Origin of the sequence: Mesorhizobium sp. M0768, assembly GCF_040320195.1 — a bacterium.
Taxonomy (GTDB): Bacteria; Pseudomonadota; Alphaproteobacteria; order Rhizobiales; family Rhizobiaceae; genus Mesorhizobium.
This window is the reverse complement of record NZ_JAMYPD010000001.1, coordinates 339,066-451,510: the sequence shown is the minus strand read 5'-3', so window position 1 is coordinate 451,510 and position 112,445 is coordinate 339,066. Positions and strand designations below refer to the sequence as shown.

Genomic DNA, 112,445 nt, shown 5'->3' with positions numbered 1-112,445 from the left:
CCCTGGTGATCGGGGCTCAGCGCTTGAATTCGAGGATATCGAGCTTCGATTCGTAATAGGGCGCCGGGAACTCGATGCGCCATTCACTGGCGCTGTTGCGGAAGGCATAGCCGACCTGATCGCTTTCCGGCCCGCTGCCGTAGGGCTTTGCCGGATCGTCGTTGACGTGGAAGGAACCGAGATAGATCGCGCGTTTCTCGCCATCGTCGAAGAAGCGGCCCTTGGTGCGCTGCGAGCCGGTGATCTTTTCCAGTCTCCAGCCGGAACCGTCGTCGCTCACCTTGCATTTGAACCAGCCATAGATGACGAGCGGGCCCAATCCGCCGGCCTTGATGGTGCGGCATTGCCATTTGCCGGTCAGGTCCTTGTCAGAGAAGGGAACCAGCGGCTTTGCCAGCAAGGCGTCGAGCTGCTTGACCTCGGCGGGATCGCCGGCCTTCGCCTCGTCAAGCGCTGCCTTGCGCGTCTCGCCATATTTGTTGAGCCGCGCCTTGTCGGCAGCCGTTATCAGCTTCTGCACCTCGCCATCGGCGAACGCGGGCATCGTCAAGCAGAGGACAGTTGCTGCGGCAAACATGAGGCGAGCGATCATCGGTGGCGTTTCCCTTTTGATGGCTGGAGCAGGCTGTTTTCTTGTCTGGCGCATACCTTAATGTTTCGCCGCGTTCTGTCATCCGTGGCTGAGCATCGACAGCAGAAACGAGGTGGAAAGAATGCGGATCTTGCTGACGGGATCGTCCGGTTGGCTGGGCAGCGCCTTGGCGCCGCGGCTGCGGGCTCTTGGTCATGACGTCACCGGCCTCGATCCCGTCCCATCCTCGGAAACGCGAATCGTCGGCTCTGTCGCCGATCGCGACCTGGTCATGAGGGCGGTCGAGGAGAACCGCATCGAGGCCATCATCCATAGCGGCGCGCTGCACAAGCCTGACATCGAACGTCATCGCAACGAGGATTTCGTCGAGACGAATGTGCGCGGCACGCTCAACCTGCTCGATGCGGCAGCAGCTTTTGGCGTTCAGCGCTTCGTGTTTACGTCGACGACATCGCTGATGATTTCCGAGTCCATACGCACCACCGGCTTCACCGGCGGGGCGCGCAAGGCGGCATGGCTGACGGAACACATGTCGCCTGAACCGCGCAACATCTACGGCGTCACCAAGCTTTCAGCCGAACAGCTCTGCCGGCTCTATCATTTGCAGTTCGGCCTGCCGGTGATCGTGTTGCGCACCGCCCGGTTTTTTCCCGAGGCGGACGACATGGCGCACGTGATCGAACAGTCGGATGCCAACACCAAGGCCAATGAGCTGTTGTTCCGCCGGCTGACGGTGGAGGACGCAGCCGACGCCCACATCGCTGCCCTGGAGAAAGGGCCGCAATTGGGCTTCGAGACTTTCATCATCTCGGCACCGACGCCTTTCCAGCCCGAAGATTGCGCGGCCTTGATCGCCGACGCGCCGTCGGTCGTCGCGCGCTATTTTCCGGATTATCCGGCACTCTACACGAAGAAAGGCTGGACGATGTTTTCGTCGATCGACCGGGTCTATGATGCGTCGCGGGCTAGGGACCGGCTGGGTTTCGTCTGCAAGACGAGCTTTGCAGATGTGCTCGCCCGGCTTGTGGCGGAATAAGAGCGCGGGTATTCGTCAGGAATGCGCGTCACTGGGAGAGGTAGTTGGGAGTAACAATCTACTTTGAAGGACAGTTACGGGGTCACGAGCAATATGCTGCTTTGCTGCACGAAGCCAAGGCGTTCGCCATTGCGCGAGACTGGCCGGTGCGCGAGATCGATGAGCGCGAGAAGACGCTCAATCGAGTCATTGATGAACGAAACGTGGACTATATTGGCCCTGTGTTTGGAATAGAGCTTCAACCGCATCCCAATTCGGAACCGCTGCGGCTTGAGTTCGACAATCACCTCTTCGTTCAACAACATTGTAAAACTCAGTTTTCAGGTGCAGGCGCTCATATCGAGATCATCAGGTTTCTTCGCGAAATTACTCGCTTGTTCTCCAGTCTCAATGTCGTCGATGAAGGGGAGTATTGGGAGCTAAGTGATCCGTCAATTCTGCAAAGTAATTTCGACAATGTCGATGCAATGCTTGCCGAAATATTGCTTAAAGATCCAACCGCGCGGGGGCCGATCCGCCTTGAAACCGGGCGCATTATCGATGTCATATCGGATCGGTGAATCGGTGGGCGAAAATGAACGGCAGCCTCCGGCAAACGCTTAGAGGACGCTATTTCTTTTACGAATGTGCTGAGGCGCTGGCCAGTTCCTTCGTCAGGTCACCATAGCCGGTCGAGCGGCGCTCATAGGCGAGGCCGAGCATTTTCGCCGCCTTTTCGGCGACCTTGTCGAGTTCCGGGTCGTTGGTCTGAGCGATATAGATCAGCTTCTCGTAGTTGCCGAAATAGTCCTTGATCAGCTCCGGGTGCTTGTCGAGGCCGAGCGGCTTCATGAAGAAGGCATCGAATTGCCGGCAGAGGAAGTCGGTCATGTAGAACGACATCATGTCGTCATCGGCGACCTTCGCATAGGCATCCATGCCCTGGTAGAAAGCAAAGCAATGCGGCCCGGCCATGCGCTCGACGCCATGCTTCTCGCAGATCCGATCGAGCAGGCCACCCGTGCCGCAATCGGCATAGCCGACGAAGATGTGTCTGTAGCCGTCGGTCTTGGCCTTCTCGATAGCCCTGTCCATGGCCGGCGCGATGCGGTCCGGATAGAAATGGAACTCCGCCGGCAGGCAGGTCAGGTCGAGATGGTCGAGCCCGAGCTGCTCCTTGACCGCCAAAACTTCGCGCGCGATCATCCCGCAGGCGATGACGAGCAGCCTGTCGCCTTGATCGGATTGTTGTTTTCGCGCGGTAGTCATGGAACCAGTCTGATCGATCTTCGTTGCTGTCCAGCGAATTTATATGCTGAGGGAGACACCAATCATGAAATTGTTCCGCGTCGCGCCAATCGCTATTCTCGCCTGCGCCTTGGCTGTTTCGGCCTGCGCCAACACGGTGCGCGGCGTCGGTAAGGATATCAAATCCACTGCGAAGGCAGTTGACGATACCGTCAAGAAACCCTGATCCGCACGGCTCTCAACATTTGGGAATAAAAAAGCCGCACTGCAAGGCGCGGCTTTTCTTGTTCGTGCCGGACTTATTGGCTCAGGCCGAAGCGCGGACGTTGTGCTTGCGCTTCATGAAGTCCTTGGCGGTCTCGACTGCCACCGCGGCGTCGCGGCAATAGGCGTCGGCGCCGACGGCTTTGCCGAATTCCTCGTTGAGCGGTGCGCCGCCGACCAGTACGACATAGTCGTCGCGAATGCCTTTTTCCTTCATCGTATCGATCACGACCTTCATGTAAGGCATGGTCGTCGTCAGCAGGGCCGACATGCCGATGATGTCGGGCTGGTGCTTTTCGATGGCATCGAGATATTTTTCGACCGCATTGTTGATGCCGAGGTCGATGACATCGAAGCCGGCGCCTTCCATCATCATGCCGACCAGGTTCTTGCCGATGTCGTGGATATCGCCCTTGACGGTGCCGATCACCATCTTGCCCTGCTTCGGCGCGCCTGTGGCGACAAGCAGCGGACGCAGGATGAACATGCCGGCCTTCATCGCGTTGGCCGACAGCAGCACTTCGGGAACGAACAGGATGCCGTCGCGGAAATCCTCGCCGACGATACGCATGCCCTCGACCAGAGCCTCGGTCAACACCTTGTAAGGCGCCCAGCCGCGCTCGAGAAGGATATTGGTGCCTTCCTCGATTTCTTCCTTCAACCCGTCATAAAGATCGTCGTGCATCTGCTGCACCAACTCGTCGTCGGAGAGTTCCGAAAGGATGATCTCGTCGTCGGCCATTTTTTCTCAGGCTCCTTGCCGGCTACAACTATCGCGGCAGCTTAAAAATATCGCGTCAATACCTAACCCGCACGGGCCGGTTGTCCATAGCTGATTTGCGACTTCCCGCAAAACGAAAGCGACCGTAAATCTCTTGGAATTCTTGTCGATTTTGCGACAGGCGTTGGCGCTGGCGGGCCGTTTCGAATAGGGTGCATGGCTACGATCCGGCCAGAGACCGCAATATGCGGCCGCAAACGGATTTCAGGCCGGTACAACAGCCCGGCCGGAGTAAATCAGGCCAGAACGAAAGCCAGGGAAGAACGATTATGAGTGAGAACGCGCCGGTCGATCAGGAAGCGTCAAACGCACGGCGCGGGCGCGCTGCCAGCGGTGGCGCCGCAGCCCGACGGGCCGCGCGTTCGGGCGGCGGCCCCGGCACACAGCTCACCTATATCAAGCGCAAGATCAACGTCTATGAAGTGCTGGACGAGGAAGGGCTGGCGCTGATCGAAAAGAATACCGACACGGTGCTGGAGGAGATCGGCATCATCTTCCGCGACGACGCCGAGGCGCTGCAGCTTTGGAAAGAGGCGGGCGCCGACGTCAAGGGCGAGCGGGTGCATTTCCCCAAGGGCCTCTGCCGCTCGCTGTTGAAGACCGCTCCGTCCGTCTATACCCAGCACGCCCGCAACGGCGAGCGCTCGGTGCAGATCGGCGGCAACGCGACAGTGTTCGCGCCGGTCTATGGACCGCCCTTCGTGCGCGATCTCGACGGCGTCAGGCGCTATGCGACGATCGAGGATTTCCGGAATTTCGTGAAACTCGCCTATATGGCGCCGTCGATCCACCATTCGGGCGGCACGGTTTGCGAGCCGGTCGACGTGCCGGTCAACAAACGGCATCTCGACATGGTCTACAGCCATATCAAATATTCGGACAAGCCGTTCATGGGCTCGGTGACCGCGCCCGAGCGCGCGGAAGATACGGTGGCGATGGCCAAGATCGTGTTCGGTGACGATTTCGTCGAGAACAACACGGTGCTGACCAGCCTGATCAATGCCAACTCGCCGATGGTCTTCGACGAGACCATGCTGGGAGCGCTGAAGGTCTATTCGCGCCACAATCAGGCCTGTATCGTCACGCCGTTCATCCTTGCCGGTGCGATGAGCCCGGTGACGGTCGCCGGCACGCTGACCCAGGTTTTAGCCGAGGTTCTGGCGGGGGCGTCGTTCACCCAGCTGATCCGGCCGGGTGCGCCGGTGCTGTTCGGCACCTTCGCCTCGTCGATCTCGATGCAGTCGGGCGCGCCGACCTTCGGCACGCCGGAGCCGTCGCTGGTCTCGTATGGCGCCGCACAGCTTGCCCGTCGGCTCGGCCTGCCGTTTCGCACCGGCGGTTCGCTCTGTGCTTCAAAAATCCCCGATGCGCAGGCCGCCTACGAGAGCGCCAACACGCTGAACTCGACGATCCTCGCCGGCACCAACTTCGTGCTGCATTCGGCCGGCTGGCTCGAGGGCGGTCTCGCCTCCTGCTACGAAAAGTTCATGATGGATATCGACCAGCTCGGCATGACGCAGAAGTTCTCCGAGGGTGTCGACCTGTCGGAAAACGGCCAGGCGATGGACGCCATCCGCCAGGTCGGCCCGGGCAGCCACTATCTCGGCTGCGATCACACCCAGGCCAATTTCCAGACCGCGTTCTACCGTTCCAACATCGCCGATAACAATTCCTACGAGCAATGGCTGGCCGAAGGCGAAAAGACCGCGCCGCAGCGCGCCAACGAGCTCGCCCGCCGCTGGCTGGAGAGCTACGAGGCGCCGTATCTCGACCCGGGCATCGACGACGGGCTGAAGGACTTCATCGCCAGGAAGAAGGCGTCGATGGCCGACGCCTTCACCTGAAAGGAGCCCGAATCAGGCGGGGCTAAAGTCGCCAACATCATCCACAAGGAAGTCTGGCGGAGCGCCTTCTCCGACCCGGACAAGAAGGGATGATCCCGAGCGCGGCATGACTCAAACAATCGCGGCGGCACTTTCCGTCCATGGCCTTATGCTTCGCGGCGGCTTCAATTTTGCAGGTGCTGAAGAAACACCCTCCGGTCTCTCCGGCGCTGCCGCCAGATCCGTTCTACTGGTGGGGCAGGCGGGTGCCGCACCTTGGCCGCACTTCCTGCCCTGGTTGGAGAAACAGTCACAGCCGATCGACGATCCGCTCGACACATGGTCGCGCGAAGTGATCGGCGCGGTGGCCGGAAAATTCGGGGCGCGCGCCGTGTCACCGTCCGACAGACCGTATCTGCCGTTCCAGCAATGGGCGGTGCGGGCGGAGGGCTTGCGGCCGTCGCCGCTCGGCATCCTCATGCATCCGCGATACGGGCTCTGGCACGCCTATCGCGGCGCGTTGCTGTTCGAAAATGAGATTGCGCTCCAACAACCCCACGAGGTGGTTCACCTTTGCGATACATGTTTGGAAAAACCTTGCCTGAAATCCTGTCCGGTCGAGGCTTATTCTGCGAATGGTTTTGCACATGAAACCTGTCTGGCCCATGTGCGCGGGCAAAACGGCGCGCCCTGCCGGACCGGCGGCTGCCTTGATCGCAACGCCTGTCCTTACGGTACCGATTATCGCTATCCGGCCGAGGTTCAGGCCTTTCACATGGCAGCATTCGCGCGTCTGTAGCGTCGCCGAATGCCGCACGAAATCTTGAAGCAGATCGCCTCATTACAGCTTGCGGCGACGGTCAGCGCGGATATCTATCGCACGACATGTCAACGGAGCGGGCGATGGCCAAGCAAGCGATCCAGATCAAGACGAGTGACGGCGTGGCCAAAGCCGGGCTGTTCCGCTCGGCAGCCCCAGCCAAGGCAGCGATCATCCTCTACATGGACGCTTTTGGCCCGCGACCGGCGCTCGACCAGATGGCGGAAAGGCTTACCGACGAAGGCTATGCGGTGCTGGTGCCGGACCTTTTTTACCGCAACGCGCCCTACGGCCCTTTCGAAGCCAAGGCTGCGTTCAGTGACGAGAGGAGCAAGGCCGCAATCACAGGTCTCGTCGGCGGCACGACCCAGGAGATGACGATCCGCGACAGCGGCGCGTTCCTCGATGCGCTCGCTGCGCAAGGCCTGACCGGGCCGGTCGGCATTGTCGGCTACTGCATGGGCGGAGCGCGGGCGCTGAACGCCGCGGCCACCTATTCCGACCGCATCGCCGCCGCCGCCAGTTTCCACGGCGGCAATCTGGCCGGTGACGCCGCCGACAGTCCGCACCGGAAGGCCGCCTCACTCAAGGCAAAGGTCTATATCGGCACTGCCGGTGTCGACCGCAGCTTTCCGCCGGAGCAATCGGCGCGGCTCGCCGAAACACTGCGCGCCGCCGAGGTCGATCATGTCATAGAGAACTATGCCGGCATGGCGCATGGCTGGTGCATGCCGGACCATAGTGCCTTCGATGCAGCCGGCGCCGAACGCCACTGGAAGCGGCTGACGACGCTGTTTGCGGAGACGCTCGGCCAAGGCACGCCAACCATTACGACGTGACCGCCCGCCAAAAAATTCTTTCCATCGCCCCAAGGAACCGCCATTAGCCTTCGTCCAACAGGCAAATGATGGCGATGATGCTGGACGAAAGCGAAGCCTCCGACGCCGAACTGATCGGACGGGCGAAGGGCGGAGACCGGGGTGCTTTCGGCAAGTTGCTCGAAAGGCACTATGGTTTCGTCTATCGCGCCGCCTATCGTTGGTGCGGCAAAAAGGCCGACGCCGAGGACATCGCCCAGGAAGTCTGCGTCCGGCTCGGGCGGGCGATCCGCGACTATCACGGCAGCGGTGCCTTCACGACGTGGCTCTACACCATGACGCTGAATGCGGCGCGCGACATGATGCGCAAGACCGCCCGCGAGACGGTCAAGACCGAGGCCTATGGCGCCTATGCGCTGATTTCGGGGGAAATCTCGGCTGAGCCGGAAGACCCGGCCGAGGCGCTCTGGGCAGCGGTGCGCAAGCTGCCGGACAAGCAGCGCGATGCGGTGCTGCTGGTTTATGGCGAAGGGCTGAGCCACGCCGCCGCCGCCGAGGCGATGGCGATCTCGGAGACGACGGTTTCTTGGCACATCCATGAAGCGAAGAAACGGCTGAAGACGCTGATGCGTTCAGCCGGGGAAGTGTGACCATGGTCGACGACAACGAACTGAACAGACTGCGCGACATCGCAGCACCGGCGCCGGACGCGGACGCAAAGGCGCGTGCCCTCCAGGCCGCGCTGCGCGCCTATGACATGGAAGAAAAAACTTTGCCGGGCGCCCAAGGATCGGTGAGCGGGCTTCGTCTCACAGAGCGAGCACAAAGGCTCTGGAGCGAAATCATGCAAAAGAAACTCTTCGCCACGCCGGCCATTGCCGGGCTCGTTGCCCTGCCGATCGCCGGATACGCTACCATTTATATGCTGGGGGAATCCAAATTCGGCGGGCCCGAATTCGGCGGGGATAAGATCACCGAAACGCTGGCTGACAAGCCGACGACCGTCAAACCGCCGGTCGTTGCCGAAGCGGACAAGCAGACGAAGGCGGACGCCGAAAGTGAAAGCCGCGACACCGGCGAGGCGCTTGTGGCGCCGACATCGCCGCCGAAGGCGGAATCGACCGCAGTCGGCGGGCTGACGCAGCAGGATGTGCTCAGCCGCAATGCACCCGAACCGCAGCCGAGCAGCGAGCTTGCGTTGAACGGCGACGCAAGCTCCGCGGCCCCTTCAGCCGATGGCGGCGCGCGGGTCGGCCGCATGCCTGGCACGGTTGCCGAGCCCAAGCTGATGGCACAGCAGCCCGCCGCTGCGCCGGCCGACCAGATGCTGCCGCAAGAGGAAAACCGCGACCGCGTAGAGAATTTCAAGACCAACCCGGTGCATGCCGCACTTGAAGACCCGGTCTCGACCTTCTCGATCGATGTCGACACCGCTTCCTATTCCTTCGTCCGGCGCTCGCTCAAGGAAGGCTTTATCCCGCAGGCCGACACGGTTCGCGTCGAGGAGATGGTCAACTACTTCCCCTATGACTGGAAAGGCCCGGACTCCGCCTCGACGCCGTTCAACTCGACCGTCAGCGTCATGCCGACACCGTGGAACGAGCACACCAGGCTGATGCATGTCGCCATCAAGGGTTTCGACGTGAAGCCGGCCGAGCAGCCCAGGGCCAATCTGGTCTTCCTGATCGATGTGTCGGGGTCGATGAACGAGCAGGACAAGCTTCCGCTCCTGCAGTCGGCCTTCCGACTGCTGGTCAACAAGCTGAGACCTGACGACACCGTCTCGATCGTCACCTATGCGGGCGATGCCGGTACCGTGCTGGAGCCCACCAAGGCTTCGGAAAAGGACAAGATCCTCGCTGCCATCGACAATCTGACATCCGGCGGCTCGACGGCAGGCGAGGCCGGCATCAAGGAAGCCTACAGGCTGGCGCAGAAATCCTTCGTCAACGACGGCATCAATCGGGTGATGCTCGCCACCGATGGCGACTTCAATGTCGGCCAGACCGACGACGACGACCTGAAGCGGCTGATCGAAAAGGAGCGCAAGACAGGCGTATTCCTGTCGGTGTTCGGCTTCGGCCGCGACAATCTGAACGACCAGATGATGCAGACCATCGCCCAGAACGGCAATGGCACTGCTGCCTACATCGATACATTGGCGGAGGCCGAGAAGGTGCTGGTCGAGGATGCCTCCTCGACACTGTTCACCATCGCCAAGGACGTGAAGATCCAGGTCGAGTTCAACCCGAACAAGGTCTCGGAGTACCGGCTGATTGGCTACGAAACCCGCGCCTTGAACCGCGAGGATTTCAACAATGACCGGGTCGATGCCGGCGAGATCGGCTCAGGTCATTCAGTCACCGCGATCTACGAGATCACGCCTAAGGGCAGCGGCGGCGAACAGATCGACCAACTGCGCTACGGCCAGGCCTCGGTGAACAATGGCGGTGTCGCCAATGCCGACGAATATGCTTTCGTCAAGATCCGCTACAAGCTGCCGAACGAGGACACCTCGAAGCTGATCACCACGCCGGTAACGTCAGCCAACGAGGTGGCGTCGTTCGATCAGGCCAGCACCGACCAGCGTTTCTCTGTTGCCGTTGCTGCCTTCGGCCAGAAGCTGCGCGACGAGGATGCTACCGCGAAGTTCGGCTACGACAAGATCATGCAGATTGCCACCGCCGCCAGGGGAGCCGACCCATTTGGGTACAGGTCCGAGTTCCTCTCGCTCGTGCGCCTTGCCTCGGCGCTCGGCGGTAACCGGTAGTGGCAATGACGGCCGGTTTCTTTCAGATGGGATCGTTCTGATAGGGGGAGCCGGCCTACGGGCGGGTGAGGCAGGCCGGCGAGGGAAACCTTGCCGGCCTTTTTTCGCGGCCGCACTGCTTCGCGCGGACCATGTCGCAGACGAAAGCGTCAGGCGCGTCCGCGGCGCCGCTCGCGGCGGGCTTCGCTGGTCTCGGCGACATTGACCGTAGCCTGCTTGTTGCGCATCGGGCCGATGCGTTCGACGATCTGCTCGACGGTCGGGCGATCCGACTTGGTGTGCGCATCGAGCGCCTTGCGCATTGCGGCGAGGTGCTGGAACGAGGTGCCGCAGCAGCCGCCGACGATTTTGGCGCCGGCATCGACGGCGAGGCGCACATAGTCGGCCATCAGCTCGGGTGTGCCGGAATAGTAGATCTCGGCACCGCGAAATTCGGGAATGCCGCAATTGCCCTTGACGATCACCGTTGCTTCCGGCTTCGCCTCGGTCATGTCGAGCAGCGACGCGAGAATGTCGGAGGCGCCGACACCGCAATTGGCGCCGACACCGAGCGGTGTCTGCGACAGGCCATCGACGACGCCGTGGATGTCCTTCGGCAGCAGTCCCATCATGGTGCGGCCGGCGGTGTCGAAGGAGCCGGTATAGGTATAGGGCAGGCCGACGCGGATGGCGGCTTCGGCGGCGGCGCGGATTTCGTCAGGCGCCGACATGGTTTCGATCCAGGCGACTTCGGCGCCGCCGGCCTTCAGCCCCTCAATCTGCTCGGCAAAGGCTTCGACCGCCTCGTCATAGGTCATGGCGCCGAGCGGCACCAGCAGCTCGCCGGTCGGGCCGACGGAGCCGGCCACGATCACCTTGCGGCCGGCGTTGCCGGCGACGGCGCTTGCGATCTCGGCCGCGCGCTTGTTCAGCGCATAGACCCGGTCCTGCGCGTGGTGCAGCTTGAGCCGATGGCGGGTGCCGCCAAAAGAGTTGGTCAGGATGATGTCGGCGCCGGCATCGACAAAGTTCTGGTGCAGGCTGGTGATGGTGTCGGGCGCGGTCTCGTTCAAGAGCTCGGGAGCCTCTCCGGCCTCAAGGCCCATGGCGAACAGATTCGTGCCGGTGGCGCCATCGGCGAGCAGGACGCCCTTTTCGGCAAGCAGAGCGTCGATCGGATTGGTCATGTGAAATACGCCTTCCCGGAAGGATAACTGAGATAAGGATATAAAGAATTCTTTATGTGCCGTCAATGTCGGCACGTAGAGCAACCGGTCAAAATCGCATCTCCGCCAGCTTTCGTGTGAAGCTGGCCGCTTCATGCGCGTTGACGTCCGCGGCACGGATCAGATTGTCGAAATGGCTGGTCAGGATGCGGATCGGCTGCGTGGCGTTCAGCACCAGATACATGTCGCCGACGTAAATGGCGGCGCGATAGGGCCCGAAGATGGTGTAGGGGATCGAATAGCGCATCCGCCCGTCATAGAGAAACAGGCGGAAGGTGGGATAGAGGTCGTCGAGCAGCGTCGCCATGTGCAGGAGCTGCTGGTGGCGGTCGGCCTCCGGAAAGCGGTCCCACACGCCCAGCCCGCGCGCGAAGATCTCCAGCGTGTGGCGCGGCATACAGACTTCCATGTCGGTTTCGGGCCGTCGGTTGTAGTCGATGCGGTACTGCGTCTCGCCGGCCTGTGCCTCGCGGCTCTTGTTGGCGATGACAGCTTCGTAGTCGACAAGCGCCTCGGTGCGCAGAAGATCGGGAATGCCGGCCGGCACGTAGCGGATTTTCGTTCCCGCCGCCTCGGCATGCCAGCGAGCCAGCAGCGTGCGGTCGAAGCCGTCCGGCGCCTCCTCGATCTCAAGGCTCTCGCGGATTTCACCGGTGACGCCCTCATCGTGACTGAGGCCGAGCAGCCAGTCGAGCGAGACTTTGAATTCGGCGGCGATGTTGAGCAGCGTTTCAGCACGGGGAAGGCGGGTCGAGGCGCCGGAGAGCAGCTGCGACAGTGCCGAACGGTCAATGCCAACCGCGGCGGCGAAGGCTGATTGGTTCAAATCGGACCTTGTCAAGAGCATTTTCAGGCGCTCGCGAAAGATCGTCGACAGGTCGCGCTTGTCCAAATCGCTACCCCATTCAATAGGAGGAAAAATTTGCGCTTAAAGCCGCGAACGCGGGCTTCAGGCGCAAATGAATCCTGTTGGCTGTTTACAATACATAACATATGCAGCTGAAAATGCGCAATCGCAACAGTTTGTGCGCTTTATCGCGTTGCGCCGACGCAACGCTCCTGACACAATGTTGTCAGGAATCAAACGGGTTCCGGCGACTGGAAGGCAGTGGTCGATAGCATGACGAGCATGGGCAACAGGCGACACGGCGCAATGGCCATCGAATGGCCGACAGCATTTCTCGCACTTCTCTGCTACGGCGGCTGGCTCGCTACCGGCTTCCTGCTCTGGCCCTCTTACCCGCTGCTGGCACTCGCCTTTCTGACCCTGATTGCGGCGCTGCAATCCTCGCTGATGCACGAGGTCCTGCACGGCCACCCAACCCGGAATGCGCGGCTCAACGAAGCCTTTGTGTTCCTGCCGATTGGCCTTGTCTGGCCGTTTCGCCGGTTCAAGACCATTCATCTGCGCCACCATGCAGACGAGCGCCTGACCGATCCGCTCGATGATCCCGAAAGCTATTACAAGGCTCTCTGGCAGCACGAGGAGCTGCCGTCGGCGATGAAATTCCTGCTGAAGGTCAACAACACGATGATCGGGCGTTTGGTGCTAGGCCCGTGGCTTTCCTGCATCGGCTTTTTCATCGACGACGCCAAGCAGGTTGCCGCGGGCGACAAGTCCATCCGCAAGGCATGGCTGCTGCATGCGATCGGCCTCGTCGTGGTGCTGCCTGTCGTGCAGTTCGGCTTCGGCATGCCGTCATGGCTCTACATACTGGTGCCGGTGTGGCTTGGGCAGTCGCTGATTTCGATCCGCACCTACGCCGAGCACCAATGGTCTGAACATCCGGAAGGCCGCACGATCATCGTCGAGCGCTCGCCGCTGTCCTTCCTGTTCCTCAACAACAATCTGCATTTCGTCCATCACAAGAGCCCGACGGTGGCCTGGTACAGGCTGCCGAAGCTGTTCGCCGACCGCCGCGACGAATGGCTGCGGATGAACAATGGCTACGCCTATCCGAACTATTTCGCGCTGCTCAAGGCCTATGCCTTCAAGGCGAAGGAGCCGGTCGTCCATCCCGTGCTGCGGCGCATGCCGGAACCAGGACGCGCATTCAAGCCGCGCGTCAGGGCACGCAGCCTCAATGGGCTTGGCAGCGCACCGGTACCCGCCGAGCCGCCGAAAGAATGATTCTTGCGTTGTTGCAGGCGGTGCCGCGCGGACGACGCTTTCCTGACCTTGTCAATTTCCCCGCATAACGGTCAAATCCCGGCATGAGCGAATTCATTGCGGCTTTGCCGATGTACGACTGGCCGGAAGCGCGGGACGATGTCGACGCGCAATGGGCGCGGCTGCGCGATGCTTTCAGACAAAAAGGCATCGATGCGCCGGAGACGATCATCCGCCGCACCGGCGATTTGCCCCCCGTACCTGGCGGTATTCGCGATGATCAGGGAAAACCCATCGCGCCCGATCCGGCGACATTGCCGCCGGACGAACTGGATTTTCACCAGCTCTGGCTGCATCCGGCGCTGCTCTTTGCACAAACCTGCTGGGGACCGATGGAACTCGGCCTGTCGCAGCGTGTCCAGCTCATCGGCCAGCCGCGTTACGACGCCTTCGAGGGTGGACAGGGCGAACTCTATTCGAGCGCCATCGTCATGAGGGCGGGCGAGGCACCGCCGGCAAGGGCGCCGGCCGACGGCGGTGCCGTCATTCCGCTCGATCAGCTTCGCAGCAAGCGCTTCACCTTCAACAGCCTCGATTCCATGTCGGGCATCATCGCGCCAGCCCGCGACCTGCAAGCATTGGGCGAGAGTTTGGATATCTTTTCCGCGCTGAGCGAAAGCTGTGGGCACCGTGCTTCGATCGTTGCCGTTGCCGAGGGCAGGGCGGACGTCGCGGCGATCGATTGCGAGAGCTGGGCGCTGGCGCAGCGTTTCGAGCCGGCGGCGCAGAAGGTGGCGGTCGTCGGCTGGACAAGGCGGCGCAAAGGCTTGCCGTTCATCACCGCCAGGACGACGCCGGAAACGATCGTCGCCGCGATGCGCGAGGCGATCGCGGCGCTCACGTAAAGCGCGTCGCGTTCGGTCGGCCTCATGCGACGCGCTTTAGATTCTTGTTTTATGCATGTCGTTATCGCAAAGCCGCTGCACACTTTTGCGCGACATGCATTAGCATCGCTCAGCCGCCAAGCAGCCGATTGTCGAGCGGGTAGGTCGAAAGCTTCTCGTAGCCGGTTTCAGTGATCAGGATCTGTTCTTCGATCTTGACGCCTTCGTAGCCGCCAAGCCGACCGATATAGCTCTCGACGCACAGCACCATGCCAGGTTCGAGCACTCCGTCCGGTGTGTCGTCGGTCCAGTCGCCAGCATGCGGCAAAGTCGGGTATTCGTCGGCAAGGCCGACGCCGTGATAGAGCACCCCGTAACGGGCCGGGAAGCAGTCTCCCGGTGGCACTGACGAGCCCTCGACGAGGTCGCGGAACGATATGCCCGGCCGCATCAGCTCCGTGTTGTGGGCGATCTGGTCGGCGGCGATGCGGAACAGGTCGCGCTGCTCCTGCGACGGCGGCGCGTCACCGCAAAGCCAGGTGCGCGAAAGGTCGGCGCAGAAGCCGTAAGGACCGATCAGGTCGGTGTCGAAAGCGACGAGCTCGCCGGCCTTGATCGTCCGCGACGAACACTCCTGGAACCATGGATTGGTGCGCGGACCCGACGACAGGAGCCGGGTTTCGATCCATTCGCCGCCGCGCGCGATGTTGCCGCGATGGAGTTCGGCCCACAATTCGTTCTCGGAGATGCCAGGCCTCAACGCCTTCTCCATCTCGCCCATTGCCGCCTCGCAAGCGGCGATCGCCCGGCGCATGGCAAGGATTTCGTCGGGCGATTTGATCAGCCGCGCATTTTCCATCACCGCCTCGCCATTGCCGGTCGAGATGCCGAGGCGGGCGAGCTCTTCGATGCCCTCGGGATTGATGTGGTCGACTGCGATGCGGCGATTGCCGCCGCCATGTTCCAATACCAGGTCGGCGATGCCGGCTGCCCAGCGGCGGGCTTTTTGGCCGGTCAGCTCGCCGCTGTACAGATAAGCCCACGACACCGCCGGCCGCACCTCGTCGACGACGCCGGAATGATCGGAAAGGTGCTCGCAGGAGAAATAGTCGAACAGCACCACCGGGCCATCGGTGGCAACGAAACAATGCCTGGTCCGATTGTGTGCGACCCAGAGCTGCATGTTGGTTGCGTCGGTGGCATAGCGGATATTGACCGGATCGTAGAGCAGGGCTCCCGCATAGTCGCGGCGCTTCAGCTCGGCGCGGATGCGCTCGAGCCGATATCGGCGCATGGCGGGCAGGTCAGGAGCAGCAATGCCCGCCGCCTGCCATTCGACTTCCGCCAGCGCTCCATAGCCCAGCGCATGCTGGTTGAGTTCAGCGGCCTTCAGCCGCGATTTTTTGTGCAGCACATCGTTCGAGCCGTCCGGCTCGAACGGCATGATCTTGCGGTGATGACGGGGCCGGTCAGTCGGGTTCCTGTCCACCCTCGGCTCCTCCGCTAACGCCTTCCTTGGGCGCCGTGGTTTCTCCCACCGCCATTCTCTTCAATCTTACATAGGCGCCGGCCCGGGCGGACTTGCCGGTGCCGCGCAACAGCGGAACCATCATTTGCCGTGGTTGGCCGTCCGGCTCATAGCCGGCCGCTTTGAGCTGCTCCAAAATGACCGGACGCGGATCGTCTCGGTCAAGCCAGACGAGTACGGCCGGCTCCTGCATCAGCGTTTCGAAATTAGGCACTTCCTGGTCAAGTGCGACCAGGTTTTCATCGACCAACCGCAGGTTTCCGACCCATGCACCATCAGATATTGCGGTTTTGACCGGTCCGTCCGCAGTCAGTTGGCGATAGAGGGCGGGGTAATCCACGCGGATCATCCGCGAGAGGCCACTGGTCCCGTTTATCTGGACGTACCAGGTGGCGGGCGCGAGCAGCACGGCGATGATCGCTCCAGCCGCGATCACCAGGAGCTGCGCATTCCTGCCGCGCGGCGCCAGCCGTTCCATAGTGGCGACGATGGCCAGCGGCAACATGAACAGGACCGGTAGCAGCCAGCGGTCCTTGACCACCGTCACGCCGGTGGCAAGTACAAGTACTGCAAGCATGGCCAAGCCGAGCGCCAAGGTACGCCACAACAGAATTTCCCTTGCCGGACCTTTCGGGTGCCGCTCGGAGAAACGGAACTTCGCCAGCCAGAACGTGAGGGCGGAAACGAGCACCGGCAAGACCGCGAAATTGAAGGTGCCCATGATAAACTTGCCGGCGCCGACAAAGGCCGCCGCCACGCGCCCTTGTTGCGCGTCTATTCCGAACTTCTCGCCTCTCGACAATAAATCGGCGGGATGCATGAGGCTCCAATAGGTGGTTGGCGCCAGCACCAATATCGCGACCGCTATGCTGATGGCGAACTTCGGATCGAGAATCGCGCTGCGCCATTCGCGCAGCGACAGCACGGCCGCAACAAGGGCCACCACGAGGAAGACATCATTATATTTGGCAAGAATTGCCGCCGCCGTGGCCAGGCCAAACGCCGCATAGGCGATCATGCTTCGCCGCTCGAGAAGATAGGCCATGGCCAGCAGGAGCAGCGAGCAGAAGCCGACGACGGCGACGGAATGCGACAAGGCGCGCTGCGATTCCCAGACGATCTGCGGGATGGTAAACAGGCCGAACATGGCCGCCGCCGCTGTCGCTTTGGTGTAGCTGAACCGCCGCATGGCGGCGAACACGCTGCAGGCGGCAAGGAACAGCACGGAGTATTTGACGAGCTTCAGCGTGAAGATACTGGTGCCGAAAACATGCGCGGCCAGCCAGTTGATCCAGGTGTACAGGGGTGGTTGCGAGCCGCCATATCCAGCCCAGAGATACGGAACATAGATCAGCTGCTCCGCATCATCGATGCCGACGCCGGTTCCCGCCCAAGAGCTCAACAGGGACAGTATGATGGTCTGCAAGGCAAAGTAAGCCGCGACCATGACGATCGCCGCCGGGAAGGGGCCGATCCGTCCCTCGGCCAGCCACTCGGCCCATCTCAGATTGTACTTCAATGAAATCTCATCGCCCTTGCCAGCAGAGTGTTGCCGGCTGCGCTAGCATGAAGAGTATGCTCCGCACAATGCGACCGGCTGGCTGCGCCTACGTCCTCATCTTTTCGCCGCTCGGGTCGAAAGGCGGTTCGACATTGACGCGTGCGGGACGCCGGTGCCCGAGGATTTCGATCTCGAACAGGCCGGCGCTCTCGTTCTCGGCAAGCGCCGCCGGTACATATCCCTGCGCCATCGACTTCTCGACATAATGCGCATAGCCGCCGGAGGTGACCCAGCCGACCACGCGCCAGTCGCCGTCGACAATGCCGCGCACGGCAGACGCGCCTTCGGCGGCGTTCGAGCCGCGCACTTCCTTGCCGCCCGCGTCGAAGCGCGGCGCGCCATAGCCATGCGGCTTTTCCACGGTGCCGTAATCCTTGCCGCCGACCTTGGCCCAGATCGGCTCGTCGCCCATGACGTCTGCATCCGCGGCATCGACGATGAAGGAGACACGGCGCAGTTTTGGCCCTTCTGCCTGTTCCTTGGCCGCTGCTTCCCGGCCGATGAAGTCGTTCTTCTCCAGCTTGATGAAGCGGTCCATCGAGCCTTCGAACGGTCCGTAGATCGGACGTAGCTCGCGGAACCAGGTCGGGAAGTTCTTTTCAAGGCGCATAGAGAGCAAAGCCCGCATGCCGAAATCGACAAGCCCAAACTCTTCGCCAGCCTCCTTGATCGCCTTGTAGACCAAGCGCTGGTAGGCAGGCGCCATCCATATCTCGTAGCCGAGGTCGCCGGTGTAGGTGATGCGATTGACCATGCAGGGCGCGCCGCCGACCGCCATTTCGCGGAAATCCATAAAGCGGAAGGCCGTGGTCGAGATGTCGACATCGACCAGTTTCTGCAGCAGGTCGCGGGATTTCGGCCCGGCGATGGAGAGACCGACCAGCGTCTGGTCGAAGCGGTGGATGCGGATGCTTCCGTCCTTCGGCAGATGCTTCTCGAACCAGCGCGTGTGGTATTTTTGCGCTGCCGAAGAACCCCATATCATGAAGCGTTCTTCCCCACCCCTTGGGCTCGCCTTGGCGATGGTGAAGTCCCCGATCAGCCGGCCGAACTCGTTCAGCATGGGCGTCAGCACGATGCGGCCGGTCTTCGGCATGCGATTGGTCATCAGACGGTTGAGGAAGTCCTCGGCCCCTGGTCCGGAGACTTCGTATTTGGCGAAGTTGGCGATCTCGGTGACGCCGACCTTCTCGCGGGTGGCGCGCACTTCCTCGCCGATCGGGCCGAAATCATTGGAGCGGTGGAAGGACACAACGTCCTTCGGCTCCGAGCCTCTCGGCGCGAACCAGAGCGGGGTTTCGAGACCCCAGCTGTCGCCCATGACGGCGTTGTTGGCGATCATGGTGTCGTAAAGCGGGGTCGTCTGCGCTGGTCTTGCCGCCGGTAATTCCTCGTTGGGAAAGCGGATGGAGAAACGGCGCGAATAATTTTCGCGGACCTTTGCGTTGGTATAGCGCAGCGTTGCCCATTCGCCGAAGCGCGCAACGTCCATGCCCCAGACGTCGAAGCCGGGGTCGCCATGGACCATCCAGTTCGACAGCGCCAGGCCGACGCCGCCGCCCTGGCTGAAGCCGGCCATGACGGCGCAGGCGCACCAGAAATTGGTCAGGCCCTGCACCGGGCCGACCAGCGGGTTGCCGTCCAGCGCGAAGGTGAAGGGGCCGTTGATGATCTGCTTGATGCCGGCCTTTTCGATGCCGGGGAAATGCTTGAAGCCGATCTCGAGCGACGGCGCGATGCGGTCGATGTCTGGCTGCAGCAGCTCGTGGCCGAAATCCCAGGGCGTGCTGACCGGCGACCACGGCTTGCAGGCCTTTTCATAGGTGCCGAGCAGGATGCCGTTGCGCTCCTGGCGGGTATAGATCTCGCCCTTGAAATCGAGCACGCCAATCATCTCGCGGCCGGTCGACTTGTTGAATTCCTCGACCTCCGGCATCGGCTCGGTCAGGAGATACATATGCTCCATGGCCAGCACTGGCAGTTCGACGCCGACCATGCGACCGATCTCGCGCGCCCACAGGCCGCCGCAGTTGACCACATGCTCGGCTTTGACTGTGCCTTGCTCAGTGACGACGTTCCAGGTGCCGTCGACCTCCTGCGTCAGTTCCACGACGCGGTTGCGCAGTACGATCTCGGCGCCTAGCTTCCTGGCGGCCTTGGCATAGGCATGGGTGGTGCCGGAAGGGTCGAGATGGCCCTCGACTGGATCCCACATGGCGCCGACGAAATTCGTCTCGTCCATCAGCGGGAACATTGCCTTGGCTTCGGACGGCGTGATCAGTTCGGTGTCCATGCCGAGATAGCGGCCCTTGGCGTGGGCGAGCCGCAAGAAGTCCATGCGCTCGGGCGTGTCGGCCATCATCACGCCGCCGGTCAGGTGCAGCGAGCAGGATTGGCCGGAAATCTCCTCGATCTCCTTGTAAAGCTGCACCGTATAGGCCTGCAGCTTGGCGACGTTGGGATCGCCGTTCAGCGTATGGAAGCCGCCCGCCGCATGCCAGGACGAGCCGGAAGTGAGCTCCGAACGCTCGATCAGCATGATGTCGGTCCAGCCAGATTTGGCCAGATGATAGAGCACCGAGCAGCCAACGACGCCGCCGCCGATGACAACCGCTTTTGCATGAGATTTCATGAAGATAGATCCGTTTTTGAAGAGATTGAATCGAGTGAGCGGGGCGCGAAAACAAAGCGGAGATGGGATACAGCGATGTTTCGGGCCAGCCTGCCATCAAGACGGAGTGGGGGTCGACTACTCATCAGATGATCAAAAATCGGTCGGCGCGCCGCCTTCGGCCCGGCGCTTGTCGACGAAGGCGTTGAGCTCCTCCCGGATTGCCGGATCCATGTAAGGCTCTTCATAGGAGGCCAGCCGTTCCTTCCAGACGCGATTGGCCTTTTCGAGCGCCGTCGGCGATCCGGCCTCCGCCCAACTCTCGAAATTGCGCCAGTCCGAGATAATAGGCGCATAGAACGCGGTCTTGTAGCGGTCCTGCGTGTGCTGGGTGCCGAAGAAATGGCCGCCGGGGCCGACGGACTGTATGGCGTCGAAACCGAGTGCTTCCTCGGAAAGATCGAGCGGCGTCAGGAACTCTGCGACCATCTGCAACAGGTCTATATCCAGGATGGTCTTCTCATAGGAGCAGCGCAGGCCGCCTTCGAGCCAGCCGGCGGCATGCATCATCAGGTTGCCGCCGCCCTGGATGGCGCCCCACAGCGAGAACACACTTTCATAGGCGGCCTGCGCGTCGACCGTGTTGGCTGCGCAGGTGTTGGAGGTGCGGTAGGGGATGTTGTAGCGGCGGGCGAGCTGCCCGCCGACCAGCTGCGCCTTCATATATTCCGGCGTGCCGAAGGCCGGCGCGCCGGACTTCATGTCCACATTCGAGGTGAAGCCGCCGTAGCCGACAGGCGCGCCCTTGCGCACCATCTGCGCGAAGGCGATGCCGGACAGCGCCTCGGCATTCTGTTGCACCAGCGCGCCGGCAATCGTCACCGGCGCCATAGCGCCGGACAGGGTGAACGGCGTCACGATGACCACCTGGCCCTTGCTCGACATCTGGATGATGCCTTCCATCATCGGCACGTCGAGCTTGAGCGGCGAATTGGTGTTGATGATGGTGAATACCGACGGCTCCGCAAGCAACTGCTCATGGCTGATGCCACGTGCGATCCTGGTGATCTCGATGCCGTCGACGTTGCGCTCCTTGCCGAGCGAATAGATGTGGAACATCTTGTCGGTCAGCGTGGCGAGGTCACGTATGCATTCAAGGTGGCGGACGGACGGATGGATGTCGATCGGCTCGACCGGATAGCCGCCCGTGCAGTTCAATATGTTGTGCATCTGCGCAAGCTTGAGGAAGTTGCGGTAGTCCTGCTGGTTGCCCGGCCGGCGGCCGCGGTCGACGTCGGAGCAATTGGGCGCCGACGCCATCATCGAGATGATCAGATTATCGCCGCCGAAGCGCACGTTGTGCGCCGGGTTGCGGGCGTGGATGGTGAATTCCGGCGGGCAGTGCGCAACCAGTTCCAGGATCATGTCACTGTCGAAGCGCACCCGCTCGCCGCCTTCGCGTACATCGGCGCCATGCGCCTTCATGATGCGCCGGGCTTCGTCATGCAGCACGTCGACGCCGATTTCCCGCAGCACGCGCAGAGAGGCGAGGTGGATAGATTCCAGCTCGTCGTCGGAAACCAGCCGGGTCGGCGCCAGCGGGTTCTTCAACTGCCGAAACGGCGGCTGCTCGAACGCCGCCGATCCGCCGGCACGCTTTCCCGCGCGGCCGCCGCGACGGGCGCGGTCGTTTGCCAATGCAGGTTCGGCGGGCTGAATGGCGGCGGTCATGATAGTCCTCGTACGCTGCGGCAATGCGGCGGCATAATGGACTGCCGGCCGGCCAGCCATTGCGGAGGCGGCGACCACTAGGACGAGGGAAGCGACATGCCTGAAGGGCAGCCGGAGGGATCGTCAGGCTCTTATTCTCTTCCGGCTGGCGCAAGCGGTTTTCGTTGCCGGTGCTTACCGCGATGAAAGCGAAACGCTAGTCCTGCATCATGGACCGGGCGGAACAGGACAGCGGCGAGACAGTGCAATGGGCGGCGATCACCGGCGTGATCGCCACCGTCTCGGTGTTCGCCATCGCGCAAGGGCTGAGCTATCCGCTGTTGAGCTTCATCCTGCAGCGCCAGGGCGTCTCGCCGGCCATGATCGGCCTGTCGGCGGCAATGACGCCGATCGGCTTCATCGTCTCGTCGCCGCTGGTTCCGGCGCTGGCGGGGCGTTTCGGGGCAGGGCGCACCGCGCTTACTTGCGCGGCACTTTCCGCGCTGGTGCTGGCGCTGATCGGCTGGACGCAAAATGTCTATCTGTGGTTTCCTCTGCGCTTTTTGATCGGCGCCGTCACCAACCCGCTCTACGTGCTGAGCGAAGTCTGGGTGATCGCACTGGCGCCGCCGACACGCCGCGGCCGCGTCATGGGCATCTATTCGACCATCATTTCGGCGGGCTTTGCGGCGGGGCCGCTGTGCCTGCTTGCCGTCGGCACCGAGGGGTGGCCACCGTTCGTCGTCGGCATTGCCGCATTCCTGTTTTGCGGCGCCTGCCTCGCCTCGGTGCTGGCACGGCTGCCCAAGGTCGACGAGAGCGGGCACCGGGTTTCGGTCCTGGGGTTCGTGCCGCAGGCTTGGCTGTTGTTATCGGCCGTCGTCGTGGCCGCCGGTTTCGAACAGGCGGTGCTCGCCTTGCTGCCGGTCTACGGAACACATTATGGCATTGCGGAAGCGCGCATGTCGGCGCTGCTGTCGGTGATGATCGCCGGCAACATCGCTATGCAGGTGCCGCTCGGCCTGCTGGCGGAACGACTGACAGCGCGGCTGGTGCGGTTCATCTGTGTTTCGATGACGGTGCTCGGATGCGTTCTGTTGCCGGTTCTCATCGAGACGCCGCTGATCTGGCCGTGCGTCTTCATCTGGGGCGCGGTTTCCTACGGCATTTACACGATGTCGATCATTGAACTCGGCGAGCGGTTCACCGGCTCGGCACTGGTCGCCGGCAACGCCGCCTTCTCGCTGATGTGGGGCGTCGGCGGCATCGCCGTGCCGCCGCTGGCGGGCAGCGCCATGGATGTTGTTGGCGCCGGCGGCCTGCCAATGACGCTCGGTGCCATTTGCCTGGCGCTGGCAGTTGTAACGGTCATTCGAAGACGGATGGTGTGAATGCCAGAAAGCCGCCGTTTCTGACGAATGACTTGAATGTAAGCGGCCCCATGTCGATCTTGGCTATGTCGCCACCCGACTCAACCGGAGACCTCATGAGCAAATCGAATACCAAGGGCCAGCCGGGTTCGGCGGCCGAAGACCCGTTTCTCTGGCTTGAGGACAGGAGGGGCAAGCAGGCGCTCGACTGGGTGCATCACCAAAATGCAGTTACGGTCGGGGAGCTGCAGGGTGATCCGTCCTATCAGATGTCGTTCGAGACGGCGCTCGACCTGATGACAGCCGAGGATAACATCGCCGTCGGGGCCGCTATCAACGGCTACGTCTATAATTTCTGGCAGGACCGGACGAACGTACTCGGCCTCTGGCGGCGCACCACCGTCGCCTCCTACAAGACCGACAAGCCGGAATGGCAGACGATCATCGACTTCGACAGTCTGGCGGCGAAAGAGGGGGTGAAATGGGTGTTCAGCGGCGCCAGCCGGCTCTACCCCGACTTCAGCCGCTGCCTGCTCAACCTGTCGCCGGATGGCGGCGATGCCAGCGAGATGCGCGAATTCGATATCGAAAGCAGATCGTTCGTCGATGGCGGCTTTCGCGCTCCTGCCTCGAAATCGAGCTTTAGCTGGCTGGACGAGGACACGGTTATCGTTTCCGCCGCCTTCGAGGAGGACGACAAGACCCAGTCCGGTTATCCGCGCGTGGTCAAGCTTTGGCGGCGCGGCACGCCACTGGAAGCGGCGATGCCGATCTTCGAGGCGCTGAAGCAGGATCTTGCCGCCGGCGGGTCCGTCGAATTCGACGGCGACAAGCGTCATGTCTTCCTCGCCCGAACCATCGACTTCTTCGCCTCGCACAGTTTCCTGCGGCTGCCTTCCGGCGAGAACAGGCGCATCCCGTTGCCGGACGACGTCACCGATACAGCGCTGTTCAAGGGCCAGCTCGTCTTCGGCGTGCGTACCCCGTGGACTGCGCCGGGCGGCACTCTGTGTAAGCCCGACGGACTCTATTCACTCGATTTCGAGCGCTGGATCGAAACCGGGCTATTCAGATCCCTCGATACCGTGCTCGAGCCGGCGCACCGTGTCTCGATCGCCGGTATTGCCCGCACGCAGGACCGGCTGTTCATCAATTTGATGGACAATGTGCGCGGCAAGGTCGTCGCCGGCAAGCGCAGCGACAGCGGCTGGGAGTTCAAGCCCGTGGCGTTGCCCGAAAACGGCAATGTCGGCATCAGCCATGCCGAGCATTTCGGTTCCAGCGTCTCCTTCTCCTTCACCGATTTCCTGACGCCGAGCTCGATCATCTGGTCGGACGACAACGCTGCGGGGCTGGCAACGGTGAAGTCGCAGCCGGCGCGTTTCGACGCGTCGTCCCTGCTCTCCGAACAGTTCGAGGCACGCTCGAAGGATGGCACGATGATCCCGTACTTCGTCGTCAGGAAGCGCGACTTGCATGGACCCGTGCCGACATTGCTTTACGGCTATGGCGGCTTCGAAGTGCCGCTGCTGCCCGGCTATGCCGGCGTGCGCGGCAGGCTGTGGCTGGAGAAGGGCAATGCCTATGTGCAGGCCAACATCCGCGGCGGCGGCGAGTTCGGCCCGAACTGGCACCAGGCAGCGCTCAAGGCCAATCGCCAGAATGCCTTCGACGATTTCGCTGCCGTCGCGCAAGATCTGATCAAACGCGGCATCGCTACGCCCGCCACACTGGGCATCCAGGGCGGATCGAATGGTGGCTTGCTGACCGGCGTCTCGCTGACCCAGCACCCGGAATTGTTCGGTGCAGTGATCATCGACGTGCCGTTGCTCGACATGCTGCGTTACACAGAGCTGCCGCCCGGCGCGTCATGGATGGCCGAGTATGGCGATCCGGCGAAGTCGGAAGAGGCAGCCTGGCTCGCCGCCTATTCGCCCTACCAGCATGTAGACACGGATGCAGCCTATCCGCCGGTGTTGCTGACGACCTCGACCGCCGACGATCGCGTCCATCCCGGCCATGCCCGCAAGATGGCGGCACGGCTGCAGGCGGCCGGCCACGGCAAGACGCTGTTCTTCGAGGAGACTGAAGGCGGCCATGGTGGACGCGGCGACCGGCGGCCGCAGGCCGCACAGGCGGCGATGAAGTACGTCTTCCTGCAGCGGGCCCTGACTGGCACCAATTGACTGGCACCAATTGACCGGCGTCGCTTGACCGGCACGGCTTGAACTGAGGGCTCGAGGCAGCCTAAGGTACATGCATGGCTCGGCTGGCGAAATCGAGTTGCGCATTTGGGGTGGCGGTGACGCCGTCGTCGCGCACGCTACGCGCCGAGCTGTTGCGGCTCTGCGCTCGCATCGGCTATTCGCCGCCCGCTGTCCTCTGACGAATCCGCCCCGGCGCGAAAGCTGCCGGATTGGTTCAAGAGGAAAGACCAGACATGACCTACCAGAATTATTCGCTGAAGCAGCTTCAGCAGATCGATGCCGCGCATCACCTTCATCCGTTCACCGACCACAAAGAGATGCGCGAGACCGGCTCGCGCATCATCACCCACGCCAACGGGCCGTTCATCTATGATGCCGAAGGGACGGAAATCCTCGACGGCATGGCTGGGCTGTGGTGCGTCAATGTCGGCTATGGCCGCGACGAGCTTGCCGACGCCGCCTACGCCCAGATGAAGGAGTTGCCCTACTACAACTCTTTCTTCAAATGCTCGACGCCGACGCCGGTTCTGCTGTCGAGAAAGCTGGCGGAGATCGCGCCAAGGCACATCAACCAGGTGTTCTACGGCTCGTCCGGTTCGGAGGCCAACGACACGGCGCTGCGCCTGGTCCGTCACTATTGGGTGCTGGAAGGCAGGCCCGAGAAGAACCGCATCATCTCACGCAAGATGGGCTACCACGGCTCGACCATCGCCGGCGCCTCGCTCGGCGGCATGGACTTGATGCACAAGCAGCTCGGCGGCGCCGTGCCCAACATCGTCCATGTGATGATGCCCTATGCCTATGAGCTCGCACTGCCCGGCGAAAGCGACCATGATTTCGGCCTGCGCGCGGCAAAAGCGGTCGAGGACGCGATCCTCGAAGCCGGCGCCGACAAGGTGGCCGCCTTCATCGGCGAGCCGGTGATGGGGGCAGGCGGGGTGAAGATCCCGCCGATGAGCTATTGGCCGGAGGTGCAGCGCATCTGCCGCAAATACGATGTCCTGCTGATGCTGGACGAGGTCATCACCGGATATGGCCGCACAGGCGAGTGGTTCGCCGCACAAGCCTTCGATGTCGAGCCCGACACCATCACCACGGCCAAGGCGCTGACCTCTGGCTATCAGCCGCTGTCGGCGCTGCTGGTCGGCGACCGCATCGCGGCGACGCTGGTCGAAAAGGGCGGCGAATTCTATCACGGCTACACCTATGCCGGGCATCCGGTGGCCTGCGCGGTGGCGCTGAAGAACCTCGAGATCATCGAGCGTGAAGGCCTGGTCGAGCGCGTCAGGAACGACACCGGGCCTTACTTCGCCAGGGCCCTGCAGGAACGTCTCGGTGGGCACGATCTGGTCGGCGAGGTGCGCTCGTTCGGGCTGATGGGGGCGATCGAGATCGTCAAGGACAAGGTGACCAAGGAGCGCTTCCTGCCTGCCGGCAGCGCAGCGGTGATGGTTCGCGACCACGCGATTGTCCAGGGCATGATGCTGCGCGCTACCGGCGACACGATGATCCTGTCGCCGCCGCTGATCTGGACGCGCGAGACGATCGACATGGCCTGCGACCGCATCGCCACGGCGCTCGATCTGGCGCAAGCGGATTTGCGCAAGGGGGTAAGGTAGAACCATCGCCGGGCGTCCTGCAGTCGGACGCTCGGCGATCGCTGCGTCGATCGCCGAGCAGATGGTCGAGGACGTGGACAAAGTCAGTTCGAATTCGGCTGCGGGTGGAAACGCGCCCTTTGGCGCGCCAAGCCTACCTCACTCCCCGGCTGGCAAAACTCGTCCATGCCGAGCGCGGCAAGCGTGCGAACGGCGCCCGTCTTGTCACCTGCCGCCGATCAGCGTGACTTCCGTAAGCCATCCGTAAGTCCGGTCCAGTCAACGTCGCCTGATCGACTTCAGCAAGGGATCATTCGTTCAAGGAGACCAAAATGGGCGACTAGCTGTCCTTAGCGCCACGTCGCAACGAATTGCGCCACGTTGAAGAGCGAACAAGTCGAGCGGTGTGCAAATTTGAAGCATGCTTGCTTCCCAATTGAGGCATTTGGCGAATCCAAATCAGAGGGAGTGACACATGTTTAAATATCTGTCTCGGGAGGGTCTCACGCGCGAACAATCGGAAGCCCTGGAAAAGGCCGCGTTCTTGATCATCAGCGCGCGGAAAGAAGCCGCGGCCCTACTGGCGCGGGCGGGAGTAACTTTACCTGATGATGGGTTTGGGTTCGGGAACCCTTGCAACGCGCACATAGAGGCGCACGGCAACTGCCCGTGCAACGATTACACGGGCGATGGTGGGCCATGTTTGACGCAGACTACCCTCGATACGGCCTTCCCCCCGTCCCGGAGTTGCGGCCATCCACCATCAAAACATCTCTCCACGTAAGGCGTATTGGAGACAGTTGATGCGCACCATTTCTTTGATCCTAGCCTTGGTTATGCAATCGGTCATCACTGTATCTCTTGCGCAGGACGCCAAAACACCTTTCAAAAGGCCGGCTCCAGAAGAGCACAAGGACTTCGTGGCGGAAATTGAGGGTGTTTTCAGGAAATATCCAAAGGCGATCGCTCGCTACAAACTCGTGGATATCGGCCTCGTAAATATTGGCGAGATGCCGCGCGTGGAGTGCACAGTAGAATGCGAGTTTGATTCTACTTGGGGCGGATGGTGCAAAGACCGTTGTGATACGGAACGCGAAGAATAGCACCCTGCCGGTTTCCATTGCCCGGTTGCTAGTCGACAGACACGCGCTTTATGATGGCTGCTGAAGCGCCGATCGGGCCCGTTGCCCGAGATCGTTGTGCGGGAGGGACACTATGGCCCAGCAGGAGCAGTGGCAGCTGGAAGGCAGCGCCGCGGACCTCTACGAGCGCTACCTGGTCCCGGCAATCACAGCCCTGTGGGCTGCGGACCTGATGGATCGTGCTGCGCCTCAATCTGGTGAGCGGATTTTGGACGTAGCTTGCGGCACCGGCGTGGTGGCACGCTCGGCGGCCGAGCGTATGGGAAGTGGGCAGGTCGTCGGCCTCGACATCAATACGGGCATGCTCGCCGTTGCTCGGTCGCTCCCGAGAGGCGCTGGAGCGCGTATCGACTGGCACGAGGGAAGCGCGCTCGAAATGCCGTTCCCTGACTCCGCCTTCGATCTGGTTCTTTGCCAGCTCGGACTGCAGTTTTTTCCGGATCGATCTAGTGCGCTCCGTGAGATGTTCCGGGTTCTGGTGCCTGACGGCCGACTGGCTTTAAACGTTTTCAGCGCTATTGAGCACACTCCTGCGGCGAAGGCGCTGGCGGATGCCTTGGATCGACACCTCGGTCCAGGCGCTTCGGCAACGAAAAGGTCTGAGCATTCACTCGCCGATGCGGACGAGCTTTACCGATTGGTGGCCGAGGCGGGATTTCGTCAGGTGACCATCCACACGACGACACAAAACATCCGATTTCCCTCGTCTAGGGAATATGTGCGACTACAGCTGGCAGCGACTCCGCAGGCCGGGCTGGTCAGCAGAATTGATGCCGGGGATCGGGAAGCAGTCATCGCAGCGATCACCGGTGATCTAGATTTTTCGCTGGCAATCTATTCAACTGAAGGGGAGCTGATGTTCCCCCAAGAGGCCCACGTCGTGCTCGCACGCAAGTAGCGTAGCTGACCGATGAGCCATGGCACCGACGCGCTGGGGGATTGGGGCGCGACCACCTGTGGGTCGACGTAGCTCAGGACAGCAGCCACGACGCCGACGATCATCTGGAGACACGCCAGGGCGATCGCCTCATTGTCCTTGAAGAATGCGAAACGCAAAAACCGCGCTCCATCGGAACGCGGCTTTGCCAGATACGCATGGCGCTTCGCCAACAATACACTTGCGAAACTTACGGCGAAACTTACGGGCTCCGGTACGCGAGACCTGATCCGGAGCGCCGGGCGGATGTCCGCCTCGCAATCCGTTTTAAACGCATATCGTTACTGCAGGGTTAGCAAGAGCTTAAGCAAACCTAAATTTGCCGACTTTCCGCTTTGGGCAGATCGAAAACCTGTGAACCTGGAGCTTACGCAGGGTCACCACGGAGGAAATTAATGATGCCGGAAAAATCCGCGCCGGCATTCCCTTGTGCGTTGAACAGCGCATAAAGCTGGGCTGCCTCGGCGCCGAGCGGCGTTGCTGCACCGACGCTCTGTGCGGCCTCCTGCGACAGTTTCAGGTCCTTCAGCATCAGTGCCGCCGCGAAGCCAGGCTTATAGCCATTGTTGGCGGGCGATGTCGGCACCGGGCCGGGCACCGGGCAATAGGTGGTCAGCGACCAGCACTGGCCGGACGAGGTCGAGGCGACGTCGAACAGCGCCTGGTGCGACAGGCCGAGCTTTTCTGCCAGCACGAAGGCCTCGGCAACGCCGATCATCGAAATGCCCAAAATCATGTTGTTGCAGATCTTCGCCGCCTGTCCGGCGCCGTCGTCGCCGCAATGAACGATGCGGCCGGCCATCGGCTTGAGGATTGGTTCGGCCTTGGCGAAGGCATCCTTCGAACCGCCGGCCATGAAGGTCAGCGTGCCGGCCGCCGCACCGCCCGTGCCGCCGGAGACCGGCGCGTCGATCGACAGCAACCCGTGCTTGGCGGCGATGGCATGGGCCTTTCGAGCCGACTCGACATCGATGGTAGAGGAATCGATGAACAGCGCGCCTTTTTTTGCCTGGGATACTATGTCTGCGTAAACCGACAGAACATGCTTACCGGCTGGCAGCATGGTGATGACCGCATCGGCGTCTTTCACCGCTGCAACAGCGTTGGCCATGATGACGACGCCGTGTTCCCTGGCGATGACGAGATTCTCCGGCACCAGGTCGAAGCCGTGCACGGCATACCCGGCCTTGACCAGGTTGGAGGCCATCGGATTGCCCATATTGCCGAGGCCGATGAAGGCGATGGTGGTCATAATGGCGCTCCGTGAGTGGAATAGTGAATAGTGAATAGTGAATAGTCAGTAGTCAGTAGTCAGTAGTCAGTAGTCAGTAGTCAGTAGTCAGTAGTCAGTAGTCAGTAGTCAGTAGTGATCATGTATTACTCATAGTCTATATGATAGCCTCACCATTCACCATTCACCATTCACCATTCACTATTCACTATTCACTAAATTCTCTATCGTCCGATCAGGGCGCGAGCGATGATGACGCGCATGATCTCGTTGGTGCCTTCGAGTATCTGGTGGACACGCAGGTCGCGCACCAGCTTCTCGATGCCGTAATCGTGCAGATAACCATAGCCGCCGTGCAGCTGCAGGGCGTCGTTGGCGACATTGAAGCCGGTGTCGGTGACGAAGCGCTTGGCCATCGCCGACCATTTCGAGGCCTCCGGCGCGTTGCGGTCGAGCTTCGAGGCGGCGGTGTAGAGGAAGACGCGCGCTGCCTGCAGTTCGGTCTCCATGTCGGCAAGCTTGAACTGCAGCGCCTGGAACTGGTTGATCCTCGAGCCGAAAGCCTTGCGTTCGGCGGTGTAGGCGAGTGCCTTGTCCAGTGCCGATTGCGCGCCGCCGAGCGAGCAGGCGGCGATGTTCAACCGGCCGCCGTCCAACCCGGCCATGGCGATGCCGAAACCGGCGCCTTCAGCCGACAAAAGATTTTCGGCCGGCACCTTGCAGTCCTCGAAGACGACCTGGCGCGTCGACTGCATGTGCCAGCCCATCTTGTGCTCGTTGGCGCCGAAGGAAAGGCCCGGCGCATCGTTCGGCACGACGAAGGCGGAAATGCCTTTCGGCCCGTCGGCGCCGGTGCGCGCCATGACGACATAGAGGTCGCTGTCGCCGGCACCGGAGATAAACTGCTTGGCGCCGTTCAGCACATAGTCGCCGCCGCTTTTGACCGCACGCGTCTTCAGCGCCGCGGCATCGGATCCCGAACCCGGCTCGGTCAGGCAGTAGCTTGCCAGCCATTCCATCGAGGTCAGCTTCGGCAGGAAACGCCGGCGCTGCTCGTCGCTGCCGAAGCGGTCGATCATCGATGCCGCCATGTTGTGGATCGAGATGAAGGCGGAAAACGCCGGATCGGCCCGCGAAAGCGCCTCGAAGATCAGCACGGCGTCGAGCCGGCCGAGCCCCGAGCCGCCGACGTCGTCGGGGACATAGATGCCGCCAAGGCCGAGCGGACCTGTCTCGCGGATCACATCGGCCGGGAAATGCTTGTTGCGATCCCAGTCGAGTGCGTTCGGCGCCACGCGGTCGGCGGCGAAGGCTTGCGCCATCTCCTGGATGGCGCGCTGGTCCTCGTTGAGTTCGAACTGGCTGGTGCCCGCATCGACAGCGGCGTCCATGGCGTGCTCCCTGATGTTTCCGGCCTGCTGGCCTGTCGTTTTTGGCTTTGCGCGCCGTCCAATCTAGACCAATGATGCCGCCGCGCAACCCGACCGTCTCCATCCAACCATCTGGGCAGCCGCTGTGCGCGAATGCGCTTTGGAGCAAAGTGTGACGACAACTTTCGACGAACTGCTTGGATGCTTCCATGCCTATCTCCAGACGTTCGATGATGCGCTGGTGCGCGACGCCGTGGCCCGGATCGGCTGGGACATGCCGTCCCGTCCGCTCGAACCGCATGCACTGCCTTGTCTCGTCCAGCTCGGCCGGATCGTCGAACTCGCTCCCGCTGCGGCCAAGCCACTGGCGCGGCTGGTTGCGGAGCGTCGCGGAGATCTGCGCTGGGGCCAGACCTATGGCGAAGCGGATTTCGGCAAGGCTTTCATCGACAATTACGGCTGGCTGGAGGTGTTCGGCACACGCGGCCATTTCGTCAATTACGAGGTCGCGGGCGGCCTGCTGATCCTTGGGCCCGACATTGTCTACCCCGATCACCACCATGTCGCGGAGGAGATCTACATCCCGCTGACCGGCGGCACCGAATGGCGCATGGGCGACGGCGGTTTTCGCCTTCGAGCGGCGGGCGAGGTGATCCACCATGCCTCTGACATCAACCACGCCATGCGCACCGGCAGGGAGCCGCTGCTGGCGCTCTATCTCTGGCGTGGCGGGCCACTGGCGGCCAAGTCGACGATCACCGCAACCGTTGCGCAGGGCAGGGACTGATATGGCCAAGGCGATCATGCTGCAGGGCACGGGTTCGGATGTCGGCAAGACGGTGCTCGTCGCCGGTCTGTGCCGCGCGGCGAAGAAGCGCGGCTTGAAGGTGCGGCCGTTCAAGCCGCAGAACATGTCCAACAACGCCGCCGTCGCCGATATTCCAGGCGATTCAGGCGGCGGCGAGATCGGCCGCGCCCAATGGCTGCAGGCGATCGCCTGCGGCGTGGCGCCGACCGTCCACATGAACCCGGTGCTGCTCAAGCCGCAGACCGATGTCGGCGCTCAAGTCGTCGTGCAGGGCAAGGTGTTCGGCGAGGCGCGGGCGCGCGACTACCAGGCGCTGAAGGGCCGGCTGATGGATGCGGTACTGGACTCCTGGGCAAAGGTCGGCGAGGGCGCCGATCTGGTCATTGTCGAGGGCGCCGGCTCGCCGGCCGAGATCAATCTCAGGAGCCGCGACATTGCCAATATGGGCTTTGCGACGCGCGCCGGCGTGCCGGTGATCCTGGTCGGCGATATCGATCGCGGCGGCGTCATCGCCTCGGTCGCCGGCACCCATCTGATCCTGCCGGAGGAGGACCGGCGCATGATCGTCGGCTACCTCATCAACAAGTTCCGTGGCGACGTCTCGCTGTTCGAAGACGGCATCAAGGCGATCGAAAAATTCACCGGCTGGCGCTGTTTTGGCGTCGTGCCGTGGCTGAAGGCGGCGGCGCGGCTGCCATCGGAAGATTCCGTCGTGCTCGAGCGACTGGCGTCCGGCGAGAAGCGCGCGCTGAAGATCGCCGTGCCGGTGCTCTCGCGCATCGCCAATTTCGACGATCTCGACCCGCTCAAGGCCGAACCGCAAGTTGAGGTGGTGTTCGTGCCGCCTGGTGAGCGCTTGCCCGAAGATGCGGGTCTGGTGGTCATTCCCGGCTCGAAGTCGACGATCGGCGATCTCCTGAAATTTCACGAGAACGGCTGGGACCGCGACCTTGCCGCGCATAGGAAACGCGGTGGTCATATCGTCGGCATTTGCGGCGGCTTCCAGATGCTTGGTCATATCGTGCGCGATCCCGACGGCATCGAGGGCAGCGTTACAGAAACGCAAGGGCTTGGCCTGCTCGACGTCGAAACGGTGATGGAGCCGGAAAAGACGGTGCGCAACGTCAGCGCGCGCTCGGTGCCGTTCGACCTGCCGCTCGAGGGCTACGAGATCCATCTCGGCCGCACCACAGGTCCGGACACGCTGCGGCCGTCCGCCGTTATCAACGGTATCGATGACGGCGCTATCTCGGCCGACGGCAAGGTGGTGGGCACCTATATGCACGGGCTGTTTTCCGCCGATGCCTTCCGGGCGAAATTCCTCGAAAGCCTCGGCGTCAAGGGCGGCGGCATCGACTACCGCGCCGAGGTCGAACGGGCACTGGACGAGATCGCAGCCGAACTGGAAACCCACCTCGACTGCGACACAATTTTTGGGCTGGCGCGTTAGATACTTTGCCTGAGCATGATCTTGTCCGAAAACCGGTCTCCACTTTTCGGGATCATGCTTTCTCGTCAGCCTTCGGCCAGTAGGTGCCGAACGACCAGACGTTGCCTTCCGGATCGCGGCAGATGAATTCGCGGCTGCCATAGTCGCGGTCGGTGAGTTCTTCCAGAATCTCGGCGCCGGCGGTCTTTGCCCGCGCGTATGCCGCGTCTGCGTCAGCGACCGCAACGTAGATCGACTTGCCGCCACCCGAACCCGGCGCGCCGACCATCTTGCCATAGGCGTCGTCGCGCGCCGTGCCGAGCATGACGATCGAAGAGCCGAAAGCGAGTTCGGCGTGGTGCACCACGTCGCCTTCGCCATAGCGGGCGCGAACGCTGAAGCCGAAGGCCTCGCACAGCCAATCGATCATCTTGCCGGCATTCCTGTAGCGCAGCGCCGGATAAAGCCGCGGTGGTTCGGGGGTGTTCGGCATGGCTGATCTCCTTCAGCGGGTTGGTCGATCAACCCAGTCTGCGCGACGGCCGGTTGCGCGTCTTGAAGAAATGTTACCTCGCGGCAAGCGCCGTCGGCGCGACGCCTGCCAGGTCGCGAAACTCGCGTACCAGATGCGCCTGGTCGGCATAGCCGCAGTCGGCGGCGATGTCGGCCCAAGCGCTGTTCGCCTGTCTCGACAGGCCAAGCGCATGATTGAAGCGGACGATGCGCGAGAGCGTTTTTGGGCCGGTGCCGATAGCGTCCGAAAATTTTCCGGTAAGATGCTTGCGGCTCCAGCCAAGCTTTTCGGCCAGCGTCGAGATGCTGATCCGCCCACGCGTCGAGACGATCGTCTCATAGACCCAGACCATTTCGGCCTGAGTGCGGTCCGCGGTTGCCAACCGATCACCGACGAAGGCTTCGGCGATGGCAAAGCGTGTGCTCCAATCCGGCGCATTGCCGAGCCTTTCGCGAAGCGCGATGCCTTCGACGCCGAGCACGTCATCCAGGCCGACCATGCGGTCGGTCAGTTCGCTCATCGGGCGGCCGAAGAAGCGACGAGCGCCGAGCGGGGTGAAATTGATCTGCACACAGCAGGTGCCGCCGCAGGATTCGATCACTACCGGCCCGGCATAAAGGCCGGCGGCAAAACTGGCGAAGCGGTCATTGTCGCCCGGGTCATGGCCGAGCCCGATGGCAAAGGGTTCGGCAAAGCTGATGACCAGCGGCACGGTCAGCGAGGCATATTCGACGGCGCGGAAATGGCCTGGCATGGTTTCGCGAAAGCCGCACATGTCGGTGACGGCGCCCTGAAGCCGATGGCTCGGCGCGCGCCGCACCATCTCGAACCGATCGAGGCCTGGGCTTTCGTGGCGGCTGCCGTCTTCGCTGTCGGGCATGCGCTTTCCTTCCGCCACGCGACTTTAACAGACCATTCGTCGGAATCAAAAGCGCCCGGCTTTTTGCCGGGCGCTCCGAGTTGCCTGAGATTCTGAATTGTCTGGACGTGTTTAGGCGCCGCGCATCAGGCAGCCGGCGGCCAGCACGATGTAAGCGATGACGACAATCCACACAGCAGCCAAAGGGATGAACGCAAGGACGCCAAGCGCGGCGAGAACGCCGATAATGGCGATAACAAGGGATATAATGAAAATAAGCTGGGTAGGCGCACTGAGATTCATGTTCGGTCCCTCCTCAACATGATTCGTACAACGGCATACTATCAGTCGCGCGGTCACACACCAATGAGTGCACGCAGGCGGCTTTTCCACCATCGCACCCCGTTTGCGCCAAGCCGATTCCGCGCTACCTTCCCGACGAATCGGAAGGGGCTGATGGCGATGGGATTGCTGGACCAGATACGCTCGATCTTCGACGGCGACCCCGGCGTGCGCAAGGTCGCGGACGATCCGGTGCTGTCGGCGGAATTGCTGATGCTGTTCCGTATGATCCTGGCCGACGGTTCGGTCAGCGAAAGCGAAATGACCGCCTTCAGGCGTATCTGCCGCGACGCCTTCGGCATACCCGAAACCAGCGTCGACAGCGTCATCGAATATCTCAACGATTTCGGCTACGAGACCAACAGCTCGCAGGCCGTCGCCCAATTCCGCGACCTCGACGTCGAACGGCGCAAGCTGCTCGCCCGCCACATGGCCGAGATCGCCAAGGCCGATTCGCAACTTGCCGGGAGCGAGATGCAGCTGTTGCGCCGCACGCTCGATTTGCTCGACATCAGCCCGGCCGATTTGGTCAAGCCGCAAGGCTGAGGCCGCTCACCCCTGTTCGTGCAGCCGTTTTGCGATCGCCCGGTGCAGGTCTGGAGCAGCAGTGACCAAGGCCTTGGCGGCCGCGGATTGCGGGTGGTCAAGTACTTCGCTCGTCCTGCCACGCTCGACGATCTTGCCGTCATGCATGACCATCACTTCGTCGGTGATGGCGCGGGCGACGGTCAGATCATGGGTGATGAACAGATAGGCGATGCCGAGCTTCTGGTTGAGCTCGGCGAACAGATCGAGGATCTGGGCGCGGATCGAGACGTCGAGCGCCGAGACCGGCTCGTCGGCGACGACCAGCTTCGGCCGCGTGATGATGGCGCGGGCGATCGACAGGCGCTGGCGCTGGCCGCCCGAAAACTCGTGCGGATATTTGTCCATGTCGCCTGGTGAGAGGCCGACCTCGTGCAGCGCATGCGCCACCATCTCGCGCCGCGCGGCGGGCGACGGCTTCTTCTCCAGCACATGCAGCGGCTCGGCCACCAGTCTCTCGACCTTCTGGCGTGGGTCGAACGAGCCGTACGGGTCCTGGAACACGACCTGCATGTCGCGCCGTGCCGGCTTCAGCTCCGCCTCGCTCTTGCCGGTGAGGGTATTGCCGCGGAAGCGGATCGTACCGGCCGTCGGCTTGTCCAGTGCCAGAACCATGCGGGCAAGCGTCGACTTGCCGCAGCCGGAACGGCCGACGAGCGCCACCGACCGGCCGGGCGCCATCGAGAAAGAAACATCGTCGACGGCTCGGATGGGAGCCCCTCGCTTGAGCAGCGATGTGCGCCGTGCCGGATAGTCGCGCGTCACGCTGTCTACCTCAACCAGAGGTTTTCCTTGGCCGACGCTGTGCCTAGCCCGCGCGGGCACATGCATCGAGGCCTGCGCCAGCTGGCGCGTATAGGGATGAAGCTGTCCGGACAGAATGCGCGCCGTGTCGCCGGCCTCCATCACCTCGCCATGTCGCAGGATGGTGATGCGGTCCGCCATCTCGGTCACCACGGCGAGGTCGTGCGAGATCAGCAGCAGGCCCATGCGGTTTTCCGCTACGAGGTCGCGCAAAAGGTCGAGGATCTGCGCCTGCAGCACCACGTCGAGCGCGGTCGTCGGTTCGTCGGCGATCAGCAGCTTGGGCTTCAGCGCACAGGCGATGGCGATGACGACGCGCTGGCGCTGGCCTCCGGACAGCTCATGCGGATAACGCGACAGCGGGAACTGCGCCGCCGGCAAGCCGACCCGGTCGAGCATTTTTCGCGCCCGTTCCTCGGCGTCGGCGCGGCTCGCCCTGGTGTGCCAGCGAATACCCTCGGCAACCTGCTCGCCGATGGTCTTGACCGGGTTGAGCGCCGTCATCGGCTCCTGGAACACCATGCCGATGTCGTCGCCGCGCATTGCGCACATCTGGTCCTCGCTCGCCGCCAGGATGTCGATGCCGTCGAAGGTAACGCGTCCCGTGGCGCGTGCCGCCCACGGCAGGAGCTGCATCACGGTGAGCGCCGTCATCGACTTGCCGGAGCCGGATTCGCCGACCAGCCCCATGACTTCGCCGGGCGCCACGGACAGCTCGATGTCCCTGAGGATGGGCGTGCCGCCGATGGTCAGCGACAGCTTCTCGATTTCGAGCAGGCTCATCGCTGCCGCCGCGATTTCGGATCGAGAATGTCGGCAATGCCGTCGCCAAGCAGGTTCAGGCCAAGCACGGTGATGACGATCGCCATGCCCGGAAAGATCGCCATCCACGGCGCCACCACCATGCGGGTCTGGGCGTCGAACAGCATGCGGCCCCAGCTCGGCATCGGCGGCTGGGTGCCCAGCCCGACGTAGGACAAGCCCGCTTCGGCCAGTATGCCCAGCGCGAACTGGATGGTGCCTTGCACCAGCAGCAGCGTGGCGATGTTGGGCAGCACATGTTCGATGCTGATCAGCGTCCTGCTTTTGCCGGCGGCGCGGGCGGCGAGGATGAATTCGCGCGGCCAGATCGCCAGGGCGCCGGCGCGGGCGACGCGCGCGAACACCGGGATGTTGAAGATGCCGATGGCAATGATGGCGTTGAACGCGCCGGGCCCGAAGATGGCGGTGATCATGATTGCCGAAAGCAGCGCCGGAAAGGCGAAGACCAGGTCGTTCAGCCGCATCAGCACGTCGTCGACGAAGCCGCCACGCGCCGCGGCAAAGGCGCCGAGCGGCACGCCGACGCCCATGCCGATGCCGACCGCCACCAGCGCCACGGCAATCGAGTTGCGGGCGCCAACCATGATCATCGACAGGATGTCGCGACCGAAATGGTCGGTGCCGAACCAGTGCGCCAGCGACGGCGCCTGGGTCTTGTCGGAAATGACCAGCCTGGTGACGTCGTAAGGCGTCCACTCGAAGGAGAGGATCGCGACCGCAGCCACCAGTGCGGTGACGACGAAGCCGGCGAGGAACGAACGGTTTCGAAACGCCTTGGCCAGGATGCTGGCAAGGTTCTCGTCGGGGATGTCGATGTGCAGCGTCATTGCCGGCCTCTCAGGCGCGGATCGACCACCGCATAGGAGAGATCGACAACGAAATTGACGACGATGACGGCGGCAACCAGCAGCATGACGACGCTCTCGACCACGATCAGGTCACGCTGGTTGATTGCCTGGAACACCAGCCGCCCGAGGCCGGGCAAATAGAAGACGTTCTCGATGATGATGGTGCCGGCAAGCAGGAAGGCGAATTGCAGGCCTAGAATGGTGACCACCGGGATCATGGCGTTGCGCAGCGCATGCCGCCACAAGACAAGGCGATAGGGCAGGCCCTTGGCGCGGGCGGTGCGGATGTAGTCCTCGTTCAGCACTTCGATCAGTGCCGAGCGGGTGACCCGGGCGAGGATCGCCGCCTGCGGCAGAGCGAGGGCGATTGCCGGCAGGAGCAGCGATTTCAGCGCCGGCCAGACGCCGGCGCTCCAGCCGGGAAAGCCGCCGCCGGGCACCAACCGCAGCCAGACGGCGAAAAGATAGATCAGCATCAGCGCGAACCAGAAATTGGGCACGGCGACGCCAAGCTGGGCGGCGCCCATCGCAACCGTGTCGCCGGCCCGGCCGCGCCGGCTGGCGGAAAACAGCCCGACCGGGATGGCAATGACGGTGGACAGCGCCAGCGCCATCAGCGCCAGCGGCAGCGAGACGACGAGGCGCTCGCGGACCAGATCGATGACCGGCACCGAATAGGTGTAGGAGCGACCGAAATCGAGGCTCAGCAAGCCGCCGGCCCAATGCAGATAGCGCAGCACGACGGGAGCGTTGAGGCCCATCTGGTTGCGCAGCAATTCGATCTGGTCGGCACTGGCGTTCAGGCCAAGCATCAGCCGCGCCGGGTCGCCGGGAATGATCTCCAGCACGGCAAAAACGACCATTGAGGCCAGAACCAGCGTGACGACGGCGATGGCGAGGCGCTTGAGGAGGTAGGCGGTCATGGACGTTGAGGAACCGCTGTGTTGCCGGACGCAAAAACCGGGCGAAGCTTGCGTTCCCGCCCACCCCCCTCTGTCCTGCCGGACATCTCCCCCTCAAGGGGGGAGATTGGCAGTTTCCACGCCGGCACTGTCCCTGCAACGCTAGTGGTTAGCGAAAGCGGCGGTGAGGGCTCAATCTCCCCCCTTGAGGGGGAGATGCCCGGCAGGGCAGAGGGGGGTGGGACGGAGTGCAACTTTCGCCCTTCTGTCAGCGACCCGCTCAATCCGTCCACTTCACCTTGGTAAGGTCGTTGGCCTGGATCGGGGCATTTTCCCACAGGCCCTGCAGTTTGGCGTCCCAGACGCCGACCTTCGGCAATTCGTAGAGGAAGCCGACCACGGCGTCATCGGCCAGGACCTTCTGCGCCTCGCCGAGCAGCGTCGTGCGCTTGGCCTCGTCGGAGGTAAGGTTCAATTCGTCGATGATCTTATCGAAGGCCGGATTGTCATAGTTGAAGTAATAGTCCTTACGCGAATAGATATCGATGTCGTTAGGCTCGGTGTGGGAAACGATGGTCAGGTCGTAGTCCTTCTTGGTGAAGACCTGGTCCAGCCATTGCGCCCATTCGACCGGGATAATCTCGAGATCGATGCCGATTTCGCGAAGCTCGGAGGCGATGATCTCGCCACCAAGCCGCGCATAGGAGGGCGGCGGCAGCTTCAGCGTCGCCTTGAAGCCATTCTCCAGGCCGGCTTCCTTCAGCAATTCCTTGGCCTTCTCCACATTGTGCGGATAGAGGCCGGTCAAGTCGACATAGGCCTTGCTGGCGGGCGACATGTGCGAGCCGATCGGCACGCCGAGGCCGGCCGAGGCGCCGTCGATGATCGCCTTGCGATCGAGCGCAAAGGAAATCGCCTGCCTGACCTGCAGCTTGTCGAAGGGCGGCTTCTTGTTGTTGATCGACAGGATGGTTTCACCCTCGGTCGAGCCGATCACCACCTTGAAGCGCGGATCGTCCTTGACCTGGGCGACGCTGTCGGGGTCGAAGAACGGAAAGGCCTGGACGTCGCCGGAAAGCAGCGCCGGAACGGCGGCGGCGGCATCCGGAATGATGCGGAACTCGGCCTTGTCGAGGAACACCGGGGCGCCCCAGTAATTGTCCGACTTGACCAGCGTGATCGATGAGCCCTTGGCCCAGTTCTGGAACTTGAACGGGCCGGTGCCGATCGGTTTTTCCTTGTTGGTGTCGGCTGTCTCAGGCGCCACCATCACCGCGTCGCCCCAGCCCATATTGTAGAGGAACGAGCCTTGCGGGTTCTTCAGCGTGACCTTCACCGTCGCGGGATCGACGACCTCGACCTTGTCGATGGCGGCAAACAGGCCCTTTTGCGCGTTGACGGAATTGTCGGCGCGGGCACGATCGAGCGAGAATTTCACGTCGTCGGCATTGAAGTCGCTGCCGTCATGGAATTTCACGCCTGTATGCAGCTTGAAAGTGTAGACCTTGCCGTCGTCGGAAATGCTCCAGCTTTCGGCGAGATCGGGCAGCACTTCGCCGTTCGGGCCGATGCGGGTCAGGCCCTCGAAGACATTGGCATAGAGCACCTCGTCGATTGCCGCCGCGGCGCCCGCCGTCGGATCGAGATGCGGGGGTTCGAGCGTAATGCCGATGACCAGGTCGGTGCGCGCGGCCATCGCCGAGGTTCCGGCGGCCAACGCCAGCGCCGCGGCAGCCAGAATGGTTTTCCACAATTTCATCGTGCAACTCCCCATATCTAAAATACGTGCTCAAACCCGGGCGGATAGAAGCGTGAATTCGCCGCCGAGTAAATTGCGTTTCGTACCGTCCGCCGTCGCCGGGAGGAATGTTTTTTCGCCCATGGCCGGATCATCGCGGGCCGGCGTCCCTCAGCAGAACGTCGAGGCCGATCGCCATCACCTTTGCCGAGTCCAGCATGTCGGCAATGCCGACCCATTCATCGGGCCGGTGGGCGAGATCGAGGATGCCCGGGCCATAGGCGATGCAGTCATAGATGTGGCCGATACGGGCGATGTGCTTCTGGTCGTAGGTGCCGGGCGAAATCACGTAATCCGGTTCGCGGTCGAATATCTCCATGATGCCTTGCGCGACCGCCTTAACCACCGGCGCGTCGCGCTCGGTCATCAGCGGCAGCACCTCCATCAGATCGCGGATTTCATAGTCGAACTTTTTGCGCTCGCGCTTCAGCCGTTCGAGGATATCGGTCACCTCGCTCTTGACCGCAGCGAGATCCTCTTCGAGCAGGAAGCGGCGGTCGATGGTCAGCCGACAGGAATCGGGCACGTTGGGCGAGGGCAGGCCGGGCCGGAAATCCTCCGTCTGGCCGCCATGGATCGAGTTGATGTTCATGGTCGAGCGTTTTGCGCCTTCGGGCACGACCGGCATGCGCGTCATCTTGCGGTCGAGCGCCGGAAACAATTCGTCTTCGAAGGCGCGCAGCACGGCGCCCATATGGCGCACCGCATTGTCGCCGAGGAACGGCATCGAGCCGTGCGCGATCTCGCCCTTGGTCTCGATCTCCGCCCACCAGACGCCGCGATGGCCAAGGCAGATGCGATCCTTGTTGAGCGGCTCGGGAATGATGACGTGGTCGACCTTCGGTCTGGAGAAATAGCCGAGCTTGGCCAGATGCGCGACGCCGCCAAAGCCGCCGGACTCCTCGTCGACCGTGCCTGAAATCTCGATGGCGCCGGGAAAATCGGGAAACACCTCCATGAAGGCTTCAGCGGCGATGATCGAGGCGGCAAGCCCGCCTTTCATGTCGCATGCGCCGCGGCCATAGACCTTGCCATCCCTGACGATGCCGGCGAACGGATCGAGGCTCCAGCCGTCGCCGGGCTCGACGACGTCGATATGCGAATTGAAGTGCACGCAAGCACCCGGCGCCCGGCCATCGAAGCGGGCGACGACGTTGACGCGCGGGTAACGGTCAGTGTCGCCGGGCGTGCCCTCGGCACGGATGAATTCGATCTCAAAACCACGCTTCTTCAGCCGCGCGCCGATATATTCGGCACATGGCCGATAGGCTTCGCCGGGCGGATTGATGGTCGGAAAGCGGATCAGATCCGCAGTCAGGGCAACCAGATCATCGGCTCGGTCATCGATAGCCTTGAGGAGCCGTTCGTTCGGTTCGTTCATTCGGCGAATTGAGCAGCGGATGAAGCGGTTTTGCAAGCCCGATGGCGAATTGCGAGGCGATTGCGTGTCGTTACGGCAACTATTGCGGGAAATCGTTCAAATTCGCTGCTTTGGATTGGTGAAATCGTCAGGGAGTAGGTGTTAGCTCTCTGGCTTGCCATCAAAACGCTGGAGAACAGCGTGACGGCAGGCAGGCAAGGGGCATCAAAGGGGTTTGATTGCATGAAAAACACTGTTCTCATGGCAGCGGCATTAGTAGCGATGCTGTTCGGTTCGTCGTTCGAGAGCCGTGCGGCCAGCCTGGTCGCGAACATCGATATTTCCTCACAGACGATGACGGTAAGATACGGGCTTTCGTATTATCGGTGGAGCGTTTCCACCGCCCGCAAGGGCTACATCACGCCGCGCGGCAGTTACCGGCCACAGCGGACGGCCCGGATGTGGTATTCGCGCAAATACGACATGTCGCCGATGCCCTATTCGGTGTTCTTCCGCGGCGGCTATGCCATCCACGGCACCGGCGCGATCCGGCAATTGGGGCGCCCGGCATCGCATGGCTGTGTGCGCCTCCACCCCAGCAACGCCGCCGCGTTCTATTCGATGGTGCGCGAAGCCGGCTTCGGCAATACGCGGATTCTCGTGACGAATTAGGGCCTGCTCCTCGGCCCGCAATAAAAAACCCGCCGGAGCGGCGGGTTCGTTGGGGCCAAATAGCACCATACCGAAATTAGTAGCATAGCTGCCGGCACAAAGCAAGAACAAAATAAGGCTTGCACCCAAAAAAGATGGTGCGCTCAGGCGGGTTTGTCGCGCATTGTCGCTGGCCGACGCTTTTTGCGGCCGCTGATCTCCCAGCGCTTGTGGAACCACATCCACTGGCCGGGGTCTTCGCGCACCCAGCGCTCGACCACGTCGTTGAGAAGCTGGGTGGTGGCGCGGACGTCGACACTGCCGCCGGCGGTGCGCGGCAAGGTGAGCTTGTCCTCGATCTCGAGCCGGAAACGGTTGTTCGGCAGGCGTACGCAGCGCGCCGGGTAGACATCGCAATCGTAGTGCCGCGCCAGGGTGCCGAGAACCCGGTTGCTCTCGCAGGGGCGGCCGAAGAATGTCGTCTCGAGCCCGCCGGTGAATTTTTGGTCGACCAGCACGCCGATATTGCCGCCTTTCTCCAGGATGGCCGCAAGTGCGAACGAGGCACCGGTCGAAGACGGCAGCAGCGATCCCATGCTCGAGCGGCGGGTCGAGAGGATGTACTCGGCGAGGTAAGGGTTGTTGGGCGGGCGAAACAGCGCCGTGATGTTCATGCCGAATGTCGCCGCAGCCACCGGCAGCAGCTCGAAATTGCCGAGATGCCCGGTGAAGACGATATGCGGCTTGTCCTCGCCAGCGATGCGCACGAAATGCTCCACGCCCTTGACCTCGACACGGCCCGGCTTCGTCGCAGCGGGATCGTAGTCGAACAAAGCATCGAGAAAGATGTATTCGGCGGCCAGGCGGGCCATGTTGCCCCACATATCGGAAGCGATCGCTTCGATCTCGGCATCGCTTTTTTCCGGATAGGCCTGGCGCAGATTGTCGACCGCAACCTGATGGCGCGCTACCCAGGGGCCGATGCGGCGGGCAGCGCGGTCGGCGAAATTGAGCGCCCTGTCGGGCGGCAGCAGGCGCAGCGCGGAGATGATGATCATCGCGACGCGCGCGACCAGCCAGTAGTTGAACTGGCGAAGCCGCCTGCCATAGCGGAATCCCACGTCCCTGCGGATCTTCCTGAAGGCGTTGCCGATCATTTCAGCCGACGCGCAGGATGATCTTGCCGAAGACGTCGCGGCCTTCCATGCGCTTCAGCGCCGCATCGATGCCGTCGAAGCCGACCTCGGTGTCGATCACCGGCGCGACCAGGCCCGCGGCCATCTTCTGCATGGCGTCGGCCATATTTTCCATGCGGCAGCCGAACGAGCCGAGCAGCTTCAACTGCTGCTGGAACAACTGCATCAAATTGATCTGTGTCGACACGCCGGAGGTCGAGCCGCAGGTGACCAGCCGGCCGCCGCGCTTCAGGCACAGCATCGAGGCGGCAAAGGTGTCGGCGCCGACATGCTCGAACACCACGTCGACGCCCTTCTTCTTGGTCAGCTTGCGCACGATGCCTTCGAAGCGGTCGTCGCGATAATTGATTACGTGGTCGGCGCCGAGCGCCTTGGCCTTGTCGATCTTGTCGTTCGAGCCGACGGTGGTGATGACCATGCAGCCCATCTTCTTGGCCAGTTGAATAGCGGCGGAGCCGATGCCGGAGCCGCCGGCATGGACCAGTATCGTCTCGCCGGGTTGCAGCCGGGCATTGTCGAACAGCATGTGCTCGACCGTGCCGAAGGTGACAGGCGCCACCGCCGCGCCGATTTCGCTCACGCCTGGCGGGGCGGGGACCAGAAGGCGCGCCGGCAGGTTGATCTTTTCCTGCGCAAAGCCGTCGAGATGGAAGCCGTGAACGCCCGAGACATGCTCGCAGAGATTGTCACGGCCTTCGCGGCAGGCGCGGCAAAGACCGCAGGTGCGGGCGCCATAGATCGACACCAACTGTCCGGGCAGGAGGCTGGAAACGCCGGGGCCGACCGCCTCGACCTCGCCGGAGGCCTCGGCTCCGACGACCAGCGGCAGCTTGCGCTTGGCGAAGGCCATGCCGCGCCAGCCCCAGACGTCGATATGGTTCAGCGCCACGGCCTTGATGCGCAGTGTCACCTCGCCGAGCAAAGGCGGCGGCGGTGGCGGCAGGTCCACCGTTTCAAGCCGGCGATCCTCGATAAGTTGCAATGCGCGCATGCCAGATCCCAGGTTGCGCATGACCGAGAACCGTTTCGGAAAGGACCATGCGCACGACAACAGTGCTAGAGCGGAACGGTCGCTTAGACCGGTTCCCGCGCCATGACAAGGCAGGTGTTCTGGCCGCCAAAGCCGAAGGAGTTCGACAGGACGGTGCCGACCTCGGCGTTGCGCTTGGTGTTCGGCACCACGTCGAGCACGATTGCCGGGTCGGGATTGTCGTAGTTGATGGTCGGCGGAATGATGCTTTCGCGCATCGTCATCAGCGAAAATGCGGCCTCGACAGCACCGGCAGCCGATAGGGTATGGCCGATCATCGACTTGTTCGACGAGACCGGCATTGACGAGATCCGCTCGCCGAACACCGTCGACAGCGACAAATGCTCCATCTTGTCGTTTTCGGGCGTCGAGGTGCCATGGGCGTTGACATAATCGATCCCGTCCTCGCTCAGGCCGGCATCGGCAAGAGCGGCGCGCACCGCCGCAATCGCCGGCGAACCGTCCGGCTTGGAGCGGGTGCGATGGAAGTCGTCGGCCTTTTCGCCGCAGCCGCGCAATATGCCGAGAACGGTGGCGCCGCGGGCAAGTGCTGCCTCCAGCGATTCCAGCACAAGGGCGCCCGAGCCTTCGGCCAGCACGAAGCCGTCGCGATCCTTGGAGAAGGGTTTTGAGGCCTTTTCGGGGATGTCGTTATGGGTGGAGAGCGCCGACAGAAGCGAGAAGCGGATCAGCGCCTCGGCGGTCGCCGAGCCGTCGGCGCCGATCGACAGCGCCCTGTCGCATTCGCCGCGGCGGATCGCCTCGACGCCGAGCTGGATCGCCGTGGCGCCCGAAGCGCACGCGGTCGACAGCGTAATCGGCAGGCCGCGCGTGCCGAAACGGTCGGCAAGCCGGTCGGCAATCGAGCCGAACTGGGTGGTCTCGAAGATGTCGAGTTCTCTGAGGCCGCGCGCTACCCGCAGCAGCCTTTCGGCGCCGGAATCGTGCCTGTCTGAATTATTGGGCTTGTCGGAATTGTAGAGCGAAAAGCGCTCGCTCCAGTCGAGCTCGACCGGCGGCGAAGCGAGGAACAGCGGTCCGCCGAAATCGCCGGCATCGAGGCCCGCCTCCGACATCGCTTCCTGGGCGGCGATTTCGGCAAGCTCATAGGTGAGGAGACTGGCGCCCTTGGAACTCGACGGCAGGAAATCGACCATGCCGGAGATGCGGGTGTTGAGATGATCGACCGGGAAGCGGGTGATTGGATGAATGCCGGACTTGCCTGAGGTAAGTGCCGCCCAATTGTCGGTTTTGCCGACGCCGAGCGACGTCACCACGCCGATGCCGGTGACGGCGACGATGGGCCTGCCCATGTGGTCGTTCAGATTGGCCATTTGTTGTCCAAAAACCTGTTTCTCTTGGAGCGTCGGATCGCCCGAAACCGCGCCACACTTTTCGGTCCGATGCTCTAGGCGGCTTTGATCAGCGCCATGCCCTCGAATTGGTGATAGCCGATCGCCGTTGCAAGGACGGTGTTCGGGACACCGGCAAACGGTTTTTCGACTGTGGCGTCGAAGACAGGATAGGCGGCCTTGCGGTCGACAGCCAGTGCCGCCAGCGCCACGGCAAAGGGGAACTGCGCTTCCTTCATGTGGCCGGTCAGCGTCGAAAAGCCGCGTGCGGCGATCGCCGGATTGGCGTCGAGCGCCGATTTCTCGGCGGCGGTCGCGGCATGGGCGCCCGAAGCGCCGGAGATCGCGAGCAGCTCGCCATTCGGCAATGCGGCTTGCTTCAACAGCGTGGCGATCTCGCCGTTGAGTTCGTCCCGCCGGCGCCTGGCGCGACCGGACAGGACCGGGCCGAGTTCCGCATAGATCTTCCGGCCACGGCTTTCCGCATGCTCGCGTTGCTCCAGGACGAGAAACGCGCCGCCGGATCCGGTCACCACGCCGCCGCCTTCGGCGCCTTGCCTCTGCCAGACCGGCCGCCACGGACCGCGATGCAGGTAGCCGGCCAGTTCATAGCCGAGCAGCATGTCGGAATGTTCGGTCTGGAAAGCGCCGCCGACCAGAATATGCGTCGACTGGCCGGAGCGGATGCGCGCGGCCGCCGTCTCGACGGCGGCAACGCCCGCACCTTCCTCGCCCATGAAGGTGCGCGACGACCCCGTCACCTTGTGGACGATCGAGATGTTGCCGGCGAGCAGGTTGGAAAGCTGTGCCAGAAACAGCGTCGGACGCAATTCGGTGGTCAGCTTCTCGTTGAGCAGCACGTCGCGGTCATTGCGGCTTTCCGATGCCGCGAGAATGGCCGCATCGACCGCCTCGTCGCGCTCGCCGCCGCCGGCGGCCACCACCATGTCCATCGTCGCGCAGAGTTCGTCATTGCCCTTGATGCCGGCATCGTCGAGCGCAAGGCCGGCCGCATAGGTGCCGAGCCTCTGCCAGGTCTCCATCTGCCGCTGGTCGCCACGCTTGGCGATCTGCAGGTTCCAGTCGATCTCCGGCAGCGGATGGACCGTATAGGGCGAGAAGCGCGAGGCCTCCAGAACCGGCTCAAGCCGTGGCTGGACGAGCTTTTGCCAATGCGCATCCGGACCCTCGCCCAGTGACGAGACAAGGCCGATGCCTGATATGACGACGTCGTGGGGGTTCATGGGAGGCTGTTGTGGGTCGGGCGCGTCAGGCGCTGTGTTCACGTGGCGTTCTTGGCGGCGACGAGCGCGTCGATCTTGGCGCACAGGTTCTTCATGACGAAATAGTCGTCGGTCGAAGCCTTGCCGTCATTGACTTCCTGCGTCCACTTTTCCAACGGCACCTTGATGCCGAATTCCTTGTCGATGGCAAAGACGATGTCGAGGAAGTCGAGGCTGTCGATGCCGAGATCGTCGATGGTGTGGCTTTCGGGCGTGATCGTCTCGATGTCGATCTCGCTGGTGTCGGCGATGATCTTGGCGACTTTGTCGAACGTGGTGGACAAGGGCTTTTCCTTCGATTGCGGGCGGAATCTGTCCGCATGTGTTTTGGGCTGTCTAATCGGTTTTTCCGGGCAGGAAAAGGCCTGATACGCCGCGCGCAGATGGGATTGCTGCCCAGGCAGAGCAATAGGGGTCGCTGGCAACCCCTGGCGATATGCCGAAACCGTCCCATCTCTGATCATTGGGTGTACCAATGTACCATGGTACAAAGATCTATGACCATAGAACGCGTGCAGACCGGGGTGCGCCTGGAAAAACGATTGGTGAAGGTGCTCAAGGCCCTGGCTGAGCATCGCGACATGAGCCTGGGTGACCTCATCGAGGGCATCCTGCTGCATGCTTTCGAAGGCCGGACGCCGTTCTTCGCGGCGACCCTGGAAACAATCGGCCAATTGAAGCGCATCTACGAAATGGAGCTTGCCGCAGCGGACAGCCACCGTCCGGCGGAAACCGGCGGGGAGGGCGGATGACGAGCCATCTTGCGCGCAGCCACAGCATTGTGCTTTCGGGGCCGATCGACCGGGTCTTTCCGCTGTTCACGCCGATCGGAGAGACCTTTGGCTGGACGGCTGGCGCATCGCATCCGCTATGTTCGCGTTACGCGGATTCGCGTTTCGGATTTGTCGAGGTGGCCTGCCGACCGACCACTAACGGAGGCACGTCGATTACCTATGCGTTCACGGCCTTGGAGCCCGGCAGGAGCATCCTATCTGTCCGAACTTACAGAGGACGCGTTCGCGGACATGATCGAGGGATGGAAGCTCCGTGTCGACGCTTGGCTGGTAGCGGTGAAAATCTCGTAGATGGGAACGAGCAAGTAGCGGACAAAGCGGTCGCTCAGTGAGGTTTCCTGCGTTCTGTGCCTTGATGATGGGACAATTCTTCGCCGCTGATCGGAGCAACACCCGTGGCCATGCATTCCTTCCACATCCACATCCCGGATGAACAGATCGAGTACCTACAGCGTCGTATCCAATCGACAAGATGGCCGTCGTCGATCTTCGCATACGGATGGGAGGACGGAACTGACGTTGATTTCCTCAGAAAGCTTTCACGTTACTGGGAATACGATTTCAGGTGGCGCGATCACGAAAAACGTCTGAACCTGTTGCCTCAGTTTAGGGTCACGATAGACGGGTGCGACATCCATTTCGTTCATCAGAAAGGAAAGGGGTCAGCACCCTTGCCGTTGATCCTCACTCATGGCTGGCCCGGCTCCTTCGCCGAGTTCGAGCACGTCATTCCGCTGCTCACGGATCCTGCCAAATACGGCGCGGATGCCGAGGACGCCTTCGATGTCGTCGCACCGTCGCTTCCGGGTTTCGGCTTCTCGTCCCCGCCGCATCAGGCCGGCGTTAGCTCAAAGCGTGTCGCGAAGCTGTGGCGGGGGCTGATGCGCGAACTGGGATATGATCGCTTCGCCGCACAAGGTGGCGACATCGGCGCAGGCGTCTCGACCTGGCTCGCTCGGCTTTACCCGGACGACCTTATCGGATTGCACCTGAATTACATTCCAGGCAGTTTCCGCCCGACCCTCGGTCGCGACGACCCACCTGTCACGCCGGAGGAGAAGGCATTCCTCGACAGTGCGGCGAATTTCGCTGCAACGGAGGGAGCCTACGCTTTTCTGCAGGGGACCAAGCCCCAGACGCTAGCCTTTGCACTGACAGATTCCCCAATCGGGCTAGCCGCATGGATTGCCGAGAAGTTCCGCAGTTGGAGCGACTGCGAAGGCGAACTCGAACGCGCCATCCCTCTAGACACGCTGCTTACAGACATCTCGCTCTACTGGTTCGGTAACACGATCGAGGCCTCGCTCCGGATTTACAAAGAGAACCGGCTCTGCCCCCTGATCTTCGGGCCAAGGGAGCGAATAACACCGCCCCTCGGCGTTGCAGTCTTCCCTCGAGAGCTTCCTATGCCACCTCGCTCCTGGGTCGAGCGAGTCTTCCGTGTCGAGCGCTGGACCGACATGCCGAAAGGCGGACATTTCGCGGCGATTGAGCAACCCGAACTCCTGGTCGAGGACATCCGGGCCTTTTTTCGGCCGCTGAGGCTCCGGCCGGCAAAGTAAGGACGAAAACCTGCCCGTTGTCACGGCTCGGCAGTCCTGATGAGACGGTAGCATCGCATTCGCTTTCGTTAAAAGCGCTCGTTGCTCCTGACTAAGGTCAATGTCGACCTTGGACTCGACCAAGACCTCATCGCGGGTCGGAACCGGTATTCCGCTTAAGGTACCAAGCGCTAGATTTTCACTTCAACCGGCTCCGGCCCGGTCAGAAGGTAACGCGGCCGAGTACCCGCAGGCCGTCGCCTTGCGGCTCGACGACCACGGCTTCGCCTTCACGCGGCGAGATGCCGGTCAATTCCTTGATGTCTTCGAGATGCGTGACCATGACCAGATTGTCGGAGCCGGAATAGCCGCGGATCTCGGCCAGGATCGCAGCGATCTGGGCGGCCTTCTCCTTTTCGTCGGTCTTCAGCAGGTCAAGCGGTGCGAACGGCTCCGGCTCGCTTTCGAAAGCAATGCGGGCGGTCTCGAGGCAGCGGCAATAGCGGCTGGACAGCACGCGCTCGACCGGTGCGGCGCGGGCGCCAAACAGCGCGCCGATCTTGCGCGCCTGTTGCTTGCCGCGCTCCGAGAGATTGACCTGGGTGGCGCATTTGCCGAGGTCGAAATTGGCCGCATCGGTGGTGCCTGTGACCATGGCATGGCGAAGCAGGACCACATGCCCGCCGTCGCGCAGCAGCGCCCAGCCGGCTTCCGTCGCATGGGCTGTGGCGGAAACGGCAAGCAACAGCAGCGCCAGCACAAATCGAAGCATCAGACATCCTTTTCGGGTGACCGGCAGGCAGGTCCCCGGTGACCGGCATATAGGGACGGCAAAGCCGGCTGAAAGACAAGCCGAGTGCAACCTGCGGCCGAAACGCCTATTTCTTCGCTATCTGCTTCTTCACCAGATCGATCTTGCGGTCGGTCAGCGGGATCGGGAGTGTGTAGCCGGCTTCGGTAAAGCCCTGCTTGGCGTTCTCGAAGAATTCGATCGCCTTTTGGTATTCGGCATTGCCACCGCCATAGCTGCCGCGGTTCCAGTGGACGTCGCCGAGATTGTTCTGCTCGAAGGCCCATTGCATCGGCTGGCTTTCGCGGGTGAAGACCTTGAGTGTCGCCTCGAAGGCGGCTTCCGCTTCATCCAGATATTTGCCGGTGCGTTCGAGATTGCCAAGATTGATCAGGCTCATGCCGATGCCGTTCTGCGCTTTTGCCCAGTCGACGGGCGAGGTCTCGAAGGTCAGCACCTCCAGCGCCGCCCGGCGCGCGGCGATCGATGCGGCCAGTTTGCCGGGGTCGGCCTCGCTCATGCTCAGCCATTGCAGCGCCGAGCCGAGGCCGGCCTGCGCCAGTGCCCATTGCCGCGGCGTCGTCTCGCGCTTGTATTCGCGCAGTGCATCGCGATAGGCCTCGATCGCCGCCTCGTAATGCACCGGCTTGTCGGTCACGCCGCCGAGCAGTTGCAGCGTGTTGCCGAGATTGTAGTGGGTCATCGCCCAGTCGAGCGGAAACTCCTTTTTGGTATAGACGCGCCGTGCCGCCCGGTATGCAGCAGCCGATTGCTCAAGCCTGGCAGGATCGCGCGTGCGCTGGCCGAGCGTCTGGTAGATCGAGCCGAGATTGTTCTCCGCCGAAGCCCAATCCGTCGGAAAACGTTGGCGTGTGAATATGATCAGCGCGTCGCCATAGGCAGCAGCCGCCTCTTCGAGCAGGCCGGTGCCGAGATCGAAACGGGCAGCACTGCTCAGCGCGTTACCCAGATTGAGACGGCTGCTCGCCCAGGAGAGCGGGAAGGTGTCGCGTGTGCGGATTTCGAGCGCGGCGCGGAATGCCGCGGCTGCCCCGTCGATTTTCGCCTTGTCGTTGCGTTGCGTGCCGAGAGACACCAGGGTGTTGCCGAGATTGTTCTGGACCATCGCCCACTGAACGGGCGCCTTTTCGCGCGTGTATTCTTCAAGCGCCAGCCGGTAGGCGGCCTCGGCCTCGGTCAGGCGCGCGCCGCCCGGTTCGCGTTCCGAAAGCGCGTAAAGCGCAAGGCCAAGGTTGCTTTGCGAGGCGGCCCAGTCCAGCGGGACTTTGTCGCGCGGCCGCTTCTCCAGCGTGGCGCGCATCGCCACCACTGCTTCGTTCAGGCGTTTCGGGTCGCTCTCGCGTTCGCCGATCTTCAACAGCACATTGGCCAGGTTGTTCTGGGCGGCCGCCCAGTTGATGTCGTCCTTCTCGCGGTCGAACACGGCAAGCGAATCGCGAAAGATTTTCGCTGCCTCTTCCAGCCGGTCGGTTTGGCGCTCGCGCTCGCCGATCGTCTGCAGCACCACAGCCATGTTGTTGCGGGTGATCGCCCAGTCGCGGTTCTGCTCGCCATTGGGGATGAAGTTCAGGATGACGCGGTAGGCGTCGATGGCGTGCTGCAGCGCTTGCCTGTCGCCGGTGGCGTTGCCATGCGCGTTGAGCGCTTCCGCCTCCTGGTTCTTGTAGTTCCAGCGCAGCCTGTCGTCCCATTTCTCGGCCAGCGAGAAGGCCTTGCCGTAATCGTTGGCGGCCGACAGATAGTCGAAGACCAGCGCCGAAGCGTCGGCGCGCCTGGCATAGACCGCCGCGTCGGCAAGACGCTTTTGCCTGACCAGATCCTCTGCCCGATCGACCACGCCGCTGGCCTGCTCGACCCGGCCCACCGCCTGGTCGAGGAAGTTGCGCGCGGTGACGATGGCGCCCTGGCCGATCGCCTTGTCGGCCGAGGCGACGAGGCGGCTGATCTCGGGGTCGTCCGTGCGCAGCGCGTTGCGCTCGGTGATCAACTTCTTCAGACGCTCGGCCTGGGCGTCGAGCAGCTTTTGCAGGTCGGTGGGGTCCTCCGGCATGTTTTCGGTGCCGAGCGCCTTCAGCACGCCATACAGCGCGTCGAGCGGCACGCCGTCCTGCAGCGAGGCCAGTTCCACCTGTGCCCGCTTAGGGTCCGGCAACTCAGCGATCGTCAGCAGCAATTGCCGCCGCTCGCCGGTGATCAGGCCGTCGTCGCCGGTCGGTTCCTGCGGTGCTACGCCGAAGTAGAGCAGCCGGCGCAGGCTTTCATTGACCCATGGCCGCTGCTTGGCCTTGGTGTCGAGATAGACCTCCTCTGTCACCATGCGCATGACCGAGCCGAACTCGGTGCCCTTCATCGCCGCGAGATGGCGCAGAAGTGCCGCTGCGTAGGGGCTGTTTTCGCCGACGATGCCGTCGAGTGCCGGCCGCCCCGGCTCGGCGGCAAAGCCGATCACCGTTCCCAGATTTTCCGTCGCGGTCGCGTTTGCCAGTGCCCTGGCACCGCGCACCGGCTCCAATCCGCCGGCGCTGATCGGCGAGGCCGAGGCCGTCGGCGCCCGGCGCAGCACCGCATCCGCCGGAAACGGGTTGGTGCGGCAGGCATCGAGCAGCATGATCGTTACCGGCACGGTCGTCTTCAATTCGTCCATGACGGCGGAGATCGGCACCAGGGCCTGATCGGCGTCCTTCAATGAAGAAACGTCGGCGTCGACAGGCACCAGATAGTTTTCGCCGCCGGCCTCGATGCCGTGGCCGGAATAGTAGATCAAGGCGACGTCGGCGTCCTCTGCATCCTCGGCGAAACGCTCGAGGTCGCGCTTCAGCTTTGCCGTGTCGCGGTCGGTGACGCTGCGCGCGTCGAAGCCGAGATCGGTCAGCATCTTGGCGATGTCGCGGGCGTCGTTGGCGGGGTTGGGAAGAGCCGCTATGTGCTGGTATTTCGACTGGCCGACAATCAGCGCCACGCCCTTGAGGCTCGCCGGCTCCGCGGCATGAGCCGAGGTCACCACGAGGCAAAGCATGGCGCCGACGAAAGCCGTCAGCCACGCCTGCTTCAAGAAGTGCTGATTTCCGACAAGGCCCATTCGCCGCGTGCCCCCCGACAACCCTGTATAGCGCTGGCATCCAACCATGAGCAAATTCGGGCAGATCCGAGCGGCCGGATTGTTGGCCGGTACATTCGCGAGGGAAGGGCGATTGCGCCGCCGCCGAGCCTCGCCTATCACGGGAAAAATGTCTCCGCTTACCGAAACCGTCCTCTTCGTTTTCAGTCTTGTCGGGCTCGGCTATCTTGCCGGGCTGACCGGCTATTTGAAGCCGGCGAGCGGCGAGGGCGTATCCGAATTCGCCATCAACGTGGCAATGCCGCTTTTGCTGTTCCAGACCATGGTAAAGGCTGATTTCCACGGCGTGGCGCCGTGGTCGCTGTGGGGCGCCTATTTCGCGGCGGTGGCGCTTACCTGGGCTGCCGGCCATCTGGTCATTACGCGCATCTTCGGGCGGGACGCCCGCGCCGGCGTCGTCGGCGGCGTGTCGTCGTCCTACTCCAACGTTGTCCTGCTCGGCGCGCCCTTCATCATCGGCGTGTTCGGGCCGGCCGGGTTCGAAGTGCTGTCACTGCTCGTCTCCATTCACCTGCCGGTGATGATGATGGCCTCGATCATCCTGTTCGAGATGTTCGGCCGCGGCGGCAGCGAGCCGGTGCATCCGCTCCGCGTCGTCAGGAGCTTTCTCAGGAGGGTATTCATCAATCCGCTGATCATCGGCATACTGGCCGGGCTGGCGTGGCGCTTCACCGGTGCGCCGCTGCCGGTGCTTGCGACGCGGCTGAGCGACGCGCTGGCCGGCACGGCCGCCCCGGTGGCGCTGTTTGCCATGGGGCTCAGCCTGCGCCGTTTCGGCATTTCTGGCAATGTAAGGCCGGCGCTGGCGCTGTCGGCGCTGAAACTGTTCCTGATGCCGGCGCTGGTTCTCGGCCTGGTCTGGCTGATCGGCCTGCCGCCATTGACGGCCAAGGTGGCGGTCATGGTTGCGGCGTTGCCGTCCGGCATCAATTCCTATCTCATCGCGGTGCAGTTCAACACCGGCCAGGCGCTGGCGTCGAACCAGATGACCATCGCCACCGCCTGTGCGGTCGTGACCACTGCGTTTTGGCTGACAGTGGTCGTCCATGTTTTTGGATAAGAACTCGGGTTTTTGGATAAGAACCCGGGTTTTTGGATAAGAACCGGGCTGCATCGCCTCTCGCTTTGGCTGGCCCAAACCCTATATGCCATCTTGTGATTGCTTGCGGGGCTTGCCCTGGGCTAAGAGCAGTGGCTCTAGCGATGCTATCGCGCACGTCCATTCACGAAATCAGCGACCGGCCCGCCAGGTGCCGAACGGAGGCGAGATCATGCTTCAGAAAACCAGCCATTTCATGCGGCAGGCCAATCTCATCAATGGCGAATGGGTGCAGGCCGATTCAGGCCAGACGGTCGACGTCAACAATCCTGCCACCGGCCTCAAGATCGGCACCGTGCCGAAGTCGGGCAAGGCCGAGACCCGCCGCGCCATCGAGGCCGCCGACGCTGCCTTCAAGACGTGGCGCAAGACCACCGCGCTCGAACGCTCGAAGCTGTTGCGCAAGCTGCACGACGCGATGATGGACAATCAGGACGTGCTGGCCGAACTACTAACCATCGAGCAGGGCAAGTCGCTGTTCGAATCGAAGGGCGAGATCGGCTCGGCCGCGTCCTACATATTGTGGTTCGCCGAAGAAGGCCGCCGCACCTATGGCGACGTCGTGCCGTCGCCTTGGGCGGACCGCCGTATCCTGGTGACCAAGGAGCCGGTCGGCGTCATCGCCGCCATCACGCCATGGAATTTCCCGTCCTCGATGCTGGCCCGCAAGCTCGGTCCGGCGCTTGCCGCCGGCTGTACCGCCGTGGTCAAGCCGGCGTCGCAGACGCCTTATTCCGGCCTTGCCTGGGGCGCGCTTGCCGAGGAAGTCGGCTTCCCCAAAGGCGTGATCAATATCCTGACCGGCGCTGCCGGCGAGATCGGCGACGAGATCTGTGCCAACCCGCTGGTCAAGAAGATCACCTTCACCGGCTCGACCGAGGTCGGCAAGATCCTGATCCAGAAGTCGTCGGTGACGGTCAAGAAAGTGTCGATGGAGCTCGGCGGCAACGCGCCGTTCATCGTCTTCGATGACGCCGATCTCGAGCGGGCCGTCGCCGGCGCCATCACCGCCAAGTACCGCAATTCCGGCCAGACCTGCGTCTGCACCAACCGCTTCCTGGTGCAGGCCGGCATCTACGACCAGTTTGTCGAAAAGCTGGCTGCTGCGAGCAACGGGCTGAAGGTCGGTTCCGGCCTCGAGGAAGGCGTCCAGCAGGGACCGCTGATCGACGAAAAGGCGGTGGAGAAGGTCGAGGAGCTGATTGCCGACGCTACCGCCAAAGGCGGCAAGGTCGTCGCCGGCGGCAAGCGCCACGCGCTCGGCGGCTCGTTCTTCCAGCCGACGGTGATCGCCAATGCGACGCCGAAGATGCGCTTCATGAAGGAAGAAATCTTCGGCCCGGTGGCGCCGGTATTCAAGTTCGAGACCGAGGAAGAGGCCGTGGCACTCGCCAACGACACCGAGTTCGGCCTGGCCTGCTATTTCTACACCGGCGATCTCGGCCGCGCCTTCCGGGTCATGGAAGGGCTGAAATACGGCATGGTCGGCGTCAATGAAGGGCTCATCACCACCCCTGAGGCGCCGTTCGGCGGCGTCAAGGAATCGGGCCTCGGCAAGGAAGGCGGCCATCAGGGCATCGAGGACTATCTCGACACCAAATATGTCTGCATCGGCGGACTTGGTCTCTAGAAGCCTCATGCGGTAATACCGAAAAAGACCCTGAGCCGCTTCGGAAAAGGCCAGGCTGGCGTCGAGCAACGAACTTGCGAGCATGGCGATGAAAGACGGCGAGGTTTTCGGCACGACGCAGGCGGGCGAGGAAGTCCGCCGTTTCACCATTCGTGGCGGCGGCCTTACCGCCAACATCATCGGCCTGGGTGCGATCATCCAGGATCTGCACCTGGCTGGGCACGACGCGCCGCTGGTGCTCGGCTATGATCGTTTCGAGCACTATGAGACGGATACCGCCTTCTTCGGCACTGTCGTCGGGCGCTATGCCAACCGTATCCGCGACGGCCGCTTCACGCTTGCCGGCAAACGCTACCAGACCGAGCGCAATTTCCTCGAAAAGCACACGCTGCATGGCGGTTCGCAAGGTTTTTCGCGCCGTGCCTGGGCGGTTTCGCTGCATGGCAGGGATTTTGTCACGCTGACCCTGCACGACCCGGACGGCACGATGGGCTTTCCCGGCGCGCTCGACGTGACCTGCACCTACCGGCTCAAGATCCCGGGCACGCTCAGCGTCGAACTGACCGCCACCTGCGAGGAGCCGACGCTCTGCAACCTCACCCAGCATTCCTATTTCAACTTGGATGACGGCGGCGCCGGCGACATTCTCGATCACCGGCTGATGCTGAATGCCGGCGCCTATCTGCCGGTCGACGCGGATCTCATTCCGACAGGCACGGTAAAGCCGGTCGACGGCACGCCCTTCGACTTTCGCCAGGCGCGGCCGCTGCGCATGGAGACCGAGGGCGAACAGCTCCCCTATGACCAGAATTTCTGCCTCGCCTCGACGCGCGGGCCGCTGAAGCAGGCGTCGTGGGCGCAAGGCGCGAATTCCGGCGTCGAGATGGAGCTCTGGACCACCGAGCCGGGCGTCCAGCTCTATACCGGCCAGTATCTGGCGCCGTCCTCGCCTGGATTGGGCGGACGCCAGTACAAGGCGTTTTCGGGCTTCTGCCTGGAGCCGCAAATCTGGCCGGATGCGCCGAACCGGCCGTATTTCCCGCAAGCCACGCTGTGGCCCGGGCAGATCTACCATCACGTGACGGAATACCGGTTCAGGCTGCCTTAGGGCATGACCCCCCGGAAACCGGCATGGTTTTGCTGCGCTGACCTCCGGTTCGGAAAGGATCATGCAAAATTCAAAGTGTTATAGCGTCCTTTGCGCGTCCAATGACGCGCGGCGCTCTGGAGTCAAAACGCAATCACTCTGAACGACCGACTTCGAACCCTCTCGGACCTTTGACGCCGAGAGCCCTGACGACGCAAGTTGACCCTTATCCGACATTCGGGCTCTCATGCAGCAAAGTACACAGACCTGAAAAGCTGTCTTTCAGGGGCGGCGGCAATGGCATCAACCTGCGACCTGCTGTAAGCTTGGAAAGCGGGTAACGATCCGCGAAGGATTGGGGGGATGGAACGTCATCTCGCAGCCGTCCTGATTGCCGATGTCGTCGGCTATGGCCGCTTGAGCCAGATCGACGACGAGGGTACGCGTGCGCTTTTCCGAACCGACCTGAACGAAGTATTCAAGCCAAGGATCGCTGCGCACCATGGTCGACTGGTGAAAACCATGGGAGATGGGATGTTGGTCGAGTTCCACAGTGTGGTCGACGCCCTACGCTGCGCGGTCGAAATCCAGCGACAGAAGGCGGAGGTGAACGATTTCACGCAGCCAGAACGGCGGCTTGATTTCCGCATCGGCATCAATCTGGGCGATGTTATCGTTGAGGGTGACGACATCCACGGTGACGCGGTGAACATCGCCGATCGGCTACAAGGGCTGGCGGAACCTGGAGGAATCGCGATTTCCGCCACCGCCTGCGACCATGTGAGGGGAAAGGTGCCGATCGGCTTTGCCTCACTCGGCGTGCAGAAAATGAAAAGTATCGCCGAACCGGTTCGCGTGTACCGTGTCTTGATCGACCCTGCTACTGCGGGCAAGATCGTCGGTGCCAAACCACGCCTTTCTTCCGGCGACGACAGTAAGCCGCCGGTAATTGCGGTTTTGCCGTTCGAAAACCTGAGCGCCGACGACGGCTGGACGCGGCTGGCAGACGGCCTGTCGGCCGACATGATCGGCGACCTAGCGCGCTATCCCGACCTTGCGGTCATTTCGCGCCAGACCATGCAGTCCTATCGGGGACGGGCGAGCGACACACGCTCGGTCGGACGGGAACTGAACGCCGATTACCTGCTGGAAGGCACCCTCCAGGCGATCGGACAGCGTGTCCGCGTCGCGGTGCAGCTGGTCGACACCCGGACCGGAGCCAACCTTTGGTCGGCGCGGTTCGACGAGTCGACCGATGATTTTTTTCTCATGCAGGACAGCATCACACAGAACGTTATCAACGCCCTGGCAGGCACTTTCGGCAAGCTTGCCAATCTCGGGCGTGAGGTGGCTCGGCGGAAGCCTCCCTCGAGCCTGGGTGCTTACGACTGCTATCTGCTCGGGGTGGAACTGCACGACAGATTCACGACCGATGCGAGGGCAGAAGCCATACGCATGCTGTCCCGCGCCGTGGAACTCGACCCCGGCTTCGCGCGGGCCTGGATGACGTTGGGATTGGCACATGCGGTCGATGCCTTCAATGCCTTCACGCCAGATTCAGCCACTTCGGTCGAGCGCTGGCGAGAATGCGTGGAAAAGGCTCTGGCGCTCGACCCTACCGATCCGATGACGCGCCTTTACATGGGCGCTCTCCGCGCCATTGACGGCGATATCAGCGGGGCAGCAGAGGAATACGACCGGGCGCTGGCCCTGGCACCCAATGACGCCGATGTGCTGTCGATGCTTGCCTCAAGCCGAGCTCTCGTGTGTGGAAATCCGGAAGAAGGCTGTGCTCTCGCCGAACGGGCGCTTCGCCTCAATCCGCAGGCTCCGAGTTGGTACTACGCGCAGCTCGCCCGGGCGCGGTTCGTCGCCGGTCGCTATGCCGACAGTCTGTCGTCGCTGTGCCAAAGTCCGCCGGATATTCCCGTCACTCTGATGTTCCGTGCCCTGTGCCACGCGCTGCTCGAAGAGTCGGCGCAGGCGCAGTCGATCGCCAGGCGGATTGCCGTCGAGTTTCCAAGGTTCACCGTCGAGAACTTCATCCGAACCTATCCCGTCACCAATCCTCTGGCCCTCGCTGCGATTAAGGAAGGGGCTCGTCGCGCAGGCATAGCGTAGAGCCGAAAACGGTGCCTAGCTGAGGAGGAGGACGCGCTTCCTGGATATGCCACTTGGTAAGCCGGGCCTCGCTTCCGGCACAGGCTGAAGGTCTGCTTCGTAGCGCTAACTGGGCGCTGGCGTGACCCCTGCTAAGCTTCCGCTCCTGGCGCTCTGTGCTCATTCCCGCCGACTGATTTAAACGGCAAGTTCCGTCCATCTGGGCCATTGGCGGCAGCCAGTCTGATTGAGTTTTGACCCTAATCCTCAAACGCCGCCCTCAGCGTTTCGAACGTCGCAAACACGCCCAATGCAGCGCCCTCGGGATTGTTGGTCGGTGGCAGAGCTTCAGCTATCCGGCGCACCAAGGTCGTCTCAGAACCGGCTGGAGCGTTCTTTCGGCTGAGGCGACTTCAAGCCGTGACAGGAGCATTCCGGATCAGCGGGAAGTCGCGCGGCGGTCTCCAGCGCGACCCGCGAGGCTGTCATGGAGAGACTGGGCAGCACGTCCTCCTGCAGCAATTTCTGGCGATTGCGATCCATATAGTCGTTGAAGCCCGCCGTCACGAACGCGCAAGGCACGAAACACGCGCCGATCTCGCGCGACAAGGTCGCCTCAGGGGCGATGGAATGGTTGAGTACATCCGCCCCCATGCCCCGATATGCCAAGGCTTCGGCAGGCGTTGTCAGCCGGGGCCCATAACAATGGGCAGCCACCAACTGCTGTTCGATGCCATAAACGCGGCATTCGGCTGGCCAATGACGGCGGGCCGTTTCGACCAGAACCGCCGCACATCTTGGACACACGATTTGCTTGCCCGAACAGTCAAAGCTCTGACGGTCAGGAAGCAGTGAAAACGGGGTCTGCGTTAGTTCAATGATATCGGCGGTCACCACCATGTCGCCCGGCTGGATCGCCTTGTTGACGGCGCCTACAGTCGAGCAGGCGAGAACTTGCCGTACACCCGCCCGCATCAATACCCAGAACGCGCGGCGATGGCAGGAATGGTCGATACTGTCGCGGGGATTGCCGTGCGAATACATGCACAGCGCGCGTTTTGCTCTCCCTTCCGCTGTGATCGACGCATCGAATTCGAGCAGCTTCCAGTTGTCGGTGCGACCGAAAGGTGTTTCAAAACTCATGTCGCGCCGCAAGGTGCGCACACCATCGAATTCGACATCTTCCGGGAAGGCAAGCCCCCAGTTTGCCGACCCGGTGATGATGGCCAACCCTACCTGAGGGATGTCCGTCGAATGATCCGTCAGATCGTCGGCTGCATGGTAATTGGTGGGCATGTTTCCAGTCTCGGTCAGGATTTTTGGCGAAGGGTCACAATCAGGACCACGGCCACGACGATGACGGTCCACAATGTCGAGATCGCCGCAATGGTCGGATCGATCTGATCGCGCAGCGACAGGAACATAAGCTTCGGCATCGTGCTGTTGCGACCGCTTGCGATGAAGATCGAAATCACGGACTCGTCGAGCGAAGTCAGGAACGCCATCAATGTCGCCGACAACAAGCTGATCCGAAGTTGCGGAACGATGATTCCGCCAATGGACCTGGCCCAGTTTGCACCGAGGCTGCGCGCCGCCTGAACCTGGTTCCAGTCAAAGCGGGCGAGAGCGGGTAGCAACACAATGCAGGCGACCGGAACGGCCAGCACCACATGTCCGACCAGCACGCCGAATAGCGTTCCGATCAGATGTTGTGCGGCCAACACAAAGAAGAGACCGATCGCAAGCAGGATACCTGGAGTGATCGAGGGGGTCAGCAGGACACTCTGGATGGCCGCAGCGGTCTTTCCGCCAAGCCGATTCATTGAAATGCAGGCGAGCAGCGCGAAAGGCACCGCGATCAACGCCGTCAACGTCCCAAGGATCAAACTCGTTCTGAGCGCGGCCATCCACGTTGCCGAGCCGAAGAAGTTCTCGTACCAGCGCAATGAGTAGGCGTGCGGCGGAAACTCGAGGAGATTCGACGCCGAAAAGGAAAGCGGCACCACCACGAGCGTCGGCAGCATCAGAAATGCCATGACAAGAGCGGCAAAGCTCCAGAGCAAAGTGCGGGCGAGCCTGTTTTGCGGATAGGCTTCAAGCATGGGAGGCTTCCACGGTGTTCCGGGCAACCAGACGGCGTGCCGCCAGCAACATCACGCCGATCAGCGCCATGAGAACGAGGAGCAGAATGCCCAGGACGCTTGCCGACCCCCAGTCCTGAAAGGTCGAGAGTGTACGCTCGATCCGGGTAGAGAGCGGATTTACCTTGCCGCCGCCAAGCACCGCCGGCGTGATGAAAAAACCTATGGCGTAGATGAGGACGATGATCGAACCCGAGAAGATGCCGCCCGCCGAAAGCGGCATAATGACTGTGCGGATGACCTGCCTGAGAGTGGCTCCCATGCTCGCAGCCGCGCGAATGAGATTTGGGTCGATATCGCGCATGGCAGCATAAACAGGCAGCAGAAAAAGTGGCAGCATGTAGTGCACCATGCCGATGAGCGTTCCCGTGAAGTTGTAGACCAGCGGCAATGGCTCCGCCGTCAGGCCTGAACCGGTCAAAGCCGCGTTGATCAGGCCGTCGCGCCGCAAGAGCACGAGCCAACCATAGGTACGCACCAGAATAGAGGTCCACAGCGGCAGCATGACGAACGCCATGAGCACGTTGGCCAGCCTTGGTCTGACGCTGGCCAGCGCCAGCGCCAGAGGAGTACCGAGGAGTATGCAGCCCGCCAGCGTACCCAAGGACAGTTCGAGGGTCGTGACGAGCGCTGACCACGTCAGTCCGCTCGAAAGGACCTTCTGGTAGTTGCCGACGGTGTACTCACCCCCGGTGGTCAGGAAGGATTGCCGGATGATCCAAAGGATGGGCAGTATCGCCGCCAGTCCAACGATGAACAGCGCCGGGAGCGAAAGTGAAAGAAAAAACCGCCGCTCGCGCCGCGCATCCGCCGCGAGCGCCGGGTCCCGGACGACGGTCACGCCATCGCTCCCGGTATCGCGTGAACCTTCGCTGCTGGTGCATATGCGGTCATCCGCTGACCGGCGGCAAGCTCGGCGCAGCCGCCGGCCAGCGCTGCCGGAATGCAGACAAGAACCTCTTGCCCGCCGTCAAGCGCCAGCGTCAAAAGCCAGTTCTCGCCGCGGAACGCTTTGGCGCGCAGTATTCCTTCGAGAGCCACTCCGTCTCCCCCGACGAGCTTCGCATCAAGATGGAAGCTTTCGGCGCGGATCATCAGGGTTTCGCGTGATGCTTCGGCGCCGTCGATTCTGCGCGCCGAGCCCGGGGCCACAATGTTGGCCTCGCCCATGAACTCCGCGACGAAGCGGGTCGATGGACGATCATAAATCCGCTGCGGCGTATCTATCTGCTGGATGCGGCCAGAATTCATCACCGCAATCCGGTCAGACATAATCAGCGCTTCGCGCTGGTCGTGGGTTACATAGATCGTGGTGATCCGTAGATGATCATGCAGACGCCGGATCTCATACTGCATGGTCTCGCGCAGGTTCTTGTCGAGCGCCGACAGCGGCTCGTCCATCAACATCACGCGCGGTTCGAAGACGATAGCCCGCGCCAATGCCACCCGTTGACGTTGGCCGCCGGATAATGCGGCAATATTGCGCTCCGCCAGACCATCCAGCTTCACGCGGGCCAAGGTATCAAGCGCCCGCTGACGCGCCTCCGCTCTCGGTACCTTGCGCAGCACCAGCGGATACGCGACGTTCGCCAGGACATTCATGTGGGGAAACAAGGCGTAATTCTGGAATACTATGCCGATGTCTCGTTTATTGGGCGGCAGGCGGGTGATGTCTCGATCGCCCAAGAAAAGTTTACCGGAATCCGGCCGGACAAAACCGGCCAGAGCCATGAGTAACGTGGTCTTGCCCGATCCCGATGGCCCTAGCAGCGTGAGGAATTCGCCAGCCTGAATGTCGAGCGAAACATCATCCAGTGCGACGTAGGACCCATAAGCCTTGTGCACGCTTTCGACGGTGATCGCGAGCGACTTCATCATGTGCTCCAGCCTTGAAGCGCGTCGCGTTCGACCGGCGTCACGCGACGCGCTTTAGGTTCTTGTTTTCATGCATGTCATTGTCGCGCGCTGCACATTTTTGCGCGACATGCGTCAGAGCTGAGAGTCAGCGAGCCATCATTTCATCGAAGGCTCTTTGGGCAGCCTCGCCATTCTTGACCCACCATCCTGAATTGGAAAACACCGAAGTGCCAGCATTTTCAGGTGCGGTCGCAAGGGTCTTCAGACGGTCCTCGGGAATAAGGCCACCCTCATATGCCGCAGGATTGACTGGGCCGTAGGCAATGAAATCGGTCAGCTTGGCAACCCGCGCGGGCTGCGTCATCGCTGCGATGAGCTTCATCGCGGCTTCCTTGTTCGGCGCTCCCTTCGGCACCCCAAGACAGTCCGTGCCGATGACCGAACCCTTGAACGTGTAGTCAGCCGCGCCGCCATCTGCTTTCACGGTTTGGGCGCGTCCGTTCCAGGTAATGACCAAATCCGCCTCGCCGTCTTTCAGCAACTGCGCCGACTGGGCGCCCGAGGTCCACCACACGGCGACATCTGGTTTGATCGCTTCAAGCCGCTTGATGGCGCGCTCTAGCCCTTCCGGGGTGCTGAGCACGGAATAGACGTCCGCCGGTGCCACGCCATCGGAGAGAAGCGCGATCTCGATCGAGTCTTGCGCATTGGCGCGCAACGCGCGACGGCCAGAAAATTTGGCAACATCCCAGAATTCCGCCCACGTCTTCGGCGGGTTCTCGCCATAGGTCTTGGTGTTCCACGACATGACGGTGCCATAGGAGTCAAACGGATAGCAGTAGTCGGACTTCGCACCCTCCGGCACGGATTTCGGATCGATGATCTTGTAGTCGAGTGGCTCCAGCAGCGATTGTGCGGCCGCCTGGGCACCTTCCGGTGAGCCCAGGTGAATGACGTCGGTCGTGACCGCACCCGAGGTGACCTGCATCTTCAAGGCGGCCAGGCCGTCGCTTAGGGTCTCCTCGCGGACATCATAGCCAAGCTCTTTTGCAGCAGGGGCCCACATGGCCTCCTTCATGGCGTTGCCATAGTCGCCACCCGCGGTCGTGATTGTGACCGTCTGCGCATGCACGGGCAGGGCAGCCGAGATTGCGAATGCTGTTAAGGAAATGCGTAGCCAGGACATAGGTTCTCCTCCCCAACTTTTATGGAATATCGCTTGAAAGAGCCATTATTTTGTAATCGTAACGTTACGATTGCATCTGAATGCGCCGGAGTCAAGCTGCTTCCTGCGGGAGTTTGGATTGACCGGGATGTCGAATTCGGTAACGTTATGGCGGTCAGCAAATCAGCCGGCGCTTTCGCAAATGAAGTCGGGCGAACAATGGCCAATCTAAAGCAGATCGCCGCTGAACTTTCCCTGTCGGTGACCACGGTATCCCGCGCTCTGAAGGATGGGCCGGAGGTGCAGCCCTCGACCATAGCCCGCGTCAAGGAGGCGGCCAAGCGGGTCGGCTATCTACCAAATCATCATGGTCGCGCGCTCAAAACCGGTCGAACGCAGACGCTGACGGCAGTACTCCCGATGGAAACACGAGACCATCTGTCCGATCTATTAAAGCTTCCTTTAATCGAAGGCATGACGCTGGCGGCGCGGCAAGCCGGTTATAGTCTGTCCATCTATTCCACCACTCCCGACGACGATCCCGTTGAGAGTGTGCAGCGGCAGCTTCAGGCGCACAGCGCAGACGGCCTGGTCATCACGCGCCTGGTGTCGGCTGATCCGCGCGTCAAGCTGCTGCTGGATAAACGCATGCCGTTCGTCGCGTTTGGAAGAACCGACTTGGATATCGCGTATCCTTACGTCGATGTCGACAATGAACAGATTGCCTATGAGGCGACCCGGCGGCTCATGGATAAGGGCTGTCGACGTATTGCGCTGCAACTTCTCGTTCCGGAGGACCAGGCGAGTGCCACGCGTCTTTCCGGGTATGGAAGGGCAATGGCCGAGGCTGGCATTCCGATCGACCCATCGTTGATCGGTCATGGCATGTTCACCATGGAATCGAGCGCAGGCTGGTTCGATCGCTTGCTGGCGTCATCAGATCCGCCAACGGGCTTGGCGTGCGCCAACGAACTGGGCCTTCTGGGAGCGTTGCACGCTCTCGGCAAGCGGGGTCTCACACCAGGCCGCGACGTCCACATCGTCACCCGTGACAGCACGCGGCTGGCACGCTTCCTGCCGGCAAAGATCGGAGTTCATTCCGTGGATATGGCGGGTGTTGGACGCAAACTTATCGAAGTCCTGGAGAGCCGGATCATCAATCCGCTCGGGCCGGTGGAGACAGTCTTGGTGCAAGGCAGATTCGAGCCGGCCGAATAGTCCGGGCGGCCCTCAGGAGGCCACCTCGTCTTGAACCGGCCGGATCAGCGCCTTTGCGGCAGCTGCTCCCGCCGCGAGGATACGATCCGATAATTCCGTTCCTTCCACGGCGCGCGCGAGTTGAAGCGCGCCGATGAGCGTTGCAAACATGCCCAACGCAGCGCCCTCGGGATCGTTCGTCTGCGGCAGAGCTTCAGCTATCTGGCGCACCAGGGATTGAGCGCGCTCGGCATAGAGGGCTCGCGTTTCAGGCGGCTGCCGCGCAATTTCCGGCAACAACGCGGCCGATGCGCAACCCTTTCCAGGATTGTCCCGGTGCTCGGCCGATAGATACGTCTCTATGGCCATTTCCGGACCGCCGGCGGCCAATGCTTCCTGCACTTCATGCGACTGCGCGTCCAAGGCCGCCGCCACGCTTTCACGGACGAGCTCCGCCTTCGACTGGAAGTGCGGATAGAAGGCGCCGTTCGTCAGCCCGGCGTCGCTCATGATGGTTGCCAGCCCGGACGCCGCGATGCCGTCAGATCGAAAACGTTCGGCGGCGACCTCCATGATCCGGCTGCGTGACGCGTCTTTTCGGCCCTTTTCGTAGCGCATGGTCTTTCTTTCCTGTCCTGCTATTGCATTATGCTCATAATCTGATATTACGATCATAATTCAACTCGTGGAAATAAGCTAGACCTCTCGAACCTGGAACATCAAAAATGAATGGGAATTCTGAAAAGACCGCAATCGTGACCGGAGCCTCCTCCGGCATCGGCCGCGCCAGCGCCGAGGCCTTGGCGCGGGCGGGTTTCACTGTCTTCGGGACAAGTCGCCGCAAGACCAGTAATGGTCCGGGCGGAGTGACCATGCTGGCATGCGACGTGACCGATGATGCGGCCGTCAATGCGCTCGTTGCCAACGTGCTCGCGCAGACCGGCCGGATCGACCTCCTGGTCAACAATGCCGGTGTCGGTCTGCTAGGCGGCGCCGAGGAATCCTCGGTCGCCCAGGTACAAGCCCTGTTCGACGTCAATCTGTTCGGCGTCATGCGAATGACCAATGCGGTGTTGCCGTCGATGCGGCGGCGCGGCGAAGGGCGCATCATCAATATCGGCTCCATTCTGGGACTGGTACCCGCGCCATACTCAGCTCATTACTCGGCGGTCAAGCACGCGCTCGAAGGCTATTCGGAATCGCTCGACCACGAGGTGCGCGCCTTCAACGTCCGCGTTTCCGTCATCGAGCCGGCATTCGTCCGCACCGTCTTCGACCGGAACGGCATCGAGCCGGATTCGCTGTTGAAGGAATACGATCGGGCTCGAGCCGGGTTGAAGGCGCTGCTGGGCGATGTGATGCCCAAGGCCGATCGGCCGGAAGTGGTGGCGGATGTGGTTGTGAAGGCAGCGACCGATGCCCGTCCGCGACGGCGCTATACCGCTGGCAAGGCAGCGCGCCAGGTCAGCCTGCTGCGCCGCTTTGCCCCCGCGGGGATTTTCGACAAGAGCCTGCGCAAGCAGTTCCGACTGCCGGTCTGAACAACGGCGAGCCAGAGGATTTCACGCACATGCGACTAGCAACTACGACACATTTGGCCAGGCCCTACGAAACGGAGGCGCCAAGCATGACACATAGATCCAATCGGTTGCCGCGTTCACCGGCGTTGTTCCAGGACGTGCCAACGCTCTCGATCGACGTCGGCGGCACAGCCTTTGCTTACAGGGAACTCGGGCCCAGGGCGGGCGTGCCGGTGATCCTGCTCAACCATCTGGCTGCTCAGCTGGACAATTTTGATCCGCGCATCGTCGATGGCCTCGCTGCGACCCGGCGGGTGATTGCCTTCGACAATCGCGGCATCGGTGCTTCGGGTGGCAAAACTCCGTCGACCATTTCCGGCATGGCGCGGGATGCGGTCGCCTTTGTCCGGGCGCTGGGGTTCGAAGAAGTCGATCTCTTCGGCTTTTCACTTGGCGGCTTCGTGGCGCAAGAGATTGTGCTGACCGAGCCCAAGCTTGTGCGCAAACTCATCCTGGCTGGCACGGGGCCGGCCGGTGGGCAAGGCATCGACAAGGTGACGCCGCTGACGATCGTGGACATGATCAAGGGCGCGCTGACTTTTCGGGATCCGAAGTACTATCTCTTCTTCACAAGAACGCCGAATGGGCGCCGCGCCGCAAACGCATTTCTGCAACGGCTGAAGGAGCGCCGGAATAACCGGGACAAGGCGATATCGCTGAGCGCGTTCGGCGCGCAACTCAAGGCGATCAAGGCCTACGGACTCCAGGCGCCACAAGACCTGAGCACCATCCGTATTCCCACTTTGGTTGCGAATGGCGACCAGGACAGGATGGTGCCGAGCAGCAATACCTACGATCTCGCCGGGCGTATCCCGGGGGCGCATCTGGTCATCTACCCGGATGCCGGGCGTGGCGGGGTATTTCAGAACCACGCCGCTTTTGTCCCGAAGGCGCTGTCCTTCCTCGAGGCTGAGGCCTTGCCGCAGGGCGGCCATGCAGCTGAAAACGTTCGGCTTGTTTCGTCCCGAACAGCAACAGACATTCTTGGAAAGTAACTGCCATGAAGGCATTCGTTGTCGATAAGTATAATAAAAAGGGCACCCTGCGGCTGGCCGAAATGCCGGAGCCGGAGCTCCAGGACAGCGATGTCTTGGTCGAGGTCCATGCCGCAGGGGTGAACCTGCTCGATTCCAAGATCAAAACCGGAGAATTCAAGCTCATCCTGCCCTACCAGCGGCCCTTCATCCTGGGCCACGACGTGGCTGGAAAGGTTATCCGCGTGGGATCGAAAGTCAGCAAGTTCAAGGCCGGCGACGAGGTCTATGCGCGGCCGCGCGACGGCCAGATTGGGACATTCGCCGAATTCATTGCCGTGAATGAGGCCGACGTAGCCTTGAAGCCCGAGAATCTCAGTATGGAAGAGGCGGCGTCGATTCCCCTGGTCGGTCTCACCGCCTGGCAGACGCTCATCGAACGGGCAAACCTGAAGAAGGGACAGAAGGTCTTCATTCAGGCTGGTTCCGGCGGCGTCGGGACATTTGCTATTCAGTTGGCCAAGCACCTCGGCGCGACCGTTGCGACAACAGCGAGCGCGGCGAGTGCCGATCTGGTCAAAAGTCTCGGCGCCGATGTCGTCGTCGACTACAGGAAAGACGACTTCGAGAAAGTTCTGTCGGGCTACGATGTCGTCTTGAACAGCCAGGACGCCAAGACACTGGAGAAATCCCTGAGGGTGCTGAAACCGGGTGGCAAGCTCATCTCCATCTCCGGTCCACCGGATCCCGAATTTGCCAGGGAAAAGGGACTGAACTTGATGCTGAGGCTGGTGCTGCGCTTCCTGAGTCGCGGAATTCGGGCCAAAGCCAAGCGCCGCGGCGTGCAGTTTTCGTTCCTGTTCATGTGGGCGCAGGGCGATCAGCTGAGCAAAATCACCGCTCTCATCGAAGCCGGCGCGATCCGCCCGGTTGTGGATCGGGTCTTTCCATTCGAAGCGACCAATGACGCCCTGGCCTATGTCGAAACAGGACGCGCCAAGGGCAAGGTCGTCGTCAAGGTCAGATAGCGGGTGCCTCGAACGCAGCCTTGAGCGTCTCGAACGGCGCCAGGGCGCCGCGCACCTGCACGACGGCGGCGGCGACGCGATGAGCGCGCAGCACGGCTTCTGCCGGGGCATGGCCGGCAAGGCGGGCGGCGAGGTAGGCGCCGTTGAAGGAGTCGCCGGCGCCGGTGGTGTCGACCGGGGTGGCGACGTGCACCGCCGGAACCGATTGCAAGGTTCCGTTTTGCGCGATCAGCGCCGGTTCCTCACCGTTCTTGACGACGACTTCGCCGGCCAGCTTTCGCAGCCGTTCGGCTGTTTTCTGCGGTGTCGTATCACCAAACAGCATCTGCTCGTCGGGAAAGGTCGGGAGCGCGATGTCGGCGACGGCGAGTGCCTCGAGGATCGCGGCCTGCGCGTCCTCGCGCCGGCGCCACAGCCGCGGCCGGTAATTGGGATCGAAGGCAATCAGCGAGCCGGCCGCGCGCGCCGTGGCCACGGCCGTCAGCAGTACCTTGCGTGGAGCCTCGTCGAGAATTGCCAAAGTTATACCGGAAAAATAGACAAGCGCCTGGTTTTCAAGGCTTTTCTGCAAAGCGGCTGGGTCCGAAGCCAACTGCCTTGCGGCCGCATCGGCCCGCCAATAGGTGAAAGAACGTTCGGCGCCGGTCAGCGTGATCGCATAGAGGCCGGGGCGGGCGCCCGCTATCACCGGGCTGGCGCCGATGCCGATGCCGCTCTCGGCCAGGAACTTGATCTGGTCGCGCGAGAACGGGTCGTCGCCGAAGGCCGACACATAGGTCGCCGGCCGCTCGCCGCTCAAGGCATGCAGCGCCCATAACGTGTTGAACGTGTCGCCGGCAAAGCCCATGCGCCAGTTCGGCCCGGCCTGGCCCGAAAGCTCGAGCATGCACTCGCCGATCGAGGCGATGCCGTTTCCTGCCATGAAGCACTCCTCCATCCTGCAATTGCGGTGCTGTAGCTTTTTGCAGCCGGCAGCGCCATGCTTGGCGACGGCGGATTCTTGCACTGGGCTCGATTTCCCACAGGGGCGTGGGACGCGATCTGCCCAGCGAAACGTTATCCGCAGAACAGGAATGGGTTTGGCATCGTTATGGCGTTATCTTCTTGGAGGCCTCGGCCTGGCTGCCTTGCTCGCCGGAGTGCTGGCAATCGTCTATCTGACGGCGCCGCCTGCACCCCAACCAAGTTCGGACGTCGGCCGTTCCAAGACGACGGCGAACAAGCTGTTCGTGGCGACTTTCGAGCCCGAGAAAGGCGTCATCCGGCAGGGCGAACTGGAATCCTGGCTGCTCACGCTCAAAACCGTCGAGGGTGCGCCGGTGGAAGGTGCTGCGATAACGATTTCCGGCGGCATGCCGCAGCACAAGCACGGTCTGCCGACCAGCCCGCAGGCGACCGATTACCTCGGCGCGGGGCGCTATCGCATCGACGGGGTCAAATTCACGATGAGCGGGTGGTGGCAATTGCATTTTGCCATTTCCGCTGCGGCCGGTTCGGACACTGTCGTCTTCAACGTGGTGCTGTGAGCCACTGATGAGCCGGTTTTCCAGTCTTCTCGTGTTGGTGGTGGTGGCCGTGCTTGCCGGCTGCGGCAGACCGGAGTTTTCCGATGCCGAAAAGCAGACCATCGCCTCGCTGGCGCTATCCAAGCTGCCGCCGCTGAAGCCCGACACCACCAATCGCTTCGCCGATGTGCCGGCCGCCGCGGCACTCGGCTCGACGCTGTTCTTCGACACCGGGATGAGCGGCGACGGCACGGTATCGTGCTCGACCTGCCACAAGATCGACCGCCAATTCCAGGACGACTTGCCGCAAGCGGTCGGCGTCGGCCGCACCAATCGTCGTACCATACCGTTGGCCGGCGTCGCGCATGATCCCTGGTTCTTCTGGGACGGGCGGCGCGACAGCCTGTGGGCGCAAGCATTGACACCGCTCGAAAATCCGCTGGAGCAGGCCGGCAACCGCGCCGCCTTCGCGCATTACATCAAGGCCCGCTTCGGCGAGCGCTACGAGCGCATCTTCGGGCCGCTGCCGGACCTTTCGGGCGTGCCTGCCAATGCCGGCCCGCTCGGCACCGATGCCGAGAAGGCGGCCTGGAACGCCATGCCCACCAGCCAAGCCGAGGAGGTCAACCGCGTCTTTGCCAACATCGGCAAGGCGATCGCCGCCTTCGAGCGCTCGATCGCGCCGCCGCAGACACGCTTCGACCGCTTCGCCGTCGACCTGGCTGCGGGCGCCGAGCCGAAAGGCGACGCCGCCTTTTCGCCGGAGGAAATCCTCGGCCTGAAGCTGTTCATCGGCAAGGCCAATTGCGTGACCTGCCATAACGGCCCGCGTTTTACCGACGGCAGCTTCCACAACACCGGCGTGCCGCCGGTCGCGGGCCTGCCGCCGGATCGCGGCCGCGTCGACGCGGTGGCGCAGGTCGAGGCCGATCCGTTCAACTGTTTCGGTGCCTTTCGCGACGGCGATGCCAGCGCCTGCCGCGAGTTGCGCTTCATGGTCAAGACCGGGCCGGAACTCGTCCGCGCCTACAAGACGCCGTCGCTGCGGGGTGCCGCCACCCGGCCGCCCTACATGCACGCCGGGCAGTTTTCCTCCCTCGACGAGGTGGTGGCGCATTATTCGAAGGCACCGGCAAGCGTCGAGGGCACATCCGAGATCCACCCGCTGCAGCTTTCGGACCGCGAACGCGCGGCGCTGGTGGCGTTTTTGAAGACACTGGCGGAGTGAGGGTGGCGGGACAACAACAGCGCTCTCCTACCGATCCTTCACCGTCTCCATCGCGACAAACGTCGAGGTCTGGGCAACGTGCGGCAGGGCGGAGATGCGCTCGCCGAGTACGCGGCGGTAGGCGGCGATGTCGGTAGTGCGGACCTTCAGCAGATAGTCGAAGCTCGATGCCATCATGTGGCACTGCTCGATCTCCGGCACCGCCTGCACGGCGCGGTTGAAGGCGTCGAGCGCGGCCGAGCGGGTGTCGGACAGTTTCACCTGGACGAAGGCGACATGGCCTTCGCCCATGCGCTCACGGTCGATGATTGCCTGGTAGCCCCTGATGAAGCCGTCCTTCTCCAGCCGTTTGACTCGTGCCTGCACCGGCGTCTTCGACAGACCGACTTTCGCCGCCAGTTCCGACATGGAAAGCCGGCCATTGCTGCCCAGAGCCGACAGGATGTTCCTGTCGATGCGGTCCAATTGGTCTTCCGTCACTGAATTCCTGGTCGAATTGGAGGTGATCAGTCCTAATGATAGATCGATCGATCTGTTCTGTCGACTTCTTTGGACCGACTGCAATCCCTACTTATGTTAGCTTGCGCCGTTCGGTCCGGTGACCGTCGGCCCGCTCCCTTATGCTCGCTCTACAGGACCGCCATGCCAGCGCTCGACACCATCCGCCAGCAGATCCGTGCCAATTATTTGCCCGACGAAGACCAGGCGGTGAAGCGGCTGGCCGAGGCGGCCGGGCTGTCCGCGCAAGACCGCAAGGCGATTTCGGCGCGTGCCGCCGATCTAGTGCGGGCGGTGCGCGGCTCGTCCGATCCGCGGCTGATGGAGGTCTTCCTGTCCGCCTATGGCCTGTCGACCAAGGAGGGCGTGGCGCTGATGTGCCTGGCCGAGGCGCTGCTGCGGGTGCCAGACACCGAGACGATGGACGACCTTATCGCCGACAAGATCGCGCCGCACGACTGGTCGGCGCATGCGGGCGGCTCGAGCTCGATCTTCATCAATGCGTCGACCTGGGCGCTGATGCTGACCGGCCGCGTGCTCGACGAGGGCGAGGGCGGCATCGAAGGCACGCTGCGCGCCATGGTGCGCCGGCTTGGCGAGCCGGTCATCCGCAAGGCCGTCGCCGCCGCCATGCGCGAAATGGGCGAGCAGTTCGTGCTCGGCCGCACCATTGCCGAGGCGGTCAGGCGCGGCCGACCGATGACGCAGAAGGGCTATCTCTATTCTTTCGACATGCTGGGCGAGGCGGCCCGCACCGAGGCCGACGCGCTGCGCTACCTCAAGGCATATGCCGATGCCATCTCTTCGCTCGATGCCGGCGCCAACGGCCCCGACATCCGCCAGAACCACGGCATCTCGGTAAAACTGTCTGCGCTGCATCCGCGTTATGAAGTGACGCAGAAGGAAAAGATGCTGCCCGTCATGGCCGAGCGGCTGTTGTCGCTGGCGCTGGCGGCGCGCCATTCACGCATGGGCCTCAACATCGACGCCGAGGAAGCCGACCGCCTCGATTTGTCGCTCGACGTCATCGAGCGGGTGCTGGCCGAACCGGAGCTTGCCGGCTGGAACGGTTTTGGCGTCGTCGTGCAGGCCTATGGCCCGCGCGCGGCCTTCGTCATCGACTGGCTCTACGAGCTGGCGAGGAAATACGACCGCAGCATCATGGTGCGGCTGGTCAAGGGTGCCTATTGGGACACCGAGATCAAGCGGGCGCAGACGCTCGGGCTCGACGGCTATCCGGTTTTTACCCGCAAGGCCAACACCGACGTCTCCTACCTGGCCTGCGCCAAGAAGCTGTTGGCGATGACCGACCGCATCTACCCGCAATTTGCCACCCACAACGCCCACACCGTCGCCGCGATTCTGTCGATGACGACGGAGCGCGATACGTTCGAATTCCAGCGGCTGCATGGCATGGGCGAGGCGCTGCATGAGACGGTGCGGCGGGCCGAAGGCACTCGCTGCCGCATCTATGCGCCGGTCGGTGCTCATTCCGACCTGCTCGCCTATCTGGTCCGCCGGCTGCTCGAAAACGGCGCCAATTCCTCCTTTGTCCACCAGCTCACCGACGAGGAAGTCGAGCCCGAGGACATTGCCCGCGACCCGCTCGAAACGGTGGAGAAACAAGGTCCCGCCGCCAATCCAGCGATCGTGCCGCCGTCGGCAATCTTCGGTCCAGGCCGGCGCAATTCCAAGGGCTTCGATATCACCGACACGCTGACGCTGGCTGCGATCGACAAGGCGAGGGCCGAGTTCGCCGGGCCGGAGCGCTGGCACGCCAAGCCGGTCAGCCGCGCGGCCGGCTACGGCAAGCAGCGTCCGGTCGTCAATCCGGCAAAACCTTCGGAAGTGGTCGGCACGGTCAGCGAGGCCGGCGCCAAGCAGGTCGAGACCGCCGTGCGCATCGCCGTCGAGGCACAACCGGCATGGGCAAGACGGCCGGTCGCCGAGCGCGCTGCCATCCTCAACCGGGCGGCCGATCTCTACGAAGCAAACGCCGTCGAGTTCTTTGCACTCGCCGCCCGCGAGGCCGGCAAATCGCTCGCCGACGGCGTCGCCGAAGTGCGCGAGGCGGTCGATTTCCTGCGCTACTATGCGGCTGAGGCCGCCAATGCCGAGGCGGGCACCGAGGCGCGCGGCGCCATCGCCTGCATCTCGCCGTGGAATTTTCCGCTCGCCATCTTCACCGGGCAGATCGCGGCGGCACTCGTCACCGGTAATTCGGTGATCGCCAAGCCGGCCGAACAGACGCCGCTGATCGCCTTCCGCGCTGTCCAGTTGCTGCGCGAGGCCGGCGTGCCGGAGGATGTCATCCAGCTTCTGCCCGGCGACGGCCCCTCGGTCGGCGGCCCGCTGACCGCTGACCCGCGCATTGCCGGCGTCTGCTTCACCGGCTCGACCGAGGTCGCCAAGCTGATCGAAAAGCAGCTCGCCGACACCGCCGCGCCCGACGCCATGCTGATCGCCGAGACCGGCGGCCTGAACGCCATGATTGTCGATTCCACTGCGCTGCCCGAACAGGCGGTGCGCGACATCCTGGCCTCCGCCTTCCAGAGTGCCGGCCAGCGCTGCTCGGCATTGCGCATTCTCTACGTGCAGAAGGACGTCGAGAAGAAGATGCTTGAGATGCTGAAAGGCGCGATGGAAGCGCTCAGCCTCGGCGACCCGTGGCGGATATCGACCGATGTCGGTCCGGTCATCGATGACGAGGCGCAAGCGTCGATCCGTGACTATTGCACCAAAATGGGCCTGCAGGGCCGGCTGATCGCCAAGCTCGAAGCGCCGAAGGACGGCCGCTTCGTTGCGCCGCACGTCTTTCGGGTCAAGGGCATCGAGGAGTTGGAGCGCGAGGTGTTCGGGCCGGTGCTGCATGTCGCCACCTTCGATGCCGACGAGATTGATGCGGTGATCGCGGCGATCAACCGCAAGGGCTATGGCCTGACCTTCGGCCTGCACACCCGCATCGAAGGCCGCGCCCAGCATTTCGTCGATGGCATCCATGCCGGCAACATCTACGTCAACCGCAACCAGATCGGCGCCGTCGTCGGCGCGCAGCCGTTCGGCGGCGAGAGCCTTTCCGGCACCGGGCCGAAGGCCGGCGGCCCACATTATCTTCGACGCTTCCGCAAGGGACCGGAGGCCGGCACCCATCTTGCCGAAGGCCGCAAGGTGACTGCGACCGAGCTCGCCGACAATCTGCCGGACCCGGCGCTTGGCGGCTGGTCGACGCGTCCGGATCGTGTCGCCATCCTGAGGAAACATCTGCGCGGCAAGGGTGCCGCCGCCATCGGCACCGCCGCCGCCATCGATTTCGGCCAGGTCGACCTGCCCGGGCCGACCGGCGAGGCCAACACGCTGTCGCTGTCGCCGCGCGGGCGCGTGCTGTGCCTCGGTCCCGACGCGGATACGCTGCTTGCGCAGACGATCCAGGCGCTGGCCGCCGGCAATGCCGTGCTCGCCGTCGCCCCCGGCGCGCCGGCGGCGCTATCGGCGCTGACCGGCAAGGGCCTGCCGCTGGCGGCGATCGACGGCCGGCCGGACCCGGTCGAAGCGCGCTCGCTGCGCGTCGATGTCGTTGCCTTTTCCGGCACGCCCGAGGCCGCGCGCATCGTGCGCAAGGTCATCGCCGAGCGCGCCGGCCCGATCGTGCCGCTGGTCAGCGAAGTCTATTATCCGGCCGCTTACGCCCACGAGCGCGCCGTCTGCGTCGACACCACGGCGGCGGGCGGCAATGCCAGCCTGCTGGCCGCTGCGTAGGTTTCGCCAGGGTTCGCGTATCGCGGGGCAGGGGCGGCGCCGACTTTGGTATCCACATGAGGACGATCGTTACCTGATAGCGAGCGGAACTTCGAACTGCCAGGCCGAGCGACCGGCTCCTTCCGGAATGGGAGGAAACGGAGAAGCCCGGCGGACTGCGTCGAGTGCGGCTTTGTCCAGCGCGGCAACACCCGAACTGCCCGTCAGCCTAGCCGACCGGACGCTGCCGTTCGAGCCGACGGTAAAGGCAACGGTTGCTGTGCCGGTGGCGCGTGTGCGTGTCGAATTGAAGGCCCGCACCAGTTTTGATCTGATCTTGCCGGGATAGTTCGTGACGGCTGCATTGCCGATGCCTGATTTGCCGCCTCTGCTGGCGGTCAGGATCTTGCCGTCCTTCCTGCCGTCGGCCATGCCGCGCGCGACATCCGTTTCGTCACGGCCGCCGGAGCCGGCTTTTTTCTTCTTGGTGTCGGCTTTGGCCGCAGCCTTGCCCGCCTTCTTGCGCAGGGGCGGCTTTTCGGTTTCAGCCGGTTCGGCTTTTTTGACCGGCTTGTCCTTTGCGGTTGCCTTCTTCGGCCGCTTGGGCTCCGGCCTGTCCGGCTTCGGTTCTTCGGCCGCGCCGACTGTCTCGGTCGTCTGAACCGTTTCCGCCGGCGCCGGGTCGGTTGGTGCCGGTGCGCTTGTCTTGGCAGGCTCGGCCGTTTCTGCGGCGCTGACTGGCGGCGGCACGGCATTGTCGTCGGCAGGCACCAGCCTGTCGGTCGCAAGAACGTCGGGCGATGGGTCCTGGCGCGCCGGCTGGACGGGTTGGGCAGGTGCGGGCTCGGTGCGATCGGCAGGCACAGCGATTTCCGTGGCGGCCTCGTTGACCGGCTCAACCACTTCTTTGTCCGATGTCTCCGCCGCATCGGTGACCGGCTGGAGCGTCTCCTCTGCCGCGGTCGCCTGCGCCTCGACCGTTTCGACCGGCTTGGCGTCCAGCGTGGTCACCATCGTCACGTTGGCCACTTCCGGATCGTCTCCGACATCGCCGGCCGCCTGCTGCGGGTCGGCGCCGAGCAGCATTTCGCCTTGCTGGTCGGCACCTTCGATGCTTGGCCGATCGTCCGGCAGCGTGAGAAAGGCCAGCGCCACGGCTACGTGGAATGCGCAAGAGCAGGCGATCGCCACCGTCCAGTTGCGGCGCCGCCGCGTCTGTCGTGCCTGCCGCAATGGCTCCGCAGGCACCGTCGGCAAGTCGCCGTCGGCATCGGCGATGTAACTGTCTTCCGGCCTGTCGCGCAGCGAAACACGCAGCGCCTCGCGCGGGATGGCGAAGTCCGGATCGTCCGGCTCCGGCGGCAGGAAACCGGCTAGTGGCCACGCCACGGCGTTTCGCGCGAATGCGGGTTCCGGTCCCAAAATTCAGACCCCGAAGGCGATGCCGGTCCTGGTCTGCGTCGTCAGCCCGCGCATGCAGGCATTCGGCTCGGCGCCGGCGCATTCCGTGGCGCTGTTGATCAACACGCGGCTGACCTTGCCGCAATCCGTGCCGGCAAGATCGAAACGCGTCACCTTGGTCTTGCCTGCCGGCAGCTCCTTGAAGTCGAGCACGGTCAGCCGCTCGACGACGCCGGCCTCGTTGAACAATGCGATCTCGAATGCCGCCTTGGAAAGGTCGGCGCCGAGATTGTTGGTGACCACGAAGGTCAGGCGGCAGCCCTTGTCGGAGGGCTGCGCGCCGTTGAGCTCGAGGATCAGCGCCGGTGCTTGCTGTTGTGTCCACGCTGGAGCCGCCGCAAGCAATATTGCCAGCACTGCGGCGAACAGACGAAGGGATGCCGTCATGCCTTTCATTGTCTCAGCCTCCAAACCTCATGGTCGCCGCCAGCTTCAGGGTGACGCCTGGCTCGTAGACAACACTGGTGGTTGATGCGTTCAGCGGGTTGGCGTATTTGACGTCGAACAGATTGTCGGCGCGGAAATCGACCTTGAAATTGTCGGTTGCCTGGTAGCTGGCGAAGGCATTAACCAGCGTGTAGTCCTTGGCGACGGCGTTGCCCTGCGGCTTGCCGTTGTATTGCACCTCGCCGCCGACGGTCAGCCTGTCCTCGAGGAAGCGAAAGCCGAGTTGCCCGGTGACCTGGGAGGAAGGGACGGTGACAAGGTCCGCCCGTTCGCCTTCATAGGAAATCGTATGGCCGTCGGTGAACGACGCCGAAAGCCCGGCAAAGCCCCAGGCGGCATCATAGACGCCCTCCATCTCGAAACCGTGGATCTTGGCCTTGGCGAAGTTCTGATACTGGAAGCAGATCGGGATGCCCGGGCCGAACGGGCAGCCGCTGGTCGGGTCGAACGGTGATAGCGTTACGCCATCAATGTAGTCGTCGACGTTGTTGTTGAAATAGGCCGCCTTCAGCCGCAGCGCGTCATCAGCCTCGATGACGCCGTTGGTGCTGTAATTGACGCCAAACTCCACGGTCTTGCCGGTTTCGGGCTTGAGATTGGGATTGGGGAGGAACGGGAAGCTGACGCCGGCTGGATGGTTGCCGCTGATCAGGGTCTCCGACAGCGACGGAGAACGATAGCCTTCAGCGTAGGTGCCGTAGAATTGCAGCCCGGAAAGGCTGGCGCTCTCGAAGGGCGAAATGCCCACTGTGATGCGTGGCGACAGCCGGTCGCCAGAGGTTTCGCCGACATCGCTGTCAAGCTTGTAGCTGTCGTAGCGCAGCCCGGCGATGATCTCGAGCCAGTCCCAGGTGAGCTTGTCCTGAACGTAAGCGCCGGAGACGTTCCTGTTGCCCGAGGGCGTATAGAAGCTGTCGCCGCCCGCCGTGCCGCCTGTCTCGACATCGTCGCCAACCCAGTCGCCGCCATAGGTCAGCTCATGCGCAATGCCGACGGCCTCGAATCTCGACGTGTTCCAAATGTCGATGCCGGAGGTGCCGATGTCGAACGTCGATTTCGAACCCGCCGGCAAAACCACGGGCAGACCGGTGACCGGATCAAACCGGTTTTGCGCGACAAGGGTCGTCAGATCGAGCTTGGTCTTGTTGTAGGATGCGTTGATGTGGAGGTCGAGCCAGCTCTTGTCTTGGTCGGTGATGTTGTAGCGGGCCGTGAAGGTATTCGCCTTCAGGTCGGCGTCGTTCACCGGCGCGCTGCCGCTGGTCTCGGTCCATCCGTCGTTCGAGCCGATCCAGCCCAGCTTCAGCTCGCTGTTTTCGCTGGGGCGGATGGTCGTCTTGAGGAGGCCGCTCAAGACGTCGAAGCCGGTGCCCGCTACAGTGTCGCCGCCGCCATGCTCGTAGTCGTCATAGTCGCGGTAGACGATATTGCCAAGCACGTCCCAGTTCTCGTTGATCCGATAGGCGCCGGTGGCGCTGGTGGTCCAGCCTTCGCCGTTGGTTTCGTAGCGCCCGGTCGCGGATGCCGCCCAGGTCTCGTCGGGCTTGAGGAAATCCTGCGCATCCTTGGTGTCGAAAAATACGACGCCGCCGATCGCCCCGGAGCCATAGGTGTTGGCGACCGGACCGCGGATCACATCGACGGATTTGATCAATTCGGGATCGATGTAGAAGGTCGATTGCGTGCCATGATCCGAGCGCTGGAAATTCTGGCGGGCGCCGTCGACGATGACGGAGACGCGGCCGAAGTCCTGCAGGCCGCGGATGTTGATGCTGGAACTGACACGCCTTGCGTCGGCCTGGACGGCGACACCCGGCACACCGAACAGCATTTCGTTGGGCGTCGTCGCCATGCGGCGCTCGAGCTGTTCCTCGTCGACATGGCTGGCTGAAGCAAGCGACTCGATCGCCGTCTCGCCGGTACGGCTGAGGATCAGGATCTTGTCGAGCAGTGTGGTACCCGCCGGGGCCGGCTTTACCTTTTCGGGCTGTTGAGACGGGTCAGTCTGCTGCTGGTCGGCTGCCGCTTGGGCGGCCTGCTGGGCGCCGGCCGGTGTGGCGAGCAGCGGGATCGCCGCCGCGCCGGCCAGCAACGCGGCCATTTTGCTTGTCATAGAACAATGTGTCAGGCCGCTGCCCGCCAGCCGTCCCCAATTCGCCAACCCCATGCTGCAACTCCAAGAATCCATGTTCGATGCTGGCTGGCTTGGGGCTCGCTGGCATTTTTCATCGCGTCCGGCGTCTTAAATGTTGACTCATTTACTCCGGTATTGCACTGCTAGATAACATGATCATTCGAGTCAAGAATTGAATCGGCATTTCACGCAGGCGCCGCGCCAGATGCCCGGCACAGGAAAGGGATCGAACCAATGAACACGCACAATCCCAGCGACTTTCGCTATCGCGTCCGCCGTTCCGACGAAAATTCCGTCCGTTTCGACCGGGTCCAATCGGCCGTGAGAACGCTGTCCAGCAACACGCTGTTCCAGGGCGAGCACGAGATCGGCATCGAGCATCATGGTGCGCTGTACCGGCTGAAGATCACCCGGCAGGGCAAGCTCATCCTCAACAAGTAGGTGGCAGAAATGGACCAGCGCGTAAAACCCGCCCCGCACGAGATCCGGCGGGCACGGGCAGACAATCCGAAAATGCGCGAGCGCGACCTCGCCGCCCAGCTCGGTATTTCGGAGGCCGAACTGGTCGCCGCGCATTGCGGCGACGGCGTCGTGCGCGTCGAGCCGCGTGTCAACGACCTTTTGACTGGCCTCGAAGCTGTCGGTGAGGTGATGGCGCTGACCCGCAACGAAAGCGCGGTGCACGAGAAGATCGGCGTCTACGACAAGGTTGTCACCGGTAATCACAATGCCATGGTGCTCGGCGAAAATATCGACCTGCGTATTTTCCCAAAAGTCTGGGCGCACGGCTTTGCCGTGGAAAAGCGCGATGGCGCCGACATCCGCCGCAGCCTGCAGTTCTTCGACACCGCAGGCGAGGCGGTACACAAGGTGCATCTCAGGCCAGCCTCCAACCTCTACGCCTATCAGAAACTGGTGGCCGGGCTGGAATCGCCGAACCAGGAGCCGACGGTGGCGATTTCAGCGGGCACGGCTGACGAGACCGAGACTGCGGACAATTCGGCGAGCATCGACGATCTGCGCGACCGCTGGAGCCGGCTGACCGACGTGCACCAGTTCTTCGGCATGCTGAAGACACTGAAGATCAGCCGCCGACAGGCGGTGCGCATGGTCGGCCAGGACTACGCCTGGCTGGTCGACAAGGATGCAGTGAACGCCATGTTCAACCACGCCGCTGCCGGCGCCATGCCGATCATGTGCTTTGTCGGCAATCGCGGCTGCATCCAGATCCATTCCGGCCCCGTCGCCTCGATCAAGCCGATGGGACCATGGCTCAACGTGCTCGACGAGACCTTTCATCTGCACCTGCGGACCGACCACATCGATGAGGTCTGGGCCGTGCGCAAGCCGACCAGGGACGGCCATGTCACGTCGCTCGAAGTCTATGGCGCCGACGGCAAGATGATCATCCAGTTCTTCGGTAAGCGGCATGAAGGCGAAAGCGAGCGCGACGACTGGCGCTTTCTGGCCGAAAACCTGCCGCGTATCCCAAGCCCGACCGCAGCCTGAGGAAAACGACGATGGTTCTTGTCTCCAGGCTGGCATCGGTCTCCAGGTCGGCGCTTGGTCCTGCGGCCGCCGTTTTCCTGGCCTTCGCCGCGCTGATAACGGCTCAAACCGCTGAGGGCATCGCGACTTTCGCCGATCGCTCGAGGATCGTGGCCATCGGCTGCTCGATCACGGAGATCGTCTACGCGCTCGGTGAACAGGATCGCCTTGTCGCACGCGATTCGACCAGCCGATATCCGCAAGCGGCGGTGGAACTGCCGGATGTCGGCTACATGCGCCAGCTGTCGCCGGAGGGTGTGCTGTCGGTCAATCCGTCGGGCATACTGGCGCTGCACGGCAGCGGACCGAAGGAAGCCGTCGACGTGCTGAAGAAATCGAGCATCCCGTTCATCGAGGTGCCCGAGCGCTATGACAATCAAGGCATTCTCGAAAAGATCCACATCGTCGGCAAGGCGCTCGGCACCGAGGCCAAGGCCGATGCGCTGGCGGCCCAGATAGGCGCCAAGCTGAAGGTAGCCGAAAAGCAGACCGCCTCGATCAAGGATCGCAAGCGCATCCTGTTCGTGCTGTCGATGCAGGGCGGCAAGCTGCTTGCCGCCGGCAGCGACACCGCCGCCGACGGCATCATCAAGCTTTCGGGCGGCATCAACGCCATCGACGGCTTTGCCGGCTACAAGCAATTGTCGGACGAGGCAGTCATCACCGCCAGGCCCGACGTGATCCTGATGATGAACAATGCCGGACCGGCCACCGCGGATGACGAATTGTTTTCGAACCCTGCCGTGGCTTCGACGCCGGCGGGTGCCGCCCGCAGGCTGATCCGCATGGACGGCGGCTACCTGCTCGGCTTCGGCCCGCGCACGGCCGACGCCATCCACGACCTCGCCGTCTCGCTCTATGGCGGCCAGGTCACGGATTGAGCGCGATGGCCGATCATTCGATCGCCGGTGCGGCGGGCATCATGGCGACGGCAGCCGAGGGTGATCGTTCGCGGCGCGCCCGCCTCGTCATCGTGCTGCTCTGCGTCGGGCTGGCTATCGCCGTGCTGTTGTCGCTGACCTCCGGCGCATCCGATGCCTCGGCCATCGGCGTCATGCATGATTGGCTGTTCGGCGCGTTGCCCGGCGACGCGGCATTGAGCGCCCGCGACCGCCTGATCATCCATGACATCCGTCTGCCGCGCGTTGTTCTGGGCGTGCTGATCGGCGCATCGCTTGCAGTCTCCGGTGCCGTCATGCAGGGGTTGTTCCGCAATCCGCTGGCCGACCCCGGCCTGATCGGCGTTTCGGCCGGATCGAGCCTCGGTGCGGTCGCCGTCATCGTGCTTGGCTCGACCATGCTGGCGCCGCTGACTTCGGTGCTCGGCACGATGGCTTTGCCGCTGGCTGCGTTCTGCGGCGGGCTGGCGACGACATTGCTGCTCTATCAGGTCGCGACACGGCAAGGCCGGACCTCGGTCGCCACCATGCTGCTCGCCGGCATCGCGCTGGCGGCGCTTGCCATGGCGCTGACCGGCATCCTGATCTTCATGGCCGACGACCGGCAATTGCGCGACCTGACCTTCTGGCAGCTCGGTTCGCTGGGCGGCGCAACCTGGCAGAAGATCGGCTCGGTCGGGCCGGTCATCGTGCTGGCGCTGGCGGCAATGCCGTTCCTGGCGCGCGGCCTCAACGCGCTGGCGCTCGGCGAGGCCACGGCCGGCCATCTCGGCATTCCGGTTCAGCGGCTGAAATACACCGCGATTGTCGGCGTCTCGGCAGCGGTCGGCGCGTCGGTCGCCGTCAGCGGCGGCATCGGTTTCGTCGGCATCGTCGTGCCGCATCTGCTGCGTCTGCTGATCGGCCCCGATAACCGTTACCTGCTGCCGGCATCGGCCCTGCTTGGTGCGGCGCTGCTGCTTTTGGCCGACGCCGTCGCCCGCACCATCGTCGCGCCGGCCGAATTGCCGATCGGCATCGTCACCGCGGTCGCCGGTGCGCCGTTCTTCCTGTGGATCCTGCTGCGCAAGCGCGGCGTCATCGACTTGTGAGAGTTTGCCTATGATCAAAGCGCGCGATGTCTCGGTGGCGATTGGCGGCAAGCGCATCGTCGCCAACGTCGATTTCGAGGCGCGGCCGGGCGAAGTCGCGGCCATCGTCGGCCCCAACGGTTCGGGCAAGACGACCTTCCTCAGAGCACTGTCCGGCGATCTTGGCTATTCGGGAGAGGTCACCGTCAACGGCCGCAATCTATCGGCGATGAAGCCGATCGAAGCGGCGACGCTGCGCGCCGTGCTGCCGCAGGCGACGACGCTGTCCTTCCCGTTCACCGTGCGTGAGATCGTCAGGCTGGGCCTGGTCGGCGGGCGTTCCGGCGCGCTGCCCGGCGAGGACCAGCGCCTGCCCGAACGGGCGCTGGCTCGCGTCGACCTCGACGGTTTTGCCGGCCGTTTCTACCAGGAGCTGTCCGGCGGCGAACAGCAGCGCGTACAGCTTGCCCGCGTGCTCTGCCAGGTGTGGGCGCCGGTGCTCGACGGCAAGCCGCGCTATTTGTTCCTCGACGAGCCGGTGTCCAGCCTCGACATCAAGCACCAGCTGATCATCATGGACATCGCGCGTGATTTCGCCAGACGGGGAGGCGGCGTGTTCGCCATCCTGCACGACCTCAATTTGACGGCAATGTATGCCGACCGGATTTTCGTCATGCATCGCGGCAGGCTCGCCGCTACAGGTTCGCCGCAACAGGTGCTCAGCGACGAGCTGATCGAAAAGGTCTTCGATTGCCGGCTGAAGGTCGGCGTGTTGCCGGCGGCAAACATGCCGTTCGTATTGCCGCAGTCGGTCTGTTGATATTCAGGTGATGCCGGCCTGCAAATGGCGGTTTCCTGCGCTTCCGGCCTTCGCCGGCCGAAGCATTCATGAGAGGTGCGGCAGTTAAGGCTATGGCCGGCGCAGGCCGGTACTCACGTACCCAAACGTACGCTCCGTTCCGGTTCTCGGAACCCACCATTTTCGGCTCGGCCTGACCTGAATCTCAACAGACCTCACCAACTGAGATGCGACCAGAAATCAGGCGGCCGGCGCCCTTTGCACCAGCATGTCGATGCCGAGCAGGTGCCGCACATTCGGGCGCGCCGCCACCAGATCGGCGATCGTGTAGCGCGACAGCACGGCGAAGAAGGCGTTGAGCGCTTCGCGCAATGCCGAATTCAGCGCGCAGCTGTCAACCAGCGGACATTCGGCGGCGTCGTTCTCGAAGCACTCGGCCATGGCAAAGCTTTCCTCCGTTACCCGTACGACATCGAACAGGCTGATTGATTCGGCCGCGCGGCCGAGCCTGACGCCGCCATTCCTGCCGCGCACCGTTTCGATCAGGCCGTTTTCGACCAGCGGCTGCAGGATCTTGAACAGGAAAAGTTCCGATACCGAATAGGCGGCGGCGATCTCGGGGATGCGGCTCAACCGCTCGGTGTTGGCGGCGCAATACATCAGAATGCGCATGGCGTAGTTGGTCTGACGGGTAAGCCGCATTGTGTCCTCACATAACAGTGGTTGGCGTCAATATGGCCTATAGTTTGGAACAATTCCAGACTGGCGCTGCATAATAGATGAATTCCGGCGTCAAGTTTGCGTGCACGATTGCGCGCACCGGAACCAGCGGCGCGCTTTCTGGGGCAGGCGACACTAGATAAGTTCGCATACACGATCAGGAGCGGCCCATCATGTCACGACCAGCCCCGGCATTTGCATCCGTCGCGTCCGTCCGGTTCGACGCCGATGCCAAGCTTTCGGCGCTCAGGCGCACCAAGTTCGTCGCCGCCGCAGCACTTGCGTTTTGCGTGCTGGTCTTTGCGGTGGCGAAATCGCTCGAGAGCCGGCATGCGTGGTTGGGCTTCGTCGCCGCTTTCGCCGAGGCGGCGACGATCGGCGGCCTGGCGGACTGGTATGCGGTGGTGGCACTGTTTCGGCGGCCACTTGGCCTGCCGATCCCGCATACGGCCATCATCCCGGAAAACCAGAATCGCATCGCCGACAATCTCGGCCGCTTCATCGAGGTGAATTTCCTGGCGCCGGAACCGGTGCGCGAAAAGCTCGCCGAGGTCGATTTTTCCGCGCTGGTCGCGGACTGGCTGGCCGACCCGAACCGCGCCGCCGATTTGTCGCGCTTCGTCGGCCGGCTGGTGCCGCAGACGCTGGCGGCGGTCGAGCAATCCGGACTGCGCGGCTTCGTCACCAGCCGTATGCTGGAGCAGATCGAAAAGGTGCCGCTGGCGCCGCTCGCCGCCGAGCTGCTGTCGGCGCTGACTGACGATCGCCGCCACCAGAAATTATTCGACGAGTTCACCAAGGTGGTCGGCCGCTTCCTGAGCGACGAGCAGGCGCTGGCGACGATGCGCGAGAAGATCCGCGAGGAACTGCCGTCGCTGTTCAACCTGTTTCGCGCCGACGCCTATCTGTTGAAGAAGATCATTGCGTCGGCCGACTCGCTGCTCGATGAGGTGCGGGCCGATCCGCACCATCCGATGCGAGCCGAATTCGACCTTTTCGTCGAAACCTTCGTCAAGCGGTTGAGGACATCCAAACAATATGCCAGGCGCGCCGAAAAGCTGAAGCGCGATTTCCTTGCCCGGCCGGAGCTCAGCGCGCTGGCCGGCGATATGTGGGACAGCCTGCGGCTGTTCATCGAACAGGACGCCAAGGCGCCGAATTCGATGATCCGCGACCATCTCGCCACCATGTTCGTCGAGGTCGGCCGCCATCTTGCCGACGACGCGCAGATCAGGGCCGACATGAACCAGGGGTTCATCGTGGCGCTGGCGTCCTTCGTCGAAAGCCAGAAGAGCGGCGTGTCGAAGTTCATCGCCGACCAGGTCAAGCGCTGGGACCTCGCGCAACTGACAAGGCTTATCGAAATGAACATCGGCAAGGACCTGCAATATATCCGCTTCAACGGCATGATCATCGGTGGCCTTGCCGGGCTCGTGCTCTACACTGCCGAACGGCTGTTTCTTGTCGGCTGACTCGTCCGAATGGACCGCTGAGCTTCGCTGCACTATCTTCCGTGCATTGGCGGGGTTCACGGCAACAGGGGGAGAGAACCAGCATGGCAAAACGACCGGAGTCCGAGTCCTTCATCGACATGTTCGGCAAATTCGGCCGCGACCTGAAGCTGCCGAATGTCGATGTCGAGGCGATCCTCGCCCACCACGCTAAGAACCTGGAAGCGCTGGAGAAGTCGGCACGGGCGAGCGCCGCTGGAGCCTCGGCGCTGTTGTCAAGGCAACGCGAGATGCTGCAGGACACGCTGCGCGAAATCACCGACATGGCACAAAGCTACAGAGCGCCCGGCAATCCGCAGGAAATGATGCAGAAGCAGGCGGCGTTCGCCAGGAAATCCTTCGAGACCGCGCTGAAGAATGCCGGCGAGATGGCCGAACTGGCGAGGGCGTCCGGCACCGAATCGATCGAAATCCTGCGCAGCCGCATCAAGGAGGCGATGGAGGAGATCCGCGCCGGCCACGACAAGAGGTAGCTCTTCCCCGGCAGCACACTTGCTGGCGGCGAAGACTGGCGGTTCGCGGGCCGAAGATTATGCGCTGGAATCGCATTGGCGAATTGACAGGGGCGGCCCGTCGTGGTCCGGAACAGGCAAGCGATCGGGAAAGCAGGAATGACGCAGATACGGCCGAGGACGCCGCCGACCTTCGAGCAACTTAGGGCGATGGCCGGGCAGGAGTTGGGCGTTTCGGACTGGACGCTGGTCGATCAGCACCGCATCGACCAGTTTGCCGAATGCACGGGCGATCATCAATGGATCCATGTCGATCCCGAGCGGGCGAAGCGGCAAAGCCCGTTCCGCACCACGATCGCGCATGGCTATCTGACCCTGTCGATCATCGGCGCGCTGGCGCTCGAGATGGGGATCGTACCCGAAAACACGCAGGCCGCGTTCAATTACGGTTTCGACAAAGTGCGCTTCGTGGCGCCGGTCAGGGTCGGCTCGCGTATCAGGCTGCGCACCACGCTGTTGTCGATGGAAGACAAAGGTCCGGGGCAATATCTGATGAAGGCCGCCAATACGGTCGAGATCGAAGGCGAGCAGAGGCCGGCGCTGACCGCCGAGACGCTCGTCATGCTTTACGCACGCCGCAAGCGGGCAGGGGCCTGAGAGCACAGCCTCAGGCCAGCAGGCTTCCGGCAGCGCGAATCAACGCGACATCGCCTGTTCAAGCGCCCTGAAAATCCGGTCATCTCCGGACTGCGCGACGTTGAAGCGCATGAAACGGCTGGCCGACCGGGACAGGCTGAACGCATTGCCGGGCGCAAGCACGACGTTGGCCGACAAAGCGTGACGGGCGACGTCCGCGGCATCTATTCCCTCCGGCAGCCTGCACCATAGAAACATGCCGGCCGGCTGATCTATCCACGGCACGATGCCGATTGCCCTGAGCCGGGTGCCGGTTTCTTCCATGGCGCGCGAGAGCCGCGCGCGCAGCAGATCGACGTGCTTGCGATAGAGGCCGTCCTTCAGCAGCGTCAGCACCAGTTCGGATGCAAGTCGCCCGCTGCCAAAGGATGTGGCGATCTTGAGATCGGTCAAACCTTCCATCCAGTCGCGAGGAGCGGCGATGAAGCCGCAGCGCACCGATGCCGACAGCGTCTTGGAAAAGCTTCCGATATGGATGACCCGGCTGAGGCCGTCGAAGGCCGTCAACCTGGGCGCCGGTGTGTGTTCGAAATCGGCGAAGATATCGTCCTCGATGATCGTCAGCCCCGACGGGTCGGTGAGCTTCAGCAGCCGATGGGCAACGACCGGCGACAATATCGCGCCGGTCGGATTGTGGAGCGCCGAATTGGTGATGTAGAGGCGCGGCCGATGCTCGTTCAGCGCTTGCGCGAACAGCTCGATGTCCGGACCCGAGCGCGTGTAGGGGACGCTGATCACCTTGGCCCGATGGGCGCGCAACAGGGCATGGAAGTTGAAGTAGCAGGGATCGTCGACCAACACCGTGTCACCCGGTTCGAGCAGGAACCGGCACAGCAGGTCGATCGCCTGAGTGCCCGATTCCGTCAGCATGATCTGGTCCGGGGAGGCTTCGATACCGTGCTCGGCCATGCGCCGCGCCAGCAGATGGCGTAGCGCCGGCAAGCCGAGCGGCGTGCCGTAGTCCGTTAGCGCGGCGTCGTCGGCGCGGGCCGTCGTCCGCAGTGCCCGGCGCAATCCAGCCTCGGGCATCCATGTTGCCGGCAGCCAGCCGCAACCCGGTTTCAGGACGCCGTCGCCGGCTTCCAGCGATTGGCGCGAGACCCACAGCGGGTCGACGGCACGGTCAAGCCTGGGGCCGATCTCGGCCAGCGACAACGGAGCCAACGGTCCGGCGGCATAGAAACCCGAGCCCGGCCGCGAGCGGATCATGCCTTCCGCCGCAAGACGCTCATAGGCTTCGACCACGGTGGATTTGGAAACCTGCATGGCCTTCGCAAACGCCCGGATCGAAGGCAGCCGCGTTCCCGGTGTCAGGCTGCGCGCGGCGATCCTGTGCCTGATCGTCGCCATGACGCTTTCGACAAGCGTCCGGCTGCCCTCATCTGTTGTCGTCTGCTCATCCATCCGTACTGCTCGCCCTACCATGACGGTTTTGTCAAACTGTACCTGATTGTCTCTGGCGGAGCCAGACGCCCGGCCCGATAGAGGGCGAAATCAGCGGGGCATCGATGGACAAGGCGGCGAGTAGTTGGGCGGCGAGTGGCTGGGTCAACGGGTTCATAGGCGTGCTGATCTTCAGCGGTTCGCTTCCGGCGACGCGCGTGGCGGTGATGGATTTCGATCCGGTGTTCGTAACGGTCGCCCGTGCGGCTTCGGCGGGCATCCTCGGCCTGGCGCTGCTGCTCGTTTTTCGTCAGAAGCGCCCGGAGCGGCGAGATCTGTTCCCGCTGGCGATCGTGGCGCTTGGCGTCGTGGTCGGCTTTCCCCTGCTGACGGCGCTGGCGCTCAAGCACATCACGTCGGCTCACTCCATCATTTTCGTCGGCCTGTTGCCGTTGGCGACCGCGATCTTCGGTGTGGTTCGAGGCGGCGATCGCCCGAAGCCGGCGTTCTGGCTGTTCTCGTGCCTCGGCAGCGCCCTTGTCGCCGGTTTCGCAGTCACGCAAGGCCTGTCGGTCTCGCCGCTCGGCGACATCTTGATGCTGGCCGCCATCATCGTGTGCGGATTGGGCTATGCCGAAGGAGCGGCGCTGTCGCGCAAACTCGGCGGTTGGCAGGTGATTTCGTGGGCGCTGGTGCTGTCGCTGCCCCTCATGCTGGCGCTGACGTTCATCACCATGCCGCCGTCGCTCGAAAGTGCCGGCAGGGGCGCATGGATTGGTCTGGCCTATGTCTCGCTGTTCAGCATGCTGATCGGTTTCGTGTTCTGGTATCGCGGCCTGGCGCAAGGCGGCATCGCCGCGGTCGGGCAGTTGCAACTGCTGCAGCCCTTCTTCGGCCTTGGGCTGGCGGCAGCGCTGCTGCATGAGCAGGTCTGTCCCGCCATGATCGCCGTCACCGCCGGCGTCGTGCTTTGCGTCGTCGGTGCCAAGAGATATGCGAGATAGGTGCGCCGGCTGCCGGAGTTGCATGCGAACCGGGTGGAATCCTCAAGGATGCTTGGCAACGATATCAGTTCGCCCGGCAGTGGCGCGCGCTGAAAATACCGCAAGGATCAGCGCCATCAGCACCAGGCCCGTCGCCACCTGGAAAGTGACCTGCATCCCTCGTGCCGCTGCCGCAGGTGCCAACACTGCCAAGCCAGTGCCTTCCCCAGCCGATGCGAAGGCGAACACCGCGCCCATCACCGACGCACCGGTGATCAGGCCGAGATTGCGCGACAGATTGAGCAGGCCGGAGACGACGCCACGCTGGTCGGATGCGACGCCCGTCATCACGGCCGAATTGTTGGAGGTCTGAAACAGGCTGTAGCCGGTGCAGACGATGATGATTGGTGCGACATAGCCGGCAATGCCGAATTCCGCCCGCGACAGAGCAAAGGTGCCAATAGCGAGATCGAACAGGCCGACGATCATCATCCGGTTCGCCCCGAAACGATCGACCAGGCGGCCGGCCGGCAGCGCCGCCAATGCGGTAACCAGAGGGCCGGTCGACAGAACCAGCCCGACCATGGCTGCGTCCAGCCCAAGCGCGCGCGACAGATAGAATGGTGCGACCACCAGCGTCGCCATCATCACCGTGGCGACGATCAGGTTCATGGCGAGGCTTGCGTTCAACGCCTGGTCGCGGAACCTCGCAGGCTGGATCAAGGGGTTCTGGACCCTTGTCTGCGCAATGACAAACAGCAGACCAGCCACGGTGGCAGCAATCAGCAAGCCGACATTGAGAGAACCAAAACTGCCACGCCCAAGGGTCATGGCGAGCGCATAGGCGGCTAGCGTCAGCGCGAGCAAGGCCGTGCCGATGCCGTCGAAACCGCGCCGACCTGGCGTCTTTTTTCCGGCCGGCAGGAAGCGCCAGGCAAGCGCAAAGGCCAGCACCCCCAACGGCAGATTGATGAGGAAGATCGCGCGCCAGCCGAGGCCGGCGATCAACAGTCCGCCAAGGGAGGGGCCAAGCGTGGTGCCGATCGCCGACATGGCACCGAGCAGGCCCATGGCGCTGCCGGTTTTATCCCGGGGAACCGCGTCGGCGAAAAAGGCCAGCGTCAGAGCCATCATGACGGCCGCGCCGAGCCCCTGTGCCGCCCGTGCGGCAATCAGCAGCCAGAGCGTCGGCGCGAGCCCGCAAAGCACCGATGCGAAGGTGAACAGGGCGATGCCGCCGAGCAATAGCGGGCGGCGACCGACTATATCGGCGAGGCGCCCGGTACTGACAATCAAGGTGGTGATGGCGAGCAGATAGGCCAGGACGACCCATTGCACGAGCTGGAACGATGCGCCGAATGCCTGCATCAGCGATGGCAGCCCGACGCTGGCGATGCTGGTGGCGAGCGACGACAGCAGCGTTGAAAGCGACAGGCTTGCCAATGCCCATCGGGTCGAGCGTGCGCTCACCGGGGCAACTTCGTCCCAGGTCTTCTCAGCGGTCGATGCCAACGTGAACTCCTTTGCCGGCAGCCCCCAAACCGGAGCTGTCGGACGCTATTCCCTCGCATGATGTGGCGGAAGGCGCAGTATTTGCATCTTATTCGTGCATGAAACGCCACATCGCGGCCGAGCTGTGCTACGGTCCTTCCATGTCGTCACCAGATCTCAATCTGCTTGTCGCCCTCGATGTGCTGCTGACCGAGGGCAGTGTGGCGCGCGCGGCGGGGCGGCTGTGCCTCAGTCCCTCGGCGATGAGCCGGACGTTGGCGCGGTTGCGCCAGGCGACGGGCGACCCATTGTTGGTCCGGGCCGGCCGTGGCCTAGTTGCGACGCCGCGCGCGCTCGAATTGCAGCAACAGGTAGGCCGCGTCGTTCAGGATGCGGAAGCGCTGCTGCGCCCGGCCAAGCCCCTCGACCTCTCTGCTCTCGACAAGGTCTTCACGCTGCGCGCCAACGAAAGTTTCGTCGAGGAGTTCGCACCGCGTCTTCTGACCCGTGTCGAAGCGGATGCACCTGGCGTGCGGCTGCGTTTTGCGCCGAAATCCGACAAGAACGACATGTCGTTGCGTGACGCGGCGGTTGATCTCGAAATCGGCGTCGCTGGGGAAACCAGCCCCGAAATGCGTATTCAGGCGCTGTTTCGCGACCGCTTCATCGGTGCGGTGCGAACGGGCCATGAGCTGAGCGAGGGGCCGGTGACGGCGGAACGCTATGCGGCCGGCCGCCACATCAGCGTTTCGCGGCGTGGCCGCGAAAAGGGCCCGATCGACGAGGCCTTGAAACTGGTCGGTCTCCAGCGGACGATCGTGTGCATGGTTTCCAGCTTCTCGGCCACGCTCGCCATGGCGCGCGCCTCCGATCTGATCGCCAGCGTCCCCGAACGGCACACGCTGGGCGCGCGCACGGGCATGTACAGCTTCCCGTTGCCGGTCGATATCGAGGAGGTCACCATTTCGATGCTGTGGCATCCGCGACTCGATGCCGATCCGGCACAACGCTGGCTGCGAGCCTGCGTGCGGGAGGTCTGTGCGTCGTTTCGCTGATCCAGGCTCAGGGCGTGATCTAGAATCTGGTCACCACGCCGATGCCTATGCCTTCGAAGCCGCCCATCGCCATCAATGCGGCCGGCGCCTCTTCGAGGCTGATCTTCTTGCCGACCAGCAGTTCGGGTTTCAGCTTGCCGGTACGGATCATCTCCATCATCGCCTGGTAGCGAAACGCCTGCATGCCGTGGCTGCCGCGGATTTCGAGCTCGAATGCGATCACCTTGTCCATCGGTATCTGCGGCCTGGCATGGTCGCCGAGCATCAGGCCGACCTGCACGTGGCGGCCGCGACGGCGCAGGTTCGCGATCGAGTTGAAAGAGGTTGTGGGGTGGCCGAGCGCGTCCATCGACATATGCGCGCCGCCATTGGTGATCTGCTTGACCGCCTTGACCACGTTCGGCGTCTTTGCCGCGTTGATCGTCGCCACCGCGCCGATCTTTTTGGCAAAGTCCAGCTTCTCGTCCGTGAGGTCGATGGCGACGACATTGGCGCCCATGGCGCTGGCGATCATGATCGCCGACAGGCCGACGCCGCCGCAGCCATGCACGGCAACCCATTCGCCGGGCGTCACCCGGCCCTGATCGACGATGGCGCGGAACGAGGTGACGAAGCGGCAGCCGAGGCTAGCGGCGGTGGCGAATTCCATCTCGTCGGGCAAGCGTACGAGATTGGTGTCGGCATGGTCGATGGCGACATATTCGGCGAACGAACCCCAGGCGCTGAAGCCGGGCTGGAACTGATGTTCGCAGACCTGGTGGTTGCCCGACGTGCATTCGAAGCAGCGGCCGCAGCCGACGGCAAACGGCACAGTGACGCGCTCGCCGCCCTTCCAGCGGGTCACCTGGTTGCCCACCGCGGCCACGACGCCGGCAAGCTCGTGGCCAGGCACATGCGGCAGGCGGATACCGTCGTCGTGCCCCATCCAGCCATGCCAGTCGCTGCGGCAGAGGCCGGTGGCCTCAACCTTGATGACGACGCCTTCCGGCGCCGGCGTCGGATCCGGCACGGTCTGGATCGTCGGCGCCTCGCCGAATTTTTCGAAGACGACGGCTTTCATCGGCTGTTCCTCATGACTTCTGCGATTTGCGGTCTATTCGGCATCGATCTGGTTCTCAGGCGCGGCCTTCTGGAACGCCGGCAGCGCCGTGCAGGCGGCATTGATGCGCGAGATCGTCGGGTAGGGCGTCATGTCGACGCCGAAGCGGGCATTGCTGGTGACCTGTGCGACCAGGCAGATGTCGGCCAGCCCCGGCGTGTCGCCATGGCAGAATGTCTTGGTCTCGGGCGAGGAAGCCAGAATCTTTTCAAGCGGCTGGAAGCCTTCGTTGACCCAGTGCCGGAACCAGTTGACGACATCCTGGTCGCCGGCGCCGAACAGTGTGCGCAGCGAGGTCAGCACGCGCAGATTGTTCACCGGATGGATGTCGCAGGCGATCATCTGCGCCAGCATCCTGACGCGGGCGCGGCCAGGCGCATCCGTGGGCAGCAGCGGTGGCTCAGGCGTGGTCTCGTCGAGATATTCGATGATCGCCAGCGATTGCGTCAGCAGCGTGCCGTCGCCCAGGACCAGTGCCGGCACCAGCCCTTGCGGATTGACCGCGAGGTAGGCGGGTTCGAGATGCTCGCCGTGGCGCAAATGATGCGGCACGTAGTCGTAGGACAGGCCCTTCATCTCCAGCGCGATCCGCACCCGGTAAGAGGTCGAGGAGCGGTAGTAGTTATGGAGGACGATGTCGCTCATCGGATCGGTTGGCCGATGGTCAGTTCGATTTCGCCGATGCCGTCGACGCCACCGGTGATCTTTTCGCCCGGCCCGACGGCGCCGACGCCAGCCGGTGTTCCGGTGAAGATCAGGTCGCCGGGCTTAAGCTCTAGCGCCTCGCTGCAAATCGAGACGATGTCGGGAACCGGCCAGATCAGTTCGGCGAGGTCGCCGTCCTGCCTGATCTCGCCGTCGACCGCGAGCCAGATGCGGCCCTTGTCGGGATGACCGGATTTTTGCGCCGGAACCAGCGGGCCGCAGGGCGCTGAACGGTCGAAGGCTTTCGACCAGTCCCACGGCCTTGCCGCCTTTTTTGCCTCGTCCTGAAGGTCGCGGCGAGTCAGGTCGACGCCGACGCCGTAGCCCCAGACATGGTCCAGCGCGCGCTCGCGCCGGATGCGGAAGCCGGCTCCGCCGATCGCGACGACCAGCTCGATTTCGTGATGCAGGTTTTGGGTCAGCGGCGGGTAGGGGATAATCGTGCCCGAACCGACCGCCGCATCGACCACTGCGTCGCCTGGCTTGGTGAAGAAGAAGGGCGGGTCGCGCTCGTCATTGCCGAGCTCGCGGGCATGAGCGGCGTAGTTGCGGCCGACGCAGAAGATCCGGCGCACCGCAAAACGCTCCGGCGAGCCGGCCACGGCCACCGACGAGGTTGCGGGCAGGGGAAGGACGAAGCCGGTCATGCACTGTCTCTGTTCAGTGGATCTGTCCGCGGCACATTCGGCCGATTTGGGCAAACGGGCAAGGCATTGGATGGCGGAAGAGCAGGCCTGCCGCACGGTGCCGCGGAAATCGCCGGTACATTTTGCTCTGCCGGCCAAGATGGAGATGTACCATTTGCCGTTAGGCTGGCCATGGCGCGCAGCGCCTGCCGCCAACGCCTGAGACTGTCGACCGTTGGTTTCGAGTAACGGACGTGAGAGCCCCTTTTCGGTCCGTCCTGTACTTCGGGCGTGTCGTTATCTCGCACTTGCACAAAGCTCTGGTGCGCTGCAATATAGCTGGAGGAATGCGGCCTTCCGCCCGCCTTTCGCAGGTTCAATGAAGGGACCGGCATGACGGACATCTCCGCGACGCGTCTTGTCGTGTCCAGGCCTGTGGCCGATAGCTCGGCAAGAACCAGGCTTGCCTATCTCGACGGCTGGCGCGGCCTGTCGATCGCGCTGGTGCTGATCGGCCATTTCTTCCCCGTTCCCGGCATCAATCTCGGCGTCCTGGGCGTCGAATTCTTCTTCGTGCTCAGCGGCCGGCTGATGGCCGAGATCCTGTTTGTCGAATACTATCCGCTGAAGAAATTCTTCAAGCGCCGGTTCTCCCGCATCTACCCGGCACTGCTGATTTTTGTCGTCGCCGCGATGGTTGCCTTGTCCGGCACATTCATCGCCTTCAAGTGGAAGGCGGCGCTGACGGCGCTGACGTTCACCTACAACTATGCCGGAATTCTCGTCACCCGCGCCGGCGCGCTCGACCATATCTGGTCGCTCTGCGTCGAAGAGCACGCCTATATCATCCTGGCGCTGATCAGCGTCGTCGTCTCGGGGCGGTCCCGGGTCATCATGTTGCTCGGTGCATTGTCGGTGCTGGCCATGGCAAACGGCGCCATCTCCTACTGGGTGCTCGCAATAGGCTACGAGGGCACCTATTGGCGCACCGACGTGCACATCGCCTCGATCCTGCTGTCGGCGGTGATATGCCTGCTCAAGGCCGACGACAGGCTGCCGGCGCTGTTCAAGGGGCCACATGTCGCCCTGGCGGCCTCAGTACTGGCTGTGCTCCTTTTCATGGCTGCCGTGCCAACCCCGATCCATTATCTGGTCGCGGTGCCGCTGCTGGCACTCGCCGTCAATTCGCTCGACTTCGGCAGCCGGTATCTGACCGGGTTTCTATCGTCCCTGCCGATGACGATGCTGGGGCTGTGGTCGTATTCGCTCTATCTTTGGCAGCAGCCCTTTTATCAATTCGTCGACATAAAAGGCAGTTCGCCGTGGTTGATGCTTACGGCGGCGTTCGCTTGCGCGCTGTGCAGCTACTACATCATCGAAAAGCCGGCCCGCTCCTGGCTGAACCGCAATTGGTAGGGCGAACGGCGCCCGCCGTTCAGCCGGCGATCCGTCTTGCATAATACCGCACGACTTTCCTGCCGCCGTGGATTACCGCGTCGCCCACTTCCGCAAAGCCGAGTGCGGCATGGAAGGCGTCCGAAGCCGGATTGGGTGGCTCGGCATTGACTTCGCAGGTGACGATCGCCTGGCCCGCGCGTGACGCCTGCTCGAACAGATCCTCATACAGCCGGCGGGCATGGCCGCGCCCGCGCGCTGCGGCGGCGACCACGACGCGATCGACATAGACGAACCGCGGGTAACGCTGGCGAAACCACAGGAAGTTCGGGCTGTCGTAGCTGGCGTCCTGGTCGAAGGTCATGATGAAGGCTTCGAGCGTACCGATGCGGCGCGTGTAAAACGCTTCGGCGAGCAGGAAGGACAGGCGCTCGGGTTCGAGCCACGACAATTCGGCGGCATGCTCGTTGTTGAGCGCGAGGATTGCGGACTCATCCTGCGGCGAAACCCGTTCGATCGGCAAACGCACTTCGATCATGTTGTTCGATCTTCCAGGATCACAGCCGGGCGGCTGCGATGGTCGCCGCCACCATCGCCTCATCGGTCACGGTGTTGCGGTATTCGCGGTCGAGGTCGGTGCCGCCCATGCCGACCCTTGGGTTGCGGTAACGCATAGCGCTCTGCACGTCCTTGAGCGCGGCGAAGTGCATTTCGCTCAACCCGGTTTTCCTCCGCACCTTGCCGATGTTCTCGGGATCAAGCCCGCCGCAGCCGAGGATGATGATGCGGTCGCCGGCCTGCCTGACAAGATCGGCGAGCAGGTCCGCGCCCTCGAGCGCCGTGTCGCGCTGGCCGCTGGTCAGCACGCGGCCGACCTTGCAGCGGATCAGCGTCTCCAGCGCCTCTGTCGGGTCGCGGGTCATGTCGAAGGCGCGGTGGCAGGTGACGTTCAAGTTTCCCGCCGCCTTAACCAATTCGCTCATGCGCTGTTCGTCGATGGTGCCGTCGGCAGTGAGGCAACCGACGACGACACCGGCGACGCCGAGCTCGGCAAGCGCGCCGACATCGGCGAGCATCGAACGATATTCGGCTTCGCCATAGAGAAAATCGCCGCCGCGCGGCCGCACGATGACGTGGAAGGGGATCGTCGCCAGCTCGAGCGCCGTGCGCACCGTGCCGAAGCTCGGTGTGATGCCGCCCTCGATCAGGCTGGCACAGAGCTCGACACGGTCGGCGCCTGCGGCTTGCGCGGCCAGCAGGCCGTCTATGCCTTCGACGCAGATCTCGATCAGCGGCAGGCGAGGGCGTTCGGTCTCGATCATAGGCGATCCGTCGATGATTTCAGCTGCCCAGCGGTAGCATCGGGCATGGTGCGATGAAAGCCGGAACTGTTGGCTCAACACGCGACAGGGCGGCCGGCGGTGCTCCAATTTTGCCGCTTGACATATCCATAACCGTTCAGCTATATGTCGATTCATAGCTAGCGAGTTATTGATTGATTAACAGCACAGCCGACCGAAAGCTAAATGTGCGGCCGGCAGAAACACGCCTAAGGAGACCACCATGCAAGCACGGTTGAAAAACCCGGTGATGCTCATTCCCGGCGCCTTGCAGGCACTGCTCGCGCTGGACAAGTCGACGGAGACGGCCGACCTGTCATATGTGACGCGCAAGCTCGTCCATTTACGCGCCAGCCAGATCAACGGATGCAGCCTCTGCGTCGATATGCATGCGCGCGAATTGAAGAAGGCCGGCGAGAAGGACGAGCGCATCTTTGCCGTGTCCGCATGGCGGGAGACACCCTACTTCACCGACGCCGAACGCGCCGCGCTGGCACTGACCGAGGCGGCAACCCGGTTGGCCGATCGGCCGGATCCGGTGCCGGATGCAGTCTGGGACGAGGCCGCCCGGCACTATGACGAAAAGGCGCTTGCCGCCCTGGTCGTCCAGATTGCCCTGATCAACGCATTCAACCGGCTCAACGCAACCACCAGGCAGATGGTCGGCGCCTGGGGCTGAACGGGGCCGGGTTCTCGAAAAGCCACTTCAGATCCGCAGCTTGTACGAATTCGCGCGGACGAAGTCGATGAAGGCCCGCAGCTTCGGCGGTACCAGGCGGCGGCTCGGATAATAGAGGTGGAGCGGCTCGTAAGCGGGACAGAAAGGCTCCAGCACCTTGACCAGCGCGCCTGAGGCGAGAAGCGGCGCGGCGAGGCCCTCGACGGCGAAGGCGAGGCCCAGCCCTTGCGCGGCGGCGGTAATGCACAGCGGAAGTGTGTTCACGACCAGACATGCGTCCGGCGTGAATGCGACTTCGCGTCCATCCACGGTGAACTCCCAGGGCGAAATCGCGCGCGTGCGGGTGAGGGCGAATGCGATGCAGCGATGGGCGGCGAGGTCGGCCGGCCGCTTCGGTGTGCCTTTGCGCGCCAGATAATCGGGGCTACCCACCACGACCATCTGCAGTGGCCCGCCCAGACGCGCGCCGATCATGTCTTTCTCGAGAAGCTCGCCGATGCGCAGGCCGGCATCGAAGCCCTCGGCGGCGATGTCGACGAAGCTGTCGTCGAAAATCAGACTAAGCCGCACTTCGGGATAAGCATCCATGAACGGCCGCATCAGTGGCTCTATCAGCAGCGGCGCGGCGATCCACGGCAGGCTGAGGCGCAGCGTGCCGGCGGGACGGTCGCGAGCTTCGCGCAGTGCCGCGCCAGCCGCCCAGATATCTTCGGCTGCCGGGCGCACGTGGTCGAGGTATTCAGCGCCAGCTTCGGTCAAGCCAACGCTGCGGGTCGTCCGGTTGAGCAGCCGCACCCCCAGGCGCTCCTCGAGCCCCTTGATCGCCTCGCTTAACGAGGCCGGAGCGACGCCGAGCTCGGCGGCGGCGCGGGTGAAGCTTTTGGCCTCGGCGACTTTGACGAAGGCGACGATGCCGCTGAACTGGTCGAGGCGCATTGTAAGGATTTTCCAAATAGCCCTGTCGAATTCTACCGGTTTTTCCGGCGAACGAAAGGCGTCATGTTGGGTCTGACGAACGGGCCTCGGTGTTGGGAACGGCTCGAACAGGCAAGGAGACAGGACCGATGACCAGGCTTGCTTTACTCGCCGCCGGCACTCTTCTGGCGGTGTCTGCCGCCCCGGCGCACAGCGGGCCACTGGAAGACCGCAATATCCAGCTCATCAAAGGCTATTACGCAGCTTACGCGACCGGTAATCCCGAGGCCGTGCGGCCCTTCCTCGCGCCCAACATCGTGTGGCGCATTCCCGGCCATCATCCGCTCGCCGGCGACAAGCGCGGGCCGGACGAGGTGGTCGCCTTCTTCCGCGGCCTGGCCGACGGCAAGTTCAAGGCCGAGCCGATCTTCTTCCAGGCGCAGGGCGACCTCGTTGTCGACGTCCATCGCGGCTGGTCGAATGTCGGCTCAGGTCCCGAGATCGACCAGTTCTACGCGCTGATGTTCCGCATCAAGGACGGCAAGATCGCCGAGGCACAGAATTTTTTGACCGACATGTACCAGTCGGACGCTTTCTACTGGGCGCATTACCCGCTGAAGCCGCTGCCCGGCCGACTGGCCGGCCAGCGCTGAGACGGCGGTCTTTCTCGCAACGCGCCGCGCTTCTCGCTCCAAGCCAAAGGAGACTTGCGATGCTTAAAACCCTGACCCTTGCCGTAGCAACCACCGCCGCGCTCGCCGCCTCCAATGCCGTCGCCGCACCGCGCGTCGAGCGCGTCACATTCTCTTCGCATGGTGAGCAGCTTGTCGGCGAGCTCTATCTGCCGGAGGATCTGGACGAGGCAAAACCTCGGCCGGCGCTGGTCGTGACCGGCGCCTGGATGACGGTGAAGGAACAGATGCCGGCCCGCTACGCCCGCGAGATGGCCGATCGTGGCTTCGTCGCCTTGACCTTCGATTTTCGTGGGTGGGGCGAAAGCGGCGGCCTACGCCGCCAGTACGAGGATCCTAGGGCCAAGATCGCCGACATCGAAGCGGCGGTCGCCTATCTCTCGCGCCGGCCCGAAGCCGATCAGGACCGCATCGGCGGGCTCGGCATTTGCGCCAGCTCCGGCTATATGGTCACCGCCGCCGCCGAAAACGCCGCGATCAAATCGGTCGCCCTCGTTGCGCCCTGGTTGCAGGATGCCGAAGTGGTCGAGCAGGCCTATGGCGGCCGGCATGGCGTCGCCAGGCTTGAGGCCGTGGGCGATGCGGCCGAGGCTGAGTATCGCCGCACCGGCAAGCAAGCGTTCTTGCCGGCCGCGAGCCTGACCGACGAGCGCGCGGTCATGTTCAAGGTGCCCTATTACACCGAGCCCGATCGCGGCATGATCCCGGCCTGGCGCAACGAGGCCGATCCGGCGTTCTGGCGCGGCTGGCTGACGTTCGACGCCATCCAGGCTGCTCCGCGCCTGCACCAGCCTTTTTTGATGGTGCACAGCGAGGCGGCTGCCATTCCGCAGGGGGCGCACAAATTCTACACGCGGCTGACCAGTTCCAAGCGGGAGCTGTGGCTCGACAACGTCACCCAGTTCGATTTCTACGATCGTGCCGCGCCGGTGAAGGCCGCAAGCGATACCGTCGCCGCGCACTTCCGCGCGACGCTGGGCAGTGCGGGGGAGGCGGGACAATGAGCCTCGTCACGCGCCGGCATGTCCTGGCCTCGGCGGTTTCCGCTGCGATGATTTCCGCCGTCTCGGCGCCCGCCTCGAGCGCTCCGGGAGATGCGCTGACGGTCAAAGACAGGATCGCAATCGCCGAGGCGATTGCCGGGATCGGCCTCTATGCCGATCTGCGTGAATGGAACCGGGTCAGATCCTATCTCGCAGCCCGTGTCACGACCGACTACACCAGCCTCTTCGGCGGCAAGGTCACGACTAGCGGCCGCGACGCGTTGATCGCGCAGTGGCAAGGGCTGCTGCCGGGCTTCGACGCCACCCAGCACCTCATAACCAACATCACCGTCGAGGGCGCGGGCAATGACGCGGTCGCACGCAGCCATGTCCGCGCAACCCACTGGATCGGCGGGCGGTTCTGGACGGTCGGTGGCAGCTACCTCCACCGGCTGGTGCGGACGCCGGAAGGTTGGCGCGTCAAGGCAATCTCCATCCGCCGCTTGTACGAAGAGGGGGATCGCGCCGTTCTGGCCGCTGCGGCCGACCGGGTAAAGGCGAAGGCCAAATGAGTGTTCGGGTTTGCGCAGGCCCAATCGCGCGGCGAGGTTGCTCGGAGCATCGGCAACGTGAATATTGATCGAAATGTCGGGGCAGGCTTGGCGCATGCGGCATTAGTGCCGCCAACCGCGGAGACAGGACATGACCCTTTCATTGCAGGAGGTTTCCGATAGGCTTGAGATCGAACAGCTGCTTGTTCGCTATTGCTATGCGGTGGACGATCGCGACTGGGAAGCCTATCGCAAAATATTCACACCCGATGCCTTGCTTGACGACACTGTAACAGGTGGAATCAGGAGCGGTGTGGATGAGCATGTTGCTTACATGAAAGGCGCCCTTTCCAAGATATTGATCTCGCAGCACGCCATTTCGACAATCCTTCTGGATCTCCGAGGGGACGAGGCCAGCGCGCGCGTGCATTGTTCATGCCCGATGGTGGTAGACCTCGGCGAAGGCAAAAGGCAGGTCTTCTTCCAGGGGCTTTGGTATCGAGACCGCGTCGTACGCACGTCCGAGGGCTGGCGCATAAGTGAACTGGTCGAGGAAGGCTATTGGAATCACAATTTGCCGGAGGGGTTCGCGTTCTGACGTCTGTTACGCGCTGTGCTGGATCCGCCCCGGACGCCGTTCTCAGACCTGGCAGCTACTGGCGCAACACGGTGTTCTTGGTGCCTTCTTCGACCTGGTCGATGACCAGCAGCTTGACCGGGTCGGCGCCGACATTGGTCGCCTGATGCCATTGCCCGATCATCTCGATGATGAAATCACCTGTTTGATAGGTGTTGCTCTTGCCGGTCTCGACATTGGTGACCTGAAGCGTGCCGGCCTCGACATAGGCATAGCGCGGAAACGGATGCTTGTGGACCGGCAAGGTCGCGCCCGGCGCGATCTGATAGGCCGAGACCAGGACCTGGACGTTGTTCTGCGGCAGCGTGATCGGCTGGCCGGACGCGGTCTCGGTGCGAGAGGCAAGCGGGGTCACGACAACCGGCGTCACGCCGGCATCCAGCGCCTGGGCGTTGTTTGCAAACAGTGCAGCCGCGAGCAGCAGCGTCGGCGCCAAGATTTTTCGCATGATTCCCCCAGGCTGCGTCAGCATCGCGCAGCACGCATTGGTGCGCAAGCTTGTCTGTTGGGGAGCGCCTTATCCCGCTCTTCTGAACATGCCTGGCGTCATGCCATGCATAGCCCGGAATGTACGGGACAGATGGCTCTGGTCCGCGAAACCTGCTGCGATAGCGGCGTCGGCGAGGCCAGATCCCTGTTCGATCAGCGCGCTCGCCCGGCGCAATCGCCGGTCCCGGATATAGGCCGCCGGCGTCAGGCCGATCGCCTTGTTGAAGTCGCGGATGACCTGGAACCGGGTCACGCCTGCCACGCCGGCAAGCCGCTTGAGGTCGAGCTGCGAACCAAGTTCGCTTTCGATAAGGTCGCGACAGAGCGAAAACCTCCGCTGCGATCCTGAGCTTTCGATCTCTTCGGCCTGTCCGCTCGAGCCGCCATGCCGAACGATCAGCCGTCGCAGCGCCACGAGCAGGGACGTCTCGGCCGTCATTGTTTCCGGGGATGTCGAGCCCTGGTGTGCTGCCATCAATGCCGCGGCGAGACTGCTGTCTTCGATCGTCGCGCGCGAAAACATTGGAGCGCCGTCCCGGCCGAGTTCGCGGGCAAGCGCGGTCATCAGCGGCACCGAAGGATAAAACGTCCGGTAGGCCCAGCCTTCGTCCGCGCCGCGTTCGCCGTCATGCCACTCCTCGGGATTGACGACGGCAATGGTGCCTGCCGGAGCGAGAACGCTTTTGCGGCCGATGCGAATGCGCTCGCAGCCAGAGGTGATCAGGGCGATCACATAGGTCGGGTGCGTGTGCAGGTCGTAACGGTGCCGGGTGAAGCGCGCCTCGAACAGGCCCAGGTCGGGAAAACACGGATGGCGCCAGTATTTCCCGGTCTCTGCCGCTTCGTTTGTCCTTGCCATGGTCAATCCGGTTCAAGACGCCTCTCGCCGGGCCTTCTATGGCTGGCAAACCAAGCCGCTTTTTGTCGGCGGAAAGGAGGCATCATGTTGCATAATGACCCCGTCGCCGCGCTGACACCAGAGGTTATAGGCTGGCGGCACCATCTCCATGCCAATCCGGAGCTCGCATTCAATGAATACGAAACGGCGCGTTTCGTTGCAGAGAAGCTGCGCTCCTTCGGCGTCGACGAGGTGCATGAAGGGATCGGCGGCACCGGCGTCGTCGGTGTCCTGCGCAGCGGTGGCGGCGCACGCGCCATCGGCCTTCGCGCCGAGCTCGACGCGCTTCCGGTGCTGGAGAAAACCGGCTTGCCCTATGCTTCGAGGAGAGAGGGCGTGATGCACGCCTGTGGCCATGACGGCCACACCGCCATGCTGCTCGGCGCCGCCAAACTGCTCAGTCAATCGCGCGCCTTCGACGGCACCGTCACTTTCATCTTTCAGCCGGCCGAGGAAAACGAGGGCGGCAGCATGCGCATGATCGAGGACGGCCTGTTCAAGCGCTTTCGGGTCGAAGCGGTCTATGCGGTCCACAACTGGCCGGGCATCAGGCTGGGGACGATCGCCGCCCGCGTCGGGCCGCAAATGGCGGCCGTCGATAATTTCGAGCTGACCTTCGAGGGTCTTGGCGCGCATGCCGCGATGCCGCAGCTCGGCGACGACCCGATCCTGGCCGCCAGCGCCTTCGTGCAAGCCGTCCAGCGCATCGTCAGCCGCTCGGTCGACCCGCAGAGCGCGCTTGTCGTCAGCATCACGCAGATCCATGGCGGCAATGTCGGCAACATCGTGCCGGGCAAGGTCTGGCTGCAAGGCACCTGCCGCTTCTTCGAGCACGGCCTTTCCGACCATTGCGAGAGGCTGATCGGCGAGATCGCACAAGGTATTGCCGCCGCGCATTCGCTCAAGGCCAGGCTCGACTACAGGAAGGGCTATCCGCCGCTGATCAATACGGCGGATGCGACGGCCCGCGCCGTCGAGGCCGCCGCCCCCGTCGTCGGCCGGGAGAATGTCTTGACCGAGTTCAGCCCCAGTCTCGGCTGCGAGGATTTCGCTTTCATGATCCGCGACGCCGGCGGCTGCTATGCCTGGATCGGCGCCGGCGAGGCTGGCCCGGGCAAAGGCCTGCATGGCGACCGCTACGTTTTCAACGACGAGATCGTGCCGACGGTGATGCGCTATTACGTCAACCTGGTCGAGCAGACGCTTCCGCGGGCCGATCCTTCGACAGCAGTTTTTCCGGCGTGATCGGCAACTCCCGGATCCGCTTGCCTGTGGCGTCGAAGACGGCGTTGGCAACAGCAGCGGCAACGCCGGTGGCGCCGAGTTCGCCGATGCCTTTGCCGCCGATCGGGCTGGCATGCTCGTCCACCTCATCGACGAAGTGGATTATGATGTCGCCGGGAATGTCGGCGTTGACCGGAATGGCGACCCCGGAAAGGTTCTTCGACAGGAACCGCCCAAGCACCGGTTCGTGCCTGCTCTGCTCCATGGCCGCCATGCCCCAGCCCCAGATGATGCCGCCCGTCATCTGGCTGCGTGCGGTGCGGGGATTGACGATGCGGCCGGCGCTGTAGCTGCCGACGGCGCGACGGAGCCTGAGCAGGCCGAGCCCCGGATCGACGCCGACCTCCATGAAAATCGCGCCGAAAGTGCGCATGGCGAGGCCTTTGCCATGCTGCGCCGGATCGAACGAGCCGGAGCCGACGATCTCGCCGATGTCGGTATGGCTCATCACATCGGCGATCGTCTGACCGCCGGCAGCGCCCCTGCGGCGAATCTTGCCGTCCTGCATCTCCACCTCGTCCGGCAGCAGATTGGCAAGACGGGCAAGCTGCGAACGCGCATCTTCGGCGGCGGCAAGCACCGCCGCGCCCACCCCCATGGTCGATGACGAGCCATAGGTCGGTCCCGCCTCCGGCAGCTGCGTATCGCCCATTTCCAACTCGATCTTCTCCATCGGCAGGCCCAGCACGTCGGCTGCGATCTGCGGAAAGATGGTGAGTGTTCCGGTCCCTATGTCCTGCGTGCCGGTGCGGATGAGCACCGTGCCGTCCCTGTGCAGCCTGACCTCGGCTGCAGGCGTCGGGTGGCGGAAACAACCCATGGTACAGGTCGCCATGCCGTAGCCGATCAGCCAATCGCCGTCGCGTTGCGGCTTGCGCGGGCGCTCGCGCCAGCCGAACAGGCGGGCGCCTTCCTCATAGGCCTCGCGCAGCTTCTTCGATGACCAGGGCTGGCCGGTGGCCGGATCCGTGTCCGCATGGTTGATCAGACGCAGGTCGAGCGGATCGACGCCCAGGCGGTGGGCGAGCTCGTCCATCGCGCTTTCGAGGGCCCAGGTGCCTGGACCCTCGACCGGCGCGCGCAGCGCCGTCGGCATGGCGACGTTCGCGCGCTCGACGCGCTGGCTGAGACGCATCGCCGGCGTGGCGTAGAGACCCTTCGAGGCTTCGGTGGCGAACTCGACGAAATCGTCGCTCACGGTGGTCAGGTTGATCACGTCCTGTTGCACGGCGGTCAGCTTGCCCGAGCTGTCCGCCGCCAGCACGATCTTCTGCGCCATGCGCGGCTGATAGCCGAGACAGGAATAGGCGTTGGCGCGGCTTAGCGCCAGCCTGACCGGGCGCTGCGTGATGCGCGCAGCGGCGGCGGCCAGCACCTGATGCGGCCAGATCCAACCCTTGCCGCCGAAGCCGCCGCCGGTATGGCGGGAAATCACGCGGACCTTCCCGGCCGGGACATTCATGCGGGCGGCAAGCACCTGGCGGACACCGTAGACGTGCTGCGTGGCATCGTGCAGCGTCAGCTCTCCGTCATTCCACTCAGCGAGCGTCGCCGAGGGCTCCATCGCGTTGTGATGGCGCGACGGCTGCAGGTAGACGGCTTCGACCATGGCGGCTGCGTCGCTAAGCCCGCGGTCGACCTCGCCCTTCGTAAACGTCGGCTCCAGGAACAGGAAGCCGCTCTCCCTCGGCACGACCGCAGCCTTGTCGATGGCGGTCCACTCCGGCGGTGCCGGCAATTCCGGCTCGGCGAACTCGTAGCGTAATGCGACGCGGCGAGCGCCGGCCTCCGCCGCCTCCAGCGTCTCGCCCAGCACAATGGCAAGCGGCTGACCCTCGTGACGTATCTCGTCGCCCTGCATGGGCATGAAGCTCTGCGCTGCCGGCGGGCCTTCGGCCTGCTGCATCTGCGTATCGGGCTCGGCTCTCGGCGATGCGAACCGGCCGAATTTGGGCATGTCCTCATGCGTGAGCACACGCACGACGCCCTTCTCGGCGAGCGCGTCGTCGACCATGATCGACGTCACGCGGCCGGCCGGAACGGGCGCGGTCACGAGTACCGCATAGAGCAGGTCGGGGGCGAAATAGTCGGCCGCATAGCGGGCGCGGCCGGTCACCTTGGCGCCGCCGTCAGGGCGGGCAACAGGCTGGCTGATCATCATGACGGCATCCTCGCTGCTCTTTCGATCGCCCGCAAAGCGGCGGTCTTGGCCAGTTCGATCTTGTAGGCGTTCTGCGACAAGGGACGCGCTTCGGCGAAGGATTGCTCGATAGCGGTGCTCAACGCCTCGCGATCGCCGATTTCGGCACCGGCGAGCTGCTCCTCGGCGGCGCTCAGCCGCCACGGCCGCAGCGCGACGGACCCCAACGCCAGGGCCGCCCGACGGATAGTTTGGCCGTCCATCTCCAGCACAGCGGCGGCGGAGACGATGGCGTATTCGTAGGATTCGCGCTCGCGCACCTTGAGGTAAGCCGATCGCGGTGCCGCTGCCGGCAGCTCGATTGCCGTGATCAGTTCGCCTTGCTGCAACACATTGTCCGCCTCGGGCCGCGTATCGGGAAGCAGGTGGAATTCGGCTGCCGGAATGCGCCGGCCGCCGCTGCGGTGCGCGGTGACGATGACCGCATCAAGTGCTGCCAGCGCCACGGCCGGGTCGGATGGCTGGGTGGCGACGCAATCCTCGGTCCAGCCGAATATCGCGTGATTGTCGTTGATGCCATGCAATGCGGAGCAGCCGGAGCCGAGCTGACGCTTGTTGCATGGCAGCTGCTCTTCGGCACGGAAATAGGCGCAGCGCGTCTTCTGCAGCAGATTGCCGCCTATCGTTGCGAGGTTTCTCAGCTGCGGCGACGCTGCGTTGAGGATCGCCTGGCTCAACACCGGATAATCGCGCATCACCAGCGCATGCTGCGCGACATCGTTGAGATGCATCAGCGCGCCGATCGTCAAGCCGCCGCCTGGCAGTGCCTCGATCTGATCCAGCCCATCGAGGCGGGAGATATCGATGATCCGCGCCGGCCCGGCAATTCCAAGGCGCAGCCAATTGAGCAATTCGGTGCCGCCGGCGAGAAAGGCGCTGTCCGGCGCGGCACCGGCCGCGATCGTGTCGCCCAGGCTATCGGCGCGCGCGTAGACGAATGGGGTCATTGGCTCACCCTCCCGGCCGCCGCGCGCACCGCCTCGGCGATTTGCGGATAGGCGGAGCAGCGGCACAGATTGCCGCTCATCCATTCGCGGATCTCGGCATCGGAGCCGGTATGTCCCTCCTCGATCAGCGCCGCCGCCGACATCACCTGGCCGGGCGTGCAGAATCCGCACTGGAAACCATCATGATCGATGAACGCCTGCTGCACGGGATGAAGCGCGTCGCCGTCTGCCAGCCCTTCGATCGTCGTGACCTCGCGTCCCTCGCAGGACACGGCAAGTATCATGCAGGCATTCACACGCCGTTCGTCGAGATGCACGGTGCAGGCGCCGCACTCGCCGAAATTGCATCCCTTTTTCGTTCCGGTCAGATGAAGCCGCTCGCGCAGCAGGTCGAGCAGCGTGACGCGGGGATCGAGATCGGAAAGGCTGTGATCCTCTCCGTTCACCCGCAACCTCAATAGGTGCCGATCGTGGAAGTTCATGTGGGGGTACCTCGAAGCACATGCCGTACTCGCCGCAAGGGACTCGTCCAGCAAGCAGCCACCCACCTGTCGAGGCGAAATAGGGCGGTCAATTCCGGTGAAAAGGCGTTGCCGGTCAGGGAAGGCTAAAAAACGCGCATTTGAGATTTGCGGCGGAAACGCCCTGAATGCCGCCGCAAAAGTGTCACCGTAATTCCGTAATTCCCGTCATTCAGGTTGGCTTGGGCGGCCTACATTGGGAACATTGCCGCGCCGCTGTCCAATCTAGGGCAGGCGGCTTTCCAGGGCAGGGCGGCCTTGCGACTGGCAATGTCGTCCGGCAAATGAAAGATGAAGCTGAGAACTACGAGTTCGCAATCGGACGACGCCAGGATTCGCCGCAAGCGCACAGGAAACGAAACGTGACCGTGATCGCACTGAGGCGCTACTCGTTGCCGGCGGGCCGAGGAGGATTGCTCGTGAAGGTCGGCTAGGGACGGTATCGCGCGGCAGTGTTGAACGCGGCCTGGGGATCAGTACGATCACGAGGGAAATCAGGGAGCGGGTCGCCGCGGTGGCAAGGAGGTGCTCCATGCCGGTCGTGGCGTCTGTGACCGCAGGGGCAGGCGCTGTCGAAATCCGCACCCGGCTCATGCCGCTGTTTCCCGTGATGCCACCGCGCTGCACACGCCTCAGCCAGCACGTTCAATTCTCACCGTGACGGAACCGGGACGATCAAAGATCGAAACATCGCCGGCGACCTTCCCGAGCACAACGATGCCGGACGACGGGACGCGACCATTCCGATAGTAGATCACGAAATGATCGGAACTCCACAGCCCGAGCGTGCCGACCGAGAAGTCGCGCTGCCGTGTCTGTTCCGGAAATGGAACCGGTAGATTTGCCGGTCTTCTTCCTGGCGAAGGTGGTCGCTCATCTCAATGGCAAGCGGCAACATCTGAGCAAGAGATTTTGCGGCTTCGTTATCGGCAAGATCGGCCGTGACCTCGCCCCAGTCTGATGAAATGCCAATACGTTCTTGAGCCATCCTGGGTCCAACCATTCCAAATGCAATAGCGCCAGCGCTCAGCAGTGATTTCAGCACGGGTCATTCCTCCGTTTTCTAGGCAGATGGAGCCCGCCCCAGCAAACACAGGCTCCATCTCGTCAGTCACGCGGAGAGGTGCTGATTGAAGAAGCTGGTAAGCCTGTCGAACGGAATCAGGTCCACACGGTCGTAGAGATCGACGTGACCGGCGCCCTGGACCCAAACCAGTTCCTTGGGCTCGGCTGCCAGTCTGTAGGCTTCCTCGCTGAATTCCCTCGAATGCGCCTGATCGCCGCTGATGAACAGCATTGGGCGCGGCGAGATCGTCTCGATGTCATTGAACGGGTAGAAGTTCATGAATTTGACGTTGCTGGTCAGCGTCGGCTTAGTCGTTATCTGGTCGGAGACACCCGCCGGGGTAAACTCTCCGCGGGGTGTCCGATAGAAATCGTAGAACTCGCGCTGGATGGGATGCGTCGACGCGGTCAGTTCGAGATCAGTGCCGCCCGTATACTGGACTTGGCCGCCTTCGAATTCGGAGTAGCGCTGTTCGGCGGCCGCTGCGATGATCTGCTTCCGTTGCTCGACGCTTAGCGAGTGATTGAGTGCGTTTCGGTTCGCCGCGCCCATGTCATACATGCTGACCGTGGCGATGGCGCGCATGCGCGGGTCGATCTTGGCGGCGCTGATGACGAAGCTGCCGCTGCCGCAGACACCAATCGCGCCAATGCGGTTGCGGTCCACGAACGCGTGTGTCCCGAGGAAGTCCACCGCCGCGCTGAACGCCTCGGCGTAGACATCCGGTGAAACGATCTGTCGGGCTTCGCCCTCGCTCTCGCCCCAGAATGGCAGGTCGATCGCCATGGCGATGAAGCCCTGCTCGGCCATCTTGGTGGCATAGAGGGTCGCGCTTTGCTCTTTCACCGCGCCCATTGGATGGCCGACGACGATGGCCGGATGACGTGCATTGCGGTCGAGGTTCTTGGGAACGAGCAGATTTCCCGCAATATTCATCTGGTATTGGCTTTTGAAGGTCACTTTCTCCAGCGTCACCTGACCGCTTGTATAGAAATTGTTTGCACCGTTTGACATGTCTTGAGCCTTTGCGAAGGGAAAGTTGAAGAGTGACGCCCCACTGAAGGCGGCGATGCCGGAGCCGGTCAGCTTCAAAAGCTCCCGCCGGTGGATTTCACGCGCTGGTATTTTCGTATCAGAGGTATTCAAAGGCATTTCCGATCTCCTGTAAGTTTGGGTTGGAATTGAACCACTCGCCACTTTGGCCAGTCCTCTTCGAGTTTGAGCAGACGCCGACCGTTGCCGATCAGCGCGATTGCGAAGCCGGCCAGAACCAAGCTGCCGATGAAGATCGCGGAGATCGTCAGACCACACAGCAGCACCCCTCCGACTACCGCGCCCAGAAGGATCGAAGCCTGGATCGCCGCGACCATCAGGCTTGCCGGCGGCCTCGGCCGCATTTTGCGACATCCATGTCATCCAAATCACCGACATCGCGGTAATGCATTGTTGCAGTGCAAACCTAATGGTTTTGCCATAAAGCGATTACCCCTATAAATCGGCATG

The 112,445-nt window shown here is 63.0% G+C and carries 105 protein-coding genes; 50 read left to right on the top strand and 55 right to left on the bottom strand.

The genetic code is table 11. From position 1 onward, the window contains the following. Positions 1 to 16: 16 nt before the first annotated feature. Positions 17 to 592 (bottom strand): DUF4893 domain-containing protein, encoded by a 576-nt coding sequence (locus tag NKI08_RS02145; protein ID WP_352452102.1) that lies wholly within the window; start codon positions 590 to 592, stop codon positions 17 to 19. 121 nt (positions 593 to 713) lie between these two features. Here NKI08_RS02145 and NKI08_RS02140 point away from each other — a divergent pair, with 121 nt between their 5' ends. Both NKI08_RS02140 and NKI08_RS02135 read left to right on the top strand, forming a co-directional pair. Then, complete coding sequence (locus NKI08_RS02140; protein ID WP_352766909.1) at positions 714 to 1,628, top strand: NAD-dependent epimerase/dehydratase family protein; 915 nt, start codon at positions 714 to 716, stop codon at positions 1,626 to 1,628. Between the two features lie 44 nt (positions 1,629 to 1,672). Continuing rightward, positions 1,673 to 2,188, top strand: a complete 516-nt coding sequence (locus tag NKI08_RS02135) for a hypothetical protein (RefSeq protein WP_352500950.1) — start codon at positions 1,673 to 1,675, stop codon at positions 2,186 to 2,188. A 58-nt stretch (positions 2,189 to 2,246) separates the two neighbouring features. Here the strand turns inward: NKI08_RS02135 and NKI08_RS02130 are convergent, their stop codons facing one another. After that, entirely contained in the window at positions 2,247 to 2,876 is a 630-nt protein-coding gene (locus NKI08_RS02130; RefSeq protein ID WP_352500949.1) for a DUF1638 domain-containing protein, read from the bottom strand. A gap of 64 nt (positions 2,877 to 2,940) precedes the next feature. Here NKI08_RS02130 and NKI08_RS02125 point away from each other — a divergent pair, with 64 nt between their 5' ends. Next, positions 2,941 to 3,081 carry an entericidin A/B family lipoprotein gene (locus NKI08_RS02125; protein ID WP_023676507.1) on the top strand — a complete coding sequence of 47 codons (141 nt, stop codon included), beginning with the start codon at positions 2,941 to 2,943 and terminating at the stop codon, positions 3,079 to 3,081. A gap of 81 nt (positions 3,082 to 3,162) precedes the next feature. On the opposite strand, the gene NKI08_RS02120 is transcribed toward NKI08_RS02125, so the two are convergent. Further along, entirely contained in the window at positions 3,163 to 3,861 is a 699-nt protein-coding gene (locus tag NKI08_RS02120; RefSeq protein ID WP_023676506.1) for a cobalamin B12-binding domain-containing protein, read from the bottom strand. A gap of 308 nt (positions 3,862 to 4,169) precedes the next feature. Between NKI08_RS02120 and NKI08_RS02115 the strand changes: the two genes are divergently transcribed. The 5 genes from NKI08_RS02115 to NKI08_RS02095 all read left to right on the top strand — a co-directional run bounded on the left by NKI08_RS02115 (position 4,170) and on the right by NKI08_RS02095 (position 10,131). Continuing rightward, positions 4,170 to 5,744, top strand: a complete 1,575-nt coding sequence (locus tag NKI08_RS02115) for a trimethylamine methyltransferase family protein (RefSeq protein WP_292654762.1) — start codon at positions 4,170 to 4,172, stop codon at positions 5,742 to 5,744. 148 nt (positions 5,745 to 5,892) lie between these two features. Beyond that, positions 5,893 to 6,522: a hypothetical protein gene (locus NKI08_RS02110; protein WP_352470295.1), complete on the top strand. Its 630-nt coding sequence runs from the start codon at positions 5,893 to 5,895 to the stop codon at positions 6,520 to 6,522. A 104-nt stretch (positions 6,523 to 6,626) separates the two neighbouring features. Beyond that, the gene (locus NKI08_RS02105; RefSeq protein ID WP_352470296.1) at positions 6,627 to 7,382 is read left to right on the top strand and encodes a dienelactone hydrolase family protein; all 756 of its coding nucleotides are present in this window, start codon (positions 6,627 to 6,629) and stop codon (positions 7,380 to 7,382) included. A 68-nt stretch (positions 7,383 to 7,450) separates the two neighbouring features. Beyond that, positions 7,451 to 8,011, top strand: a complete 561-nt coding sequence (locus NKI08_RS02100) for an RNA polymerase sigma factor (RefSeq protein WP_352452095.1) — start codon at positions 7,451 to 7,453, stop codon at positions 8,009 to 8,011. Positions 8,012 to 8,013: 2 nt separating this feature from the next. Further along, the gene (locus NKI08_RS02095; protein ID WP_352766905.1) at positions 8,014 to 10,131 is read left to right on the top strand and encodes a vWA domain-containing protein; all 2,118 of its coding nucleotides are present in this window, start codon (positions 8,014 to 8,016) and stop codon (positions 10,129 to 10,131) included. Positions 10,132 to 10,280: 149 nt separating this feature from the next. Here NKI08_RS02095 and bmt read toward each other — a convergent pair whose 3' ends face one another. Further along, positions 10,281 to 11,297, bottom strand: a complete 1,017-nt coding sequence (gene bmt / locus NKI08_RS02090; RefSeq protein WP_352454606.1) for a betaine--homocysteine S-methyltransferase — start codon at positions 11,295 to 11,297, stop codon at positions 10,281 to 10,283. Between the two features lie 88 nt (positions 11,298 to 11,385). Continuing rightward, on the bottom strand, positions 11,386 to 12,228 hold the full coding sequence (locus NKI08_RS02085; RefSeq protein ID WP_352539665.1) for a helix-turn-helix domain-containing protein: 843 nt from the start codon (positions 12,226 to 12,228) through the stop codon (positions 11,386 to 11,388). A 228-nt stretch (positions 12,229 to 12,456) separates the two neighbouring features. Between NKI08_RS02085 and NKI08_RS02080 the strand changes: the two genes are divergently transcribed. Both NKI08_RS02080 and NKI08_RS02075 read left to right on the top strand, forming a co-directional pair. Further along, the gene (locus tag NKI08_RS02080; protein WP_352766902.1) at positions 12,457 to 13,467 is read left to right on the top strand and encodes a fatty acid desaturase; all 1,011 of its coding nucleotides are present in this window, start codon (positions 12,457 to 12,459) and stop codon (positions 13,465 to 13,467) included. An 83-nt stretch (positions 13,468 to 13,550) separates the two neighbouring features. Then, entirely contained in the window at positions 13,551 to 14,351 is an 801-nt protein-coding gene (locus NKI08_RS02075) for a phosphate/phosphite/phosphonate ABC transporter substrate-binding protein (protein WP_352766900.1), read from the top strand. A gap of 109 nt (positions 14,352 to 14,460) precedes the next feature. Here the strand turns inward: NKI08_RS02075 and NKI08_RS02070 are convergent, their stop codons facing one another. The 4 genes from NKI08_RS02070 to NKI08_RS02055 all read right to left on the bottom strand — a co-directional run bounded on the left by NKI08_RS02070 (position 14,461) and on the right by NKI08_RS02055 (position 21,761). Continuing rightward, the gene (locus NKI08_RS02070; RefSeq protein WP_352614063.1) at positions 14,461 to 15,774 is read right to left on the bottom strand and encodes a M24 family metallopeptidase; all 1,314 of its coding nucleotides are present in this window, start codon (positions 15,772 to 15,774) and stop codon (positions 14,461 to 14,463) included. 25 nt (positions 15,775 to 15,799) lie between these two features. Next, positions 15,800 to 17,377, bottom strand: coding sequence for an ArnT family glycosyltransferase (locus tag NKI08_RS02065; RefSeq protein ID WP_352470301.1), 1,578 nt, complete (start codon positions 17,375 to 17,377; stop codon positions 15,800 to 15,802). An 88-nt stretch (positions 17,378 to 17,465) separates the two neighbouring features. Continuing rightward, on the bottom strand, positions 17,466 to 20,051 hold the full coding sequence (locus tag NKI08_RS02060) for a GcvT family protein (protein ID WP_352766898.1): 2,586 nt from the start codon (positions 20,049 to 20,051) through the stop codon (positions 17,466 to 17,468). 132 nt (positions 20,052 to 20,183) lie between these two features. Next, complete coding sequence (locus NKI08_RS02055) at positions 20,184 to 21,761, bottom strand: trimethylamine methyltransferase family protein (protein ID WP_352470303.1); 1,578 nt, start codon at positions 21,759 to 21,761, stop codon at positions 20,184 to 20,186. A gap of 209 nt (positions 21,762 to 21,970) precedes the next feature. Here NKI08_RS02055 and NKI08_RS02050 point away from each other — a divergent pair, with 209 nt between their 5' ends. The 6 genes from NKI08_RS02050 to NKI08_RS02025 all read left to right on the top strand — a co-directional run bounded on the left by NKI08_RS02050 (position 21,971) and on the right by NKI08_RS02025 (position 28,955). Continuing rightward, positions 21,971 to 23,131: an MFS transporter gene (locus NKI08_RS02050; RefSeq protein WP_352470304.1), complete on the top strand. Its 1,161-nt coding sequence runs from the start codon at positions 21,971 to 21,973 to the stop codon at positions 23,129 to 23,131. A gap of 95 nt (positions 23,132 to 23,226) precedes the next feature. Beyond that, entirely contained in the window at positions 23,227 to 25,296 is a 2,070-nt protein-coding gene (locus tag NKI08_RS02045; RefSeq protein WP_352470305.1) for a prolyl oligopeptidase family serine peptidase, read from the top strand. A gap of 254 nt (positions 25,297 to 25,550) precedes the next feature. Next, on the top strand, positions 25,551 to 26,936 hold the full coding sequence (locus NKI08_RS02040; protein WP_352766895.1) for an aspartate aminotransferase family protein: 1,386 nt from the start codon (positions 25,551 to 25,553) through the stop codon (positions 26,934 to 26,936). A gap of 454 nt (positions 26,937 to 27,390) precedes the next feature. Further along, positions 27,391 to 27,699 (top strand): DUF6422 family protein, encoded by a 309-nt coding sequence (locus tag NKI08_RS02035; protein WP_352613981.1) that lies wholly within the window; start codon positions 27,391 to 27,393, stop codon positions 27,697 to 27,699. A 19-nt stretch (positions 27,700 to 27,718) separates the two neighbouring features. After that, a complete protein-coding gene (locus NKI08_RS02030; protein WP_352766893.1) occupies positions 27,719 to 28,018 on the top strand; it encodes a hypothetical protein in 300 nt (99 codons plus the stop codon). 112 nt (positions 28,019 to 28,130) lie between these two features. After that, positions 28,131 to 28,955 carry a class I SAM-dependent methyltransferase gene (locus NKI08_RS02025; RefSeq protein ID WP_352766891.1) on the top strand — a complete coding sequence of 275 codons (825 nt, stop codon included), beginning with the start codon at positions 28,131 to 28,133 and terminating at the stop codon, positions 28,953 to 28,955. Positions 28,956 to 29,361: 406 nt separating this feature from the next. On the opposite strand, the gene mmsB is transcribed toward NKI08_RS02025, so the two are convergent. Then, on the bottom strand, positions 29,362 to 30,246 hold the full coding sequence (gene mmsB, locus NKI08_RS02020) for a 3-hydroxyisobutyrate dehydrogenase (RefSeq protein ID WP_352766889.1): 885 nt from the start codon (positions 30,244 to 30,246) through the stop codon (positions 29,362 to 29,364). A 203-nt stretch (positions 30,247 to 30,449) separates the two neighbouring features. Continuing rightward, complete coding sequence (locus tag NKI08_RS02015; RefSeq protein ID WP_352766887.1) at positions 30,450 to 31,616, bottom strand: isobutyryl-CoA dehydrogenase; 1,167 nt, start codon at positions 31,614 to 31,616, stop codon at positions 30,450 to 30,452. 151 nt (positions 31,617 to 31,767) lie between these two features. Here NKI08_RS02015 and NKI08_RS02010 point away from each other — a divergent pair, with 151 nt between their 5' ends. Both NKI08_RS02010 and NKI08_RS02005 read left to right on the top strand, forming a co-directional pair. Then, a complete protein-coding gene (locus NKI08_RS02010; RefSeq protein WP_352766885.1) occupies positions 31,768 to 32,382 on the top strand; it encodes a dimethylsulfonioproprionate lyase family protein in 615 nt (204 codons plus the stop codon). A 1-nt stretch (position 32,383) separates the two neighbouring features. Then, entirely contained in the window at positions 32,384 to 33,853 is a 1,470-nt protein-coding gene (locus NKI08_RS02005) for a cobyric acid synthase (protein ID WP_352766883.1), read from the top strand. Positions 33,854 to 33,905: 52 nt separating this feature from the next. Here NKI08_RS02005 and NKI08_RS02000 read toward each other — a convergent pair whose 3' ends face one another. From NKI08_RS02000 to NKI08_RS01990, 3 genes are all read right to left on the bottom strand, one after another. Then, complete coding sequence (locus NKI08_RS02000; protein WP_352451986.1) at positions 33,906 to 34,325, bottom strand: VOC family protein; 420 nt, start codon at positions 34,323 to 34,325, stop codon at positions 33,906 to 33,908. Between the two features lie 73 nt (positions 34,326 to 34,398). Continuing rightward, a complete protein-coding gene (locus NKI08_RS01995) occupies positions 34,399 to 35,226 on the bottom strand; it encodes a helix-turn-helix domain-containing protein (protein ID WP_352766881.1) in 828 nt (275 codons plus the stop codon). Between the two features lie 111 nt (positions 35,227 to 35,337). Beyond that, positions 35,338 to 35,508: a hypothetical protein gene (locus NKI08_RS01990; protein ID WP_352451984.1), complete on the bottom strand. Its 171-nt coding sequence runs from the start codon at positions 35,506 to 35,508 to the stop codon at positions 35,338 to 35,340. 153 nt (positions 35,509 to 35,661) lie between these two features. On the opposite strand from NKI08_RS01990, the gene NKI08_RS01985 reads away from it, so the two are divergent. Then, positions 35,662 to 36,093 (top strand): TerB family tellurite resistance protein, encoded by a 432-nt coding sequence (locus tag NKI08_RS01985; RefSeq protein WP_352470314.1) that lies wholly within the window; start codon positions 35,662 to 35,664, stop codon positions 36,091 to 36,093. Positions 36,094 to 36,099: 6 nt separating this feature from the next. On the opposite strand, the gene NKI08_RS01980 is transcribed toward NKI08_RS01985, so the two are convergent. From NKI08_RS01980 to NKI08_RS01960, 5 genes are all read right to left on the bottom strand, one after another. Continuing rightward, positions 36,100 to 37,719, bottom strand: coding sequence for an ABC transporter ATP-binding protein (locus tag NKI08_RS01980; protein WP_352766879.1), 1,620 nt, complete (start codon positions 37,717 to 37,719; stop codon positions 36,100 to 36,102). After that, complete coding sequence (locus NKI08_RS01975; RefSeq protein ID WP_352766877.1) at positions 37,716 to 38,585, bottom strand: ABC transporter permease; 870 nt, start codon at positions 38,583 to 38,585, stop codon at positions 37,716 to 37,718. Before NKI08_RS01975 ends, NKI08_RS01980 begins: the two co-directional genes overlap by 4 nt. Continuing rightward, complete coding sequence (locus NKI08_RS01970; RefSeq protein ID WP_352766875.1) at positions 38,582 to 39,529, bottom strand: ABC transporter permease; 948 nt, start codon at positions 39,527 to 39,529, stop codon at positions 38,582 to 38,584. Before NKI08_RS01970 ends, NKI08_RS01975 begins: the two co-directional genes overlap by 4 nt. A 259-nt stretch (positions 39,530 to 39,788) precedes the next feature. Beyond that, positions 39,789 to 41,267, bottom strand: coding sequence for an ABC transporter substrate-binding protein (locus tag NKI08_RS01965; RefSeq protein ID WP_352766873.1), 1,479 nt, complete (start codon positions 41,265 to 41,267; stop codon positions 39,789 to 39,791). A 130-nt stretch (positions 41,268 to 41,397) separates the two neighbouring features. After that, entirely contained in the window at positions 41,398 to 42,687 is a 1,290-nt protein-coding gene (locus NKI08_RS01960) for an acetylornithine deacetylase/succinyl-diaminopimelate desuccinylase family protein (RefSeq protein ID WP_352766871.1), read from the bottom strand. A gap of 222 nt (positions 42,688 to 42,909) precedes the next feature. Between NKI08_RS01960 and NKI08_RS01955 the strand changes: the two genes are divergently transcribed. Then, positions 42,910 to 43,338, top strand: a complete 429-nt coding sequence (locus tag NKI08_RS01955) for a L,D-transpeptidase (protein WP_352470461.1) — start codon at positions 42,910 to 42,912, stop codon at positions 43,336 to 43,338. Positions 43,339 to 43,481: 143 nt separating this feature from the next. On the opposite strand, the gene NKI08_RS01950 is transcribed toward NKI08_RS01955, so the two are convergent. From NKI08_RS01950 to NKI08_RS01930, 5 genes are all read right to left on the bottom strand, one after another. Further along, the gene (locus NKI08_RS01950) at positions 43,482 to 44,474 is read right to left on the bottom strand and encodes a lipid A biosynthesis lauroyl acyltransferase (protein WP_352539687.1); all 993 of its coding nucleotides are present in this window, start codon (positions 44,472 to 44,474) and stop codon (positions 43,482 to 43,484) included. Between the two features lies 1 nt (position 44,475). After that, the gene (locus tag NKI08_RS01945; RefSeq protein ID WP_352766869.1) at positions 44,476 to 45,504 is read right to left on the bottom strand and encodes a zinc-binding dehydrogenase; all 1,029 of its coding nucleotides are present in this window, start codon (positions 45,502 to 45,504) and stop codon (positions 44,476 to 44,478) included. Positions 45,505 to 45,587: 83 nt separating this feature from the next. Continuing rightward, positions 45,588 to 46,877, bottom strand: a complete 1,290-nt coding sequence (locus NKI08_RS01940; protein WP_352766868.1) for a beta-ketoacyl-ACP synthase — start codon at positions 46,875 to 46,877, stop codon at positions 45,588 to 45,590. 74 nt (positions 46,878 to 46,951) lie between these two features. Next, entirely contained in the window at positions 46,952 to 48,139 is a 1,188-nt protein-coding gene (locus tag NKI08_RS01935; RefSeq protein ID WP_352766866.1) for a beta-ketoacyl-ACP synthase, read from the bottom strand. Positions 48,140 to 48,177: 38 nt separating this feature from the next. Continuing rightward, positions 48,178 to 48,462: an acyl carrier protein gene (locus tag NKI08_RS01930; protein ID WP_023719977.1), complete on the bottom strand. Its 285-nt coding sequence runs from the start codon at positions 48,460 to 48,462 to the stop codon at positions 48,178 to 48,180. A gap of 213 nt (positions 48,463 to 48,675) precedes the next feature. On the opposite strand from NKI08_RS01930, the gene NKI08_RS01925 reads away from it, so the two are divergent. Both NKI08_RS01925 and NKI08_RS01920 read left to right on the top strand, forming a co-directional pair. Then, the gene (locus NKI08_RS01925; protein ID WP_352766864.1) at positions 48,676 to 48,930 is read left to right on the top strand and encodes a hypothetical protein; all 255 of its coding nucleotides are present in this window, start codon (positions 48,676 to 48,678) and stop codon (positions 48,928 to 48,930) included. A gap of 443 nt (positions 48,931 to 49,373) precedes the next feature. After that, a complete protein-coding gene (locus tag NKI08_RS01920) occupies positions 49,374 to 50,534 on the top strand; it encodes an epoxide hydrolase family protein (protein ID WP_352766972.1) in 1,161 nt (386 codons plus the stop codon). A 202-nt stretch (positions 50,535 to 50,736) separates the two neighbouring features. Here NKI08_RS01920 and NKI08_RS01915 read toward each other — a convergent pair whose 3' ends face one another. Both NKI08_RS01915 and NKI08_RS01910 read right to left on the bottom strand, forming a co-directional pair. Further along, the gene (locus NKI08_RS01915) at positions 50,737 to 51,285 is read right to left on the bottom strand and encodes a histidine phosphatase family protein (protein WP_352454578.1); all 549 of its coding nucleotides are present in this window, start codon (positions 51,283 to 51,285) and stop codon (positions 50,737 to 50,739) included. Positions 51,286 to 51,391: 106 nt separating this feature from the next. After that, positions 51,392 to 54,376: a caspase family protein gene (locus NKI08_RS01910; RefSeq protein ID WP_352766862.1), complete on the bottom strand. Its 2,985-nt coding sequence runs from the start codon at positions 54,374 to 54,376 to the stop codon at positions 51,392 to 51,394. Positions 54,377 to 54,551: 175 nt separating this feature from the next. Here NKI08_RS01910 and NKI08_RS01905 point away from each other — a divergent pair, with 175 nt between their 5' ends. From NKI08_RS01905 to NKI08_RS01890, 4 genes are all read left to right on the top strand, one after another. Beyond that, complete coding sequence (locus NKI08_RS01905; protein WP_352470327.1) at positions 54,552 to 55,502, top strand: AEC family transporter; 951 nt, start codon at positions 54,552 to 54,554, stop codon at positions 55,500 to 55,502. Between the two features lie 211 nt (positions 55,503 to 55,713). Next, positions 55,714 to 57,171, top strand: coding sequence for an NAD-dependent succinate-semialdehyde dehydrogenase (locus NKI08_RS01900; RefSeq protein WP_352470328.1), 1,458 nt, complete (start codon positions 55,714 to 55,716; stop codon positions 57,169 to 57,171). 82 nt (positions 57,172 to 57,253) lie between these two features. Continuing rightward, positions 57,254 to 58,279, top strand: a complete 1,026-nt coding sequence (locus tag NKI08_RS01895) for an aldose epimerase family protein (protein ID WP_352451968.1) — start codon at positions 57,254 to 57,256, stop codon at positions 58,277 to 58,279. 342 nt (positions 58,280 to 58,621) lie between these two features. Beyond that, a complete protein-coding gene (locus NKI08_RS01890) occupies positions 58,622 to 60,379 on the top strand; it encodes an adenylate/guanylate cyclase domain-containing protein (RefSeq protein WP_352539696.1) in 1,758 nt (585 codons plus the stop codon). A gap of 354 nt (positions 60,380 to 60,733) precedes the next feature. Here NKI08_RS01890 and NKI08_RS01885 read toward each other — a convergent pair whose 3' ends face one another. The 5 genes from NKI08_RS01885 to NKI08_RS01865 all read right to left on the bottom strand — a co-directional run bounded on the left by NKI08_RS01885 (position 60,734) and on the right by NKI08_RS01865 (position 65,542). Beyond that, positions 60,734 to 61,654 carry a phosphorylase family protein gene (locus NKI08_RS01885; RefSeq protein ID WP_352766859.1) on the bottom strand — a complete coding sequence of 307 codons (921 nt, stop codon included), beginning with the start codon at positions 61,652 to 61,654 and terminating at the stop codon, positions 60,734 to 60,736. A 14-nt stretch (positions 61,655 to 61,668) separates the two neighbouring features. Next, the gene (locus NKI08_RS01880) at positions 61,669 to 62,460 is read right to left on the bottom strand and encodes an ABC transporter permease (protein ID WP_352470332.1); all 792 of its coding nucleotides are present in this window, start codon (positions 62,458 to 62,460) and stop codon (positions 61,669 to 61,671) included. Continuing rightward, positions 62,453 to 63,340, bottom strand: coding sequence for an ABC transporter permease (locus tag NKI08_RS01875; protein ID WP_352539697.1), 888 nt, complete (start codon positions 63,338 to 63,340; stop codon positions 62,453 to 62,455). Before NKI08_RS01875 ends, NKI08_RS01880 begins: the two co-directional genes overlap by 8 nt. Then, positions 63,337 to 64,374, bottom strand: coding sequence for an ABC transporter ATP-binding protein (locus NKI08_RS01870; protein ID WP_352501102.1), 1,038 nt, complete (start codon positions 64,372 to 64,374; stop codon positions 63,337 to 63,339). The genes NKI08_RS01875 and NKI08_RS01870 overlap by 4 nt, the downstream gene beginning before the upstream one ends. Positions 64,375 to 64,501: 127 nt before the next feature. Beyond that, positions 64,502 to 65,542 carry an ABC transporter substrate-binding protein gene (locus NKI08_RS01865; protein ID WP_352766856.1) on the bottom strand — a complete coding sequence of 347 codons (1,041 nt, stop codon included), beginning with the start codon at positions 65,540 to 65,542 and terminating at the stop codon, positions 64,502 to 64,504. A 33-nt stretch (positions 65,543 to 65,575) separates the two neighbouring features. Here NKI08_RS01865 and NKI08_RS01860 point away from each other — a divergent pair, with 33 nt between their 5' ends. After that, positions 65,576 to 66,739, top strand: a complete 1,164-nt coding sequence (locus NKI08_RS01860) for a LacI family DNA-binding transcriptional regulator (protein WP_352766854.1) — start codon at positions 65,576 to 65,578, stop codon at positions 66,737 to 66,739. 12 nt (positions 66,740 to 66,751) lie between these two features. Here the strand turns inward: NKI08_RS01860 and NKI08_RS01855 are convergent, their stop codons facing one another. Beyond that, positions 66,752 to 67,336, bottom strand: a complete 585-nt coding sequence (locus NKI08_RS01855; RefSeq protein ID WP_352451959.1) for a TetR/AcrR family transcriptional regulator — start codon at positions 67,334 to 67,336, stop codon at positions 66,752 to 66,754. A gap of 107 nt (positions 67,337 to 67,443) precedes the next feature. On the opposite strand from NKI08_RS01855, the gene NKI08_RS01850 reads away from it, so the two are divergent. The 3 genes from NKI08_RS01850 to NKI08_RS01840 all read left to right on the top strand — a co-directional run bounded on the left by NKI08_RS01850 (position 67,444) and on the right by NKI08_RS01840 (position 70,300). Beyond that, positions 67,444 to 68,259 (top strand): oxidoreductase, encoded by an 816-nt coding sequence (locus NKI08_RS01850; RefSeq protein WP_352766852.1) that lies wholly within the window; start codon positions 67,444 to 67,446, stop codon positions 68,257 to 68,259. An 86-nt stretch (positions 68,260 to 68,345) separates the two neighbouring features. Next, positions 68,346 to 69,293: an alpha/beta fold hydrolase gene (locus NKI08_RS01845; RefSeq protein WP_352766850.1), complete on the top strand. Its 948-nt coding sequence runs from the start codon at positions 68,346 to 68,348 to the stop codon at positions 69,291 to 69,293. 5 nt (positions 69,294 to 69,298) lie between these two features. Further along, the gene (locus tag NKI08_RS01840) at positions 69,299 to 70,300 is read left to right on the top strand and encodes an NADP-dependent oxidoreductase (protein WP_352766848.1); all 1,002 of its coding nucleotides are present in this window, start codon (positions 69,299 to 69,301) and stop codon (positions 70,298 to 70,300) included. Here NKI08_RS01840 and NKI08_RS01835 read toward each other — a convergent pair. Beyond that, the gene (locus NKI08_RS01835) at positions 70,293 to 71,222 is read right to left on the bottom strand and encodes a sugar kinase (protein WP_352692333.1); all 930 of its coding nucleotides are present in this window, start codon (positions 71,220 to 71,222) and stop codon (positions 70,293 to 70,295) included. The two genes, NKI08_RS01840 and NKI08_RS01835, sit on opposite strands and share 8 nt — an antisense overlap. 157 nt (positions 71,223 to 71,379) lie before the next feature. Here NKI08_RS01835 and NKI08_RS01830 point away from each other — a divergent pair, with 157 nt between their 5' ends. Both NKI08_RS01830 and NKI08_RS01825 read left to right on the top strand, forming a co-directional pair. Then, positions 71,380 to 71,826, top strand: a complete 447-nt coding sequence (locus NKI08_RS01830; protein WP_352766970.1) for a FixH family protein — start codon at positions 71,380 to 71,382, stop codon at positions 71,824 to 71,826. Positions 71,827 to 71,833: 7 nt separating this feature from the next. Then, entirely contained in the window at positions 71,834 to 73,033 is a 1,200-nt protein-coding gene (locus tag NKI08_RS01825) for a cytochrome-c peroxidase (RefSeq protein WP_352766845.1), read from the top strand. Between the two features lie 27 nt (positions 73,034 to 73,060). Here NKI08_RS01825 and NKI08_RS01820 read toward each other — a convergent pair whose 3' ends face one another. Continuing rightward, positions 73,061 to 73,513 carry an Lrp/AsnC family transcriptional regulator gene (locus NKI08_RS01820; RefSeq protein WP_023676441.1) on the bottom strand — a complete coding sequence of 151 codons (453 nt, stop codon included), beginning with the start codon at positions 73,511 to 73,513 and terminating at the stop codon, positions 73,061 to 73,063. Positions 73,514 to 73,675: 162 nt separating this feature from the next. Here NKI08_RS01820 and putA point away from each other — a divergent pair, with 162 nt between their 5' ends. Continuing rightward, positions 73,676 to 77,287, top strand: a complete 3,612-nt coding sequence (gene putA / locus NKI08_RS01815; RefSeq protein WP_352766844.1) for a bifunctional proline dehydrogenase/L-glutamate gamma-semialdehyde dehydrogenase PutA — start codon at positions 73,676 to 73,678, stop codon at positions 77,285 to 77,287. Positions 77,288 to 77,356: 69 nt separating this feature from the next. Here putA and NKI08_RS01810 read toward each other — a convergent pair whose 3' ends face one another. The 3 genes from NKI08_RS01810 to NKI08_RS01800 are packed head-to-tail and all read right to left on the bottom strand — an operon-like array spanning position 77,357 to position 81,341. Continuing rightward, complete coding sequence (locus NKI08_RS01810; protein WP_352766842.1) at positions 77,357 to 78,655, bottom strand: TonB family protein; 1,299 nt, start codon at positions 78,653 to 78,655, stop codon at positions 77,357 to 77,359. 36 nt (positions 78,656 to 78,691) lie between these two features. Beyond that, positions 78,692 to 79,123: a hypothetical protein gene (locus NKI08_RS01805; RefSeq protein ID WP_352766840.1), complete on the bottom strand. Its 432-nt coding sequence runs from the start codon at positions 79,121 to 79,123 to the stop codon at positions 78,692 to 78,694. Between the two features lie 4 nt (positions 79,124 to 79,127). After that, positions 79,128 to 81,341: a TonB-dependent hemoglobin/transferrin/lactoferrin family receptor gene (locus tag NKI08_RS01800; RefSeq protein WP_502899542.1), complete on the bottom strand. Its 2,214-nt coding sequence runs from the start codon at positions 81,339 to 81,341 to the stop codon at positions 79,128 to 79,130. 201 nt (positions 81,342 to 81,542) lie between these two features. Between NKI08_RS01800 and hemP the strand changes: the two genes are divergently transcribed. Genes hemP through NKI08_RS01775 form a run of 5 tightly spaced genes read left to right on the top strand, consistent with a single transcriptional unit; the run spans position 81,543 to position 85,645 of the window. Beyond that, complete coding sequence (gene hemP / locus NKI08_RS01795) at positions 81,543 to 81,749, top strand: hemin uptake protein HemP (protein WP_352451949.1); 207 nt, start codon at positions 81,543 to 81,545, stop codon at positions 81,747 to 81,749. Positions 81,750 to 81,758: 9 nt separating this feature from the next. Further along, on the top strand, positions 81,759 to 82,817 hold the full coding sequence (locus tag NKI08_RS01790; RefSeq protein ID WP_352766836.1) for a hemin-degrading factor: 1,059 nt from the start codon (positions 81,759 to 81,761) through the stop codon (positions 82,815 to 82,817). An 11-nt stretch (positions 82,818 to 82,828) separates the two neighbouring features. Further along, the gene (locus NKI08_RS01785) at positions 82,829 to 83,737 is read left to right on the top strand and encodes a heme/hemin ABC transporter substrate-binding protein (protein ID WP_352766835.1); all 909 of its coding nucleotides are present in this window, start codon (positions 82,829 to 82,831) and stop codon (positions 83,735 to 83,737) included. A gap of 5 nt (positions 83,738 to 83,742) precedes the next feature. Continuing rightward, on the top strand, positions 83,743 to 84,846 hold the full coding sequence (locus tag NKI08_RS01780; protein WP_352766833.1) for a FecCD family ABC transporter permease: 1,104 nt from the start codon (positions 83,743 to 83,745) through the stop codon (positions 84,844 to 84,846). A 10-nt stretch (positions 84,847 to 84,856) separates the two neighbouring features. Beyond that, positions 84,857 to 85,645: a heme ABC transporter ATP-binding protein gene (locus NKI08_RS01775; RefSeq protein WP_352680055.1), complete on the top strand. Its 789-nt coding sequence runs from the start codon at positions 84,857 to 84,859 to the stop codon at positions 85,643 to 85,645. 219 nt (positions 85,646 to 85,864) lie between these two features. Here NKI08_RS01775 and rirA read toward each other — a convergent pair whose 3' ends face one another. Continuing rightward, entirely contained in the window at positions 85,865 to 86,326 is a 462-nt protein-coding gene (rirA, locus tag NKI08_RS01770; RefSeq protein WP_023676431.1) for an iron-responsive transcriptional regulator RirA, read from the bottom strand. A 191-nt stretch (positions 86,327 to 86,517) separates the two neighbouring features. On the opposite strand from rirA, the gene NKI08_RS01765 reads away from it, so the two are divergent. The 3 genes from NKI08_RS01765 to NKI08_RS01755 all read left to right on the top strand — a co-directional run bounded on the left by NKI08_RS01765 (position 86,518) and on the right by NKI08_RS01755 (position 88,964). Next, positions 86,518 to 87,816, top strand: coding sequence for a DUF445 domain-containing protein (locus NKI08_RS01765; RefSeq protein ID WP_352680056.1), 1,299 nt, complete (start codon positions 86,518 to 86,520; stop codon positions 87,814 to 87,816). Between the two features lie 83 nt (positions 87,817 to 87,899). After that, positions 87,900 to 88,328, top strand: coding sequence for a phasin family protein (locus tag NKI08_RS01760; RefSeq protein ID WP_023676429.1), 429 nt, complete (start codon positions 87,900 to 87,902; stop codon positions 88,326 to 88,328). A 138-nt stretch (positions 88,329 to 88,466) separates the two neighbouring features. Further along, positions 88,467 to 88,964 (top strand): MaoC family dehydratase, encoded by a 498-nt coding sequence (locus NKI08_RS01755; RefSeq protein ID WP_023676428.1) that lies wholly within the window; start codon positions 88,467 to 88,469, stop codon positions 88,962 to 88,964. 39 nt (positions 88,965 to 89,003) lie between these two features. On the opposite strand, the gene NKI08_RS01750 is transcribed toward NKI08_RS01755, so the two are convergent. After that, positions 89,004 to 90,407, bottom strand: coding sequence for an aminotransferase-like domain-containing protein (locus NKI08_RS01750; RefSeq protein ID WP_352766830.1), 1,404 nt, complete (start codon positions 90,405 to 90,407; stop codon positions 89,004 to 89,006). A 104-nt stretch (positions 90,408 to 90,511) separates the two neighbouring features. Between NKI08_RS01750 and NKI08_RS01745 the strand changes: the two genes are divergently transcribed. Next, positions 90,512 to 91,390, top strand: coding sequence for a DMT family transporter (locus NKI08_RS01745; RefSeq protein WP_352766828.1), 879 nt, complete (start codon positions 90,512 to 90,514; stop codon positions 91,388 to 91,390). Between the two features lie 42 nt (positions 91,391 to 91,432). On the opposite strand, the gene NKI08_RS01740 is transcribed toward NKI08_RS01745, so the two are convergent. Further along, on the bottom strand, positions 91,433 to 92,881 hold the full coding sequence (locus NKI08_RS01740) for an MFS transporter (RefSeq protein WP_502899540.1): 1,449 nt from the start codon (positions 92,879 to 92,881) through the stop codon (positions 91,433 to 91,435). A 140-nt stretch (positions 92,882 to 93,021) separates the two neighbouring features. Here NKI08_RS01740 and NKI08_RS01735 point away from each other — a divergent pair, with 140 nt between their 5' ends. Beyond that, positions 93,022 to 93,915, top strand: a complete 894-nt coding sequence (locus tag NKI08_RS01735) for a LysR family transcriptional regulator (RefSeq protein ID WP_352766967.1) — start codon at positions 93,022 to 93,024, stop codon at positions 93,913 to 93,915. 19 nt (positions 93,916 to 93,934) lie between these two features. Here the strand turns inward: NKI08_RS01735 and NKI08_RS01730 are convergent, their stop codons facing one another. From NKI08_RS01730 to NKI08_RS01720, 3 genes are read right to left on the bottom strand one after another with little or no spacing between them, the layout of a single operon-like run. Further along, positions 93,935 to 94,975, bottom strand: coding sequence for a zinc-dependent alcohol dehydrogenase family protein (locus NKI08_RS01730; protein ID WP_352500893.1), 1,041 nt, complete (start codon positions 94,973 to 94,975; stop codon positions 93,935 to 93,937). 33 nt (positions 94,976 to 95,008) lie between these two features. Next, a complete protein-coding gene (gene maiA / locus NKI08_RS01725; protein ID WP_352766826.1) occupies positions 95,009 to 95,659 on the bottom strand; it encodes a maleylacetoacetate isomerase in 651 nt (216 codons plus the stop codon). Then, complete coding sequence (locus NKI08_RS01720; RefSeq protein ID WP_352614016.1) at positions 95,656 to 96,366, bottom strand: fumarylacetoacetate hydrolase family protein; 711 nt, start codon at positions 96,364 to 96,366, stop codon at positions 95,656 to 95,658. Before NKI08_RS01720 ends, maiA begins: the two co-directional genes overlap by 4 nt. Positions 96,367 to 96,738: 372 nt before the next feature. Between NKI08_RS01720 and NKI08_RS01715 the strand changes: the two genes are divergently transcribed. Next, positions 96,739 to 97,761 carry an acyltransferase family protein gene (locus NKI08_RS01715; RefSeq protein ID WP_352766824.1) on the top strand — a complete coding sequence of 341 codons (1,023 nt, stop codon included), beginning with the start codon at positions 96,739 to 96,741 and terminating at the stop codon, positions 97,759 to 97,761. Between the two features lie 19 nt (positions 97,762 to 97,780). Here NKI08_RS01715 and NKI08_RS01710 read toward each other — a convergent pair whose 3' ends face one another. Both NKI08_RS01710 and NKI08_RS01705 read right to left on the bottom strand, forming a co-directional pair. Beyond that, positions 97,781 to 98,278, bottom strand: coding sequence for a GNAT family N-acetyltransferase (locus NKI08_RS01710; protein WP_352766822.1), 498 nt, complete (start codon positions 98,276 to 98,278; stop codon positions 97,781 to 97,783). A gap of 19 nt (positions 98,279 to 98,297) precedes the next feature. Next, positions 98,298 to 99,062, bottom strand: a complete 765-nt coding sequence (locus NKI08_RS01705) for a copper homeostasis protein CutC (protein ID WP_352614019.1) — start codon at positions 99,060 to 99,062, stop codon at positions 98,298 to 98,300. 241 nt (positions 99,063 to 99,303) lie between these two features. On the opposite strand from NKI08_RS01705, the gene NKI08_RS01700 reads away from it, so the two are divergent. Next, complete coding sequence (locus NKI08_RS01700) at positions 99,304 to 99,759, top strand: carboxymuconolactone decarboxylase family protein (protein WP_352470362.1); 456 nt, start codon at positions 99,304 to 99,306, stop codon at positions 99,757 to 99,759. Between the two features lie 27 nt (positions 99,760 to 99,786). On the opposite strand, the gene NKI08_RS01695 is transcribed toward NKI08_RS01700, so the two are convergent. Further along, the gene (locus NKI08_RS01695; protein ID WP_352539714.1) at positions 99,787 to 100,695 is read right to left on the bottom strand and encodes a LysR family transcriptional regulator; all 909 of its coding nucleotides are present in this window, start codon (positions 100,693 to 100,695) and stop codon (positions 99,787 to 99,789) included. Between the two features lie 128 nt (positions 100,696 to 100,823). Between NKI08_RS01695 and NKI08_RS01690 the strand changes: the two genes are divergently transcribed. From NKI08_RS01690 to NKI08_RS01675, 4 genes are all read left to right on the top strand, one after another. Further along, on the top strand, positions 100,824 to 101,327 hold the full coding sequence (locus tag NKI08_RS01690) for a nuclear transport factor 2 family protein (RefSeq protein WP_352490639.1): 504 nt from the start codon (positions 100,824 to 100,826) through the stop codon (positions 101,325 to 101,327). A 59-nt stretch (positions 101,328 to 101,386) separates the two neighbouring features. Further along, a complete protein-coding gene (locus tag NKI08_RS01685) occupies positions 101,387 to 102,370 on the top strand; it encodes an alpha/beta hydrolase (RefSeq protein ID WP_352766819.1) in 984 nt (327 codons plus the stop codon). Beyond that, entirely contained in the window at positions 102,367 to 102,921 is a 555-nt protein-coding gene (locus NKI08_RS01680) for a nuclear transport factor 2 family protein (protein ID WP_352766817.1), read from the top strand. The genes NKI08_RS01685 and NKI08_RS01680 overlap by 4 nt, the downstream gene beginning before the upstream one ends. A 130-nt stretch (positions 102,922 to 103,051) precedes the next feature. Beyond that, positions 103,052 to 103,498 carry a nuclear transport factor 2 family protein gene (locus NKI08_RS01675; RefSeq protein ID WP_352539721.1) on the top strand — a complete coding sequence of 149 codons (447 nt, stop codon included), beginning with the start codon at positions 103,052 to 103,054 and terminating at the stop codon, positions 103,496 to 103,498. A gap of 55 nt (positions 103,499 to 103,553) precedes the next feature. On the opposite strand, the gene NKI08_RS01670 is transcribed toward NKI08_RS01675, so the two are convergent. Beyond that, positions 103,554 to 103,985: a cupin domain-containing protein gene (locus NKI08_RS01670; RefSeq protein ID WP_352766815.1), complete on the bottom strand. Its 432-nt coding sequence runs from the start codon at positions 103,983 to 103,985 to the stop codon at positions 103,554 to 103,556. A 69-nt stretch (positions 103,986 to 104,054) separates the two neighbouring features. After that, the gene (locus NKI08_RS01665; protein WP_352685039.1) at positions 104,055 to 104,885 is read right to left on the bottom strand and encodes an AraC family transcriptional regulator; all 831 of its coding nucleotides are present in this window, start codon (positions 104,883 to 104,885) and stop codon (positions 104,055 to 104,057) included. Between the two features lie 84 nt (positions 104,886 to 104,969). On the opposite strand from NKI08_RS01665, the gene NKI08_RS01660 reads away from it, so the two are divergent. Continuing rightward, positions 104,970 to 106,169 (top strand): amidohydrolase, encoded by a 1,200-nt coding sequence (locus NKI08_RS01660; protein ID WP_352685037.1) that lies wholly within the window; start codon positions 104,970 to 104,972, stop codon positions 106,167 to 106,169. Here NKI08_RS01660 and NKI08_RS01655 read toward each other — a convergent pair. From NKI08_RS01655 to NKI08_RS01625, 7 genes are all read right to left on the bottom strand, one after another. Further along, positions 106,108 to 108,369 (bottom strand): xanthine dehydrogenase family protein molybdopterin-binding subunit, encoded by a 2,262-nt coding sequence (locus NKI08_RS01655; RefSeq protein ID WP_352766813.1) that lies wholly within the window; start codon positions 108,367 to 108,369, stop codon positions 106,108 to 106,110. The genes NKI08_RS01660 and NKI08_RS01655 overlap by 62 nt on opposite strands. Continuing rightward, positions 108,366 to 109,355, bottom strand: a complete 990-nt coding sequence (locus NKI08_RS01650) for an FAD binding domain-containing protein (RefSeq protein WP_352766811.1) — start codon at positions 109,353 to 109,355, stop codon at positions 108,366 to 108,368. The genes NKI08_RS01655 and NKI08_RS01650 overlap by 4 nt, the downstream gene beginning before the upstream one ends. Continuing rightward, entirely contained in the window at positions 109,352 to 109,837 is a 486-nt protein-coding gene (locus tag NKI08_RS01645; protein ID WP_352539766.1) for a (2Fe-2S)-binding protein, read from the bottom strand. The genes NKI08_RS01650 and NKI08_RS01645 overlap by 4 nt, the downstream gene beginning before the upstream one ends. 671 nt (positions 109,838 to 110,508) lie before the next feature. Beyond that, positions 110,509 to 110,655: a hypothetical protein gene (locus NKI08_RS01640; RefSeq protein WP_352766966.1), complete on the bottom strand. Its 147-nt coding sequence runs from the start codon at positions 110,653 to 110,655 to the stop codon at positions 110,509 to 110,511. Further along, a complete protein-coding gene (locus NKI08_RS01635; RefSeq protein WP_352766809.1) occupies positions 110,631 to 110,921 on the bottom strand; it encodes a cyclophilin-like fold protein in 291 nt (96 codons plus the stop codon). Before NKI08_RS01635 ends, NKI08_RS01640 begins: the two co-directional genes overlap by 25 nt. Positions 110,922 to 110,987: 66 nt before the next feature. Next, positions 110,988 to 112,034 (bottom strand): alpha/beta hydrolase, encoded by a 1,047-nt coding sequence (locus tag NKI08_RS01630; RefSeq protein ID WP_352685030.1) that lies wholly within the window; start codon positions 112,032 to 112,034, stop codon positions 110,988 to 110,990. Positions 112,035 to 112,084: 50 nt separating this feature from the next. Then, a complete protein-coding gene (locus tag NKI08_RS01625) occupies positions 112,085 to 112,312 on the bottom strand; it encodes a hypothetical protein (RefSeq protein WP_352766807.1) in 228 nt (75 codons plus the stop codon). Between the last annotated feature and the right edge of the window lie 133 nt (positions 112,313 to 112,445).

Excerpts from the sequence above, each read along its gene's own strand:
- NKI08_RS02145 (WP_352452102.1), bottom strand. The coding sequence starts at position 592 with ATGATCGCTCGCCTCATGTTTGCCGCAGCAACTGTCCTCTGCTTGACG.
- NKI08_RS02140 (WP_352766909.1), top strand. The coding sequence starts at position 714 with ATGCGGATCTTGCTGACGGGATCGTCCGGTTGGCTGGGCAGCGCCTTG.
- NKI08_RS02130 (WP_352500949.1), bottom strand. The coding sequence starts at position 2,876 with ATGACTACCGCGCGAAAACAACAATCCGATCAAGGCGACAGGCTGCTC.
- NKI08_RS02125 (WP_023676507.1), top strand. The coding sequence starts at position 2,941 with ATGAAATTGTTCCGCGTCGCGCCAATCGCTATTCTCGCCTGCGCCTTG.
- NKI08_RS02120 (WP_023676506.1), bottom strand. The coding sequence starts at position 3,861 with ATGGCCGACGACGAGATCATCCTTTCGGAACTCTCCGACGACGAGTTG.
- NKI08_RS02115 (WP_292654762.1), top strand. The coding sequence starts at position 4,170 with ATGAGTGAGAACGCGCCGGTCGATCAGGAAGCGTCAAACGCACGGCGC.
- NKI08_RS02110 (WP_352470295.1), top strand. The coding sequence starts at position 5,893 with ATGCTTCGCGGCGGCTTCAATTTTGCAGGTGCTGAAGAAACACCCTCC.
- NKI08_RS02105 (WP_352470296.1), top strand. The coding sequence starts at position 6,627 with ATGGCCAAGCAAGCGATCCAGATCAAGACGAGTGACGGCGTGGCCAAA.
- NKI08_RS02100 (WP_352452095.1), top strand. The coding sequence starts at position 7,451 with ATGGCGATGATGCTGGACGAAAGCGAAGCCTCCGACGCCGAACTGATC.
- NKI08_RS02095 (WP_352766905.1), top strand. The coding sequence starts at position 8,014 with ATGGTCGACGACAACGAACTGAACAGACTGCGCGACATCGCAGCACCG.
- bmt (WP_352454606.1), bottom strand. The coding sequence starts at position 11,297 with ATGACCAATCCGATCGACGCTCTGCTTGCCGAAAAGGGCGTCCTGCTC.
- NKI08_RS02080 (WP_352766902.1), top strand. The coding sequence starts at position 12,457 with ATGACGAGCATGGGCAACAGGCGACACGGCGCAATGGCCATCGAATGG.
- NKI08_RS02075 (WP_352766900.1), top strand. The coding sequence starts at position 13,551 with ATGAGCGAATTCATTGCGGCTTTGCCGATGTACGACTGGCCGGAAGCG.
- NKI08_RS02070 (WP_352614063.1), bottom strand. The coding sequence starts at position 15,774 with ATGCCGTTCGAGCCGGACGGCTCGAACGATGTGCTGCACAAAAAATCG.
- NKI08_RS02060 (WP_352766898.1), bottom strand. The coding sequence starts at position 20,051 with ATGAAATCTCATGCAAAAGCGGTTGTCATCGGCGGCGGCGTCGTTGGC.
- NKI08_RS02055 (WP_352470303.1), bottom strand. The coding sequence starts at position 21,761 with ATGACCGCCGCCATTCAGCCCGCCGAACCTGCATTGGCAAACGACCGC.
- NKI08_RS02050 (WP_352470304.1), top strand. The coding sequence starts at position 21,971 with ATGGACCGGGCGGAACAGGACAGCGGCGAGACAGTGCAATGGGCGGCG.
- NKI08_RS02045 (WP_352470305.1), top strand. The coding sequence starts at position 23,227 with ATGAGCAAATCGAATACCAAGGGCCAGCCGGGTTCGGCGGCCGAAGAC.
- NKI08_RS02040 (WP_352766895.1), top strand. The coding sequence starts at position 25,551 with ATGACCTACCAGAATTATTCGCTGAAGCAGCTTCAGCAGATCGATGCC.
- NKI08_RS02035 (WP_352613981.1), top strand. The coding sequence starts at position 27,391 with ATGTTTAAATATCTGTCTCGGGAGGGTCTCACGCGCGAACAATCGGAA.
- NKI08_RS02030 (WP_352766893.1), top strand. The coding sequence starts at position 27,719 with ATGCGCACCATTTCTTTGATCCTAGCCTTGGTTATGCAATCGGTCATC.
- NKI08_RS02025 (WP_352766891.1), top strand. The coding sequence starts at position 28,131 with ATGGCCCAGCAGGAGCAGTGGCAGCTGGAAGGCAGCGCCGCGGACCTC.
- mmsB (WP_352766889.1), bottom strand. The coding sequence starts at position 30,246 with ATGACCACCATCGCCTTCATCGGCCTCGGCAATATGGGCAATCCGATG.
- NKI08_RS02015 (WP_352766887.1), bottom strand. The coding sequence starts at position 31,616 with ATGGACGCCGCTGTCGATGCGGGCACCAGCCAGTTCGAACTCAACGAG.
- NKI08_RS02005 (WP_352766883.1), top strand. The coding sequence starts at position 32,384 with ATGGCCAAGGCGATCATGCTGCAGGGCACGGGTTCGGATGTCGGCAAG.
- NKI08_RS02000 (WP_352451986.1), bottom strand. The coding sequence starts at position 34,325 with ATGCCGAACACCCCCGAACCACCGCGGCTTTATCCGGCGCTGCGCTAC.
- NKI08_RS01995 (WP_352766881.1), bottom strand. The coding sequence starts at position 35,226 with ATGCCCGACAGCGAAGACGGCAGCCGCCACGAAAGCCCAGGCCTCGAT.
- NKI08_RS01990 (WP_352451984.1), bottom strand. The coding sequence starts at position 35,508 with ATGAATCTCAGTGCGCCTACCCAGCTTATTTTCATTATATCCCTTGTT.
- NKI08_RS01985 (WP_352470314.1), top strand. The coding sequence starts at position 35,662 with ATGGCGATGGGATTGCTGGACCAGATACGCTCGATCTTCGACGGCGAC.
- NKI08_RS01980 (WP_352766879.1), bottom strand. The coding sequence starts at position 37,719 with ATGAGCCTGCTCGAAATCGAGAAGCTGTCGCTGACCATCGGCGGCACG.
- NKI08_RS01975 (WP_352766877.1), bottom strand. The coding sequence starts at position 38,585 with ATGACGCTGCACATCGACATCCCCGACGAGAACCTTGCCAGCATCCTG.
- NKI08_RS01970 (WP_352766875.1), bottom strand. The coding sequence starts at position 39,529 with ATGACCGCCTACCTCCTCAAGCGCCTCGCCATCGCCGTCGTCACGCTG.
- NKI08_RS01965 (WP_352766873.1), bottom strand. The coding sequence starts at position 41,267 with ATGAAATTGTGGAAAACCATTCTGGCTGCCGCGGCGCTGGCGTTGGCC.
- NKI08_RS01960 (WP_352766871.1), bottom strand. The coding sequence starts at position 42,687 with ATGAACGAACCGAACGAACGGCTCCTCAAGGCTATCGATGACCGAGCC.
- NKI08_RS01955 (WP_352470461.1), top strand. The coding sequence starts at position 42,910 with ATGAAAAACACTGTTCTCATGGCAGCGGCATTAGTAGCGATGCTGTTC.
- NKI08_RS01950 (WP_352539687.1), bottom strand. The coding sequence starts at position 44,474 with ATGATCGGCAACGCCTTCAGGAAGATCCGCAGGGACGTGGGATTCCGC.
- NKI08_RS01945 (WP_352766869.1), bottom strand. The coding sequence starts at position 45,504 with ATGCGCGCATTGCAACTTATCGAGGATCGCCGGCTTGAAACGGTGGAC.
- NKI08_RS01940 (WP_352766868.1), bottom strand. The coding sequence starts at position 46,877 with ATGGCCAATCTGAACGACCACATGGGCAGGCCCATCGTCGCCGTCACC.
- NKI08_RS01935 (WP_352766866.1), bottom strand. The coding sequence starts at position 48,139 with ATGAACCCCCACGACGTCGTCATATCAGGCATCGGCCTTGTCTCGTCA.
- NKI08_RS01925 (WP_352766864.1), top strand. The coding sequence starts at position 48,676 with ATGACCATAGAACGCGTGCAGACCGGGGTGCGCCTGGAAAAACGATTG.
- NKI08_RS01920 (WP_352766972.1), top strand. The coding sequence starts at position 49,374 with ATGCATTCCTTCCACATCCACATCCCGGATGAACAGATCGAGTACCTA.
- NKI08_RS01915 (WP_352454578.1), bottom strand. The coding sequence starts at position 51,285 with ATGCTTCGATTTGTGCTGGCGCTGCTGTTGCTTGCCGTTTCCGCCACA.
- NKI08_RS01905 (WP_352470327.1), top strand. The coding sequence starts at position 54,552 with ATGTCTCCGCTTACCGAAACCGTCCTCTTCGTTTTCAGTCTTGTCGGG.
- NKI08_RS01900 (WP_352470328.1), top strand. The coding sequence starts at position 55,714 with ATGCTTCAGAAAACCAGCCATTTCATGCGGCAGGCCAATCTCATCAAT.
- NKI08_RS01895 (WP_352451968.1), top strand. The coding sequence starts at position 57,254 with ATGGCGATGAAAGACGGCGAGGTTTTCGGCACGACGCAGGCGGGCGAG.
- NKI08_RS01890 (WP_352539696.1), top strand. The coding sequence starts at position 58,622 with ATGGAACGTCATCTCGCAGCCGTCCTGATTGCCGATGTCGTCGGCTAT.
- NKI08_RS01885 (WP_352766859.1), bottom strand. The coding sequence starts at position 61,654 with ATGCCCACCAATTACCATGCAGCCGACGATCTGACGGATCATTCGACG.
- NKI08_RS01880 (WP_352470332.1), bottom strand. The coding sequence starts at position 62,460 with ATGCTTGAAGCCTATCCGCAAAACAGGCTCGCCCGCACTTTGCTCTGG.
- NKI08_RS01870 (WP_352501102.1), bottom strand. The coding sequence starts at position 64,374 with ATGAAGTCGCTCGCGATCACCGTCGAAAGCGTGCACAAGGCTTATGGG.
- NKI08_RS01865 (WP_352766856.1), bottom strand. The coding sequence starts at position 65,542 with ATGTCCTGGCTACGCATTTCCTTAACAGCATTCGCAATCTCGGCTGCC.
- NKI08_RS01855 (WP_352451959.1), bottom strand. The coding sequence starts at position 67,336 with ATGCGCTACGAAAAGGGCCGAAAAGACGCGTCACGCAGCCGGATCATG.
- NKI08_RS01850 (WP_352766852.1), top strand. The coding sequence starts at position 67,444 with ATGAATGGGAATTCTGAAAAGACCGCAATCGTGACCGGAGCCTCCTCC.
- NKI08_RS01845 (WP_352766850.1), top strand. The coding sequence starts at position 68,346 with ATGACACATAGATCCAATCGGTTGCCGCGTTCACCGGCGTTGTTCCAG.
- NKI08_RS01840 (WP_352766848.1), top strand. The coding sequence starts at position 69,299 with ATGAAGGCATTCGTTGTCGATAAGTATAATAAAAAGGGCACCCTGCGG.
- NKI08_RS01835 (WP_352692333.1), bottom strand. The coding sequence starts at position 71,222 with ATGGCAGGAAACGGCATCGCCTCGATCGGCGAGTGCATGCTCGAGCTT.
- NKI08_RS01825 (WP_352766845.1), top strand. The coding sequence starts at position 71,834 with ATGAGCCGGTTTTCCAGTCTTCTCGTGTTGGTGGTGGTGGCCGTGCTT.
- putA (WP_352766844.1), top strand. The coding sequence starts at position 73,676 with ATGCCAGCGCTCGACACCATCCGCCAGCAGATCCGTGCCAATTATTTG.
- NKI08_RS01805 (WP_352766840.1), bottom strand. The coding sequence starts at position 79,123 with ATGAAAGGCATGACGGCATCCCTTCGTCTGTTCGCCGCAGTGCTGGCA.
- NKI08_RS01800 (WP_502899542.1), bottom strand. The coding sequence starts at position 81,341 with ATGGGGTTGGCGAATTGGGGACGGCTGGCGGGCAGCGGCCTGACACAT.
- hemP (WP_352451949.1), top strand. The coding sequence starts at position 81,543 with ATGAACACGCACAATCCCAGCGACTTTCGCTATCGCGTCCGCCGTTCC.
- NKI08_RS01790 (WP_352766836.1), top strand. The coding sequence starts at position 81,759 with ATGGACCAGCGCGTAAAACCCGCCCCGCACGAGATCCGGCGGGCACGG.
- NKI08_RS01785 (WP_352766835.1), top strand. The coding sequence starts at position 82,829 with ATGGTTCTTGTCTCCAGGCTGGCATCGGTCTCCAGGTCGGCGCTTGGT.
- NKI08_RS01780 (WP_352766833.1), top strand. The coding sequence starts at position 83,743 with ATGGCCGATCATTCGATCGCCGGTGCGGCGGGCATCATGGCGACGGCA.
- NKI08_RS01775 (WP_352680055.1), top strand. The coding sequence starts at position 84,857 with ATGATCAAAGCGCGCGATGTCTCGGTGGCGATTGGCGGCAAGCGCATC.
- rirA (WP_023676431.1), bottom strand. The coding sequence starts at position 86,326 with ATGCGGCTTACCCGTCAGACCAACTACGCCATGCGCATTCTGATGTAT.
- NKI08_RS01765 (WP_352680056.1), top strand. The coding sequence starts at position 86,518 with ATGTCACGACCAGCCCCGGCATTTGCATCCGTCGCGTCCGTCCGGTTC.
- NKI08_RS01760 (WP_023676429.1), top strand. The coding sequence starts at position 87,900 with ATGGCAAAACGACCGGAGTCCGAGTCCTTCATCGACATGTTCGGCAAA.
- NKI08_RS01755 (WP_023676428.1), top strand. The coding sequence starts at position 88,467 with ATGACGCAGATACGGCCGAGGACGCCGCCGACCTTCGAGCAACTTAGG.
- NKI08_RS01750 (WP_352766830.1), bottom strand. The coding sequence starts at position 90,407 with ATGGATGAGCAGACGACAACAGATGAGGGCAGCCGGACGCTTGTCGAA.
- NKI08_RS01745 (WP_352766828.1), top strand. The coding sequence starts at position 90,512 with ATGGACAAGGCGGCGAGTAGTTGGGCGGCGAGTGGCTGGGTCAACGGG.
- NKI08_RS01735 (WP_352766967.1), top strand. The coding sequence starts at position 93,022 with ATGTCGTCACCAGATCTCAATCTGCTTGTCGCCCTCGATGTGCTGCTG.
- NKI08_RS01730 (WP_352500893.1), bottom strand. The coding sequence starts at position 94,975 with ATGAAAGCCGTCGTCTTCGAAAAATTCGGCGAGGCGCCGACGATCCAG.
- maiA (WP_352766826.1), bottom strand. The coding sequence starts at position 95,659 with ATGAGCGACATCGTCCTCCATAACTACTACCGCTCCTCGACCTCTTAC.
- NKI08_RS01720 (WP_352614016.1), bottom strand. The coding sequence starts at position 96,366 with ATGACCGGCTTCGTCCTTCCCCTGCCCGCAACCTCGTCGGTGGCCGTG.
- NKI08_RS01715 (WP_352766824.1), top strand. The coding sequence starts at position 96,739 with ATGACGGACATCTCCGCGACGCGTCTTGTCGTGTCCAGGCCTGTGGCC.
- NKI08_RS01710 (WP_352766822.1), bottom strand. The coding sequence starts at position 98,278 with ATGATCGAAGTGCGTTTGCCGATCGAACGGGTTTCGCCGCAGGATGAG.
- NKI08_RS01705 (WP_352614019.1), bottom strand. The coding sequence starts at position 99,062 with ATGATCGAGACCGAACGCCCTCGCCTGCCGCTGATCGAGATCTGCGTC.
- NKI08_RS01700 (WP_352470362.1), top strand. The coding sequence starts at position 99,304 with ATGCAAGCACGGTTGAAAAACCCGGTGATGCTCATTCCCGGCGCCTTG.
- NKI08_RS01695 (WP_352539714.1), bottom strand. The coding sequence starts at position 100,695 with ATGCGCCTCGACCAGTTCAGCGGCATCGTCGCCTTCGTCAAAGTCGCC.
- NKI08_RS01690 (WP_352490639.1), top strand. The coding sequence starts at position 100,824 with ATGACCAGGCTTGCTTTACTCGCCGCCGGCACTCTTCTGGCGGTGTCT.
- NKI08_RS01685 (WP_352766819.1), top strand. The coding sequence starts at position 101,387 with ATGCTTAAAACCCTGACCCTTGCCGTAGCAACCACCGCCGCGCTCGCC.
- NKI08_RS01680 (WP_352766817.1), top strand. The coding sequence starts at position 102,367 with ATGAGCCTCGTCACGCGCCGGCATGTCCTGGCCTCGGCGGTTTCCGCT.
- NKI08_RS01675 (WP_352539721.1), top strand. The coding sequence starts at position 103,052 with ATGACCCTTTCATTGCAGGAGGTTTCCGATAGGCTTGAGATCGAACAG.
- NKI08_RS01670 (WP_352766815.1), bottom strand. The coding sequence starts at position 103,985 with ATGCGAAAAATCTTGGCGCCGACGCTGCTGCTCGCGGCTGCACTGTTT.
- NKI08_RS01665 (WP_352685039.1), bottom strand. The coding sequence starts at position 104,885 with ATGGCAAGGACAAACGAAGCGGCAGAGACCGGGAAATACTGGCGCCAT.
- NKI08_RS01660 (WP_352685037.1), top strand. The coding sequence starts at position 104,970 with ATGTTGCATAATGACCCCGTCGCCGCGCTGACACCAGAGGTTATAGGC.
- NKI08_RS01655 (WP_352766813.1), bottom strand. The coding sequence starts at position 108,369 with ATGATGATCAGCCAGCCTGTTGCCCGCCCTGACGGCGGCGCCAAGGTG.
- NKI08_RS01650 (WP_352766811.1), bottom strand. The coding sequence starts at position 109,355 with ATGACCCCATTCGTCTACGCGCGCGCCGATAGCCTGGGCGACACGATC.
- NKI08_RS01645 (WP_352539766.1), bottom strand. The coding sequence starts at position 109,837 with ATGAACTTCCACGATCGGCACCTATTGAGGTTGCGGGTGAACGGAGAG.
- NKI08_RS01625 (WP_352766807.1), bottom strand. The coding sequence starts at position 112,312 with ATGGTCGCGGCGATCCAGGCTTCGATCCTTCTGGGCGCGGTAGTCGGA.